This is a genomic window from Pseudoalteromonas sp. NZS71 (genome assembly GCF_015864715.1).
GTDB lineage: Bacteria > Pseudomonadota > Gammaproteobacteria > Enterobacterales > Alteromonadaceae > Pseudoalteromonas > Pseudoalteromonas arctica.
In genome coordinates this window covers 57,672-168,441 of sequence record NZ_JADYWS010000006.1, presented here as the reverse complement: position 1 = coordinate 168,441, position 110,770 = coordinate 57,672, and the positions used below count along the sequence as shown (strand labels likewise).

At 39.2% G+C, this 110,770-nt stretch carries 98 protein-coding genes, 1 tRNA gene and 3 pseudogenes (1 of these 102 running past the window's edge); 41 read left to right on the top strand and 61 right to left on the bottom strand.

The annotated features are described in order from the left end of the window. The coding region (locus I6E85_RS06010) for a transposase (protein ID WP_197236711.1) at window positions 1-563 on the bottom strand (563 nt) is incomplete at its 3' end. A 451-nt stretch (window positions 564-1,014) separates the two neighbouring features. On the opposite strand from I6E85_RS06010, the gene I6E85_RS06005 reads away from it, so the two are divergent. Next, window positions 1,015-2,283, top strand: coding sequence for an IS110 family transposase (locus I6E85_RS06005; RefSeq protein ID WP_197236710.1), 1,269 nt, complete (start codon window positions 1,015-1,017; stop codon window positions 2,281-2,283). Between the two features lie 56 nt (window positions 2,284-2,339). On the opposite strand, the gene I6E85_RS06000 is transcribed toward I6E85_RS06005, so the two are convergent. Beyond that, on the bottom strand, window positions 2,340-2,651 hold the full coding sequence (locus tag I6E85_RS06000) for a hypothetical protein (RefSeq protein WP_197236709.1): 312 nt from the start codon (window positions 2,649-2,651) through the stop codon (window positions 2,340-2,342). 235 nt (window positions 2,652-2,886) lie between these two features. On the opposite strand from I6E85_RS06000, the pseudogene I6E85_RS21195 reads away from it, so the two are divergent. After that, a pseudogene (locus I6E85_RS21195) lies at window positions 2,887-3,190 on the top strand (phage integrase N-terminal SAM-like domain-containing protein); the annotation flags it as partial. A 125-nt stretch (window positions 3,191-3,315) separates the two neighbouring features. Here I6E85_RS21195 and I6E85_RS05985 read toward each other — a convergent pair. The 7 genes from I6E85_RS05985 to I6E85_RS05955 form a co-directional block, all read right to left on the bottom strand. Then, a complete protein-coding gene (locus I6E85_RS05985; RefSeq protein ID WP_197236708.1) occupies window positions 3,316-4,086 on the bottom strand; it encodes an SDR family oxidoreductase in 771 nt (256 codons plus the stop codon). Between the two features lie 9 nt (window positions 4,087-4,095). After that, window positions 4,096-4,995 carry a 3-hydroxyisobutyrate dehydrogenase gene (gene mmsB / locus I6E85_RS05980; RefSeq protein WP_197236707.1) on the bottom strand — a complete coding sequence of 300 codons (900 nt, stop codon included), beginning with the start codon at window positions 4,993-4,995 and terminating at the stop codon, window positions 4,096-4,098. A 10-nt stretch (window positions 4,996-5,005) separates the two neighbouring features. Beyond that, window positions 5,006-6,157 carry an enoyl-CoA hydratase/isomerase family protein gene (locus I6E85_RS05975; RefSeq protein ID WP_197236706.1) on the bottom strand — a complete coding sequence of 384 codons (1,152 nt, stop codon included), beginning with the start codon at window positions 6,155-6,157 and terminating at the stop codon, window positions 5,006-5,008. Beyond that, window positions 6,157-6,948, bottom strand: coding sequence for an enoyl-CoA hydratase (locus tag I6E85_RS05970; protein ID WP_182769636.1), 792 nt, complete (start codon window positions 6,946-6,948; stop codon window positions 6,157-6,159). Before I6E85_RS05970 ends, I6E85_RS05975 begins: the two co-directional genes overlap by 1 nt. Window positions 6,949-6,958: 10 nt before the next feature. Next, window positions 6,959-8,116, bottom strand: coding sequence for an acyl-CoA dehydrogenase family protein (locus tag I6E85_RS05965; protein ID WP_197236705.1), 1,158 nt, complete (start codon window positions 8,114-8,116; stop codon window positions 6,959-6,961). 160 nt (window positions 8,117-8,276) lie between these two features. Beyond that, complete coding sequence (locus I6E85_RS05960) at window positions 8,277-9,767, bottom strand: CoA-acylating methylmalonate-semialdehyde dehydrogenase (protein ID WP_101163878.1); 1,491 nt, start codon at window positions 9,765-9,767, stop codon at window positions 8,277-8,279. Window positions 9,768-9,896: 129 nt separating this feature from the next. Continuing rightward, window positions 9,897-11,078, bottom strand: coding sequence for an acetyl-CoA C-acyltransferase (locus I6E85_RS05955; RefSeq protein ID WP_101163879.1), 1,182 nt, complete (start codon window positions 11,076-11,078; stop codon window positions 9,897-9,899). A gap of 330 nt (window positions 11,079-11,408) precedes the next feature. Here I6E85_RS05955 and I6E85_RS05950 point away from each other — a divergent pair, with 330 nt between their 5' ends. From I6E85_RS05950 to I6E85_RS05910, 9 genes are all read left to right on the top strand, one after another. After that, window positions 11,409-11,843: a MerR family DNA-binding transcriptional regulator gene (locus tag I6E85_RS05950; protein WP_007580242.1), complete on the top strand. Its 435-nt coding sequence runs from the start codon at window positions 11,409-11,411 to the stop codon at window positions 11,841-11,843. Window positions 11,844-11,899: 56 nt separating this feature from the next. Then, on the top strand, window positions 11,900-13,075 hold the full coding sequence (locus I6E85_RS05945) for an isovaleryl-CoA dehydrogenase (RefSeq protein ID WP_101163880.1): 1,176 nt from the start codon (window positions 11,900-11,902) through the stop codon (window positions 13,073-13,075). Window positions 13,076-13,085: 10 nt separating this feature from the next. After that, complete coding sequence (locus I6E85_RS05940; protein WP_101217335.1) at window positions 13,086-14,693, top strand: carboxyl transferase domain-containing protein; 1,608 nt, start codon at window positions 13,086-13,088, stop codon at window positions 14,691-14,693. A gap of 12 nt (window positions 14,694-14,705) precedes the next feature. Continuing rightward, complete coding sequence (locus I6E85_RS05935) at window positions 14,706-15,476, top strand: enoyl-CoA hydratase/isomerase family protein (protein WP_024590169.1); 771 nt, start codon at window positions 14,706-14,708, stop codon at window positions 15,474-15,476. A gap of 8 nt (window positions 15,477-15,484) precedes the next feature. After that, window positions 15,485-17,503: an acetyl/propionyl/methylcrotonyl-CoA carboxylase subunit alpha gene (locus I6E85_RS05930; protein WP_024590168.1), complete on the top strand. Its 2,019-nt coding sequence runs from the start codon at window positions 15,485-15,487 to the stop codon at window positions 17,501-17,503. Then, window positions 17,503-18,399 (top strand): hydroxymethylglutaryl-CoA lyase, encoded by an 897-nt coding sequence (locus tag I6E85_RS05925; protein ID WP_024607467.1) that lies wholly within the window; start codon window positions 17,503-17,505, stop codon window positions 18,397-18,399. The genes I6E85_RS05930 and I6E85_RS05925 overlap by 1 nt, the downstream gene beginning before the upstream one ends. Before the next feature lie 63 nt (window positions 18,400-18,462). Continuing rightward, a complete protein-coding gene (locus tag I6E85_RS05920) occupies window positions 18,463-19,161 on the top strand; it encodes a CoA transferase subunit A (protein ID WP_077537941.1) in 699 nt (232 codons plus the stop codon). A 14-nt stretch (window positions 19,162-19,175) separates the two neighbouring features. Beyond that, window positions 19,176-19,832: a CoA transferase subunit B gene (locus I6E85_RS05915; RefSeq protein ID WP_007580251.1), complete on the top strand. Its 657-nt coding sequence runs from the start codon at window positions 19,176-19,178 to the stop codon at window positions 19,830-19,832. A 344-nt stretch (window positions 19,833-20,176) separates the two neighbouring features. Beyond that, window positions 20,177-21,058, top strand: a complete 882-nt coding sequence (locus I6E85_RS05910) for a LysR family transcriptional regulator (RefSeq protein WP_024590165.1) — start codon at window positions 20,177-20,179, stop codon at window positions 21,056-21,058. 1,039 nt (window positions 21,059-22,097) lie between these two features. On the opposite strand, the gene I6E85_RS05905 is transcribed toward I6E85_RS05910, so the two are convergent. Then, on the bottom strand, window positions 22,098-22,874 hold the full coding sequence (locus I6E85_RS05905; RefSeq protein WP_024590164.1) for an amino acid ABC transporter substrate-binding protein: 777 nt from the start codon (window positions 22,872-22,874) through the stop codon (window positions 22,098-22,100). Window positions 22,875-23,008: 134 nt separating this feature from the next. Next, the gene (gene msrA / locus I6E85_RS05900) at window positions 23,009-24,298 is read right to left on the bottom strand and encodes a peptide-methionine (S)-S-oxide reductase MsrA (RefSeq protein ID WP_197236704.1); all 1,290 of its coding nucleotides are present in this window, start codon (window positions 24,296-24,298) and stop codon (window positions 23,009-23,011) included. Window positions 24,299-24,554: 256 nt separating this feature from the next. Here msrA and pxpB point away from each other — a divergent pair, with 256 nt between their 5' ends. From pxpB to I6E85_RS05870, 6 genes and pseudogenes are all read left to right on the top strand, one after another. Continuing rightward, on the top strand, window positions 24,555-25,220 hold the full coding sequence (pxpB, locus tag I6E85_RS05895) for a 5-oxoprolinase subunit PxpB (RefSeq protein ID WP_024590162.1): 666 nt from the start codon (window positions 24,555-24,557) through the stop codon (window positions 25,218-25,220). Further along, the gene (locus I6E85_RS05890) at window positions 25,213-26,139 is read left to right on the top strand and encodes a biotin-dependent carboxyltransferase family protein (RefSeq protein ID WP_024590161.1); all 927 of its coding nucleotides are present in this window, start codon (window positions 25,213-25,215) and stop codon (window positions 26,137-26,139) included. Before pxpB ends, I6E85_RS05890 begins: the two co-directional genes overlap by 8 nt. A gap of 22 nt (window positions 26,140-26,161) precedes the next feature. Beyond that, a pseudogene (locus I6E85_RS21190) lies at window positions 26,162-26,269 on the top strand (5-oxoproline transporter, DUF979 family subunit); the annotation flags it as partial. Further along, window positions 26,262-26,930: a pyroglutamyl-peptidase I gene (gene pcp, locus I6E85_RS05880; protein ID WP_081709146.1), complete on the top strand. Its 669-nt coding sequence runs from the start codon at window positions 26,262-26,264 to the stop codon at window positions 26,928-26,930. The pseudogene I6E85_RS21190 and the gene pcp, both read left to right, overlap by 8 nt. A gap of 153 nt (window positions 26,931-27,083) precedes the next feature. Then, window positions 27,084-28,757 carry an asparagine synthase B gene (asnB, locus tag I6E85_RS05875; protein ID WP_010552851.1) on the top strand — a complete coding sequence of 558 codons (1,674 nt, stop codon included), beginning with the start codon at window positions 27,084-27,086 and terminating at the stop codon, window positions 28,755-28,757. Next, window positions 28,741-29,640, top strand: a complete 900-nt coding sequence (locus I6E85_RS05870; RefSeq protein ID WP_197236703.1) for a PhzF family phenazine biosynthesis protein — start codon at window positions 28,741-28,743, stop codon at window positions 29,638-29,640. The genes asnB and I6E85_RS05870 overlap by 17 nt, the downstream gene beginning before the upstream one ends. A gap of 18 nt (window positions 29,641-29,658) precedes the next feature. Here the strand turns inward: I6E85_RS05870 and egtD are convergent, their stop codons facing one another. Next, window positions 29,659-30,633, bottom strand: coding sequence for an L-histidine N(alpha)-methyltransferase (gene egtD / locus I6E85_RS05865; RefSeq protein ID WP_024590158.1), 975 nt, complete (start codon window positions 30,631-30,633; stop codon window positions 29,659-29,661). Next, window positions 30,630-31,901 carry an ergothioneine biosynthesis protein EgtB gene (gene egtB / locus I6E85_RS05860; RefSeq protein ID WP_024590157.1) on the bottom strand — a complete coding sequence of 424 codons (1,272 nt, stop codon included), beginning with the start codon at window positions 31,899-31,901 and terminating at the stop codon, window positions 30,630-30,632. Before egtB ends, egtD begins: the two co-directional genes overlap by 4 nt. 629 nt (window positions 31,902-32,530) lie before the next feature. On the opposite strand from egtB, the gene I6E85_RS05855 reads away from it, so the two are divergent. Next, a complete protein-coding gene (locus I6E85_RS05855) occupies window positions 32,531-34,111 on the top strand; it encodes a BCCT family transporter (RefSeq protein WP_024590156.1) in 1,581 nt (526 codons plus the stop codon). Between the two features lie 242 nt (window positions 34,112-34,353). Here I6E85_RS05855 and I6E85_RS05850 read toward each other — a convergent pair whose 3' ends face one another. The 3 genes from I6E85_RS05850 to I6E85_RS05840 all read right to left on the bottom strand — a co-directional run bounded on the left by I6E85_RS05850 (window position 34,354) and on the right by I6E85_RS05840 (window position 38,119). After that, window positions 34,354-35,064 (bottom strand): 3'-5' exonuclease, encoded by a 711-nt coding sequence (locus I6E85_RS05850; protein ID WP_024590155.1) that lies wholly within the window; start codon window positions 35,062-35,064, stop codon window positions 34,354-34,356. Window positions 35,065-35,067: 3 nt separating this feature from the next. Next, window positions 35,068-36,963, bottom strand: coding sequence for a DUF294 nucleotidyltransferase-like domain-containing protein (locus I6E85_RS05845; protein ID WP_024590154.1), 1,896 nt, complete (start codon window positions 36,961-36,963; stop codon window positions 35,068-35,070). A 148-nt stretch (window positions 36,964-37,111) separates the two neighbouring features. Continuing rightward, entirely contained in the window at window positions 37,112-38,119 is a 1,008-nt protein-coding gene (locus I6E85_RS05840) for a rhodanese-related sulfurtransferase (RefSeq protein WP_024590153.1), read from the bottom strand. 208 nt (window positions 38,120-38,327) lie between these two features. On the opposite strand from I6E85_RS05840, the gene I6E85_RS05835 reads away from it, so the two are divergent. Both I6E85_RS05835 and I6E85_RS05830 read left to right on the top strand, forming a co-directional pair. Next, the gene (locus I6E85_RS05835) at window positions 38,328-39,656 is read left to right on the top strand and encodes a DEAD/DEAH box helicase (RefSeq protein ID WP_007583068.1); all 1,329 of its coding nucleotides are present in this window, start codon (window positions 38,328-38,330) and stop codon (window positions 39,654-39,656) included. Between the two features lie 2 nt (window positions 39,657-39,658). After that, window positions 39,659-40,492, top strand: a complete 834-nt coding sequence (locus I6E85_RS05830) for a S1 RNA-binding domain-containing protein (RefSeq protein ID WP_024590152.1) — start codon at window positions 39,659-39,661, stop codon at window positions 40,490-40,492. A 43-nt stretch (window positions 40,493-40,535) separates the two neighbouring features. On the opposite strand, the gene I6E85_RS05825 is transcribed toward I6E85_RS05830, so the two are convergent. The 10 genes from I6E85_RS05825 to gyrA form a co-directional block, all read right to left on the bottom strand. Beyond that, window positions 40,536-40,910: a hypothetical protein gene (locus tag I6E85_RS05825; RefSeq protein WP_007583062.1), complete on the bottom strand. Its 375-nt coding sequence runs from the start codon at window positions 40,908-40,910 to the stop codon at window positions 40,536-40,538. 93 nt (window positions 40,911-41,003) lie between these two features. After that, the gene (pyrF, locus tag I6E85_RS05820) at window positions 41,004-41,708 is read right to left on the bottom strand and encodes an orotidine-5'-phosphate decarboxylase (protein ID WP_010552857.1); all 705 of its coding nucleotides are present in this window, start codon (window positions 41,706-41,708) and stop codon (window positions 41,004-41,006) included. 351 nt (window positions 41,709-42,059) lie between these two features. After that, window positions 42,060-43,196, bottom strand: coding sequence for a lipopolysaccharide assembly protein LapB (lapB, locus tag I6E85_RS05815; protein ID WP_010552858.1), 1,137 nt, complete (start codon window positions 43,194-43,196; stop codon window positions 42,060-42,062). 2 nt (window positions 43,197-43,198) lie between these two features. Beyond that, on the bottom strand, window positions 43,199-43,480 hold the full coding sequence (locus I6E85_RS05810; RefSeq protein WP_007583056.1) for a lipopolysaccharide assembly protein LapA domain-containing protein: 282 nt from the start codon (window positions 43,478-43,480) through the stop codon (window positions 43,199-43,201). Between the two features lie 21 nt (window positions 43,481-43,501). Next, window positions 43,502-43,789: an integration host factor subunit beta gene (ihfB, locus tag I6E85_RS05805; protein WP_007583054.1), complete on the bottom strand. Its 288-nt coding sequence runs from the start codon at window positions 43,787-43,789 to the stop codon at window positions 43,502-43,504. A gap of 67 nt (window positions 43,790-43,856) precedes the next feature. Further along, on the bottom strand, window positions 43,857-45,524 hold the full coding sequence (rpsA, locus tag I6E85_RS05800) for a 30S ribosomal protein S1 (protein ID WP_002961176.1): 1,668 nt from the start codon (window positions 45,522-45,524) through the stop codon (window positions 43,857-43,859). Window positions 45,525-45,620: 96 nt separating this feature from the next. Continuing rightward, entirely contained in the window at window positions 45,621-46,331 is a 711-nt protein-coding gene (cmk, locus tag I6E85_RS05795) for a (d)CMP kinase (RefSeq protein WP_024590151.1), read from the bottom strand. Between the two features lie 106 nt (window positions 46,332-46,437). Next, on the bottom strand, window positions 46,438-47,715 hold the full coding sequence (gene aroA / locus I6E85_RS05790; protein ID WP_024590150.1) for a 3-phosphoshikimate 1-carboxyvinyltransferase: 1,278 nt from the start codon (window positions 47,713-47,715) through the stop codon (window positions 46,438-46,440). Beyond that, window positions 47,715-48,797, bottom strand: a complete 1,083-nt coding sequence (gene serC, locus I6E85_RS05785; protein ID WP_010552860.1) for a 3-phosphoserine/phosphohydroxythreonine transaminase — start codon at window positions 48,795-48,797, stop codon at window positions 47,715-47,717. Before serC ends, aroA begins: the two co-directional genes overlap by 1 nt. Before the next feature lie 321 nt (window positions 48,798-49,118). Further along, complete coding sequence (gyrA, locus tag I6E85_RS05780) at window positions 49,119-51,818, bottom strand: DNA topoisomerase (ATP-hydrolyzing) subunit A (RefSeq protein WP_007583046.1); 2,700 nt, start codon at window positions 51,816-51,818, stop codon at window positions 49,119-49,121. A gap of 176 nt (window positions 51,819-51,994) precedes the next feature. Between gyrA and ubiG the strand changes: the two genes are divergently transcribed. The 5 genes from ubiG to yfaE all read left to right on the top strand — a co-directional run bounded on the left by ubiG (window position 51,995) and on the right by yfaE (window position 58,214). Further along, complete coding sequence (ubiG, locus tag I6E85_RS05775; protein ID WP_008171708.1) at window positions 51,995-52,705, top strand: bifunctional 2-polyprenyl-6-hydroxyphenol methylase/3-demethylubiquinol 3-O-methyltransferase UbiG; 711 nt, start codon at window positions 51,995-51,997, stop codon at window positions 52,703-52,705. Further along, complete coding sequence (locus tag I6E85_RS05770) at window positions 52,705-53,385, top strand: HAD family hydrolase (RefSeq protein ID WP_024590149.1); 681 nt, start codon at window positions 52,705-52,707, stop codon at window positions 53,383-53,385. Before ubiG ends, I6E85_RS05770 begins: the two co-directional genes overlap by 1 nt. A gap of 1,078 nt (window positions 53,386-54,463) precedes the next feature. After that, window positions 54,464-56,746 carry a class 1a ribonucleoside-diphosphate reductase subunit alpha gene (gene nrdA, locus I6E85_RS05765; RefSeq protein ID WP_010552863.1) on the top strand — a complete coding sequence of 761 codons (2,283 nt, stop codon included), beginning with the start codon at window positions 54,464-54,466 and terminating at the stop codon, window positions 56,744-56,746. Window positions 56,747-56,811: 65 nt separating this feature from the next. Further along, a complete protein-coding gene (nrdB, locus tag I6E85_RS05760; protein WP_007583038.1) occupies window positions 56,812-57,942 on the top strand; it encodes a class Ia ribonucleoside-diphosphate reductase subunit beta in 1,131 nt (376 codons plus the stop codon). Continuing rightward, window positions 57,942-58,214, top strand: a complete 273-nt coding sequence (yfaE, locus tag I6E85_RS05755; protein ID WP_024590148.1) for a class I ribonucleotide reductase maintenance protein YfaE — start codon at window positions 57,942-57,944, stop codon at window positions 58,212-58,214. Before nrdB ends, yfaE begins: the two co-directional genes overlap by 1 nt. 34 nt (window positions 58,215-58,248) lie before the next feature. On the opposite strand, the gene I6E85_RS05750 is transcribed toward yfaE, so the two are convergent. Together I6E85_RS05750 and I6E85_RS05745 are read right to left on the bottom strand one after the other, a co-directional pair. Further along, window positions 58,249-58,836, bottom strand: coding sequence for a DUF1287 domain-containing protein (locus tag I6E85_RS05750; RefSeq protein WP_024590147.1), 588 nt, complete (start codon window positions 58,834-58,836; stop codon window positions 58,249-58,251). A gap of 27 nt (window positions 58,837-58,863) precedes the next feature. After that, window positions 58,864-59,337, bottom strand: a complete 474-nt coding sequence (locus tag I6E85_RS05745) for a hypothetical protein (RefSeq protein ID WP_024590146.1) — start codon at window positions 59,335-59,337, stop codon at window positions 58,864-58,866. 293 nt (window positions 59,338-59,630) lie between these two features. Between I6E85_RS05745 and I6E85_RS05740 the strand changes: the two genes are divergently transcribed. From I6E85_RS05740 to I6E85_RS05730, 3 genes are all read left to right on the top strand, one after another. Then, complete coding sequence (locus I6E85_RS05740) at window positions 59,631-60,041, top strand: hypothetical protein (RefSeq protein ID WP_024590145.1); 411 nt, start codon at window positions 59,631-59,633, stop codon at window positions 60,039-60,041. A gap of 53 nt (window positions 60,042-60,094) precedes the next feature. Further along, the gene (locus I6E85_RS05735) at window positions 60,095-60,442 is read left to right on the top strand and encodes a hypothetical protein (protein WP_024590144.1); all 348 of its coding nucleotides are present in this window, start codon (window positions 60,095-60,097) and stop codon (window positions 60,440-60,442) included. A 164-nt stretch (window positions 60,443-60,606) separates the two neighbouring features. Then, on the top strand, window positions 60,607-61,602 hold the full coding sequence (locus tag I6E85_RS05730) for an alpha/beta fold hydrolase (protein ID WP_101164053.1): 996 nt from the start codon (window positions 60,607-60,609) through the stop codon (window positions 61,600-61,602). 136 nt (window positions 61,603-61,738) lie between these two features. On the opposite strand, the gene I6E85_RS05725 is transcribed toward I6E85_RS05730, so the two are convergent. Beyond that, entirely contained in the window at window positions 61,739-62,167 is a 429-nt protein-coding gene (locus I6E85_RS05725; protein ID WP_024590143.1) for a hypothetical protein, read from the bottom strand. A gap of 199 nt (window positions 62,168-62,366) precedes the next feature. Beyond that, on the bottom strand, window positions 62,367-62,546 hold the full coding sequence (locus tag I6E85_RS05720; protein ID WP_024590142.1) for a hypothetical protein: 180 nt from the start codon (window positions 62,544-62,546) through the stop codon (window positions 62,367-62,369). Window positions 62,547-62,830: 284 nt separating this feature from the next. Here I6E85_RS05720 and I6E85_RS05715 point away from each other — a divergent pair, with 284 nt between their 5' ends. Further along, window positions 62,831-63,220, top strand: a complete 390-nt coding sequence (locus I6E85_RS05715; RefSeq protein ID WP_024590141.1) for a YkgJ family cysteine cluster protein — start codon at window positions 62,831-62,833, stop codon at window positions 63,218-63,220. Between the two features lie 215 nt (window positions 63,221-63,435). Next, window positions 63,436-65,805 (top strand): TonB-dependent receptor, encoded by a 2,370-nt coding sequence (locus tag I6E85_RS05710; RefSeq protein ID WP_024590140.1) that lies wholly within the window; start codon window positions 63,436-63,438, stop codon window positions 65,803-65,805. A 375-nt stretch (window positions 65,806-66,180) separates the two neighbouring features. On the opposite strand, the gene I6E85_RS05705 is transcribed toward I6E85_RS05710, so the two are convergent. The 7 genes from I6E85_RS05705 to I6E85_RS05675 all read right to left on the bottom strand — a co-directional run bounded on the left by I6E85_RS05705 (window position 66,181) and on the right by I6E85_RS05675 (window position 71,556). Then, window positions 66,181-66,801 carry an FKBP-type peptidyl-prolyl cis-trans isomerase gene (locus tag I6E85_RS05705; RefSeq protein WP_007586200.1) on the bottom strand — a complete coding sequence of 207 codons (621 nt, stop codon included), beginning with the start codon at window positions 66,799-66,801 and terminating at the stop codon, window positions 66,181-66,183. A gap of 69 nt (window positions 66,802-66,870) precedes the next feature. Next, complete coding sequence (locus tag I6E85_RS05700) at window positions 66,871-67,257, bottom strand: hypothetical protein (protein WP_024590139.1); 387 nt, start codon at window positions 67,255-67,257, stop codon at window positions 66,871-66,873. Window positions 67,258-67,309: 52 nt separating this feature from the next. Then, a tRNA-Ser gene (locus tag I6E85_RS05695) sits at window positions 67,310-67,400 on the bottom strand. A gap of 158 nt (window positions 67,401-67,558) precedes the next feature. After that, on the bottom strand, window positions 67,559-67,936 hold the full coding sequence (locus I6E85_RS05690) for a hypothetical protein (protein WP_007582705.1): 378 nt from the start codon (window positions 67,934-67,936) through the stop codon (window positions 67,559-67,561). 203 nt (window positions 67,937-68,139) lie between these two features. Then, window positions 68,140-68,688: an NAD(P)H nitroreductase gene (locus tag I6E85_RS05685; RefSeq protein WP_024590138.1), complete on the bottom strand. Its 549-nt coding sequence runs from the start codon at window positions 68,686-68,688 to the stop codon at window positions 68,140-68,142. A gap of 129 nt (window positions 68,689-68,817) precedes the next feature. After that, the gene (locus tag I6E85_RS05680; protein ID WP_007582701.1) at window positions 68,818-69,501 is read right to left on the bottom strand and encodes a DoxX family protein; all 684 of its coding nucleotides are present in this window, start codon (window positions 69,499-69,501) and stop codon (window positions 68,818-68,820) included. A 93-nt stretch (window positions 69,502-69,594) separates the two neighbouring features. Beyond that, window positions 69,595-71,556 carry an FAD-dependent oxidoreductase gene (locus I6E85_RS05675; RefSeq protein ID WP_024590137.1) on the bottom strand — a complete coding sequence of 654 codons (1,962 nt, stop codon included), beginning with the start codon at window positions 71,554-71,556 and terminating at the stop codon, window positions 69,595-69,597. Window positions 71,557-71,775: 219 nt separating this feature from the next. Between I6E85_RS05675 and sppA the strand changes: the two genes are divergently transcribed. Then, a complete protein-coding gene (gene sppA, locus I6E85_RS05670) occupies window positions 71,776-73,641 on the top strand; it encodes a signal peptide peptidase SppA (RefSeq protein ID WP_024590136.1) in 1,866 nt (621 codons plus the stop codon). Window positions 73,642-73,723: 82 nt separating this feature from the next. Further along, window positions 73,724-74,734: an asparaginase gene (gene ansA / locus I6E85_RS05665; protein ID WP_007582693.1), complete on the top strand. Its 1,011-nt coding sequence runs from the start codon at window positions 73,724-73,726 to the stop codon at window positions 74,732-74,734. 69 nt (window positions 74,735-74,803) lie between these two features. Here ansA and gndA read toward each other — a convergent pair whose 3' ends face one another. After that, on the bottom strand, window positions 74,804-76,177 hold the full coding sequence (gndA, locus tag I6E85_RS05660; RefSeq protein ID WP_024590135.1) for an NADP-dependent phosphogluconate dehydrogenase: 1,374 nt from the start codon (window positions 76,175-76,177) through the stop codon (window positions 74,804-74,806). A gap of 377 nt (window positions 76,178-76,554) precedes the next feature. On the opposite strand from gndA, the gene pyk reads away from it, so the two are divergent. Continuing rightward, window positions 76,555-77,991, top strand: a complete 1,437-nt coding sequence (pyk, locus tag I6E85_RS05655; protein WP_007582689.1) for a pyruvate kinase — start codon at window positions 76,555-76,557, stop codon at window positions 77,989-77,991. Window positions 77,992-78,059: 68 nt separating this feature from the next. Here the strand turns inward: pyk and I6E85_RS05650 are convergent, their stop codons facing one another. The 10 genes and pseudogenes from I6E85_RS05650 to thrS all read right to left on the bottom strand — a co-directional run bounded on the left by I6E85_RS05650 (window position 78,060) and on the right by thrS (window position 88,719). Beyond that, window positions 78,060-78,884, bottom strand: a complete 825-nt coding sequence (locus I6E85_RS05650) for a LytTR family DNA-binding domain-containing protein (RefSeq protein WP_007582688.1) — start codon at window positions 78,882-78,884, stop codon at window positions 78,060-78,062. Next, window positions 78,877-79,953 (bottom strand): sensor histidine kinase, encoded by a 1,077-nt coding sequence (locus I6E85_RS05645; protein ID WP_007582687.1) that lies wholly within the window; start codon window positions 79,951-79,953, stop codon window positions 78,877-78,879. The genes I6E85_RS05650 and I6E85_RS05645 overlap by 8 nt, the downstream gene beginning before the upstream one ends. Window positions 79,954-80,202: 249 nt before the next feature. Continuing rightward, entirely contained in the window at window positions 80,203-81,759 is a 1,557-nt protein-coding gene (locus I6E85_RS05640; protein ID WP_024590134.1) for a SulP family inorganic anion transporter, read from the bottom strand. Window positions 81,760-81,887: 128 nt separating this feature from the next. After that, window positions 81,888-82,346 (bottom strand): Lrp/AsnC family transcriptional regulator, encoded by a 459-nt coding sequence (locus tag I6E85_RS05635; protein WP_007375323.1) that lies wholly within the window; start codon window positions 82,344-82,346, stop codon window positions 81,888-81,890. 107 nt (window positions 82,347-82,453) lie between these two features. Further along, a pseudogene (locus tag I6E85_RS05630) lies at window positions 82,454-83,095 on the bottom strand (MBL fold metallo-hydrolase). A gap of 1 nt (window position 83,096) precedes the next feature. Then, window positions 83,097-84,914 (bottom strand): M14 family metallopeptidase, encoded by a 1,818-nt coding sequence (locus I6E85_RS05625; RefSeq protein ID WP_197236702.1) that lies wholly within the window; start codon window positions 84,912-84,914, stop codon window positions 83,097-83,099. 486 nt (window positions 84,915-85,400) lie between these two features. Continuing rightward, a complete protein-coding gene (gene rplT, locus I6E85_RS05620; RefSeq protein ID WP_002960711.1) occupies window positions 85,401-85,760 on the bottom strand; it encodes a 50S ribosomal protein L20 in 360 nt (119 codons plus the stop codon). 15 nt (window positions 85,761-85,775) lie between these two features. Then, entirely contained in the window at window positions 85,776-85,976 is a 201-nt protein-coding gene (gene rpmI, locus I6E85_RS05615) for a 50S ribosomal protein L35 (RefSeq protein ID WP_002960713.1), read from the bottom strand. Window positions 85,977-86,188: 212 nt separating this feature from the next. Continuing rightward, entirely contained in the window at window positions 86,189-86,749 is a 561-nt protein-coding gene (gene infC, locus I6E85_RS05610) for a translation initiation factor IF-3 (RefSeq protein WP_002960714.1), read from the bottom strand. Window positions 86,750-86,808: 59 nt separating this feature from the next. After that, on the bottom strand, window positions 86,809-88,719 hold the full coding sequence (thrS, locus tag I6E85_RS05605) for a threonine--tRNA ligase (protein WP_007582683.1): 1,911 nt from the start codon (window positions 88,717-88,719) through the stop codon (window positions 86,809-86,811). 355 nt (window positions 88,720-89,074) lie between these two features. Here thrS and I6E85_RS05600 point away from each other — a divergent pair, with 355 nt between their 5' ends. Both I6E85_RS05600 and I6E85_RS05595 read left to right on the top strand, forming a co-directional pair. Then, window positions 89,075-89,521 (top strand): DUF3010 family protein, encoded by a 447-nt coding sequence (locus I6E85_RS05600; RefSeq protein ID WP_007582681.1) that lies wholly within the window; start codon window positions 89,075-89,077, stop codon window positions 89,519-89,521. 185 nt (window positions 89,522-89,706) lie between these two features. Continuing rightward, window positions 89,707-91,440, top strand: coding sequence for an AMP-binding protein (locus I6E85_RS05595; RefSeq protein WP_197236701.1), 1,734 nt, complete (start codon window positions 89,707-89,709; stop codon window positions 91,438-91,440). 100 nt (window positions 91,441-91,540) lie between these two features. On the opposite strand, the gene hflX is transcribed toward I6E85_RS05595, so the two are convergent. From hflX to I6E85_RS05560, 7 genes are all read right to left on the bottom strand, one after another. Further along, complete coding sequence (hflX, locus tag I6E85_RS05590) at window positions 91,541-92,890, bottom strand: GTPase HflX (RefSeq protein ID WP_197236700.1); 1,350 nt, start codon at window positions 92,888-92,890, stop codon at window positions 91,541-91,543. 198 nt (window positions 92,891-93,088) lie between these two features. Beyond that, a complete protein-coding gene (gdhA, locus tag I6E85_RS05585) occupies window positions 93,089-94,441 on the bottom strand; it encodes an NADP-specific glutamate dehydrogenase (RefSeq protein ID WP_197236699.1) in 1,353 nt (450 codons plus the stop codon). A gap of 373 nt (window positions 94,442-94,814) precedes the next feature. Beyond that, window positions 94,815-95,288, bottom strand: a complete 474-nt coding sequence (locus I6E85_RS05580; protein ID WP_197118122.1) for a DUF1456 family protein — start codon at window positions 95,286-95,288, stop codon at window positions 94,815-94,817. Window positions 95,289-95,405: 117 nt separating this feature from the next. After that, window positions 95,406-96,650 carry a lipoprotein-releasing ABC transporter permease subunit gene (locus I6E85_RS05575; protein ID WP_008134012.1) on the bottom strand — a complete coding sequence of 415 codons (1,245 nt, stop codon included), beginning with the start codon at window positions 96,648-96,650 and terminating at the stop codon, window positions 95,406-95,408. Next, window positions 96,640-97,338: a lipoprotein-releasing ABC transporter ATP-binding protein LolD gene (lolD, locus tag I6E85_RS05570; RefSeq protein WP_197236698.1), complete on the bottom strand. Its 699-nt coding sequence runs from the start codon at window positions 97,336-97,338 to the stop codon at window positions 96,640-96,642. The genes I6E85_RS05575 and lolD overlap by 11 nt, the downstream gene beginning before the upstream one ends. After that, a complete protein-coding gene (locus I6E85_RS05565) occupies window positions 97,331-98,548 on the bottom strand; it encodes a lipoprotein-releasing ABC transporter permease subunit (RefSeq protein WP_197236697.1) in 1,218 nt (405 codons plus the stop codon). The genes lolD and I6E85_RS05565 overlap by 8 nt, the downstream gene beginning before the upstream one ends. Window positions 98,549-98,695: 147 nt before the next feature. Continuing rightward, window positions 98,696-99,568: a LysR family transcriptional regulator gene (locus I6E85_RS05560; protein ID WP_169060182.1), complete on the bottom strand. Its 873-nt coding sequence runs from the start codon at window positions 99,566-99,568 to the stop codon at window positions 98,696-98,698. Between the two features lie 134 nt (window positions 99,569-99,702). Here I6E85_RS05560 and I6E85_RS05555 point away from each other — a divergent pair, with 134 nt between their 5' ends. Then, entirely contained in the window at window positions 99,703-100,824 is a 1,122-nt protein-coding gene (locus tag I6E85_RS05555; protein ID WP_007375333.1) for an S-(hydroxymethyl)glutathione dehydrogenase/class III alcohol dehydrogenase, read from the top strand. A gap of 66 nt (window positions 100,825-100,890) precedes the next feature. After that, window positions 100,891-101,733, top strand: a complete 843-nt coding sequence (gene fghA / locus I6E85_RS05550) for an S-formylglutathione hydrolase (RefSeq protein ID WP_024595630.1) — start codon at window positions 100,891-100,893, stop codon at window positions 101,731-101,733. Here the strand turns inward: fghA and I6E85_RS05545 are convergent. Next, a complete protein-coding gene (locus I6E85_RS05545) occupies window positions 101,687-102,025 on the bottom strand; it encodes a hypothetical protein (protein WP_024590124.1) in 339 nt (112 codons plus the stop codon). The two genes, fghA and I6E85_RS05545, sit on opposite strands and share 47 nt — an antisense overlap. Window positions 102,026-102,097: 72 nt before the next feature. Beyond that, window positions 102,098-103,615, bottom strand: coding sequence for a BCCT family transporter (locus I6E85_RS05540; RefSeq protein ID WP_024590123.1), 1,518 nt, complete (start codon window positions 103,613-103,615; stop codon window positions 102,098-102,100). 213 nt (window positions 103,616-103,828) lie between these two features. Here I6E85_RS05540 and I6E85_RS05535 point away from each other — a divergent pair, with 213 nt between their 5' ends. Then, on the top strand, window positions 103,829-104,245 hold the full coding sequence (locus tag I6E85_RS05535) for an MgtC/SapB family protein (protein WP_024590122.1): 417 nt from the start codon (window positions 103,829-103,831) through the stop codon (window positions 104,243-104,245). A 107-nt stretch (window positions 104,246-104,352) separates the two neighbouring features. Here the strand turns inward: I6E85_RS05535 and I6E85_RS05530 are convergent, their stop codons facing one another. Together I6E85_RS05530 and I6E85_RS05525 are read right to left on the bottom strand one after the other, a co-directional pair. Further along, entirely contained in the window at window positions 104,353-105,378 is a 1,026-nt protein-coding gene (locus tag I6E85_RS05530) for an energy transducer TonB (RefSeq protein ID WP_169043568.1), read from the bottom strand. A 180-nt stretch (window positions 105,379-105,558) separates the two neighbouring features. After that, window positions 105,559-107,466 (bottom strand): beta-ketoacyl synthase, encoded by a 1,908-nt coding sequence (locus I6E85_RS05525; protein WP_197236696.1) that lies wholly within the window; start codon window positions 107,464-107,466, stop codon window positions 105,559-105,561. A gap of 126 nt (window positions 107,467-107,592) precedes the next feature. Between I6E85_RS05525 and I6E85_RS05520 the strand changes: the two genes are divergently transcribed. From I6E85_RS05520 to I6E85_RS20935, 3 genes are all read left to right on the top strand, one after another. Beyond that, window positions 107,593-108,603, top strand: a complete 1,011-nt coding sequence (locus I6E85_RS05520; RefSeq protein WP_024590119.1) for a GlxA family transcriptional regulator — start codon at window positions 107,593-107,595, stop codon at window positions 108,601-108,603. Between the two features lie 88 nt (window positions 108,604-108,691). Next, the gene (locus tag I6E85_RS20940; RefSeq protein WP_231388432.1) at window positions 108,692-109,186 is read left to right on the top strand and encodes a GAF domain-containing protein; all 495 of its coding nucleotides are present in this window, start codon (window positions 108,692-108,694) and stop codon (window positions 109,184-109,186) included. Next, a complete protein-coding gene (locus I6E85_RS20935; RefSeq protein ID WP_308807813.1) occupies window positions 109,180-109,917 on the top strand; it encodes an EAL domain-containing protein in 738 nt (245 codons plus the stop codon). The genes I6E85_RS20940 and I6E85_RS20935 overlap by 7 nt, the downstream gene beginning before the upstream one ends. Before the next feature lie 16 nt (window positions 109,918-109,933). On the opposite strand, the gene I6E85_RS05510 is transcribed toward I6E85_RS20935, so the two are convergent. Together I6E85_RS05510 and I6E85_RS05505 are read right to left on the bottom strand one after the other, a co-directional pair. Then, entirely contained in the window at window positions 109,934-110,446 is a 513-nt protein-coding gene (locus I6E85_RS05510) for an MgtC/SapB family protein (RefSeq protein ID WP_007582656.1), read from the bottom strand. 8 nt (window positions 110,447-110,454) lie between these two features. Next, on the bottom strand, window positions 110,455-110,770 hold the final stretch of the coding sequence (locus tag I6E85_RS05505; protein WP_197236695.1) for a GNAT family N-acetyltransferase/peptidase C39 family protein. 797 nt of this gene lie beyond the right edge of the window; only the last 316 of its 1,113 coding nucleotides appear in the window; its start codon lies beyond the right edge, outside the window — the gene reads right to left on this strand; its stop codon occupies window positions 110,455-110,457.

The following is a 110,770-nucleotide window of genomic DNA, read 5'->3' as shown; positions in this document are numbered from 1 at the left end:
TCTTCGCCCAGTCCATCTTGTGATTGGTGGCGTTCAATAATACGTTTGCTTGCGCGTTCTAGTTTTGCTTTTTTGCGGCTTAACTCATCGAATTTGCCGCTCCACTCTTTACTCGCATTGGACTTTAATTTACACCCATCAATGGCAACCATGTTGCGGCCTATCAAGCCTTCTTCATCACATATCATCAGCACTTGCGTAAAAAGCGGCTCAATCTGTTCATGCATTTTAGCCACAAAACCCGCTATAGATGTGTAATGTGGCTGGATATCTCCCGACACACTCATAAATAAAATATTATGCTCGCAAGCCTTTGCAATCCGACGGCTACTGATAAAACCATGTGCATAGCCCAGTAAAATAATCTTTAGCATTACCGAAGGCGGATACGCAGCAGCGCCTGTTTTGTCGTTGTTATACCACGCGTCAAATCCCGATAAATCGAGTTTATTTTCGACGATATAACAAAGGGCATATTCAAAGGTGCCAGGCAAAATTTGCTCAGCGAAATTGATAGGAATGAATTTATTTTGACAGGATAAGTCAGGCTTGTAGTTAGCCATAACAGTTTACCGTGGGTGAATAATATCTATTAGATCACAGCGAACAGATGGATTCAAGGTTAAAAAGCAACCAACCAAGAATAGTTGGATACGTTCCTAAAAAAAGTAATTCTACAGCCTCAACGCTTTGCTAAGCGGCTAAAAATGGCTGGCTATAATAGCGAGGAACGAGCACAGCCAGCTGTTTGTGTCCGTTTAAGCAACTTATAGTTACTCCGTTCCATTAATTAATGTATTTACCTATCTCATTAATACATGGAATATGCTTCTGTTGGTCACGAATATTTGAGCGGAAACAATCTATGTTTGTAACAAGACTTTCGGACCAACAGGAGTTATTTGTTTCAATACGCATACTCAGGGATTGTCGTAATGCCGACTATCTATAAGACCTGCGAGAAACACTATTGATCACTACCTATCCTTTCACTTTACCTCTAGGAGGCCCAAAATGGAAGCCTTTAACGTTTCAGATTTTGCTGCCCTTATCGGGATCGATTGGGCTGACCGTAAACACGATATTTGTGAAATAAATCGCGACACAAATACACAACACTTAAGTGTGATTTCATCTGATCCTAAGTCAATTAATGCATGGGCGCTTGAGTTAAAACAACGCTACAATGGCAGACCTGTTGCTGTCGCGTGTGAGCTTAAAAAAGGCCCGCTTATATACGCACTCAGTAAATTTAAGCACATTGTATTATTTGTGATTAATCCATCAAGTGTCGCTAAATATCGTGCAGCATTTACGCACAGCGGGGCTAAAGACGATCCTACTGATGCAATTATTCAAGTTGAAATTCTACAACTTCATATGGATAAATTAACAGTTATCAGACCTGATTCGGAAGACGTTAGATGCCTTGCGCAGCTTGTCGAATATCGCCGTAAATTATTACAAGATCGTGTTGATTTAACCAATAAAATAGCCACAACGCTAAAAAATTATTATCCCCACGTGATTGATTGGTTTAAAGAAAAAGACACTCAAATATTCTGTGACTTCTTACTGCGTTGGCCCTCTCTTGCTCACGCTAAAAAAGCGAGAAAACAAACACTACTCGACTTCTTTAATCAACATAATTCCCGCTATCCACTCATTAATGAAAAGCGGATAAAAGAAATAAAGGATGCAGAAATACTCACCGATGATATGGCGGTGATCACGCCAAACTTATTGCTTATTGAATGCCTCGTTCCGCAACTTAAACAGCTGATGTTGGCAATAACACGATTTGATGACGAAATTAAAACATTTTATAAGCAACATGCAGATCGCGCTATTTTTGATAGTTTACCAGGTGCAGGCCCACAATTAGCACCTCGACTATTAGCCGCTATGGGGTCAAATCGTGACCGCTATAAGTGCGCCGCTGACATACAAAAATACGCAGGCATTGCCCCTGTTACCGAACGCAGTGGCAAAAAGGAATGGATACACTGGCGGTACTCATGCACTAAATTTTTAAGGCAAACATTTGTGGAATGGGCAGGATTATCTGTACGTTATTCATTTTGGGCTAAAGCATATTATCGGCAGCAAGAAGGCAAAGGAAAACCTCATAATACCATCATCATATCATTGGCATTTAAGTGGATACGAATCCTATTTAGGTGCTGGAAAACACATACGCCCTACGATGAATCAACTTACTTAACTGCATTGAAAAGTAAGGGATCACCGCTGTTAAAATTTGCGGTGGAAAGTGAGCTTTAGCGCTTGCTGTCCACCTCAGGGCGTGTTGTTATGAGTTTGAAACTCAAAAATAGAAATTAGTATCCATAATCCCATAATTTTTTCTGAGACAAAATACTCTTTTCTTTGTTTTTCCTAAAAAGATAACCTTGGCTATGACCTTCATCACACAGTATTTTTTTTCGTTCAATATATACAGCAACGACAATTTCATCATCTGGAGGATAAACATCAACAATGATTGATAAGGTAAAGGTTTTTCCATTTAGCGTAACCTTTTCCGAACCAAAGTCATTAATAAGTTTACTGGCATCTTCATATGAACTTATATTCAAAGAACTTAACTTGTTACGTAGGAACTTATGGTAGCCAAGAATATCGATATTCATAGAAGAACTCATAACAATTTTGTCTACGACATTTGTCGTTTTATAAACCGACAAATATCCATATATTACAGTGCATTTATCTTAACCATCAAATAAACACCTGTAAACAATTAGTTAACTGGAAATTATTTTTAATCAATGCACAAATACACCGAAATGGTGGAGATCAGTAATATTGGACAAAACAACAAGTGCTGTCTATATATACAGTTAACTTTTACTAGAGATTCATATCATGAAATCATCTTTTTTAACTATGATAGCCGAACAAATGTATCTAAAGCGTTATGCTAAAAGTACTATTAAAGCGTATTTATACTGGATAGCTTCGTTTATTCGATTTAACTCTATGAGGCACCCAACAACGATGGGAGATAATGAGGTCGAACTTTTTTTAGCTTTTTTAAACTCGTTTAGTCAACCAACAAAATGTTGCTCCTAACACTCAAACACAAGCCTTAAATGCGTTGAGCTTTTTATTTAAAGAAGTGATTAAAAAGCCACTCTCATTAGGTTTTATTAAGAGCAAACGAGCAACTAATTTCACAACAAATTTCCAACGCCGTTATCAGTCCTTTTCAAGATTATAAACTCCCCGATTTAAAACAAAAAAGCACAGCCCACAAGCGCCATGCTTTTAAAATCAATCTTAATCCCGCTTGTTTTACAAACGAATACCGCCGTCTATTTCAACCACGCGGCCGGTAAAAAAGTCGTTTTCAATTATGTATTGTGCAGTATGGGCAATTTCGTCGCTTTCGCCTAAGCGCCCTACTGGCGTTACTGCAAGCATACGTTGTTTGGCTTCAGGCTTCATGGCGTCGGTCATGGCAGTACTTATTACACCTGGTGCAATAGCGCCTACACGTATACCAAAACGGCCAAGTTCTTTAGCCCATGTGGTGGTAAGTGCCACTACGCCTGCTTTTGATGCCGCGTAATTTGTTTGGCCTATGTTACCTGCTCGCGCTACGCTCGACATATTGACTATAACGCCGCCTTTGCCTGATTCAATCATGTGGCTTGCAGCTTCCCGCCCTGCTAAAAACACACCGGTCAGGTTTACATCAATAACTGATTGAAATTGCTCAAGAGACATTTTTTTAACGACTTTACCGTCTTTAGCCTTTATAAACATGCCGTCGCGTAAAATACCTGCGTTGTTTATAAGCACACCAATGTGGCCAAAATCGCTGTTAATGGTATTAAATACGTTTTCTACTTCGCTCTCATTTGTTACGTTTGCGGCATAACCTTTAATATTGCTGGTTACACCTTCAAGCTGTGTTAATTGCTTGCATGCGTTGTTTAATAAGTCTTGTGCCATATCTATTAAAGCAATGTTAGCACCCATAAGTGCAAACTTTTGCGCCATTGCAAAGCCTAAACCTTGTGCGCCACCGGTTATTACTACCGTGTTATTTTTAATTTCCACGCGTTGCTCCTACTTTGAAAACAGTTTAAAAATGGCACTAAAGTCATCACTACCCGCACCTTGGTGCTGCAGCATAGTGTATAAATTTTTAGCCATTGAACCCATAGGGGTTGATGAATTACTTTGCTGCGCGGCTTCCATAGCAAGGCCTAAATCTTTAGCCATTAAATCCACCATAAAGCCAGGTTTGTAATCGTTACTTGCTGGGGCTGTATCCATTACACCTGGGCAAGGGTTGTAAAGTTCAAGCGTCCAGTTTCGCCCAGAACTTGCGGTCATTATGTCGCTAAGTACTTTAGGATCGAGGCCGTTATTAATACCCATTTGCAGTGCTTCGCTGGTGCCTGCCATTAAAATACTGAGTAACATGTTATTACATATTTTTGCTACTTGCCCTGCACCAATATCGCCTGCATGAAATATGTTTTTACCCATATCACTCAGCACTGTATGTGCTTTATTAAACGCGGCTTTCTCGCCGCCTACAATAAAAGTAAGTGTGCCTGCGGTTGCGCCTGCAACACCGCCCGATACCGGTGCATCTACAAAGCTTATGCCTTGTTTGCCAAGTGCACTGCCTACAGTGCGTGCTGATCCTGCATCTATTGTTGAGCAATCAATTACTAATGTATTTTTGCTTAGCACATTAATTAAACCGCTGTCGTCGTTATTACCCAAATACAGCGATTTAACATGTTTGCCTGCAGGTAACATACTAATAAGTACGTCAGCATTGGTTGCGCACTGCTTTGCATCAACTGCGGCTTTTGCGCCTTTGCTTGCAAGTTCATTTACGACCGACTGGTTTAAATCAAACACACTCACAGTATGTCCAGCTTTAATTAAGTTAGCCGCCATTGGGCCGCCCATATTGCCTAAGCCGATAAAACCAATATTGAGTTTAGTCATCGTCTTTCCTTTATTTGTGTATTGGCGTGTCTAAGCCATTGAGTGGGTGGTTTTCGCCAAAGCGATTAGCAAAAAAGCTGTCTATTATTGTTTGTGGTACATCACTTAGTGTTTTATATTGCCAATTTGGCGCACCGTCTTTATCTATTAATAGCGCCCTTACACCTTCTTGAAACTCGCCTACTTCGCCAGCGCGAACCGACATACCCAGCTCCATTTTAAAACACGCTAATAAGCTTTTGCCTTTACTGGTTTTTAATTGATCACTAACGAGTGCGCAGCTTAGTGGGCATCCGTGTTTAAGTGACTTTTGAGCGCGCTGTAGCCATTTATCGTCAGTAGCTAACCCTAAAATATAATCAACTTGCTCCTGCAAGGTTGTAAATTCACCCAGCTTTTGAATCGTTTTTAAATTAGCTTTTATATTGCCTTTTGGCATACGCGCTGATTGGTTGTCTAAATCGGTTAATAACTTAGTTAAACACTCATGATTTAAGCTTGCGGTTTTGCCCCATTTAGCTGCTAAAATTTGCGCAAGCATGGAATCATATTTAGTGCTGTCTATAAAGTGATCGGCAAGCGATACAAAACGCGCGTCGTCACAGTTAATTGATGCCGACGTTAACCCTAAAAATAATCCAACACTTTGTGGCATTTTATGTAAAAAGTAACTGCCGCCTACATCAGGGTATAAACCTATGGTTTGCTCTGGCATGGCAATGCGTGATGTTTCTGTAACAACGCGGTGGCTAGCACCGGCCATTAGTCCTAAACCGCCGCCCATTACTATGCCGTTACCCCAAACGAGGATAGGTTTATCAAAGGTATGAATAAGGTAATCAAGCTTGTACTCTAGCGTAAAAAACTCTTCAACTAAGCTTGTTGGTTTACCTTGCGCCATTGCATGATGAAGGCTTACAACATCGCCGCCTGCACAAAATGCTTTATCGCCTGCGCCTTTTAACAACACCATTGCAATAGCATCATCGTCTTGCCAAGCTCGCAATTGCGGTTCAAGTAACTTGATCATCTCAAAATTAAGTGCATTTAACGCTTTTGGCGCGTTGAGTGTAATAAGCCCAATTAAACTGCCATTTTCTGCGGTTGCGGTTTCAAATACCACGGGCTCATCGGCGCTATTTAATAATGTTAAAGCACTCATTAGCCGTTTACCCAGTTAGCTCGGCGTTTTTCTAAAAAGGCATTTACGCCCTCTTGTTGATCTTCGGTATCAAATAAACCAACAAATAACTCGCGCTCAAGAGGCAATACACTTGCCATTGGTTGATGGCGCCCTTTTTGAATCAATGTTTTACATGCTGCAACTGAGGTAGGGCTTTGATCGGCCACTTGGTTTGCCAGTTTTAATGCTGCTGCAAAGCTTTCACCTTGTGGTACTACTTCTTCTACTAAGCCGATTTGCAGGGCTTTATCAGCTTTTAAGCGCTCGCCGCATAAAATCATGCGCTTTGCCCAGCCTTCGCCTACAAGCCATGCTAAATTTTGTGTCCCACCCGCACACGGTAATAAGCCAACTTTAGCTTCAGGGAGCGCCATTTGTGCTTGCTCTTCCGCTATACGTACGTCGCACGCAAGGGCGACTTCTAGCCCGCCGCCCATTGCATAGCCGTTTATGGCTGCAACCGACACGCCTCTAAAATTAGTAAGCGCTTCAAATGCTTCACCAAATACACGCGACATATCGGCGGCTACGCCTTTATCGCCACCAGCAAATACGTTTAGGTCGGCACCTGCGCTAAAAAACTTCTCGCCTTCACCTGTCAGTACTAATGCATAAATATTTTTATTATTATTAAGCTCATTAACGGTATTTTTTAAATCAACTAGGGTGTCTTTTGTCCAGGTGTTTGCTGGCGGGTTAGACATCGTTAAAATAGCAACATGACCTTCGGTTGTTAGTTCAATACTCGGATTAGATTTAGATTCTGACATACATTGCTCCTTATAAAACGTCGTTTGCAGACTGCGCTAAAATACGGCGCGCTATAATTACACGCATAATTTCGTTAGTGCCTTCTAAAATTTGATGAACGCGTACATCACGTACATGGCGCTCAAGCGGGTATTCTTTTATGTAACCGTAACCACCATGAATTTGCAGTGCGTCGTTACACACGGTAAAGCCAACATCGGTAGCAAAACGTTTAGCCATGGCGCAGTAAGTGGTTTTTTCAACGTCGTTATTATCAAGTTTAAATGCAGCAAGCCTAACCATTTGGCGCGCAGCTACAAGCTCGGTGTTCATATCGGCAATTTTAAATTGCAATGCTTGAAACGCAGCCAATGGTTTACCAAATTGTGTACGTTCTTTTAAATATTCACGGGCTGTATTAAGCGCCGCTTGCGCTGTACCAATTGAACATGTGGCAATGTTAATTCGACCGCCATCAAGGCCTTGCATCGCAAATTTAAAGCCTTCGCCCTCTGCGCCTAATAAGTTATGCGCAGGAATGCGTACATCTTCAAAGCTAATTAGGCGTGTAGGTTGTGCGTTCCAACCCATTTTTTCTTCGGCTTTGCCGTATTCAACGCCTTTTGCGTCGGCCGGGACTACAAATGCCGAAATACCCGCAGCGCCTTCGCCGCCTGTACGTGCCATTACCACTAATACTTCGGTTTCGCCCGCGCCCGATATAAACATTTTTGAGCCGTTAATAACGTACTCATCGCCCTCAAGCACGGCTTTTGTTTTAAGTGATGCGGCGTCTGAGCCCGAGCCTGGCTCTGTTAAACAGTAAGAGGCAAGTAACTCGCCCATTACTAATTGCTCTACGTATTTGTCTTTAACGGCATCGGTACCAAAACTTGCTACCATCCAGGTAGCCATATTATGAATGGTTAACATGGCCGTTGTTGCGGTACAACCCATAGCAAGTTGTTCAAAAATAATACTCGAATCTAAACGAGATAAACCAAGGCCGCCTGCTTCCTCTGGCGTGTATAAACCACAAAAACCAAGCTCGCCCGCTGCTTTAATCGTGTCTTTAGGAAAAATATGTTCGCGATCCCATTTTGCTGCATGGGGCGCAAGTTCTGACTCGGCAAATTGGCGTGCTGTTTGAGCAAAGGCTTGTTGATCTTCAGATAAGTTAAAGTCCATGGTAGACCTCTTTAATTATGTTAGTTGTGTTGTTAGTGTTTCCCGTCACGGGAGTAGTTTGTGACGAGCGGCGAAGGCTTATGTGTGTTGTGTGTGAAGTAGCCTTCGCGCCCATCTTTATTATTAATTATTCTTTTATTTACTCATTTTTTAATTACGATTATTTTAAGTTAATGCTCATATTTGGACCCGACGCAATGTCGTCTTCAAACCAACGTGAGGTAATCGTTTTAGTTTCTGTGTAAAAACGAATGCCTTGTTTACCGTACGTGTGTGTATCGCCGTAAAACGAGCCTTTCCAACCAGTGAACGAAAAGAACGGAAGTGGCACCGGAATTGGCACATTAATACCTACTTGGCCTACTTCAATTTCGTGTTGGAATTTACGAGCCACTGCGCCGCTTGAGGTAAATAACGAGGTACCGTTACCGTAAGGGCTGTCGTTAATAAGTGCGATTGCTTCATCAAGCGTGTCTACAAACATACACGCCAGTACTGGGCCAAATATTTCTTCTTTATATAAATCCATCTCTTTGGTTACATCGGTAAATAACGTTGGGCCAACCCAGTTACCTTGCTCATACCCTTCAACTGTAAAGTCAGAACCATCAATTAAACAAGTAGCGCCTTGCTCTTTACCACCGGCAATGAGTGATAAAATACGTGCTTTTGCTGCTTTTGATGTTTGTGGACCGTATGCTGCATTTGCATCATCCCACACGCCTGGGCGTACATTTTCAAAGCCTGCTTTAATTTCATCTATCCACTGACTTGCTTGACCTACAAATACAGCAACCGAAATACCCATACAACGCTGACCAGCAGCACCTACCGATGCGCCTACTAGGTTGTTTACAACGTGCGATTTACTTGCATCTGGCATAATAACCATGTGGTTTTTAGCGCCAACACAGGCTTGCACGCGTTTAAGATTTTGTGTGCCTTTAGAATAAATATAAGCACCTACACCACACGAGCCAACAAACGAAATAGCACGCACAGCTTTATCTTCTAGTAAACGGTCTACTTGTGGTTTTGTACCGTGAACAACTTGTAATACGCCTTTTGGTGCGCCGGCTTCAATAAATAGCTCTGCTAAACGCATTGGTGTAAGTGGATCTTGCTCAGACGGTTTTAAAATGAAGGTGTTACCACACACAATAGCCAGCGGGAACATCCAAAGTGGGATCATCGCAGGGAAGTTAAACGGGGTAACACCTGCACACACGCCAAGTGGCTGCATGTAAGAATACGTATCGATTTTACGCGCTACGTTTTCCATTGTTTCACCCATCATTAATGATGGCGCGTTAGCGGCTTGTTCTACTACTTCAATACCACGCCAAACATCGCCTTTTGCATCTTCAAACGTTTTACCCAATTCGTGGCAAATAATGGTAGCAAGCTCATCGTGATGTTCTTTTAATAGCGCCGCGTACTTCATCATAATGCGAGCACGTTCAGTAATAGGTACGTCTTTCCATGTTTTAAACGTTTCAGAGGCTGAGGCAATTGCTGCATCCATTTCTGACTCGGTGGTACATGGCACTTGTGCAAGTACTTCTTGAGTTGCTGGGTTTATAACATCGATAAGCTCTTTAGACGCTGATTGAATAAATTCGCCATTAATAAGTAGTGGTACTTGGTGCATGATTAAATCCTAGTGTGTGAGTTGTGTGTTCTCTTTTAAAATTGGTAGCGCCGCTTTGTTAGTATTATGAGTGCAGCGCCTTTATAGTTATTCGTTAAAGTATTCGTCTAGCTATTCATGTAACCCTAATTAGTAAGCTTCTACGGCCATAGCAACCGCTTCACCGCCACCAATACATAAAGACGCAATGCCTTTTTTAAGGCCTCGGTTTTTAAGGGCATGAATAAGCGTTACTAAAATACGCGCGCCGCTTGCACCAATTGGATGACCCAATGCACATGCACCGCCATTCACGTTTACTTTGCTTTCATCAAGTTTTAACTCGTTAATAGCCAGCATGGTTACCATGGCAAATGCTTCGTTAATTTCCCAAAGGTCAACATCGTTTACAGCCCAGCCTGCTTTTTCAAGCACGCTGCTTATTGCACCTACTGGCGCTACAGTAAATTCACTTGGTTTTTGAGAGTGAGTACTGTGCGCCACAATTTTACAAAGCGGTGTTAACCCCAGCTCTTTTGCTTTTGATTCGCTCATTAATATAAGCGCTGCGCCACCGTCTGAAATTGACGATGAATTAGCCGCTGTAATGGTGCCGTCTTTTTTAAAGGCTGCACGCAGGCTTGGAATTTTTTCTGGGCGGGCGTTACCTGGTTGCTCGTCAATCGAAACTGTTACATCGCCTTTGCGTGTTTGCATCGTATGCGGGGCAACTTCGTTATCAAAGCTACCATTTTGTATCGCGGCTTTTGCTTTACTTAATGAGCCTAATGCAAACGCATCCATTTGCTCGCGGCCAATGCCGTATTCGTCGGCGGTGTCTTGTGCAAAACAACCCATAGCTTTGTTGTCGTATGCATCTTCAAGGCCATCGCTCATCATGTGATCTTTTATTTCGCCATGTCCCATACGCATTCCGCCACGCGCTTTTGGTATAAAGTACGGTGCGTTTGTCATGCTTTCCATGCCACCAGCAATAGCAGATTGAATAGAGCCTGCTTTAATTAAATCGTTTGCAAGCATGGCGGCTTTTAAACCAGAGCCACATACTTTATTAATTGTTGTAGCGCCAGTGCTAAGTGCAAGGCCTGCTTTTAACATTGCTTGGCGTGCAGGTGCTTGTCCAAGGCCTGCTGGTAATACACAGCCCATAATTACTTCATCTATTGCATCATTAGCTAAACCAGTTTGTGCAAGTGCACTGGCAATGGCGGTAGCGCCAAGCTCTGTAGACTGCGCATCACTTAACGCTCCCATAAAACCACCCATTGGGGTGCGTTTTGCTGCTACAATTACCACTGATTCTAAAGTCATAACTAACTCCGTTGTAATTTAATGCAAATAATTGTTAGTATATTTGCTCTATTAATTTAGTATTCATTTATTATTTAATACCTACACACAATACTAACGTTTACGCCAACGTCAACTAAAAACAGCTTAATTTTTAGTTTTATAAGTGTAAGCATTATTTTCCAGCTGTTAGGCCACACTGAGGAAATAAAATTAACCTACTGAAAATTAATAAAATAAGTCAATTCTTCGCACCAACATTCCTTTATAAATAGTTTCAAACTACGCCAAGCTTTACCTTTACGTAAACTTCACTTATATTGGGGTTATTCGAATGAGGTAAATACAATTATGAAACCAGATAATCAAACAAACTTTGCAAGCTCAGCCAAAATGCCGGCTAGTAATGAACAAACATTTAGCATTAGCGAACTCGCTAAAGAATTTGACATTACAACCCGCTCCATTCGCTTTTACGAAGATCAAGGGTTAATAACCCCAGAGCGTAATGGTCAAACACGTATTTATTCAAAGCGCGACAAAGTGCGTTTAAAACTAATATTACGTGGTAAGCGCCTTGGTTTTACATTGGCCGAAACCGGTCGTTTGTTTGAACTGTACGACGCTGATAAGTCGAGCGCTAAGCAGCTGGTTACCATGCTTGATTTAATAGCCGATAAAAAGTCTGACCTATCTCAACAAATGGACGACATTAAAGTTGTTCTTATGGAGTTGGTGACGGCCGAGCGCCGCTGCAGAGACACGCTTAATAAAATAGACGAGTAAGTTTATTTTTAAAATAACAACACACTGACAACACACACGTCACACAGGAATGAATCATGAGCACTATTTCACTATATAAAGAAATGAACTTTGGCCTTGGCGAAACCGCCGATATGATCCGCGACCACGTAAACAGTTTTGCGAGTCAGGAGATTGCCCCGCTTGCTGAAAAAACTGACTTAGATAACGCTTTTCCAAATCAACTTTGGACTCAAATGGGCGAAATGGGCGTACTAGGTATGACCGTATCTGAAGAACTTGGTGGCGCCGGTTTAGGTTACTTAGAACATGTTATTGCTATGGAAGAGATTAGCCGTGCCAGTGCCTCTATAGGTTTAAGCTATGGAGCACATTCTAACCTGTGTGTTAATCAAATTAACCGTAACGGTACACAAGCTCAAAAAGAAAAATACTTACCAAAGCTTATTAGTGGCGAGCACATTGGTGCTCTTGCAATGAGCGAGCCTAATGCGGGCTCTGACGTTGTATCGATGAAACTTAAAGCCGAGAAAAAAGGCGATAAGTACATTTTAAACGGCAACAAAATGTGGATCACCAATGGCCCCGACGCACACACACTCGTTATTTACGCTAAAACAGATTTAAACGCCGGCGCTAAAGGCATTACCGCGTTTATTGTTGAGAGCAACTTTCCTGGTTTTTCTACGGCGCAAAAGCTCGACAAACTGGGCATGCGCGGCTCAAACACCTGTGAGCTGGTATTTGAAAACTGCGAAGTGCCCCAGGAAAACATTTTAGGTAACTTAAACGAAGGCGTTAAAGTACTTATGAGTGGCCTTGATTACGAACGCGTAGTACTTGCAGCAGGCCCGCTTGGCATAATGCAAGCGTGTATGGACATAGTGGTACCGTATATTCACGAGCGTAAACAGTTTGACACCCCTATTGGTCAATTTCAGTTAATTCAGGGCAAAGTAGCCGACATGTATACACAAATGAATGCTGCCCGTTCATATGTGTATACGGTAGCTCGCTCTTGTGACCGTGGCGAAACAACCCGTAAAGATGCTGCCGGTGCCATTTTATATGCAGCAGAACTTGCGACTAAAATGGCGCTTGACGCGATTCAAATTTTAGGTGGCAATGGCTACATAAACGAATACGCAACGGGTCGCCTGCTTCGTGATGCTAAATTATACGAAATTGGTGCAGGTACATCAGAAATACGCCGTATGCTTATTGGTCGCGAACTTTTCACTGAAAGCCGTTAAGGATTAAACCATGACGATTTTAAAATCGAGCGTTAACCCTCACGATCCAACGTTTGTGCAAAACCATAAAAACATGTCGGCGCTGGTGGATGATTTACGCAGTAAAGTAGCAACAATTAGCCAAGGCGGAGGCGCGGCATTAAAGGAGCGCCACGAAGGCCGTGGTAAATTATTTGTACGCGACCGTATAAGTACGTTAATTGACGAAGGCTCACCGTTTTTAGAAATTTCGCAATTTGCTGCCTTTGGTGTGTACGAACAAGCAATACCGTGCGCCGGTGTTGTAGCCGGTATAGGCCGTGTTAAAGGCATTGAATGCATGATTATTGCAAACGATGCCACGGTTAAAGGCGGTACGTATTTTCCGCTTACTGTTAAAAAGCATTTACGCGCACAAGACATAGCAGAGCGCTGCCACTTACCGTGTATTTATCTTGTAGATTCGGGCGGTGCAAACCTGCCTGAGCAAGACGATGTATTTCCGGACAAACTGCATTTTGGTCGTATTTTTTACAATCAAGCCCGTATGTCGGGTAAAGGTATTCCACAAATTGCCGTGGTAATGGGATTATGTACCGCAGGTGGTGCGTACGTACCTGCTATGGCCGATGAAAGCATTATTGTAAAAGATCAAGGCACTATATTTTTAGCAGGCCCGCCGCTTGTAAAAGCAGCAACAGGCGAAGAAGTAACAGCCGAAGAACTAGGCGGTGCCGATGTGCACTGTAAAGTGTCGGGTGTCGCCGATCACTACGCTGAAAACGATGCTCATGCGCTGTCTATTGCGCGCCAATGTATTGAGCGCATTAACTACACACGTCCGACCGCCCCTCTTCTAGAGGATGTAAAACCACCTCGTTATGATATTAACGAGCTTTACGGCATTGTAGGCACCGACCTTAAAAAGCCGTTTGATGTACGCGAAGTAATAGCCCGCACTGTAGATGACTCATCATTTGATGAATTTAAACGCTATTTTGGTGAAACGTTAGTCACCGGTTTTGCCAGCATTTATGGCAACCCCGTTGGCATAGTGGCTAATAACGGTATTTTATTTAGTGAGTCGGCGCAAAAAGGCGCGCACTTTATTCAGCTGTGTGCTCAGCGCAATATTCCTTTAGTGTTTTTACAAAATATTACCGGCTTTATGGTGGGTAAAAAATACGAAGCCGAAGGCATTGCAAAGCACGGCGCTAAAATGGTGATGGCGGTTTCGTGTGCTGATGTGCCTAAATTTACAGTACTTATTGGCGGCTCTTACGGCGCAGGTAACTACGGAATGTGTGGCCGTGCATTTGAACCAACCATGATGTGGATGTGGCCTAATGCCCGAATTTCGGTCATGGGCGGCGAACAAGCAGCGGGTGTAATGGCGCAAGTTAAACAAGATGGTTTAGCACGCAAAGGTCAAAGCATGAGCGAGCAAGAAATCAGTGACTTTAAAAAGCCAATTATTGACCAGTACGAAGAGCAAGGTCATCCGTATTACGCCAGCGCACGCTTGTGGGATGACGGTATTATAGACCCTGCCGATACGCGTAATGTATTAGGGCTTGCGTTAACGGCTGCGAACAACGCACCAAAACGTGATTCGAAATTTGGCGTATTTAGAATGTAACCGGAGCGCAAAATGTCAGTAACACTACAAATAACAAAATCTAATGTGGCTGTACTTGTATTAAGCCGCCCAGAAAAAAGAAACGCATTTAACAGCGAAGTAATACATGAGCTGATTCAGTGTATTGAACATGCAAATACGCTTGATATTCGCGCTTTGGTTTTAAAAACAGAAGGTAAGCATTTTTCAGCCGGTGCCGATTTAGCCTGGATGAAGTCGATGGCTGATAACAGCTACGCAGATAACTTGGCTGATTCGATGCAATTGGCTAAATTAATGCAGGTGCTGGCAAACTCGCCCCACCCTACAATTTGCGCTGTGCAAGGTGCTGCTTTTGGTGGTGCACTGGGCTTAATTGCCTGTTGCGACATAGCCCTTAGTAAAGACGATGCGCAATTTTGTTTAAGCGAAGTAAAGCTTGGCCTTATTCCGGCTGTTATTAGCCCGTATGTCATTAAAGCGATTGGTGAACGCGCTGCTCGCAGGTACTTTTTAACGGCTGAAGTGTTTGATGCACATACTGCTAAGCAACTTGGTTTAATTCATCAAGTAACCGGTAATTTAGACTGTGCGCTCGATAATATGCTGCAAACACTGATTGATAACGGACCTGTTGCAGTAAAAGCCGCAAAAGCATTAATTAACGATGTAGCAAATAAACCAATAACCGATGAACTCATTGAGCTTACCGCAGAGCGTATTGCAAAAATTCGCGTATCTGAGGAAGGCCAAGAAGGGCTAACTGCTTTTTTTGATAAACGCCCACCCGCTTGGCAACTGTAGGATTGATTATGAACACACAACGATTACAAAAAATACTGATTGCCAATCGTGGAGAAATTGCGTGCCGAGTAATGCGCAGCGCAAAACAAATGGGCTTAACCACGGTCGCGGTTTATTCTGATGCAGACAAACATGCCCGGCACGTAAAAATGGCCGACGAGGCTTACCATATTGGTGCTGCGCCAAGTAAAGATTCGTATTTAGTAGCAGACAAAATTTTGCAAGTTGCCAAAGACTGCGGCGCTGATTGTATTCACCCGGGGTATGGTTTTTTATCTGAAAACAGCGAATTTGCTAAAGCCTGCGAAGCTAACAACATTGCTTTTGTAGGGCCACCAGCAAGTAGCATTGAAGCAATGGGGTCTAAAACCCGCGCTAAAGAAATAATGGCAGCTGCTAATGTGCCATTAGTACCTGGTTATTACGGCGATAAACAAGACCCTGCTTTTTTACAAAGTGAAGCTGAAAAAATTGGCTACCCTGTACTAATTAAAGCCGCCTTTGGCGGCGGCGGTAAGGGCATGCGTGTGGTTGAAAAAGCAAAAGACTTTATGAGCGCACTACAAGGTGCGCAACGTGAAGCTATTGCCGGTTTTGGTAACGATTTAGTATTGCTTGAGCGCTACGTAAACCAACCTCGCCATGTTGAAGTGCAAGTATTTGCAGATAACTACGGTAACTGTGTTTATTTAGGCGATCGTGATTGTTCTTTGCAACGTCGTCATCAAAAAGTAATTGAAGAAGCCCCTGCTCCCGGTTTATCTGACGAACTACGTAAAGAAATGGGCGAAGCGGCTGTACGTTGTGCACTGGCTATAAATTATAGAGGCGCAGGTACGGTTGAGTTTTTACTGTGTGGCGATGAATTTTTCTTTATGGAAATGAATACGCGCCTTCAAGTAGAACACCCAGTAACCGAAATGGTAACCGGTGTAGATTTAGTCAATTGGCAAATTAATATTGCGGGTGGGCAAACACTGCCACTGACACAAAGTGATATTCAATTGCAGGGTCATAGCTTTGAAGCGCGTATATACGCAGAAGATCCAGCTAACGACTTTATCCCGTGTTCGGGTACTATTGAAGCGTTACATACACCGCTTAACAGCGAATTTGTACGCATTGATACAGGCATTGCACAAGGCGACGAAATTAGCCCGTTTTACGATCCGATGATTGCAAAACTTATTGTGCACGACGACAATCGCGAACAAGCACTGAGCCGTTTACAACACGCTCTTGAGCAATTTCATTTAGCAGGTTTTAGCACTAACATTGGCTTTTTACATAACTTAGCAAGCCACCCTACCTTTAAACAAGGTGCGCCAAGTACACACTTTATTGCAGAGCAAGGCGACTCGTTAGTTGCGGTTGATAAATCGTTATTACAAGCAAGCCAACTTATTGGTGCTTTTGCATATTTAGAATCGTTAACTAACACCCAAAATGCGCCAAACAGTGCAAGCCCGTGGCAACAACTAAGCGGTTTTACACTCAATGCTCCGCAAGCAATTAAAGTTCCTTTTGCTGATTTACAGCTAAGCGCTATAAAAACGTCAGCGGGCTATAGTATTACGCATAACGAGCACGTATTTAACCTACAAGGCACATTAAATAACAATCTTTGCAGTGTATTTATTAACGGCGAAAAACATACCGCGCATGTAAATACTGTTGGCAATAGTACCGTGAGCAATAGTACTGTTGGCAATATTGTCACTGTTATGAATAAAGCACTGCAAACTAAGCTTGAACTAGTTGATAAACATTATATTAGTTCGCACGAAAGCGAAGCTCTGCCACTTGCCGCGCCACTTAATGGCACGGTAGTTAAGCACTTAATCGAAATTGGTAGCACAATCACCAAAGGCGATGCGGTTGTTATTATCGAAGCCATGAAAATGGAATACACGCTTAACGCACCACACGACGGCATTTTAAAAAGCTATTGTTTTGGTGAAGGCGAATTAGTAACGCATGGTGCTCTGCTTGCTATAGTAGAAGATACAACAGAGGAAGGTGCATAATGAGTGCCTTTGCAAGTAAAGTACGTATTGTTGAAGTTGGCGCGCGAGACGGCCTACAAAACGAAAAAACAGTAAGCACAGCCGATAAAGTAGCGCTTATTAACGCCCTAAGTGCCGCAGGTTTAAAAGATATTGAAGCTGGCGCGTTTGTCTCCCCTAAATGGGTACCACAAATGGCAGACTCAGCGGATGTAATATCAGCGCTAGATTTACCCGATGTAAATTTAAGTGCCCTTACACCTAACTTAAAAGGTGCACAAGCAGCGCACACTGTTGGCATTAAAGAGTTTGCTATATTTACCGCTGCGAGTGAGTCGTTTTGTCAAAAAAACATAAACTGCTCAATAGATAAGAGTATTGAACGCTTTAGTGAAGTAATGGCGTTTGCTAAAGCGAATAATATCCGCGTACGTGGTTATGTAAGCTGTGTGCTAGGTTGCCCCTATGAGGGTGAGATTGACCCACAAGCAGTACTAAGTGTATCGCAAAAGCTATTAGATTTAGGGTGTTACGAAGTAAGCCTTGGCGATACCATTGGTGTTGGCACCGCTAAAAAAGTAACGCAATTAATCGAGTTACTCTTAACACGCATTGATAAAACCAAGCTGGCCGTGCATTTTCATGATACTTACGGGCAAGCGCTCACAAATATTTACGCAGCCTTAAGCCTAGGTATAGCAACGGTTGACGCGGCAGTTGCAGGCCTTGGTGGCTGTCCTTATGCTAAAGGAGCGTCAGGAAATGTTGCCACCGAAGATGTAGTTTACTTACTGCAAGGGCTTGGCATTGAACACGGAATTGATTTACAAAGGTTAAGTGACGCTGGCTGGGAGATAACCAAAGCACTTGGTAAGCAACCTGTGAGCAAAGTATCTGTGGCACTGCACACTAAATAGCTATCTTATAAAATGATGATTCAAGATAGTTAACAACAAATAGCACACAATGAGGAGAGACTCATGGCCGGTTTTGATAAGGTAGTTTCTAGTTACGAAGCTGCAATGGAAGGATTAAAAGACGGCGATACCATTATTGCCGGAGGTTTTGGTTTATGTGGTATTCCAGAGGGCTTAATTAAACAAATTAAGCACATGCAAACAAAAGACTTAACCGTGGTATCTAATAACTGTGGTGTTGATGACTTTGGTTTAGGTATTTTATTACAAGACAAACAAATTAAAAAAGTGATTGCGTCATACGTTGGCGAAAACGCCCTATTCGAACAACAGTTATTAAGTGGCGAAATTGATGTAGAGCTTACACCTCAAGGTACACTTGCTGAAAAAATGCGTGCTGGTGGCGCGGGTATACCCGCATTTTACACGGCAACCGGTTACGGTACTCCTGTGGCAGAAGGCAAAGACGTAAAAGAATTTAATGGTCGCCCATATATTTTAGAAGAGTCTATAACGGGTGAATTTGCTATTGTTAAAGCGTGGAAAGCCGATCGTTACGGTAATTTAGTGTTTAGACACACCGCCATGAACTTTAATCCAATGGCAGCAACGGCTGGTAAAATTACCGTTGCCGAAGTAGAAGAAATTGTAGAGCCGGGTGAGCTTGAACCAAGCCAAATTCATACCCCGGGTATTTTTGTAAATCGCGTTATTAAAGGCAGCTTTGAAAAACGCATTGAACGTGTAACAACACGAGATTAAGCAGGAGCATAATTATGGCATTATCACGTGAACAAGTTGCAATGCGCGTTGCACAAGAACTACAAGATGGTTACTACGTTAATTTGGGCATAGGAATTCCGACACTCGTCGCAAACTATGTACCGGATGATATTGAAGTTATGTTACAGTCCGAAAATGGTCTTTTAGGCATGGGCCCGTACCCTACTAAAGCAGAGCTAGATGCCGATATGATAAACGCGGGTAAAGAAACCGTGACAGCAGCTAAAGGTGCAGCCATATTTAATAGTGCAGATAGTTTTGCCATGATACGGGGTGGTCATGTAGACTTAACTGTTCTGGGTGCATTTGAAGTTGACCAGAACGGCAACATCGCATCGTGGATGATCCCTAAAAAGCTGATTAAAGGCATGGGTGGCGCGATGGATTTAGTCGCTGGCGCGAAAAACATTATTGTTACTATGACCCATGCAAGTAAGCATGGTGACTCTAAACTATTAGAAGCCTGCTCTTTACCGCTTACTGGCGTTAATTGCGTTAAAAAAATAGTGACAGATTTAGCCGTACTAGAAGTTAAAGACGGCGCATTTCATTTATTAGAACGCGCTCCGGGCGTAACTGTTGATGAAATCATTAGTAAAACAGCAGGTAAATTACTTGTTGACGGTGAAGTACCAGAAATGGTTTTTTAGTAACTTTTAATAAGTTAACTTAAAATAACGCTTTACCCTGTACCGACCTCATTCCCAGTGCCAATGGCGCTGAGTTACCCAAAATCCCTCTCACGAGGGATTTTTTTTATCTTTTGCCATTATTTTTACCGTCATTCATACATCTGTAGTAAATTTTATCTATAATACAAATATAAATTAAATGTAAGCGCTTAGATTCTTTGCACTATTTTGTGGATAGTCTGCACCCTTTTTGTGAACTAGCGTTAAATTTATTTTTAACCTACTGATATTTAAATATTAAATAGTTGGTTCAAATTTTGCCTAAGTAAGGCGTCTCAATAAATTAAATAATTCTGGAAAACATGCAAACTCCTATTCGTGGCCTTCGCTCTTTTTGCTTTGCCGCAAGAAGCCTAAGTTTTAAGCATGCAGCTAATGAGCTGTACTTAACGCCGTCTGCGGTAAGCCATCAAATAAAACAACTTGAAGAACAACTTGGTATTGAACTTTTTCAACGTAAAACGCGTTCAATTAGCTTAACCACAGCGGGTAAAAACTTTTTTGATGCTGTGTCTCCTATCATCACAATGTTAGAGGGCACCATTAACGAGTTTAGTCAGATGCAGCAAAATACAAATTTGACAATTACGTTGCCTGAGTTTTTTGCCAGCGAGCTACTCATGCCTAAATTAAGTGAGTGGACGTCAGAGCACCCTAATATAAACCTGCAAATGGATACGCTTAAAACACGCAAAGAATTAACGCGCCATAGCGATTTATCTATTGTATTGTCCTCAGGTAAACCTACTGAAGGATTAGCGACTGAGTTGTTTAACCTTGAATATATTCCTGCATGTAATAAAAAATTGCTCGACCAATGGAGGGACGATCATCGTCAAGCGCTTAACCAAGTTCCGCTGATCCTCCACAAAGCTCGCCCTTGGGCATGGCACCAGTGGGCCGAAAAAGCGGGGATTGATGACTTTTCTCCTTCGCAGATTATTCAAATAGATAGCATGTTTGGTGTAGCGCGTGCAGCGCAGCAAGGCATGGGCATTGCGCTTATCCCACTGCCTATTAGTCAAAGCTGGTTAGATGAGCAATGGCTGTACAAATTATTCGAACAGCCTTTAACAACTAAAGATAAATACTATTTAGTACAGCACGAATCAAGCACGCCTAATCACCCGCTTGATTTATTTGCGAAGTGGGTTGTAAATACGTTTAGAAAAATCCAAGAATAATCCCCTATTAGACGAGTTCAGTAATACAACCCACTCTGTGTTTTATTACTGAACTCGTCTAATACCAACCTGCATAAATCTTTGATCAATTTAACGAATTAAATTGCACTATTACGTCGTTAAAAATTTTTTATTTAGAACAACTAGATACAAAAATTTTTGCCTAGTTCTAGCGTAATTTTCTTAACGTTAAATAGACCCCATATATAAGCAGATTGGTATAACTCCCTGCAAATTTGAATAATATTTTTTATTTAAATACATAAACTTAACGCCGATCATTAGACTAAAGTCTATAGTTTAATTTTTTTCACTCATTGGTTTCATTTTTATCGTTTGTCGAAAATAAAGTTAAATATTAAAGTTACTTCATCAGCTCAAAACAACTTAGTTAATTTGTTTTTTAAGAGCAATAAATGCAACCTTTTGAGTTTTAGTAACTCAAACTTAGCAGTGAAAAGAATCTTATATTGTGTGTGTAAGATGTTGTCAGTGTGAAAAAGCGGTTCAAGTTAGGTGGTGACTTGGCTTGAACTGTTTTTATTCTTGGCTCAACCACATGATATGCATTACAAAGCTACTAAAGCGTAGCAAACCGAATCTTTATATTGTGTGTGAAGATGTTGTCAGTGTGAAAAGCGGTTCAAGTTAGGTGGTGACTTGGCTTGGACTGTTTTTATTCTTGGCTCAATCACATGATATGCATTACCAGGCTACTAAAGCGTAGCAAACAGAATCTTTATATTGTGTGTGAAGATGTTGTCAGTGTGAAAAAGCGGTTCAAGTTAGGTGGTGACTTGGCTTGAACTGTTTTTATTCTTGGCTCAAACCACATGATATGCATTACAAGGCTACGTAAGCGTAGTAAACAGAATCTTTATATTGTGTGTGAAGATGTTGTCAGTGTGAAAAGCGGTTCAAGTTAGGTGGTGACTTGGCTTGGACTGTTTTTATTATTAAGCACATACATAATATAGCTATATACAGATTAATACATTTTAAAAAGCCCCGTAAGTTATAACTTACGGGGCTTTTTTAGTTAATTTTTTATTTGATACTCTTTTTTTAATTTACTTATTTGCACTTTATGTGAAAGCAAAAATGTATCAAATTGCTTAACTACCTCAGGATAGTCAATCGACGATAATAAAAAGGCTTGTAAATCTGTCGGCAATTCGTTTTGAAAATAAACGGGTCGGGTTAATTTGAAATATTTAACAATATTATAGTTTAATACATCGTTAGATATGTAAATACACTCCACTCGCTCTTTTAAAAGCATCTCTATTAATTCCATTACGTTAGCGGTTTCAATTAGCTCAACGTTTTCGTTATTCATTAAAGGTTTAAAGCTTTGAGACGTAAACCCTCTCACCGTTGCAAAACTAACGCATTCATCAATAGTGATATTTTTATTTAAACTCGCAATACCCGTTTTAGTCACAACGGTTGGCTGCGAATAAATAATTTCATTTAAATCACCAAAGGAAGCTTTATAACTTGGTTTCCATTGAGGGTTATCTGGATATTTAAAATCAACATGATGGTGATCAATAAATTCTTTATAAAGACGATTAATTGGCAGCGTGTAAAACTCAAATTCAAAATCGTGCTGCTGTGCAAATAAAGTGAGTAACTCTTCACTGAAGCCATAATAGTCAGCACCATTTGTTCCACTACCATCAAAGTAAGGTAGATACTCTATATTCTCTACGCCGACGACATAGTGGGTTGCCGACTTAGCATCTGTAATAAAAATTAATAAAGCTAAAGGCAAATACATTAACTGCGTTGTTATTTTTATAAATTGATTCATTTACAACCTAAGTAATATTATTGATGTGTAGCTCAACGCTTTAATTTTAAAAAATTTGCAAAGAATATGATAAATCTATTTTATTTTATGCAAAAAAAAGCCTGATTAAAATCAGGCTTTACAAAGTAAAAGGTTTAGCTTTTATCTCTTGGTACAAAATCGAGTACTGTTGCGTTTATACAGTAGCGGTCTGTGCCTCTAGGGCCTTCTCCTGGGAATAAATGACCAAGATGAATACCTGTACTTTTAGAACGTAGCTCAATACGTGTTATTCCCCAACTGCTATCATCATGCTGCGTTACACTACTTTTTACTGGGTGCTTAAACGACAACCAACCAGTACCGGAGTTAAACCTATCGCTTGTATCAAATAGTGGCTCTCCACTTAATTTATCAACAAAAGTACCATCAGGTGTATTTTTAAACTCTTTGTACTCTTTACAATAAGGTCTATCTGTTCGTGCATCGAATGCAACTTTATAAGCATCACTGTTACCTAATTTAAAAGCGCCTAATGCTTTATAAAACTCTTCAGGTGTTGCATAGCCTTGACGGCTATATACCTCAACGCCATTTTCTAAAAACAAAATAGTCGGCGTTGCCCACGTGGCTGACTTAATAGTTAAATCATTAAGTTGGTCAGCATGGCGAAATGTCATAGGTATTGTGCCTTTGTAATCATTTGCGACTGCTTTTTTAAATTTGTCACAGTACGGGCAGTAATCACGAGAATCAAGTACCACTATTTGCTTACCTGCGATTAGAGCACTGTTGTCTGCTTTTTCCACGGGTGTTTTATTAAAAACAACACCGGTAGAGTGATCGGGACAATAGCCATTAGGGTTCTTTTCTAGATAATTTTGATGATATTCTTCTGCCGATACAAAACCTGCAAGTGGTTTAATAACCGTTTCGATTTTGCCGTAGCTCGCATCAGTTAAAAGCTGCTGATATTGCGATTTAACTTGCTCAGCTACTTTAGCTTGTGCATCAGTAGTCGTTAATACAATTGAACGATATTGCGTACCGATGTCGTTACCTTGGCGATTTTTTTGCGTAGGATCGTGACTTTCAAAATAGTTTTTTAAGAGATCTTCTGCTGAAATTATATTGCTGTTATACATAACTTGCACAACTTCAGCATAATTGTTCTCATCAAAACGACGAGACTGATCAGTAATATTTCTGTACGTTGCTTTAAACCCATTACCGTCAGCATAACCCGACTCAGCATCAATAACGCCATTAAGCGCTTCGTAGCGTTTTTCTGCTCCCCAAAAACAACCAGACCCCAGTACAATGGTTTCTACATGCATGGTGGCTTCTACATTACTGTGTTCTACCTTTTCCATAGATAAAGCAAAGCTGCCTGCGCTAAATATAATAGCAGCGCCTGATAAATATAATAAATGCTGGTGTTTCATAAAGTACCTCATAAACAAGTGCGTGCTAATTAAGACCTCCTTATCTTAATTTTCATTTCAACCTAATTACTTATTTAGTACGAAATGTATTAAGTTTTAGTCCTCAATAAGTTAAATACGATTAATTGAATATAAAAACACTCTTAAAGTAAGCTGGGTAAATAAACACTAAACATAACGACTTAGTCGCAATGGTGTAAATAAATTAATAAAACTGTGTTACGTTTAAATTATGTTGTACAAATAGGTTTATTTAATGAAGCCAGCTCCCCATATTTATGCATTAACAAACAGTAGTTTACTACTTGATGCATCGCATTTAGATGCTACAGATAGACTCTCTATTCAAAATAAAATTTGGGCTTTAACCAGCCACTGTAAATGCACTGCTGAATTTACCGATTTGGTGCCAGCCATGAACTCGCTCACTCTCTATCTAAAATCAGATAAACACTTAAATAAGTGGTTACAAGTACTACCTTCGCTGTGGAATGATATTAAAACGAGTACTTTTAAAGGGCAACATCACTTAATCGAAACCACCTACAAGGGTGAGGATATTAATTACGTGGCTCGTTATCACAATTTAAGCGCTGATGAGGTTATTAATATTCATAGTAAAACCAAATACCACGTTTTATTTTTAGGCTTTCAGCCCGGTTTTGCTTACCTACACGGCTTAGATGGGCAATTACATACACCAAGGCGTGATGAGCCACGCATTAAAGTTCCTAAAGGCTCTGTTGCGATAGGTGCTGCACAAACCGGAATTTACCCCGCAGATACCCCTGGCGGTTGGCACATAATAGGTCATACAGATACTGCTTTGTTTGATTCGACCTCTGAGCAGCCTTGTTTAATTCAACCAGGCGATACGCTTGAATTTGTTCCGCTAGTTAATAAAGGAGCAACTCATGATTAAAGTACTCAAAAGTGGTGTATTACTTACAATTCAAGATTTTGGCCGTGATGGCTACCGTCATTTAGGTGTAAGCAAAGCGGGTAGCTTAGACCCTTATGCACAAATAATTGCTAATAGATTACTTAACAATAGCGACAATGATGCCGTTTTAGAAATAACTGTTGGTTTGTGCGAGCTGGAATTCACCTGCGACACAGTAATTGCGCTTCATGGTGCAGATTTGCAAGCAACCCTTGATGGACAAGCAATTTACCCTGGTTGGACATACACAGTAAAAAACAAACAAGTACTGAGCTTTGCTACTGGTAGAGCTGGATTAAGAGCTTATTTAGCAGTGAAAGGCGGTATACAAAATACTGAAGTTATGGGCTCTAAATCTACAGATTTAAACGCATGTTTTGGTGGTATTGAAGGTAGAGCTCTCGCCACTGGTGATGAAATACCTATTACTCCTTATTATGGAGAGTTTATAAAAGTAGGCGCAATTGCTCCCGCCCAGCGCAAGCTTATACGACTGCACCCAAGTCCTCATGCTAATTTGTTAGGCGAGCCTTTACTTAACAACTTTGTATCTACCCCATTTAAAGTTAGTAGTAACAGCAACCGAATGGGCGTAAGGCTTGAGCATAAAAATAATTTGGCACATTCGCACTCTTTGCCATCACTAGGGGTGAGTCCTGGGAGTATTCAACTGCCACCGAATGGTGAACCTATCGTGCTACTTAACGATGGTCAAACAACCGGGGGCTATCCGCTTTTAGGGACTGTAATTGAAGCCGACTTACATCAATTTGCACAATTTAGACCTTTAGATACTGTTGAGTTTAAATATGTAACGTTTGAAGAAGCAGCAAAGGCGAAGCAGAAACTTGACGGGCACCTACATCAATTGAGCCTTGCACTTAAAAATAACCTATAAAATATTCTAGAATCAACACGCCCTAGATTTAAAAAATAGGTACCATGTAATAAAGGTTCAAATTCCGACGGCCGTTACCTTACTCGCCGTTAATATTATTTTAATGTATAGCTTGGTGTTTAATGACTAAATCAACTTCTACTATGCCGTGTGTATTAATAACTGGCTTTGCTCCTTTTGGTGGCGAAGCTATAAACCCTTCTTGGCAAGCAGTGCAAAAACTTGATGAAACTATCATCATGAAACACAAAATATGCACACTAGAACTTGCCTGTGAATTTAATACGTCTATCAGTCAGCTTATAAACGCCATTGAGTCGCACAATCCGGCGGTTGTTTTATGTATAGGCCAAGCTGGTGGGCGCAGCGAAATATCAATTGAGCGTATTGCAATAAACGTTGACGATGCACGCATTAAAGACAATGCAGGTAAGCAGCCTATCGATACACCAATAGAAAAAAATGGCCCTGATGCCTATTTTACAAACTTGCCAATAAAGCGCATGTTACAAGCATTGCACAACAGCAATATACCTGCTTCCATTTCCAATACAGCAGGTACTTATGTGTGTAATCACGTTATGTATGGTCTTATGCATTACATAAATGATCACTGCGCTGTAATGAAAGGTGGCTTTGTGCATATTCCTTATTTACCAAGCCAAGCTGTGCACCACAATGGCGCACCAAGCATGAGCGAAGAAACCGTTATTAATGCCCTGAGAGTTATGATTGCACAAGCTTTGAACAATAATAGCGACGTAAAAATAGCAGCAGGAACCACGCATTAACCACTTTGGTGCGATTACATCTAGCTTGGTGCATAAATTATTCTTAATTAATTGTAAAAGCTATGTGACTTGAGTAATTTTTTCTGATAAAACAAGGTTTCGCAGCACAGCAAATTGGCTCTGCTGCACACATAATAGGAATGAGGAGTTACTATGTGTTCAATTTTTGGGGTATTAGATATTAAATCTGATCCCACTCAATTGCGTACCCAAGCAATTGAAATGTCAAAGCTGCTTAGACACCGTGGCCCAGATTGGTCTGGTGTATATGCATCTGAAAAAGCTATTTTAGTGCATGAGCGTTTAGCTATTGTTGGTGTATCAAGCGGTGCACAGCCTTTATACAATCCTGAAAAAACAAATATTTTAGCGGTTAATGGCGAGATTTATAATCATAAAGAACTTGCAGCAGAGTTAGACGTTGATTTTACTTTTCAAACTCAATCAGACTGTGAAGTTATTTTAGCGCTGTATAAACAAAAAGGGCCTGACTTTTTAGATGATCTAAATGGCATTTTTGCATTTTGTTTATACGATGAAGAAAATGACGCTTACTTAATTGGCCGTGACCATATTGGTATTATCCCGCTTTACACCGGTCACGACGAGCACGGTAACTTTTACGTTGCTTCTGAGCTAAAAGCACTTTCTCCAATTTGTAAGCATATTGAAGAATTTCCACCAGGGCATTACCTGTACAGCAAAGATGGCAAAATGACGCCTTATTACAAACGTGATTGGGAAACATTTGATGCAGTTAAAGATAACAGCGCAGAAGCGCAAGACGTTAAAGATGCATTAGAAGCGGCCGTTAAACGCCAATTAATGTGTGACGTGCCTTACGGTGTATTACTTTCTGGTGGTTTAGACTCATCGGTTATCTCTGCTATTACCCAGCGCTTTGCTGCAAAACGTATTGAAGATAACGACGAAAGCGACGCATGGTGGCCTAAGCTGCATTCTTTTTCAGTAGGCCTTGAGGGCTCACCTGATTTAGCGGCTGCACAAAAAGTAGCTGACATGATTGGTACTATTCACCACCCTATCATTTTTACCATTCAAGAAGGTATTGATGCATTACGTGAAGTGATTTACCACATAGAAACCTACGACGTAACAACAATTCGTGCCTCTACACCTATGTACTTAATGGCTCGCCAAATTAAAGCTATGGGCATTAAAATGGTGTTATCTGGCGAAGGTGCTGATGAGCTATTTGGTGGTTATTTATACTTCCATAAAGCCCCTAACGCACAAGAGTTTCATGAAGAGCTAAACCGTAAAGTATCAAAACTGCATATGTTTGACTGTTTACGTGCTAATAAATCAATGGCGGCATGGGGCGTAGAAGCACGTGTACCGTTTCTTGATAAAGAATTTGTTGATGTTGCTATGCGTATCAACCCTGAAGCTAAAATGTGTAAAGATGGAAAAATTGAAAAACACATTTTACGTGAAGGCTTTGAAGGTTACTTACCTGATGAAGTGCTATGGCGTCAAAAAGAGCAATTTTCAGATGGTGTTGGTTACAGCTGGATTGATACGTTAAAAGAGTTTGTAAACGAGCAAGTAAGCGATCAAGAGCTTGCAAATGCAAAATTTAAATACCCTATTAATACACCAGATTCAAAAGAAGCTTACTACTACCGTACTATTTTTGAATCGCATTTCCCTGGTGATGCATCAGCTAAATGTGTACCGCATGGTAAATCGGTAGCGTGTTCGACTCCTGAAGCACTTGCATGGGACGCATCGTTCCAAAACAATGCTGATCCATCAGGTCGTGCTGCGGGCGTTCATAACGACGCATATGCAAGCAAAGGTTAATACTCTTTGTTTAGCAAAGCGTAAGCCTAAATGGCTTACGCTTCGCTTTATAGAGTTCACTTCCACCGAATCTGTTTTTTATAGCTCTGCAAATAACTTAAAAGGCTCAAGCGCTTTAATTGTTATTTATAAAAATGGGTTAACATCAAAAACAATGCAATATATTGCATCACAATCAATTCACCCAGCTACCGTATTTTTAAATCAAAATGAGATAACTAAACGCCATTGCAATATTCGCTGGTTTAACCAAACAAGTGAAATTAAACGCTGCGGACATGGCACTTTAGCGGCCGCTAATTTTTTAATAGGTTATTTGGGTTATTGCCCTGAAGTATTTACTTCAATGAGTAATGAGCGCTTTACTATAAGAGTAAAAAAACAACGCGCTCAGCTGTTACTAAAAAGCATAGAGCCTAAAAAAAGCGAGTTAGCTGAAGGTGAGTTACAAAGTGTGTTTTCAGTAGCAATAAAAGCAGCCTACACTACCGCTGATAAAAACGGTTATACGGTTGTGTTATTTAATAAAGAATTTAATAAAGAATTTAATAAGGAATTTAGTAAAAAATTCGATAAAGCAGTTGAAAAAGACGATTTAAAAAGCGTACACGTTGATTTTAAAGCTTTGTGTGCACTCCACAAAAATGCAGTAATTGCCCTTAGTATAAAAAATAAAGACAAGAAAAATGCCATAGCGCATTTTAGATACTTTGCACCCCAGTTTGGTGTTAATGAAGACAGTGCTACAGGCTCTGCGATATCTGTTATTGCCCCCCTTCTATTTAGACTGTACAGTTTAAATAAAGCCAAGCTTATACAACAATCAAATAATGGTGCATTGCTAAACTATGAGTTTAACAATGCTAAAGTTGTCATTTACTAAACATGACTTAAGTAACGTTTAAAGCGGTCTTAATAAGCACAGGGCAAAATAGTTACTATCGTCTTGCCATGTTTGCTCTAACTTTAAATTAGCTTGCGCTGCAAGCTGCTTAAACGACTCAAGCGTGTACTTGTGAGAGTTTTCCGTATGAATGCTTTCACCTTCTATAAAGTCTATTTGCTGATCATTTATAATCACGCTTTGAGTACAATTACTTACTAAATGCATTTCGATACGGCTATGTTGCTCGTTAAAGCGTGACTCGTGGCTGAAATTGTCTAAGTTAAATGTGCCATTTAACTCGTTATTAATACGTTGTAGTAAGTTTTTATTAAACGCGGCGGTTATACCTAACTTATCGTTATATGCATCAAGTAACACTTGGCGCTCTTTTACTAAATCAATGCCAATTAGCACATAGCCATTTAAACCACATAAGCGATGGAAATTATTCATAATTTCAATTGCTTTTACAGGTGCAAAATTACCAAGAGTAGACCCCGGAAAGTACACCAAATTAGTTTGACTGTCTAAAGCGGTGTCTTTGGTTAGCTGTTTGACCATTTGGCTATGTGTAAAGTCTCCTAATAATGGAGAAATTGCCAAATCTGGAAATAATGGTGACAAATGTGCAAGTGAATAACTGAGCATCTCCTCAGATATTTCAAACGGTACAAAGGTTTTAACGTTTGCCATATGCGCTAATAAATAGGCTACCTTTTTACCCGAGCCACAGCCGGGCTCTATAATAGAGAGGTTTTCAGGTAGCATTTGAGCAATCGACTTTGAGTGTTGCTCTAATATAGAAAGCTCAGTACGTGTAACATAATACTCTTGTAAGGTTGTTATTTGCTCAAATAATGCAGCACCTTTATCATCATAAAAATATTTACACGGAAGCGTTTTTTGTTGTTGAGTTAATCCGCTTATCACGTCGTTTAGAAATTCAGTGTCGGTTATGTTGCTTTGCTTAATCGCTGTTACTTGGCTCATACTATATCCTTAGCTAGTCTTATCCCGCTGCACATCCACGCTTGATGCGGGTAATAAAAATTTCGGTATGTTTGTCGTAAATGGTTTTGAGGGGTAAACACACACCCACCACGTAACACCATTTGGTTATTCATAAACTTACCATTGTATTCCCCTGCTACTCCTTCAATAGGCTTAAAACCGGGGTATGGTAAATATGCACTGTTCGTCCATTGCCAACACGAATCAGTTAACTGATTTATTTCAGTATCACTCTTTGCTTGCTGAGGTGTTAGGTAGTGATTATTAATCTCTGTTGAAGGTGTATTTTTAGCTGCATATTCCCATTCGAACTCTGTAGGCAAGCGAGCCTTTACAAAATTAGCATAGGCGCTGGCCTCAAAATAACTAACATGACAGATCGGGGCATTTAAATTGAGAAGCTCTAATCCATAGTGTGTAAACTCAAACCACTCGTTATCTATACAATGCCAATATAATGGTTGCGTTAGACTGTTGCTTTGTATATTTGCCCAACCGTCACTTAACCAATACTGTGGATTGCTGTATCCACCTGCATTTATAAAGTCTAAATATTCACCATTGGTGACCAACCTATTAGCAAAGTTAAATGAATGAATTAATACTTGGTGTTTGGGGCGCTCGTTATCATATGCAAATTCATCGTCGGCATTTGTACCTATATTAATAATGCCTTGCTCAAAATTTATAAAATTGAGAGGCTTAATATCTGCTGATTTGTTTTGGCTGTTTAAAGGCGATGTTTTATATTGCGGAAATAATGGATTTACTGAAAAGTTATATTTGATGTCCATAAGCATTAGTTCTTGATGCTGTTGCTCGTGGTGTAACCCAAGTTCAATAATATCTTTAATTTGTGGACTAACTTCAGTTTTAAGTAATTCAACCACACAGCTATCTACATGCTCTCTATAAGCTAAAACTTCATCTAAACTAGGTCTAGATAAACTACCTCGGTTTGCCCGTTTAAATTGCTCTCCAATCCCATTGTAGTAAGAATTAAAAAGCATTCGGTAGTGAGAGTTAAACACAGTGTACTGTTTACAGTAAACACTAAGTAAAAACGTTTCAAAAAACCACGTGGTGTGCGCTAAATGCCATTTGCCTGGGCTGGCATCTGCCATAGCTTGTAATTGGCAATCTTCTACAGTGAGTGGTTCAATAATAGCCAGGCTTTCGCCCCTAACGCTGCAAAAGCGTTTAACAAGTTCGTTTTGATTGGTATTGTTTAAAGCGCATTCACGCATAATAGTATTAATCCTTTGCCTATCTATTTATAAAATATAGCTTAGTGTTGTGTTAAATCATATTCATATTACAACTTGATTAAAGATGCTTATCAGCTTATAAATTTATACTAGCCCTAAAGGGAAATTTGCTCTTTGCAGCTCGTTTTTTAATTATTCTTACGTGCATGTAAGCATGCAGAATAACGCAGGAGCAGTTATCGAACCGTTAGGTTACAAACCTAGGATCGATTAAACAGCTCCTAAATTGAACAAATTTTAATCCTAAAAGATCAACAAGCCCTAGTATTTAAGCATTAATTAAGTTGCTTAAAAGTGATCTTTTTTTACTTAACTAAGTAAATTAATACTTTTAATAGCAAACTAAATTTTAACGTTCACTGAATTTATAATTTTAGGGCTTTTTAAATAAAAGAATCATTAATTTGGCTATATAAACAGCGTTTTAAATACAAATTCATTTACATTTAATATTTAACTCATACACTACTAGCTGTATGATCACTCTTCAAATTAGTTAGTCTTCAAATAATTACGGTATTACTTTTTACTTAATATTTAAAGGCTAATGTAATTCGATATGACGCCGAATTTATTTTGGCTTGTTAGGACAACTAAAGAGGTATTGCATGAAGGAAAATCATGACAAATATAGTATTGACAATACGGACTACACCGTAGGTCAGGACAACGTACAAAAGTGGGGTTTTGATATACACAACCCTGTTTTTGGAACTAGTGCGGGCCTGATTGTCATCTTTTTAATCGCCATACTTGTTACCGACCCACAAACTGCAAAAACAGCGCTTGATAGTATCAAGACCGATATTATTAATAATTTTGATGCCCTATTTATGTGGGCTGCTAACTTCTTTGTACTCTTTTGTTTAGCACTTATTGTTTCTCCTTACGGGAATATTCGCCTTGGTGGTGATGATGCTAAACCTTCTCACTCTCGAGTTTCATGGCTTGCTATGTTATTTGCTGCAGGTATGGGTATCGGCCTTATGTTTTGGGGCGTTGCTGAACCGGTTGCTTACTTTACTGGTTGGTACGAAACACCACTTAATGTAGCCGCTAATACACCAGAAGCTGCAAAATTAGCAATGGGCGCAACTATGTTCCATTGGGGTCTTCATCCTTGGGCTATTTACGCTGTTGTTGGTTTATCTCTTGCATTTTTTACGTATAACAAAGGTTTACCGCTTTCTATTCGTTCTATTTTTTATCCTATATTAGGTGATAGAGCATGGGGTTGGCCTGGTCATATCATTGATATCTTAGCTGTACTTGCTACGTTATTTGGCCTTGCAACATCTTTAGGTTTAGGTGCTCAACAAGCCTCTGCAGGTATTAACCATGTATTTGGTACAGAAGGTGGCATTGGCTCTCAAATTCTAGTTATTGCGGGTGTAACACTTTTAGCCATTGTTTCTGTGGTTCGCGGTATTGACGGTGGTGTGAAACTGCTAAGTAATGTAAACATGTTAATTGCTTTCTCATTATTATTGTTTGTTTGTTTAGTGGGCTTTGCTGTAGCAATGGGTAATGTACCGACTACCGTGATGGGCTATGTAGAAAACATTATTCCATTGAGTAATCCTCACGGCCGTGAAGACGAAACATGGATGCATGGCTGGACTGTATTTTACTGGGCTTGGTGGATTTCTTGGTCACCGTTCGTAGGTATGTTTATCGCGCGTGTATCACGTGGTCGTACAATTCGTGAGTTCTTAATTGCGGTATTACTCGTCCCTACTGCTGTTACCATTTTATGGATGTCTATATACGGCGGTATTGCTATTGATCAAGTAGTTAATGGTGTTGGTGCACTAGGCACTAATGGTTTAACTGATGTCCCTTTAGCTATGTTCCAGATGTTTGATGCATTACCTCTATCTAATATCTTATCATTTATTGCGATTATATTAGTGTTAGTATTTTTTATTACGTCATCTGACTCAGGCTCATTAGTCATTGATTCAATTACAGCTGGCGGTAAAATTGACGCACCGGTGCCACAACGTATATTTTGGGCAACGGTAGAGGGCGCAATTGCAGCGGCCTTACTTTGGATTGGTGGTACACAAGCAATCGAAGCACTACAAGCAGGTGCTGTTTCTACAGGCTTGCCATTTACTATTGTATTGTTGTTTATGTGTTTAAGCTTAGTTTTAGGTTTACGAACTGAGCCTCGCCCAGTTAAATAATACTTTTAGTAAGCAATACTTTTAATTAGTAACGAAAGCGCCGCAATTTTTGCGGCGCATTTTTATTTAACTATTTAAGGTTATACCCATTCGCTTAATAAAGTGATCTATTTTGTGGCAGGAAAAACTTCTCGATAGTAAGGCAAAATTTCTTTATTTAGTTGCTCTAAATGAGAAATTTTTAACGCAGCTAGCGTCAGGTTTAACCCTCAATATGATTAAAGTATTATTGCGTATTAGTATTATACCCACAACTCTGAGATTGGAGTATCTACACGGTAATGATGACTCAGTTGCGCTTGTAAAAGCTCAGCTGTGGCAAGTGCATCCGTTAACGCATTATGATTTTGGTACGCAGGTAGGGAATAACGCGCACGGCAATCTGTTAATCTGAGCGAGCCTAGTTTTGTATTAAATAATCGGCCTAATAAACCTTGCCTCTCTTTTAGTGCTCTTTTTTCTAGCTCCATTGTGTCAACAAGAGCAAACTCAATACCTTCTTTAAGCCTTAGTAATAACGCATTATTTAAAAAATGGCGTTCTATTGCGGCGTAATGTACCACGACAACTTTACCACTTAGCGCTTCAAGTAAAGGCTCAATAATTCGATTAAAGTCTGGGGCGTCATCGACCTCAGAGTGCGTTATTCTATGGATTAAAATAGACTCTTCATGCAGGTTACGTCTTGGTTGAACAACCCAATGCCGGCTGTGTTTGCAATAAATACGCTTTAAATTAAACGGCACTAAGCCAACACTCACAATATCGTCGTTTTGGCTATTTAAACCTGTTGTTTCAAAGTCCATTGCTACGAAAGGCACATCTTCTACAGCGGCTTTATCTTGATTATAAGCACCTGCATAAAAGTGTTTTAGAAGTTTATTTTCGGTGCTGTTGGCAAGCTCGTTATATCTAGCTTGCCAATCAACTGCTTTGTAATTACGCGGGTTCATAGGCTACTTCACACCTGAGTTTGCTGTGTAGCTAAATTTCAAATAGCTTTGTGCTTTTTCTAAAATAGCGAATGCCTCTTTCAAGTTTCGCTGTTCAAAAGGAGACAGTAAATGTGGGTCTAAGTCGTTATCAGGCTCTTCGCCCTTCTCTATTTGCCACGCTTGATGGCGAATTCGCATCATGGCAATATACTCAAGTGAATCACGTAAATCTTGCGCTTTACCCTGCGGTAATAGCTTAGCTTCAATAATGTCTTCTAATCGCTCAAACGAGTTTTGTTTACGCGAACCAATAGCTAATGCGTGTACACGTATAACATCAGAAAGTGGTGCAGTACCTCTTCGTTTTAAGTTCATTGAACGCTTATGTTGGCCGTTATGCTCCATAACAAAGCCTTTAAAAAAGCCAAGAGGTGGTGTCCTATTTCGAGCATTTGCCGCCATATTTGCTAGAAATATACGATTCACTTTACTTTGTTTCGCTATAAATATTTTAAGCTCGTCGGCCCACTTGGTTTTGCCCCATACACCGTCTAAATCAAAAAATATAGAGCTATTAAGCAGTGCTTGTGGTTTTGGCTGGGCTATCCAATCAGCAAATTGATCAAACCACTCTGAGCGAGTTTTACGCCATTTTTTAAACGACGCCATTATTTCTCCATCACAGTAGGTGTAACCACACTGCGCTAAGCCATCACACACAAAATCGGCAATACTTTGAAAATACGCGTTATGTTTTTCGTCATCGTAACTGTCATCTAAAATTAGTGCGTTATCTTGATCAGTTACAATAAGTTGCTCGTCGCGAGCCATTGAGCCCAGTGCAATAAAACAATAAGGAACGGGAGGTGGACCAAAATTTTCTTCAGCTAATACAAGTAATCTTTGTTTAAATGTACGTCCTATAACGGCCATGGCAGTACCAATCATGTGTGAATTTGCATCTTCATTAACCATACGGACAAATACATTGGGCAATTGGCGTGCATAATGGGCTAAATCCTCAATTGTTTGTTGAGCAAGTATGCCGCGTACAAGTAATAAGCTGCTTTGCGATTCGTAACGTAAAATATCAGAGAGGGAGATAACTCCTATAGGACGTCTTTTTTGTACTACGGGCAAATGATGGAGATTATCTCTGAGCATGGCAAGTACTGCTTCAAAAATATAGTCATTAGCGTCTAAAAGCACTAAGTTAGTAGACATAATATCTTTTGCTTGTGTATTAAAGCTAAGCCCTTTAGCCACTACTTTTGATCGTAAATCCCTATCGGTTATAATGCCAACGACTTGTCCATCATCTTCCTCAGGATCGTCGTTTATTGGTTTATTTACATCGGTTACCAAAACTGACGATACCGCCTCTTCGGTCATTAATTTAGCGATATCTTGTATTGTAGAGGTTGCATCTACGGTGACTACATCTCTGTGAATTAATGATTTTACTTTAGCTGTTGTAAGGTCATTGCCATCGGCTTGTTCAACAATAGCTTGATGCAAACGTACGTTACCGTCTGTTTCAAAGTAATCAGCAAACGCATCAAACTCATCACAGTAACGATTGAATAGCTCAACATTTATACAATAAACTAACGTATCTTCAAGAGCAGTTGCAGGAAAACGCACCTTACGGTTCATCAATAAACCCATTTGACCAAATATCCCTGCGATGGCCAAACGATTGTATAGCTCACCATTTCGGCGATACATTTCTACAGAACCACTTCTAATCACATACAAATCAGATATGTCTTGTCCAAAACTCAAAATATCTGTTTTTGCTCTAAAATAAGCAACTTCTACTTGTTGAGCTAGCTCATTAAGCGCTTTTTGAGGTAAGTCATCAAAAGGAGGATGTTGTGCTAAAAATTGTGCGATTTCAACTTGTTCGGCTTGCATAAATCCCTTCCTGTATGCGCATTAAAATGACTAAATCTGTTTTGCAGATTAACACTATCATCGGAGTGTGAAAACAATTACTGCACAATTTTGGGCACAAAAAAAGAGTCTAAATAGACCCTTTAAATGTAATACTTATTGTAAAAATTTATTTACCGCGCTGAGCGTCTTTTTGGGCTTTTTTGGCTTCTTTACGTTGCTGTAAAACAGCCTGTGCCTCATTACCAATATGGCCTTCACCACGGGCTTGCGCTAATTCTATTTGCTTTTGGCGCTCCGCAAAACGTGTCCGTTGCTCGTCTGTCACTTCTTCAATACAATGATGACAAGATACACCTTCCATGTATTCAGGCTTTAACTTTTCGTCTTCTGTAATTGGCATACGGCACGCGTGGCATTGATCATAAGAGCCTTTTTGTAAGTCGTGATCAACCGCAACGCGATTATCAAATACAAAACATTCGCCTTCCCACATGGTTTCTTCTTTTGGCACTTCTTCTAGATATTTTAAAATGCCGCCTTCAAGATGATAAACTTCGTCAAAACCTTGCTCTTTCATGTAGGCCGTCGATTTTTCGCAGCGGATACCACCTGTACAAAACATCGCTACTTTTTTATGTTTTTCAGGGTCTAAGTTTTCTTTAGCCCACTGTGGAAATTCGCGAAAGGTTTTAGTATTTGGATCGACTGCATTTTGAAATGTACCAATTTCAATTTCGTAATCATTACGTGTATCAATTAAAATTACTTCTGGATCAGATATAAGTGCGTTCCACTCATTTGGCTTTACATAGCTACCCACAACTTTAAGCGGATCTACGCCTTCAACGCCCATCGTTACAATTTCTTTTTTTAGTTTTACTTTAGTGCGGTAAAACGGGCATTCATCATCGTAAGATTCTTTTGTTACGATGTTTTTTAAATTTGGTTGCTCATCAAGCCAGGCTAATAAGTTGTCTATCCCTTCACGTTTTGCAGAAACAGTGCCGTTTATACCTTCGGCAGCGAGTAGTAAAGTACCGCGTACTTCATTTGCTTCCATCACTTCAAGCAAAGGCTTACGGATAGCTTCAAATCCAGGTAAACCAACAAATTTATACAGCGCACATACTACAAAGTGATCGCCCGTTACATTATCTTTATGAACAACAGTCATTATATTTCCTATTTTGCCTTGTTAGCCAGTATTGGCGTTTACCGAATCGTAAATCCGGCGCATATGGGGCGCGTATTTTACGCTTTTTTAGTTTAATTGCAAAAAATAGCGCTATAGATTGGTTTTTACTGTTAGCGACCTATCTGTGTAAGCTATAATGCGCTGATAAATTTATAGACTTAATTTGCTCATTTTGGAGAAACACACATTGCAGTTTACTGATCTTGGGATTGATACACGCCTTGAAACACAACTAGCACATCAAGGGATCACCCAGCCCACCGATATTCAAGCGCATGCAGTGCCTACCGCACTTGCAGGGCATGACATTTTCGCTCAGTCTAAAACTGGGTCGGGCAAAACCTTGGCGTTTTTATTACCTGCTGTACAAAGGGTTATGAAACAAAAAGCACTCAGTAAACGCGATCCTCGTGTACTTATTGTTGCTCCTACTCGTGAGCTTGCTACGCAAGTATTTACCCAGCTGCGTTTATTAATTGCAGGCACAGCCATTAAGGCCGTAAAAATACTTGGTGGCGAAAACTTTAATGACCAAATAAAAGCACTTAGAAACGACCCACAATTCGTAGTTGCTACACCTGGGCGTTTAGCTGATCACATTACAAAACGCTCATTACAATTGAGTGGACTAGAACTGCTTATTTTTGATGAAGCCGATCGTATTTTAGATTTAGGCTTTACCGAGCAGTTAAAAATGATTAACGAGCAAGCTAATCACCGCTTACGTCAAACGTTATTGTTTTCTGCAACACTTGACCATGCACAAGTAGATGCTCTATCACGTAACCTATTAAAAAAACCAAAGCAAATTACGCTAAGTGCAGCGAACGAGCAACATAGCGATATTAAACAAACTTTATATCTAGCCGATCACCTTGACCATAAAGAAGCGCTATTAGAGCACTTTTTGAATCAAGATGATGTTGGTCAATGCATTATCTTCACAGCAACACGTTCTGACACGAGTCGCTTGAGTGAAGCGCTTAATGCTAAAGGCTTCAAGTCTGTAGCGCTTGCTGGTGATTTAACACAAAATAAACGTTTAGATATAATGGATTCGTTTAGTCGCGAAAACTTTAAAATATTAATCACAACCGATGTTGCATCTCGTGGTTTAGATTTACTAAGTGTAACGCATGTTATTAACTTTGATTTGCCAAAACACGCTGAAGAATATGTACACCGCATAGGTCGTACAGGACGAGCAGGCTTTAAAGGTAACGCAATTTCATTAGTTGGCCCAAAAGATTGGGCAAGTTATTTAGCTATTAAAGCATTTTTAAATGATGAGTTAAAATTTGCGAGCGTAGAGGGCTTAAAAGCTAAGTTTAAAGGTTTAAAAGAGAAAAAGCCTGAGGCAACGTGGGATAAATCTAAAGAAAAATCCGCCGCTGTTAAAAAGCCTGTATTTAAACGCAAAGCCAAACCTAAAAAGCCAACAGCACCAATTAAAGCACCAATGAACATTGATGGCGATACACCAATGCGCCGTAAAAAAAAGACTGAGCAGGAATAATTATGAGTTACCTAGGAACCACACAAACATTATTTGTAAAAGAAGTGAGTAACGAAGGTGCTTACTTAGACGGTCATGATTTAGGTGAAGTGTTTTTACCAAAACAAGAAATTAAACATGAGCTTGAAGCGGGCGATAGCATTAGTGTATTTATCTTTTTAGACAACGCTAACTTAGCAACTGCCACAACTAAAAAGCCACACGCACAAGTAGGTGAATATGCCCTGCTTCGCGTTAAAGAAATTAATAGTATTGGTGCATTTTTAGATTGGGGTCTTGAAAAAGATGTACTAACCCCGTTTAACGAACAAAAACCACGCATGCAAGAAGGTCACTCATATTTAGTTCGTTTGTACCTTGATAATGCAAGCCAACGTATTTGTGCATCAAATAACTTTAATCGCTTCCTATCTAAAGATGAGCCACAATATACTCACTTACAAGAAGTGGATTTAATTGTTGCTGGCAAAACAGATATTGGCTACAAGGTATTAATTGAAGAATCGCATTTCGGTGTTGTTTTTTACAATATGGTATTTAAAAGCTTATTTGTGGGTCAAAAGCTTAAAGGCTTCATTCAGAAAGTACGTGAAGACGGAAAAATTGATGTTGTATTAGAAAAGCCAGGTATGGGAAAAGTAAGTGACCTTGGTGAAACTATTATGCAAAAACTAAAAAATGAAGGTGGTGTTATCCCATTAGGTGATAAATCTGAACCTGAAGCTATAAAAAAGATGTTTTCTACTAGTAAAGCTAACTATAAAAAAGCAATTGGTGGATTATTCAAACAAGAGTTGATAGATATTGAAGCGAAATCCATTCGCTTAAGATCTTAATTATAAATAATAGGCTGTAATTACTAATATTATCTGTTTGTAATTAACCTAAAATATACTTATAAGGCAATGTACATTGCGTATATTGCCTTGAATAATCAAGCACTTCACCTTTTGACTCTAGGTTAAGCGGTGCCAAACGAAAAACCTTCTTTTCGCATTCTATTTTTTTATCATCAAGCTTAGATATGCAATCAGTTACTGTTATATGCTGAGATGTAAGTGTATCCTCATTTTTGTAACATAGGTGGTGTGCATAATCTTGCATTGTTTGTTTAAAATCGAACATATTGACAGGGTAATTCGTGATTATATCTGTTACTGATGTAACATCATCATATGCTTTATTAGAAAAAAGATTTTTATTTACTGAAAAACCCGCAACAATAATAATTATAAAACCTAATAATAACTTCAAAACAAACCCCTACTACATTTCAATCCTAATAATGTAACATAAAATACACATGAGGTAAGGGCTTTTAGCACTATATTGCTGCTTTTTGTTAAATTATGCTATAGATCTATTAACATCACTAAGCACTTTTACGGGATCATCCGCCTGAGTAATAGGTCGGCCTATAACTAAATAATCACTTCCTGCATCTATTGCTTGCTTAGGAGTCATAATACGCTTTTGATCGCCAGCATCACTGCCTTCAGGACGTATACCTGGTGTTACAAGTTTAAAGTTCTCACCTAACTCTGCTTTTAAAGCTTTTGCTTCTTGTGCAGAACACACAACGCCATCAAGCCCTGCTTCCTTTGCAAGCTTAGCTAAATATATAACTTGCTCTTGAGCAGATTTATCAACGCCTAAACGCTTTAGTTCTGTTTCATCCATGCTTGTTAATACAGTAACCGCGATAAGTAATGGCGCTTTATCGCCAAATTGTTCTAGAGCCGATTTAGCTTTGCTCATCATTTCAAAACCACCAGAAGCATGAACGTTTACCATCCACACACCCATTTTCGCAGCTGCAGTAACAGCTTTAGCTACTGTATTAGGGATGTCATGAAATTTTAAATCTAGAAAAACATCAAAACCTAAATCAATTAACTCTTTAACAAATGCAGGTCCAAAATAAGTAAACATCTCTTTGCCTACTTTAAGGCGACATGTATCAGGAGAAAGTTGTTTAACAAAGTTTAAAGCAACCTCTTGATCATCGTAATCTAATGCTATAAGAATTTTTTTTGAGTGTTCGAAAGACATGACTATCCTAATGTATGGCTATAATACCAATCCGCAATAATACTTAATCAATTTGAGGACCAAATCTGACGCTAACTGCGTTAAAAATTTCTTATATAGAACAATAATATTACGAAATTTTTTGCCTTGTTATCGACACGATTTTCTTACCTCAAAACAGACCACTTAATTAAGCGAATTGATATAAAGTAATTGTATAAGTAGATTTAATGCAATAGTGCTAGCTGGTAATTTGAGAGAAGGTGTAGAGAAATTTATATAGACACAACATCAAAAAATTCCAACCCAGTAAACTCTCAGTTTAATTTGCTAAAATTATCATAGTTAAATCCGATATTATTTAAGGGGTTATTAAAATCCGTCTAAGCCTCGACTTGGAACAATGGTTTCCCAATGCTTACAAGAAGGGCAATTCCAATATATTGTGTAGCTTGTAAAACCGCAATGCTGACATTGGAAATCAGGTTTTGTAGCAATATAAGAGGTTACAAGCTTATCAATTTCATTAAGTACTTCTTTAGTATTTTTATTTTGGTCACCCATTAATTGCAGTAAAAAACTGAAACCACGAATAGTCGGTTGACGTTTTAAGCTATCAGTTAGAAATTCAAAGGCTTGTTTAGTGTGTCCTTGCTCAAGCAATGCCTGGCAATGTTTTATTTTAATTAATACACCGCCCTTTTCTAACAAGTCACTGACTAATTCATGAAATTGATGCGTTAAATTTAATTGTTTATAGCTGTGAGCCAGCTCATCAATAAACAACGGCGCAAACAAAGTGAATTGTGATACAAGCTCACGCCAGTAATAAATAGCTTTAACGTAATCTTCTTTCGCGTAAGCAACTAATCCTAACTCGTAAAGCGGACGTACGGCTTTATAATTTAAGCTAATCGCTTTTCTCATTAGTTGGGGCGTGTTGTCACTTAAAGCTGACTCACAATAAAAATTAGCAATCGCTTTAAATTGCTGTTCTTTTGAAAATAGTTCGCTGTGGGCTTCAAACATGTTGATGCCTTTTTCCCATTCACGGGTTTGCGAATATAAAGTAATAATAGGGTCTAGCGCTTCTACATGGCCAGCCTTAACTAACCAAACTAAGTGCTCTTCTGCACTATCTAGTAGACCAGCCATTATATAATCTTCGGCAAGTTCTAAACGGCTAGTTGCAGCTTGTTGTTCATTTAAGCCTGGGTGTTTTAATAGAAGTTCATGAATTTTAATTGCGCGGTCCAATTCACCTCTACGGCGAAACATGGTGGCAAGTGTAGAATAGTGTTCAACAGAGTCAGCTGAAACTTCAAGCAAATTAATCAAGTGCTCTAAGCCTTGGTCTTCTTCTCTGTCGAGTAGAAACTTTAAGCCTTTGCTGTATTCAGAAGTGATCTGACGATTTAGTTGATGAGCTTGGTTTTTAGCACTGTTTTTACCCATAATCCAGCCGTAACCGGCGGCAACAGGTAATAGTAAAAACAAAAGCTCAATCATAGTTAGGTGTCTTTATTCGCGGCAAGCTTTTTTTTATCTTTTTCAGGCGCTAATTGCTTTTTTAAGCGGTAGTTTTGCCACTTTAATTGTGAAAACAATTTAAAGCTAATAAAACAACCCACTAAAACACCTAATAAAAAGCAGATACTTATTATTACAGCTAAAGGTAGTGTATTACTGGCTATAATATAATTTATTTGTACTAACTGTGGGTTTTGTGACCCTAATACAAATGCACTGATAAGGCATAGCGCAACCAGAATAATTTTTAATACCTTGAACAAGTAACTACTCCACTAAGTTAACTAGGCAATGCTTTCATTTACGCGGTCGCGTAATTCTTTGCCTGGTTTAAAATGAGGTACATGCTTTCCTTCAAGCTCAACTGTATCGCCAGTCTTAGGATTACGACCTGTGCGAGGAGCGCGGAAATGCAAAGAGAAACTACCAAAACCTCTGATCTCAATACGATCTGAAGTAGATAATGAGCCGGCCATTTGTTCAAGAATTTCTTTTACAGCATTCTCAACATCTTTCACTGGAACGTGTGCGTGTTGTTCCGCAAGTGTTTCTATCAGTTCTGACTTAGTCATAGCGTTTCCTTAAAAAGAGATATAGGAAGGGCAAAAAATGCCCTTCCAACTAAAAACTAATTATATATTAGTCTTTTTGTGCATTTGCGAAAGCAGCTGCCATTGCGTTTTCAAACACTGGCTCTTCTTTCTTAAGCTTCTCTAGTACTTCTTTCTCTTCTGCTTCGAAAAGAGCTTTTACAGATAAGCTTAAAGTGCGGTTCTTACGATCAACACCAACGTATTTAACTTCAATCTCGTCGCCTACAGAAACAACAGTAGTTGCATCTTCAACGCGTTCTTGAGCGATATCAGCTACACGGATGTAACCTTCAACGCCTTCGATAAGTTCAACAGTTGCGCCTTTCGCATCAACTTCAGTCACTTTACCTTTAACAATAGCACCTTTTTTGTTTGCATCAAGGTAGTTATTGAATGGGTCAGCTTCGATTTGCTTAACACCTAGAGAGATACGTTCACGCTCTGGGTCAACTTGCAATACGATAGCAGTGATTTCGTCGCCTTTCTTGAATTCACGTACAGCTTCTTCGCCAGGTGTATTCCAAGAAATGTCTGAAAGGTGTACAAGACCGTCAATACCACCGTCAAGACCGATAAAGATACCGAAGTCAGTGATTGATTTGATCTTACCAGTAACTTGATCGCCTTTGTTTTGTAGACGAGCAAATTCCTGCCAAGGATTAGCAATACATTGCTTAAGACCAAGAGAAATACGACGACGTTCTTCGTCAATTTCTAAAACCATAACTTCAACAGTGTCGCCTAAGCTAACAACTTTTGAAGGATGGATGTTTTTGTTAGTCCAATCCATTTCAGAAACGTGTACTAAACCTTCAACGCCTTCTTCGATTTCCACGAAACAGCCGTAATCTGTAAGGTTAGTAACACGACCAGAAAGTTTAGAACCTTCTGGGTAACGACCAGCGATAGCTGCCCATGGATCTTCACCAAGCTGTTTAAGGCCTAGAGATACACGAGTTTTATCTTTGTCGAATTTTAGAACTTTAACTGCGATTTCGTCGCCAACATTAACGATTTCTGAAGGGTGCTTAACACGCTTCCAAGCCATATCAGTAATGTGTAGTAGACCATCAACACCACCAAGGTCAACGAATGCACCGTAGTCAGTAAGGTTCTTAACGATACCTTTAACTTCTTGGCCTTCAACAAGGTTAGCAAGAAGCTCTTCACGTTCTTGTGAGTTTTCAGATTCGATAACTGCACGACGTGAAACAACAACGTTGTTACGTTTTTGGTCAAGCTTGATTACTTTAAATTCAAGCTCTTTGCCTTCAAGGTGAGTTGTGTCACGTACTGGACGAACATCAACAAGTGAACCAGGTAGGAAAGCACGGATTGAATCAACTTCAACTGTGAAACCGCCTTTAACTTTACCGTTGATAACACCAGTAACAGTCTCTTGCTCTTCACATGCTTTCTCAAGACGGATCCATGCTTCGTGACGCTTAGCTTTCTCACGAGAAAGTATAGTTTCACCGAAACCGTCTTCAATTGCATCTAGTGCAACATCTACTTCGTCGCCAACAGCAACTTCAAGTTCACCAGCAGCATTTTTGAACTGCTCAGCAGGGATAGCACTTTCTGATTTAAGACCAGCATCTACAAGTACAATGTTGTTCTCGATTGAGATTACTGTACCTTTAACGATAGAGCCTTGCTCTGCTTCAAAACCCTTTAAGCTTTCTTCAAATAACTGCGCAAAATTTTCTGACATACGAATATACGTCTCTATATATTATACCAATAAGCAACCATGCTGCATGGGGTTGTTAAAATAGCACTGGCATCCTGCTGGCGCATAAAATGTGTTTTAGCTTCGTTTAGGAAGCTTACCTTCAGAGATTGCAATATCTAATAAAGTTATTACTTTATCAAACACTTGCTGTGCATTGAGTTCGCTAGTATCAAGCTCAATAGCATCTTCTGCAGGTACAAGCGGAGCAACGGCACGATTCATATCGCGCTCGTCACGAGCTTGAATGTCCTGTAATAGACCACTTAGTGTAACATCAAGACCGCGCGTATTCAACTCAACAAAGCGTCTACGAGCACGCTCTTCTGCACTTGCTGTTAAATATATTTTTAACGGCGCATCTTGAAAAACCACAGTGCCCATATCACGGCCATCGGCAATTAAGCCGTTTTCAGTGCGAAATGCACGCTGGCGACGTAATAACGCTTCACGAACGCGAGGTAATGCTGCAACTTTTGATGCTGCAGCGCCTACTTCTTCATTACGAATAGTAGTAGTTACATCTTCGCCTTCTAAAATAACTTTTCCTGCATTAGTTTGGCTATCTACCAAAAACTGCACATCTAAATTTGCAGCAAGAGGGACAAGCCCTTCTTCATTGTCTAATGCAATTTGGTGATGAAGTGCAGCTAAAGATAAAACGCGATAAATCGCACCGCTATCTAATACATCCCACCCTAACTTGTCGGCTAACAAGCGACAAACAGTTCCTTTACCTGAACCACTTGGGCCATCAACGGTGATCACGGGCATTAATAACGCCTGCATTTAAAACCTCCTGCAATGCACACCTAAATAAACCGCGACATTATACGTCAGTTATTAAAATATATCTGCTATTAGTGTGTAACTTTTGTAATTACTTCTAATTAGCTTATTCACTGACTGACGCTAAAACATTGAAAAATGTAGGAAATGTTTTATAGGTACACTTTGGATCATTAATCGTTATTGGCTTTCCACCAACGGCAACCATTGCAAAACACATGGCTATACGGTGATCGTCGTAAGTGTCTATTGCTACATCGTTGAAGTGTTTAGGCGGTGTAATTTCTATAAAGTCATGCCCTTCTACCACTTCTGCACCTACTTTTCTAAGCTCAGTTGCCATCGCATATAAACGGTCTGTTTCTTTTACTCGCCAGTTATAAATGTTACGAATGGCAGTTGGGCCTTTAGCGAAAAGAGCAACAGTTGCAAGGGTCATAGCAGCATCAGGAATTGCATTAGCGTCAATATCTACGCCTTTTAATTCGCCTTTGCGAACAACTAAACGCTCATCATACCAATCGATTTTCGCGCCTACTTGCTCCATTACTTTAGCAAAGCCTATATCACCTTGAACTGATTTAGCACCCACGCCTTTAATTTCAATCTCGCCGCCAGCAATTGCAGCCGCAGCAACAAAGTAAGAAGCAGAAGATGCATCGCCTTCAACCATAATTCGTTCGAGTGATTGATACTGTTGACCACCTTTAACTTTAAAAGTTGCATAATCACTGTGTTCAACATTAACACCAAAACGTGCCATTACATCAAGCGTAATATCAATATAAGGTTTAGATACTAAAGTACCTTTAATAGTTATCGTTGTATCACCGCTAAATAATGGCGCTGCCATTAATAGAGCCGTTAAAAATTGACTTGAAATACTACCGTCAATTTCAACCTCACCACCTTTTATTTGACCACCTACAATTTTAAGTGGTGGATAGTCTTTGTGTTTTGTATAGGTAACATCACCACCAAGCGCTTGTAGAGCATCAACCAAGTGACCTATCGGACGCTCTTCCATACGTGGCTCGCCAATTAGCTCATACTCACCAGCAACGGCAGCAAGTACAGCCGTTAAAGGTCTGTAAGCAGTACCTGCATTACCTAAAAACAAGGGCTCAGTAGGTGTATTAAACACACCACCAACTCCCTCTACGGTCGCTACAGTGTGTTCATCATTTAAAGTTACATTTACACCTAATAACTTTAAAGCACCCAGCATATGGCGTATATCGTCACTATCAAGTAAGTTTTCTACAACGGTGGTACCGTTTGCCAGTGCTGCTAATAATAAAATTCTGTTCGATAGACTCTTTGAACCTGGTAGGGTTACCGTGCCATTTACTTTAGAAATAGGTTCTAAACGGAGCTGCTCCATTAGCTGTGCTCCTTTGCAAATGCAGCCATAAAATCTACAAGTGCTTGAACACCTTCAAGAGGCATAGCGTTATAAATACTTGCGCGCATACCGCCCACAATTCTGTGACCTTCAAGTGCAAGTAAACCGGCCTCGTTTGATTGAGCAACAAATTTGCTATTTAAGCTTTCATCGTTTAACCAAAATGGAACATTCATGCGTGAGCGGCAATGTTTAGCGACTATATTTGAATAAAAATCTGAGTTATCGATAAAATCATACAGTAAATTTGCTTTAGCAATATTTTGTGCTTCCATGGCTTTTACCCCACCATTGCTTTCAAGCCATTCAAATACTTCAGCCGCTAAATACCAAGCAAAGGTAGGTGGGGTATTAAACATACTGCCCTGCTTTGCTTCAAGTGCGTAATCTAAAATACCGGGCTTTGGCAAACCTTCGCGCTCAAGTAATGTTTTACGAACAATAACAATTGATATGCCCGATGGACCGATATTTTTTTGCGCACCAGCGTAAATCAAATCAAATTTATTAACGTCTATCTCACGCGATAAAATAGTTGAAGACATATCAGCAATAATCGGAGCTGTTGGGTGGCTTGGTACATCAAAAATCTCTAAGCCATCGACAGTTTCATTAGGGCAATAGTGGATGTACGCAGCGTCTTCTGGTAATTCCCAGTCAGCAACGTCTTTAATTGAAAACTCACCATCAGCATCATTACGGACATCCGTAAAAGACGTTTGAGTAAACTTATTCGCTTCATCTCTGGCGCTTTTCGACCATACGCCATTCTCGCAATAAAACGCTGTTTTGCCTTCTTGGTGTAAGTTTAATGGCACAGCACTAAACTGGCCACGACCACCACCATGCATAAACAGCACTTCAAATTCATCACTAATATTCATTAGGCGACGAAGGCTAGCTTCACATTTAGCTGTAAGCGCTAAAAACTCTTTACTACGATGGCTAATCTCCATCACAGACACACCTAGGTCTTGCCAATCTAGAAACTCTTTTTGCGCTTTTTTCATAACCGCTTGCGGAAGCATAGCTGGCCCCGCACAAAAATTATATTTACTCATTACCTTTGCCTCATTCCAGTAATTTAACTACTAAGCATGAACATTTAATACCAATCCGCTAAACCTTTAAAATTTAATGAATAATACCAATCCGCAATAATACTTAATCATTTTGCGGGGCTAAACGTGTCGCTACTTGCGTTAAAAAATTCTCATTTAGAACAACTAAATAGCGAATTTTTTGCCTAGCTATCAACACGTTTTTCCACCCTCAAAATAGATCTCTTAATTAAGCGAATTGGTATGAGTATAATTTCACACCCTATTAATTTTTTTCAACAACATTAAAAAAAGCGGCCAAGGCCGCTTTTTCAATATCAATTATTCTGAAGGAGGATTATCATCCGCTACTTCATCAATAACCGTATCTACTGTTTCAACGTCTTCAATATCAATTAAGTCACTTTCTGTAACTTCAATCTCTTCTATACGTTGTAAACCAACTACTTGCTCTCCGTCAATAGTTCTGATCAAAATAACACCTTGTGTGTTACGTCCAACCGTTGAAACTTCATTAACGCGAGTTCGTACTAAGGTACCACGATTCGAAATAATCATTATTTCATCGTTGTCATCAACTTGCACAGCACCAACAACAGCGCCGTTACGTTCACTCACCTTAATTGATACAACACCTTGTGTTGCACGACTCTTAGATGGGTAATCTTCAAGTTGTGTACGCTTACCGTAACCATTTTCAGTTACCGTTAGAATAGCACCGTCAGTTTTTGGTACAATTAACGATACTACGCGTTGCTCGTCTGGCATTTTAATACCACGAACACCTGTAGCAGTACGACCCATTGGGCGAACACCTTTGAAGCGAATCTCAGGGTTACCTTCTTCGTCTAATACTGGGTTACCGTTTTCATCAACAACTGTTGTTTCTTCAGCTTCTTTGAACCGTACAACTTTACCTGCATCAGTGAACAACATAATTTCGTTGCTACCATCGGTAATATCAACACCAATCAAGCTATCGCCATCATTTAAGTTAACAGCAATAATACCGCTTGCACGTTGACGACTGTAAGCCGTTAATGGTGTTTTCTTAACTGTACCGAATGCAGTTGCCATAAAGATATATTTATCTTCTGCGTACTCGCGTACTGGCAATATAGCAGTAATACGTTCATCAGCTTCAAGTGGTAACAAGTTAACAATTGGCTTACCGCGCGCTGCACGACTTGCTAGTGGTAACTGATACACTTTAAGCCAATATAAACGACCGGCCGTAGAGAAACATAAAATAGTATCGTGTGTATTTGCAACTAACAGACGTTCAATGAAATCTTCATCTTTCATCTTCGTTGCTGACTTACCTTTACCACCACGACGCTGTGCTTCGTAATCAGACAATGCCTGATACTTCACATACCCTTCGTGAGAAAGCGTTACAACAACGTTTTCTTCGGTAATTAAGTCTTCAAGGCTGATATCGTGAGCCGCTGCATTGATCTCAGTACGACGTTCGTCGCCATACTGCGCTTTAATTTCAACTAGTTCGTCACGAATAACTTCCATTAAACGCTCAGGTGTTGCCAAAATATAAAGTAGCTCAGCAATTAACTCTAATAACGCTTGATATTCAGTTAAGATTTTTTCGTGTTCAAGACCAGTAAGCTTGTGTAAACGCAAATCTAGAATTGCTTGAGCTTGTTGCTCAGAAATATAGTATTGACCGTCGCGAATACCTAAATCATCAGCAAGCCAATCTGGACGGGCTACATTATCTTCGCCTGCTTTTTCAAGCATACCTTGTACATGACCTAATTCCCACGGACGTGCAGTTAAAGCAATTTTAGCTTCAGCAGGTGTAGGTGATTTACGAATAAGCTCGATAATTGGGTCAATGTTTGCAAGCGCAATTGCTAAACCTTCAAGCGTATGAGCACGGTCACGCGCTTTGCGTAAATCAAACACGGTACGGCGAGTTACTACTTCACGGCGGTGAATAATAAACTCTTCAAGCATTTCTTTTAGATTAAAACACTTAGGTTGGTTGTTAATTAATGCAACCATATTCATACCAAACACAGTTTGTAACTGAGTTTGTGAATACAAGTTATTTAAAATAACTTCGCCTACATCACCACGTTTAATTTCAATAACGATACGCATACCGTCTTTATCTGATTCATCACGTAGTGCACTAATACCTTCAATTTTCTTATCTTTAACAAGCTCAGCAATTTTTTCAATTAAACGGGCTTTATTAACTTGATAAGGAATTTCGTGAACGATGATTGTTTCACGGCCTGTTTTTTCATCGGTTTCGACGTCGGCGCGTGCACGCATGTACACTTTACCACGGCCAGTTAAATAGGCTTGTTCAATGCCTTTTTTACCGTTGATAATTGCAGCCGTAGGGAAATCAGGACCAGGGATATAATCCATTAACTCTAAAATAGTTAAATCAGGATTTTGAATAAGTGCCAAACAACCGTTCACAACTTCAGTTAAGTTATGTGGTGGTATATTTGTAGCCATACCTACTGCAATACCCGACGAACCATTCACTAATAAATTAGGGACTTTCGTAGGTAACACGTCAGGGATGAACTCAGTGCCATCGTAGTTAGGAACGAAATCAACCGTTTCTTTTTCAAGATCGGCTAATAACTCATGCGACATTTTTGCCATACGTACTTCTGTATAACGCATTGCCGCTGCTGAATCACCATCAACCGAACCGAAGTTACCTTGGCCATCTACAAGCATATAACGTAGTGAGAATGGCTGAGCCATACGAACTATCGTGTCATAAACTGCACTGTCGCCGTGTGGATGGTATTTACCGATTACGTCACCGACCACACGGGCCGATTTTTTGTAAGGCTTGTTCCAGTCATTACTAAGCTCGTTCATTGCAAACAAAACGCGGCGATGAACAGGTTTTAAGCCGTCACGTACGTCTGGTAATGCACGTCCTACTATTACGCTCATTGCGTAATCTAAGTAGGAGTTTTTTAACTCGTCTTCAATATTGACTGGCAGAATTTCATTGGCGAGATCAGTCATTTGATATCACATTCCTTCAGTATCAGCTCTCAACAACCCGGTATTGGGTATTAAGAGTATTGTTATTATTTCTAACAGCCATGCTATCACAATTAATTTTAATTTACAGGCGCAAAACTTTGCGATTTATCAATTTAGCCCTATATAATGGCCTCAGATTGACGAGGAAGTATTTTATGACCGAACATCAAAATGTAGATCACGCAGAAATAGCAAAATTTGAAGCCATCGCTGAGCGTTGGTGGGACCTAGACGGAGAATTCAAACCTCTTCACGAAATTAACCCGTTACGTTTAGACTTTATAGCAAACAAAACGCAAGGCTTATTCGATAAAGAAACACTCGACGTTGGCTGTGGCGGCGGTATTTTAAGCCAAAGCATGGCGCGTATGGGTGCAAAAGTAACTGGCATCGATATGGGCCAAGAACCTTTAACTGTTGCTAAGTTGCACAGTTTAGAAACTGGCGTAAATGTAGATTATATAAAAGTGCCTGCAGAAGAGTTTGCAACACAGTACCCTGAGCGCTTTGATGTAATAACGTGTATGGAAATGCTTGAGCACGTTCCCGACCCAGCATCTATCATTCATGCTGTAGCTGCACTTGCCAAACCAGGCGCGGACGTGTTTTTTTCAACCCTGAACAAAACACCTAAAGCATATTTATACGCGATTGTTGGCGCTGAAAAACTCTTAAAAATGGTGCCTGAAGGTACACACGACCATAAAAAGTTTATAAAGCCTGCACAACTTATTGCATGGGCAGAGCAAGCCGGTTTAAAAGTTCGTGCAAGCACAGGGCTTTCTTATAACCCACTATCAAAGCAATATACGCTCAATAGTGACGTTAGCGTAAATTACATACTTTATTTTGAGAAGTTAGCTTAATGGCTAACTCTCAAGCCCCCCTACCCCTTATTGAGTACGATGCATTTTTATTTGATTTAGACGGCACCCTACTCGACACCGCTGATGATTTAGGTGCCGCTTTAAACGCAGTTCTTATTAGCAATAAAATAGAACCTGTTAGTAGTGATATATACCGTCCTGCGGCATCTAACGGCGCAGGCGCATTATTAGAGGCTGGTTTTAAAGAATTATGGGCTAAACAACCCCAAAGCGAGCTTATAAAGCAATTAGTTGACGAGTACGCCACAAACATAGCAAATCACACACGTTGCTTCAGCGGAGTTGAATCGTTACTTATCGCCCTTGATCAGAAAAAGATCAAATGGGGGATCATGACTAATAAACCAGGGTTTTTAACCGATCCTTTAGTGGCAGCTATTCCCGCATTAAAAAATGTCAGTGTAGTAATAAGTGGCGACACATTAGCTGAAGCTAAGCCATCACCTTTACCACTGCTACATTGTGCAAAGCTTATGCAGGTAGAACCAAGCCGTTGTTTATACATTGGTGATGCACAGCGTGACATACAAGCAGGCAAAGCGGCAGGTATGCATACCGCAACGGCACTTTGGGGTTACATCCCAAGTATTGATGAAGCCAACAGCTGGAATGCTGATTTTAACTGGCAAAGCCCAATTGATGGTTTTAACCATATATAGTGCTATTTTAATTATCAAACACTATATGCTGTGGTTTTGTTAGCTTTCACACAAAGCTTGCTGATAAAAAAAGCAGTCAGAATTTATTTTTAAAATGCGTAAATTTAGCAGATCACTAATTGATTTTTGCATATTTCAACTTAATTGATTGTTCGAAGGTGAGTCTCTACTAACACAAATGCGTTATCCTAAAGTTATCCACAAACAGGGGCAATTATGTCCCTTGCAAAACAACTCAGACCACATTAAAGTTTTATTAACACTTTGATGGAATTGATATTTCAACTAGGTGGAGGGGCTAACATCATACCCAAGGTTTGAATATGATGTTAGCAAAGACACTTGCTAAAATTTTAGGAAAGCGCCCAAGTGTGGAAGTTTGAGCGTAACTGATTCTTATATTGTCGGCAAGTGACTAACTCAGATTTAGGATAACTAAAGTTGAAACTCAATATTTCTATAGAAATTTCAGAGAGTGTAATAATGATTGTTTTTAAAATTATTACACTGGGTAGTTTGCTCGTAGTATAAATTTAAATGGGCTAATTTTTAGCCCATTTTTATATCTTACATTCCAGTATAACTATATCTGAAAAACTTACCTTGCCTCAATCTTATATATTACAACCATATACCCTGTACAAAAATTCGATTCAACCATATATAGTGCTATGTTAATTAATAAACACTATATATTGTGATTGAGTCAATTTTCACGCAAAGCCTGATGATAAAAAAAGCAGTCAAAATTTATTTTTAAAATACGCAAATTTAGTAGATCATTAGTTGATTTTTGCATATTTCATCTTAAATGATTGTTCGAAGGTGAGTGTCTACTAACACAAAGGCTATATCTCCTCATTATCAGATAATAGACACAATTCTACCTCTTGCAAAACAACTCAGACCACACTATCTTGTGATCATTAAATTGAACAGCACCAGATATTGTGGCCAAATGTTATTCAATTAAATTCTCCAATTTAATTAAATTTATACAAAACGAGTATCTACCTTGCTTCGGCGAGGCATAAACATTGGTCAAAATACATAATTCCCAAGGAATACAGGCAAATCTATGAACCAACAGTTATCTGTAAGCAAACGTGATGGGCGCAAAGAGCCTCTTGATCTGGATAAGATCCATCGCGTTATTGAATGGGCCGCCGAAGGTTTAAGCAACGTTTCGGTTTCGCAAGTTGAATTAAAATCGCACATTCAGTTTTACGACGGTATTCGTACTAAAGACATTCACGAAACCATCATTAAAGCAGCAGCGGATCAGATTTCAAAAGAATCGCCTGATTATCAATACTTAGCTGCACGTTTAGCTGTATTCCATTTACGTAAAAAAGCGTACGGTCAATTTGAGCCACCACGTTTATTTGACCACGTAACAAAAATGGTTGGCGATAAACGCTACGATGCTCACTTATTAGTAGATTACACAGAACAAGAATTAGACGAGCTTGATGCATATCTTGATCATTCTCGCGATCTTAACTTTAGCTACGCGGCTGTAAAACAGCTTGAAGGTAAGTATCTCGTTCAAAACCGTGTATCGGGTGAAATCTACGAAAGTGCACAGTTTTTATATATTTTAGTAGCAGCGAGCTTATTCTCTGACTACCCACGTGAAACACGCGTTTCTTACATTAAGCGCTTTTACGACGCAGTATCGTTATTTAAAATATCTCTACCAACGCCAATTATGTCGGGTGTACGTACACCTACTCGCCAGTTTAGCTCGTGTGTATTAATTGAATGTGGCGACAGCCTTGATTCAATCAATGCAACGTCGTCAGCTATTGTTAAATATGTTTCACAGCGTGCAGGTATTGGTATTAACGCTGGTCGTATTCGTGCGCTAGGTAGCCATATTCGTAACGGCGAAGCGTACCACACAGGTTGTATTCCTTTTTATAAGCACTTTCAAACAGCTGTTAAAAGTTGTTCGCAAGGTGGTGTACGTGGCGGCGCTGCAACATTATTCTACCCGCTTTGGCATTTAGAAGTAGAAAACCTACTTGTACTTAAAAATAACCGTGGTGTAGACGACAACCGTGTTCGTCACCTAGATTACGGCGTACAGTTTAATAAACTAATGTACTCTCGTTTAATTAAAGACGACTACATTACGTTATTTAGCCCATCAGATGTGCCAGGCCTTTACGATGCATTTTTTGAAGATCAAGCTGAGTTTGACGCGCTTTACGTAAAATACGAACAAGACGAATCGATTCGTAAAAAACGCATTAAAGCGATTGAGCTTTTCTCTATGTTTGCGCAAGAGCGTGCAAGTACAGGTCGTATTTATTTACAAAATGTGGATCACTGTAATACACACAGCCCGTTCATTGCTAAAGTTGCGCCTATTCGCCAATCTAACTTATGTTTAGAAATTGCATTGCCAACTAAGCCACTTAATAACGTAAATGACGAAGAAGGCGAAATTGCCCTTTGTACACTGTCTGCGTTTAACTTAGGTGCAATAGAATCACTTGATGAGCTCGAAGAGCTAGCTGAACTTGCAGTACGCGCACTTGATAACTTACTTGATTTCCAAGACTACCCAGTACCGGCTGCTAAAAATGCAACTATGGGTCGTCGAACGTTAGGTATAGGCGTGATTAACTACGCATACTACCTAGCTAAAAACGGTAAACGTTATTCAGATGGCAGCGCAAATGCATTAACACATAAAACCTTTGAAGCGATTCAATACTACTTGATGAAAGCATCAAACGAGCTTGCTAAAGAGCGTGGCGCCTGTCCTAAGTTTAACGAAACAACGTATTCACAAGGCATTATGCCAACAGATACGTACAAACGTGATTTAGATAAAATTTGTGATGAGCCACTTCATCTTGATTGGGATACACTACGTGCAAATATTAAAGAGCACGGTATGCGTAACTCAACACTAAGTGCGTTAATGCCATCAGAAACATCGTCGCAAATCTCTAATGCAACAAATGGTATTGAACCACCACGTGGACATATTAGCGTTAAAGCAAGTAAAGACGGTATTTTAAAGCAAGTTGTTCCTGAGTATGAGCGTTTAAAAGATCAATACGAGCTACTGTGGGACATTCCATCAAACGATGGTTACTTGCAGCTTGTTGGTATAATGCAAAAATTTGTAGACCAAACAATTTCTGCAAATACAAATTATGATCCAAACAAGTTCGAAGGCGGTAAAGTACCTATGCAAGTCTTATTAAAAGACTTACTAAGCGCGTACAAACTAGGTGTTAAAACCTTGTACTACCACAATACTCGTGATGGTGCCTCAGATATGCAAGAAGATACTCCAGAAGTGGAAGATGATGATTGTGAAGGCGGCGCGTGTAAAATATAACTGCTGATTTTTATTTTAAGCGGGCATTTAGCCCGCTTTTTCTGATAGTTTTTTGAGTGATAAACATGTCTTATACTACTTTTAGCCGAAACCATAATAACCAAATGCAAGAGCCAATGTTTTTTGGCCAAACTGTAAACGTATCTCGTTACGACCAACAAAAATACCCAATTTTTGAAAAATTAATCGAGAAGCAACTGTCTTTCTTTTGGCGTCCTGAGGAAGTAGATGTAAGTAAAGACCGTTTAGACTTTCAAGCGTTACCCGATCACGAAAAGCATATATTTTTAAGTAACTTAAAATACCAAACTTTGCTTGATAGCGTACAAGGCCGTTCGCCAAACGTTGCCCTACTCCCTATTGTATCGCTACCAGAGCTTGAAACATGGATAGAAACGTGGGCGTTCAGTGAAACAATTCACAGCCGCTCATACACGCATATTATCCGTAACGTAACACAAGCACCTGAACTTATTTTTGATGACATTGTTAGCAACGATAAAATTAGCGAACGTGCTGATGCCGTAACTAAATACTACGATGACTTAATTAACTCTGTATCGCTTTACAACTTATACGGTGAAGGCAAACACGAGATTAACGGTAAAACTGTTATCGTGAATTTGTTTGAGCTTAAAAAGAAACTTTACCTGGCTATGATGTCGGTAAATATTCTTGAAGCGATTCGCTTTTACGTAAGCTTTGCATGTTCGTTTGCGTTTGCTGAGCGTGAACTAATGGAAGGTAACGCTAAAATCATCAAGCTTATTGCGCGCGATGAAGCACTTCACCTTTCGGGTACTCAGCATATTTTAAACATTATGCAAGACGGTAAAGACGACCCTGAAATGGCGATTGTTGCAGCTCAGTGCCGCGACGAAGCGATTAAAATGTTTGTTGATGCTGCAGAGCAAGAAAAAGAGTGGGCTGAGTATTTATTTAAAGATGGTTCAATGATTGGCTTAAATAAGCATATTTTATGTCAGTACGTTGAATACATTACTAATGCACGTATGACTGCCATTGGCTTGCCAGCACAGTTTGAAAATAACAGTAACCCTATCCCATGGATAAACTCGTGGTTAGTGTCTGATAACGTGCAAGTAGCACCGCAAGAAGCAGAAATTAGCTCATACCTTGTTGGTCAAATAGACTCTCAAGTTGATGCATCAGAATTTGGTGATTTTGATTTATAATGAGTGACAAGTCTACTGCAAGCATAACGCTTGCAGAAAACAGCCAGTGTATAGAATTTACCGCTGGCTGCCCTTCTCTTTTACAGTGCTTAGAATCCATGAAAATAGACGTCGCATTCCAATGCCGTGAAGGTTACTGCGGCGCTTGTAGGGCAACGTTAGTGTCAGGTAGTGTTGAATATAACGAAGAGCCACTTGCGTTTGTGCGCGAAGGCGAAATACTCCTGTGCTGCTGCAAGCCTAATGGCAATGTAAGTATTGATCTGAAATAAAATTAATACTTACATCTATCGTTTATTAAACTTATCAATAGTGTGGAACAAACCGGTAATGCCCGGTAATTTTGTAATCAAAAAGCATATCGCTTTTTTGCGGACCACGCCCTATATTATGCACAATAAGTGGGTTACCCGTATCTTGAGATAACTCATTAATCACCATACCTATATGAGGTAAATTACCTGATAACATCCACGTTACTATATCGCCGGTTTTATAATCACTCACCTTACTGGATTTACTTAATACGTTTGCATGGCGCTCAAAGTAAGCTTGTAAATTTGGTACACGTCGGTGGTCTATATTTCTATCAGGCTTAGCTAAACCCCAAATACGTTTAGATGGATACAGTACAAAGTTTTTTTGCATGTCTTCATGCACGAGTTTCTGTAAGTCGATACCTAACTTTCTGTAACTTCTGATTATAACGTCGGTACATACCCCAATATTTTTAGGCACATCACCACCTGGGTAAGCAATTGAGTGATAAGCCCCATCGTAGGTAATATTGTGTTTTGTTCGCTCGAGTAAGGCTGATACTATACCTTCTTCAAACGTTACAGCTTGTGCATCAATACACATTAAAGTAAAAAAGCATCCTAACGTTTTGTTCATATAAATTCCTTTAAAATTCTGCGCTAATTACAGAGTATGAGTTACATATTTTGGCACATCTATTTTTTTACCACGACTAGCAAATTGATCATCAAGCGCGTATGCCATCTTTTCGAGCGGAGCATGGTGATATCCCTCTCGTTGAATTTCACTAATGTAACGAAGCATAAATGCGTTAGCGCCAAGCTCAAGCCACTGCGCAACATGAACAAGTTCATGAAAATGGACCCTTAAATTAGTAGCGACGTGGGGAAGTATATAATAAGTATTTTTATACGTTATACCCGCCGCGTCCATATCGACAAAATCACCTAGGCCCATTTCTCGCAGACCCGCAAAGTCTGGCTTTGGTATTTGGTCTACAACAACGTAATACGCGTTTTTTAAAAACTCGGTAGGATAAAACCCATAAAATTCATTACTGAATTTATCACAACTCACTTTTTGACTACTGTATTTTAAATTTGTAGCGTCAATCCAATTTTCTATTTGTTCTAGCACAGCTCCTCTCCTAAAGTACAAATGCAACACACCATGTGTAAACCTTAATCTAATATTGTAGTAAGTTTTTTAACCAGCACTTTTAGTATTAACACCTCGCAACTAGCGAAGAAAATAGAACGCATAGAGTATCTAAACAAAAAGCTCTAAATCAAAATTATCATATAAACATAACCAGTCTATAAACAGTAAAAACCTTTTTTATACTTTTTAAAGTGTTATTATTTGTAACTAAAACAGTAACACTTAAAATCATGTATAATTTTACTAATACACTCTTTCGCATGAAAATAATGCGTTTCAGTCCCATTGTCTTACTGGTCATATTAAGTAATACAGCAAATGCTGAAAATATAAAACCGTTCACATCAGATGGCTGTAGTGCTTTTCCGGACGGCACGACAAAAGATAAAAAGTTGTGGCTTGCATGTTGTAAAGCGCACGACTACGCCTACTGGCAAGGTGGCACTTATTGGCAACGTTTAGAAGCAGATAAAGCCTTGCAACAATGTGTTATTGAAGCCGGCGAAACGAGTATAGCGAACCTTATGCTTGCTGGAGTTCGATTTGGTGGCAGCCCTTATATACCATCGACTTTCAGATGGGACTATGGTTGGCCCTATCCTAGGTTATATCAAGCATTAACAGCTGATGAAATTAAGCAAATTGCTGCTTTAAAAACGGTATTAACTCAAACCAATTAACACATTGTGAAAAACTGTGTTATGCAAATAATATCAAAAGGAATTGAATCACTATGCTTATACTGCTAAGTATCATTTTAACTTTGTTTCCAACGGTAATATCTTATTTTGTTTCACGTAATTACGCTAAAAAGGCTAAAGCGACTAATAAAGGTGCTTACATCAGAGCAGTGCTTTGGCCTAGTGTTTTCTCGTGGACACTATTTGCTGCTGTTGGGCACGGCGCAATCATCTTCCCCTTACCTTCAACGTTTGCGGTCGTGTTATATGTGTTTCTATATGACGAACGTGGTATCTATTTTCATCCTCACATATTTTTAAGCCCAACGATTCCAATAGCCGTTTATTTAATAAGCTATTTCAAATACAAAAAAGCGGCCAATAAAGAGCTAACGCCCTAGCCCACTGTTGGCTCATAAGTATCTTGTAAGGTCCAAAGCTGCACTTACTCCTGCTGTACACTTCTTTGCTGTGAAACTACAACGTTATTATCTGAATACAATTGTGTAAATAACGGGTCTGGTAAATTAATAAAGCGTCATTACCAAAAATAACGAGTTTACTTATGCACCCAGATATACAAAAAAATCTTAAAGTAAAACCTGCTCACATCGTCTCATTTATTGTGTTTTTATTAGTTTCAATATCTACGTTTACCGTTCAAGTATATGCCGCTGATGCTGTATGGCCTTCAAAAACCACTTACAAATATGCAAATGTAAACGGTAAAAAGGTATTTTACCGAGAAGCTGGCATCCAGCATAAGCAAACCATTGTGCTTTTACATGGCTATCCGTCGTCTTCACACAGCTACCGAGAATTGATCCCGCTTTTATCAGGTCGTTATCATGTAATTGCACCCGATTATTTAGGCTCAGGATACAGCGAACGCCCAAACCCAGAAACTCAAAAATATACTTTTGAATTACTAGCTCAATACGTTGAAGGGTTACTAACAACGCTTAAAGTAAAGCGCTACAGCCTATATATACAAGACTTTGGAGCACCTGTAGGCTTTAGAATGTTGTTAAATAATCCTAATAAACTTGATGCACTTATTGTACAAAATGGTAATGCGTATTTAGAGGGGCTAACCCTACCGAGGCAAGCATTTTTTAAAGCCGCGAATGAAGATAGTTCGAAAGCTCAGCAAGATAAAATTTATTCGTTCACGTCTGAACAAGCCATTATTAATAAGCAGTATTTACGAGACGTACAAAGTAACCCAGAAGTGATGAGCCCAGATAGCTGGACGCACGATCTTCACTTTTTACAAACCAAATCCGATAGAGTAATTCAAGTTCAATTGCTACGAGATTACTACAACAACCTTCTCGACTATCCAAAGTGGCAAGCTTATTTACGCAAGTACCAACCACCAACGTTAATTGTATGGGGTAAAAACGATCCTGCGTTTATAGCCGCAGGCGCTAAAGCATACTTAAAAGATATACCGAACGCTGAACTGCACTTACTCGATTCAGGGCACTTTAGTGTTGAAGAAAAACCAGTAGAAATTGCAAAGTACATTATCGATTTTATGAATAAGCTAGCTCAATAGTAAGCCTTTTCTTTTGGTTTAGTATTTATAGCGAACATAAAAAAGCGCTGAGGGTATAAACCATCAGCGCTTTATTAAGCTCAAGCTAAATCCACAAAAATCACATTTAATATGGATAAGTTATGCTTTTATGTATTTAACCTTCTTCTTCAATAAGCGACTCTAGTAGGTCGTGTATTTCAGCTTTAAGCTCTTTGTCTTCAATTTTATTGGCGCTGACTTTAGCATTTTGAAGGTTTTTAATAGCTTCATCTTTTTGGCCAAGCTCAAGCTGTAATGTAGCCATTGAAAAAGAAACCGACGACATATGATCTTTGTTATTAATCGCAATCGACTTTTCTAATGCTTTTTCGTAAGTAGTAATTGCCTCTTCTAACTCTTCGGTAAAATCAGCTAAGGTTTCCCATTGTACAGGGTGATCTTTTGAGGTGTTTTCGTTTTCAATACAAATAGCTTTTAATTGAGCAAATAACGACTCAAACTTTTCACGGTTATTTTTGTTAGCCGCCGCCATTAAATCTTCTGCTAGATCATGTACCGCTTTGTATATTTTTGTATTCATCATCACTGGTTATCCTTTAATGCAGCTAAACTCATTTACTCACTCAATTTAGCTAAAATATATCATTACAGTCATTATAAAACGTATTTAAACAACTGATTTATTTAATTTGGTGTATAGCGTAATAATACATTAATAATGAACATCGCGTAGGCGTTAAACACTCTGTGATTAAACTTTATCGAAATTACTCTTGGTAAACTTACACGCTGAATAAACTTGCAACCCAATCCAACGTAAAGATGGTCGTAAACACTTTAAGTGCAATGACAACTGAAAATAATAGGATGATTGCCGCTTTAGCTTTGCTACTTTTAAGATTGTTCCAATACAATAACTTTGCATTAAATTCTGTTTTTAACTTAGTGACAGCCTCTTTCATAATAACGCCCTACTTAGGTATCCGCGCTCAGCAACATTTAACAATCACACAGTTGCTCAAGCGGGGTTTGTAACATTTTTCGCTACCTTTAGAGTAAACCATTAAATAAAGCCTGTACTATATAAAATGTAACAAAGGGTTTTAACTTAAGTTATTGTATCTAACTATTGTTTACACACCCAAAAATTAAAGGATAGGTAAATTCAGTAGAGCGTTAATAATAAATTTGGTGCTACACTAATAACTAACTTAAATTCGTTAACAGTCAACTAAATTAGCCAATTATGAAAGAATGCAACCAGTGTGGTAAATGCTGTATTAAATATGGCGGCGGCGATTTAAGCGCAACGAAAGAGGAAATAGATTTATGGGAGCTCTTTAACCCCGAAATTTATGAATATGTTAAAAACAACGAAATTTGGTTTGACCCAAAAACAGGCTTAAGACTTCAAGTGTGCCCATTTTTAGAAATTGCGCCTAAAAAAGATCCTCTCGCTAAAAATATGTATACCTGCAGTATTTACCTCGACCGCCCAGAAGACTGCCGCCACTACCCTAGCCTTATTTCAGAGATGATCCGCGACGAATGCGAAATGATTGAATCTGTAGATATAACAAATCAGACAAGAGCGCAGCATAAACTAGATGCGATAATGATAGATAGCCGCTATTAAATACATAGATTTACCGGCTAGCGCTATGAGTTCTTCGGTCAAATAGATAAGTTTTCTATTCACAAACCTATTATTTGAATTTTTATAATATTGGCTTAATCGTCATTTTTAGATTATTCATCGCAAAATACAAAGTTATACTATAACATTGTTGATTCGTTAATTTTGTGGTGTTATATTATATCACAACATAATAACCACGAACCAATATATCCATGACAAAGTTAACATTAATCTCCTCTGCTATTTTTTCTGTTTTATGTTCTCAATCAGCTTTGGCTGCAACCGTTACTGGTAAAGTAATGGATGATAAAAATCAACCAATTAAAAATGCCTCTATCCATGTCCATGGCAAAAACCAAAGCGTTAAAAGTAATGATTTAGGCGAGTTTGCTATCGATATAGATGCAAACAGCCAATTACATATTAGTAAAGACAACTACATAGACTCTCGTATTACTGTTACCGAATCTTCAAATAATCTGTCTGTGTCACTTAAACCAACATCGGTTGAAACAGTGGTTGTTTATGCCTCTGCACTTCATAAGAACAGCCTAGAAATGATATCGCCAGTAAGCGTGCTCTCAGGTGATGAATTAAGAAATAAATCTAAACCAACACTTGGAGAAACTCTTAAAGGTTTACCAGGCGTAAATGCAAGTTACTTTGGCCCTGTATCATCAAGCCCAATTATTCGTGGTTTAGATGGCCCTCGCGTTAAAATCACACAAAATGGATTAGATGCCAGCGATGCGTCGCGTATTGGCCCAGACCACGCGACATCAAGCGACAGCCTAGCGGCAGAACAAATTGAAGTGTTGCGCGGTCCAAGTACCCTACTTTATGGCTCTGGTGCAATTGGTGGCGTTGTAAACGTGGTTGATAACCGTATTCCTACTAGCAACATCGACGAGCTTACAGGCGCTGCTGAATACAGCAACGATACGGTGTCAAATTCAAACACCGTAGCTGCAAAACTTGAAACAGGTAATGAAGGCTTTAACTTTCATTTTGATGGTACTAAGCGCAGCGGCGATGATTACCAAACACCTACCTTTACTATTGCCGACGATGATGGCGATGTTGAAACTGAAAGATCGGTAGAAAATACTTTTATTGATAGCGAAACACTTAACTTTGGTACCAGCTATGTTGGCGATCACTTAACGATTGGTTTTTCTTACGGTAGCATTGATACTGATTACGGTATTCCTGGGCATGAGCATCATCACGATCACGAAGGTGAAACTGAAGAAGAGCATGCAGAACATGAAGATGAAGCTGCTGAAGAACCAGTTTATGCACATTTAGAGCAAGATCGCTGGCAAGGGCTTGTAAGTTACGCACTGCATAATAACTGGATTGAAACCATCAATCTACGTGTTGGCTATACTGATTACTTGCACAGCGAAATTGAAGATGGCGAAATTGGTACTACTTTTAAAAATAAAACGACTGAAGCACGTTTAAATGTAGAGCATAAGTTTGCTGATTGGCACGGAATGATGGGCTATCACTACAGCGATTCTGACTACGATGCAATTGGTGAAGAAGCATTTACACCCGCGAGTGTAACTACAACTAACGCATTATATTTACTAGAAGAGCGTGAATTTGGCGACGTGACAATAGAGCTTGGTGCACGTGTAGAAGATTACAAAATTGAAAGCCAAATCACGGCACACGAACATAGCCACGATGAAGTAGAAATAGATCATAGCGACGAAGAGACCATTGGGTATAATGAAAGCTTTACCAATTTAAGCGCCTCTGCCGGTGCCATTTGGCAATACAGGCCGGGTCATAGTATTGCAACAAGTATTTCTCATTCAGAACGAGCACCACTTTCGGCAGAGCTTTTATCAAACGGTTTACACATTGCAACTGGCACTTATGAGCTAGGTCTTGGTTACAGCATTGAAGATAATGAAGCGCATTTTGAGCCTGAAAATATTAAGCAAGAAACCTCAACAAACCTAGATTTGAGCTTTAGACGTTTTAGCGGAGACTTTGGTTACACCGTTAACTTTTTCTATAACGATATTAAAAACTTTTATTTCCAAGAAAATACGGGTTTAGTTTACGATGAAGAAGATGGTTTAGAATCAGCTATTGGTGCACATGACGATGCTGTTGCGGTTTATCAGTTTACAAGTAAAGACGCAGAGCTTTATGGAATTGAATTTGACGCACATTACCAAGTAGCCCCAAGCGCTATGGTTAAAGTATTTGGTGACTCAACTCGTGCAAAACTAAAAGACGACGAAGGCAACTTACCGCGTATTCCTGCCAATAAATTAGGCTCTGAGTTACAGTACGATTTAGGTGACTTACAATTAACATTGACGGGTACTCATTACTTTGATCAAAACGATGTAACTGCATTTGAAACAAAAACGGACGGCTATACGTTATTTGATGCACAAGCTAATTACCAATTAGGTTTAGGCGGTGTAGATGCACAGCTGTATATAAACGTGGATAACATTACTGATGAGTTAGGCTTTGTGCATAGCTCATTTATTAAAGATAAAGCCCCACTACCAGGCAGAAACTTCCGCTTTGGTGTTCGTGGTTATTTTTAATAATTAAAGATAGTTTTTAGTTTATATATTTACAAACCGCATTTTATTAATGCGGTTTTTTTATTTTTAAAATATATAATATCAATACGCAATAATACTTAATCGATTTGAAGGATCAAACCTGACGCTAACTGCGTTAAGAATTTCTGATATACGACTGCATGGATGCAGGAGGTAGAGCAATGCAAGAGCAATTAGTGATAACAACTAAACAACGAAATTTTCACCTTGTTATCGACACAATTTTCTTAGCGAAAAACAGATAACTTAATTAAGAGAATTGGTATAAAACTCTTAAATTACAAACACAAAAAAGCCGTATTCAAATTGAATACGGCTTTTTACACTTTTAAATTAAAATTTATTTAATTTAATTTAAGAAATGATTTCGTGTAGCTCAACGTCAAATACAAGCGTTGAGAAAGGTGCGATTGCAGCACCTGCGCCACGTTCACCATAAGCAAGCTCATGAGGAACGTAGATACGCCATTTAGTACCTACAGGCATCATTTGTAATGCTTCAGTCCAGCCTTTGATCACGCCACCAACTGGAAATTCAGCTGGTTGACCGCGCTCGTATGAGCTATCAAACACAGTACCGTTAATAAGTGTACCGTGGTAATCAACACGTACTGTAGACTCAGCTGTTGGCTTTTCGCCTTCGCCAGTTGCTAGTACTTCGTATTGAAGACCAGACTCAGTTACTGTGATTTCAGGACGTTTTGCGTTTTCTTCTAAGAATGAAATACCTTCTGCAGAAAGTACTTTAGACTCTTCTTCACGACGAGCTTGAATCTCTTCGTTGATTTTTTCAAATGCAGCTTGGATCTCAGGGATCTCAACTTGAAATGCGCTACCAGCGTACGCATCTTTCATGCCTTCAAATACTGAATTTAGGTTTAAGCCTTCAAAAGGATTAGACTTAAGTTGCTCACCCATTTGTAAGCCAATACCGTAACTTGCTTTTTCAGCATCTGTAGTAAAATTATCTGACATAATGTGTTTTTCACGTTTTGTTAGTTAAAAGACGCGACTATGCTATCACAAAATAAACCGCGTTTGGGGCTAGTTTTTGCTGAGTTTTAGCTTAATTAGGCCAACAATATAACTACAAAGCGGCAAACTGAATAAAATTCCAACAAGTAGAGGCATTGTTAGTAATCCTGATTCGCCAAACAGTAAAAATGGCACTACAAGCAGCCCTATACAACCAATAAAAACAGAGCCAATAACTGGCCAATGCTTATCGTATTTGGTAATAAGATGGGCAGCTAAAACATTAAAACCAACACCATAAATTAAACCGGTAATTAATGGATACTCTGGTTGAGCGTCTATAGCCATTTTTACTAATAAGCTAATAGCACTTTGATAGCAGTAACCAAATACCGTCCATAATAAAAGATGTTTTATTAATTTCTGCGAGGTTGGTAGGTTTGTTGCTTTAGTCATTTAGAAACTCCACAAAGCAAAAAACCGCCCATAAGGCGGTTTTTTTAAATAATGGTGGAGAGATAGGGATTTGAACCCTAGATGGGCTATAAACCCATGCCGGTTTTCAAGACCGGTGCATTCGACCACTCTGCCATCTCTCCGCACGGCGCGAATAATATGGCTAAATACATAACTTGTAAAGAGCTAAATAGAAATTAATATAAAATATTAACATATTGGATAAAATAGACCCACTTTGTTCTTTTGTTAAGCTCTTCACTTTAATAAAAGTGTAGTTAATGGACTAAAGTTAAACACATTAATAATATTGTTTAGGTCTACGTGCAATCCAAGAGCAGATTAAACAAGCCAATATACTCAGTGCAGTAAAGGTAACGCCTTGAAAAATTAAATCGAATCGATTTAAATCATCACTTGGTACTACAACAAACATAAAAGCTGGTAGCACACTAAGCGATAAAACGTAGCAACATACTTTAAATGCACGCCCAAAGTCGAAACGTTTGGACTGGTGCATCCACCATGTTAACAACACAAGCATACCCATCGCTGAACCGGCTATAAAGTGTGATGCATTTGTGCTCATTGCAACATACAGTGTTACAAAAGCACCAATGATTCCCCAAATTGACCATGCTAGCCAATTCTCTTTTTCACGTAAAAATAAATTTCCCATAGTTTTCGTCTTCTTTATCGTTATTTTTATTAAGACTTTCCATAATGTATCAAAAAACAACCGATTAAAAAACAAACTGAAGAAGATTTAGTAAATTTAGTGCTTCCAAGCGCTTCTTACAGCCAAGTCATTAACTTTTAAATAATACTCTTTGTAACCTTAATGAATTATGACTACGTAAGTTGCGCAAAGTTCATACTATTTCACAAATTACTAAAATAGTGTTCCGGCTTATGGCGAGGCGACTTTTTACAATCGACTTCGGGTGTACCTATATATAAATACCCTACTATTTCATCTTGCTCATGTAAGTTAAGCGCTTTTTTAACCGCGCTACTTTGAGCAAAGTAGCCTGTGCGCCAAACACCGCCTAACCCTTGGGCAAATGCAGCTTGTTGCATCGCTAATACACTACAGCCTGCGCTTTGTACTTGTTCTATTCTAGGAACTTTTGGGTGTTCTTGATATTTAGCAATTGCTATTACAATCATAGGCGCACGAAGGGGAAGCTCTTTAGCACGGTTAATTACTTTTTCTTCTTGTTGCTCTGCCACTGCACTTTGATGGTAAATTTCACCCAGTTTATTGCGTGCATCACCTTGAGCAACAATGAACTGCCACGGTGCTATACAGCCATGATCAGGAACACGTAATGCTGCTTGCTTAATTATGTCGAGCTGCTCAGGCGTAGGGCCCGGCTCTGTTAGTTTAGAGTCTGATTGGCGGGTAAGTAAAAGCTCGATAGCGTTCATAACGATTCCTCAAAATTCAAAACGCTAGAGTAACATTTAAACCCTTAAAAAATAAATACCGAGAAATTAAAATGCAAAACGGCCGCAAAGGGTCAACTATGCGGCCGTTAGTAAAGCAGATTAAATACGTTATTCTTTTACAATATTTCGCCTTAACCAGTAATCTATACTAACAAAACGCCCACCGCCCATAAAAAACAAACTAAGAAGCATAGCAAAATAAATTGCCGAAAATTCTATACCGTTATTTAAAATAGACGGCTTGCCCTTTTCGTATAGATAATCAGGAAACCCGTGTTCTTCAACTAAGCCACGAATTTTACCTATTCGGTCTTGTACTTCTAGTGAGTTTTCAAGGCTTTCTTTAGCGCCCGGAATTGATAACCAATCGAGCACTTGCGCAGCACTTGTTTCTGGGTTAGTTGGTGCTATTGCAAACCAACCATTATGCCAATGCACTGAGGTTGCAGCGACAACCATTGTGAACATAAGTGGGATACTGACCAAGCGAGTTAAAAGGCCAAGTAATAAAAACCAACCTCCTAAAAATTCACTCCAACCAGCTAAAAAGGCTAGTAAGTCAGGAAACGGTAATCCTAAACCCCATTCATTATTACCAAACCATTGAACTACATCTGGAGATGCTAAAAAATTATCAAAGAAACCTTCTGTCTCACCGCTTATAGCAAGTTTGTTATAACCTGCAATGATCATAACAGGGGCTAAAATCAAGCGAAATAGCAATGCAGGTAAACCATCTAAAAATGATAGTTTACCCAATATTGCATCATAAAGATTGGTTAGTTTATTCATGCGTATCCTGTGTGTTCACTGTTTATTAAGTTATAGACTATAAACAGCAAAGACCGCATGAATTGATAAACTATTTCAATTTATTTACAAAGGTTAAATACTTCTAGCGACCTGAAGTGCTTCAAAAATAGCGCGTTTAGCATCAATAGCTGCAGCTAGTTTAGCTCCGCCTATAACATGTACCTTTGCGTTATCTGTGTAATTTTCTAGCACTTCGTTGTTAGAAACCTGGCCAATACAGGCAATAACAGTGTCTACTGGCAGTACTTGAGTTTCACCAGCAACATTAATAGTTAGTCCGCTTTTATCAAAGCTTTGGTATTGGCAATCAGCAATTTGCTTAACGCCATGCTGCTTAGCAACTTGGCGATGTATCCAACCCGTTGTTTTACCAAGCTCGCTACCAAAACGACCCGCACTGCGTTTTAACATATACAATTGACGTTCGTCTTTATGAGGTTGGGCTTCACACTCAATCCCCCATTGCGTTTTAAACTCGCTAATAGTTTGCGATTTATGTTCGCTTAAAAACGCAACCATATCAAAACCTATACCACCGGCACCTAAAATAGCAATTGATTTACCCAGCTCTACTTCGCCGCGTATAACTTCGTCATAAGCAAATACACGCTTATCATCGCTACACTTAATAGAGGCTTCACGCGGCCTAACGCCAGTTGCGAATACGATGTCATCATAGCTTTTAAGCATTGAATCGTCATAAGCTTTACCAAGCTCTACAGTTACTTTTAATCGCTCTAGTTCATTAGTGAAGTAAGTAAGAGTATGGTTAAAGTCTTCTTTACCTGGTATTTGCATGGCTAAATTAAATTGGCCACCCATTTGCGATTTTTGATCAATTAACGTGACGTTATGCCCTTTTTGAGCCAAGTAACAACTTGCCGATAAACCAGCAGGGCCTGCGCCGACTACTAATACATTTTTAGCTTTGGTTGCTTGTTCTAACGGATAATCTAGCTCAAATGCAGCTTGTGGATTAACTAAACACGTAGCACGTTTATTTTTAAATACGTGATCTAGACAACCTTGGTTACACCCTATACAAATATTAATTTGCTTAGATTGATTCTTTGCGTATTTATTAAAAAACTCTGGATCGGCAAGTAGCGGCCTTGCCATCGAAATTAAATCAGCCTCGCCTGCATTTAAAATATCGTTAGCAATTTCTGGAGTATTAATTCGGTTAACAGCAATAACTGGCACGCTCACCACGTCTTTTAAACGTTTTGATGCTTCTTTAAATGCACCTGGCGGCACCATACTCGCAATAGTCGGTACACGCGCTTCGTGCCAACCAATACCTGTGTTAAAAATATCAACGCCCGCTTTTTCAAGCTCGGTAGCTTGTATGACAACTTCCTCTGGTGTTGAACCGTTTGGGATTAAATCAATGACCGACAATCTAAAAATGATTAAGAATTGCTCAGATACTTTTGCTCTTACAGCTTTAACTATTTCAAGCGCAAGTCGCATTCTATTTTCTAGGCTGCCACCAAATTCATCTTCACGTTTATTGGTGTGCGGCGCCATAAACTCATTAATCAAATACCCTTCAGAACCCATAACTTCAACGCCATCGTAGCCGGCTTTTTCAGCCATATAGGCAGAGTGCGCAAAGTCTTTAATTGTTTTTTTAATCGAGCCAAGCGACATCGCTTTAGGTTTATAAGGATTAATAGGTGCTTTTATTGCACTTGGTGCTTGATTGAATGGATGGTACGCATAACGTCCAGCGTGTAATAATTGCAAACAAATTTTTCCGCCGTGTTTATGCACAGCATCTGTGTAAGCGCGGTGCTTAAATACATCGTAATAACTATTAAATGAAGATGAAATAGGTGTTAATTTGCCACGTAAATTAGGGCTGTATCCGCCCGTAATTAACATTGCAGTGCCGCCTTTTGCACGTGCTTCGTAAAATGCACGTAAGCGTTTGCGGTTATGCCATCCCTCTTCAAGGCCTGTATGCATTGAGCCCATCACTAAGCGGTTACGTAATTGTGTGTGTTTTAATTGTAATTGTTGTTCTAACATCTTGTGCCCCGTTAACTGGTCTAACCTGTATACATTAGCTAATTCTGCTTTAATGGCAAGTAATAAGCAATATGTGCCTTCATTTAATTAAAAAAAGCCATAAAAACATGTATTAATAGCACCTCATAAACACTTCGTTACGATTTAGCAGTTAAATTTATTTTTATTCTAGGCTAAGATGGAACTAATGTATTAACTGTACCAAATTAAGGAGCTATTTTGATAGCAAAGGTATTTAAAGGTATTTGGGCTGGAATTAACTTTTCTCGTCGTTTAATACTCAACATTCTGTTTTTATTACTGGTAATTGTTTTCTTAGTGTCACTCTCAAGTGACGACGATAAAATAATAGTTGAAAATGGCTCTGTGCTTAGGCTTAACCTAAATGGCCCTATTGTTGAAGAAAAAACATACATAGATCCGGTCGAAGCTGCAATTAGTGATGCTACTTCTGGTTCTGAAGCGCCAAGCGAAATATTACTCGACGATATTGTTGAAGTAATAAACGAAGCGACTAAAGACGATCGCATTACGGTGATGCTGCTTGATTTACAAGAAATGCCTAAAGCGCATTTAAACAAACTTAAGCAAATTACCAATGCTATTGATGCATTTAAACAAGCTGGCAAAAAAGTGATTGCATCGGGTTATTACTATACCCAAGCACAATACTATATTGCATCACATGCTGATGAAATAGCTATGCACCCATACGGTAGCGTAGGTATTGAAGGTTACGGCATGTATCCGCTTTACTTTAAAGATGCACTTGAAAAGCTTGAAGTAACGCAGCATATTTTCCGTGTTGGTACATTTAAGTCAGCAGTAGAACCTTTCATTCGTAACGACATGTCTGAAGCAGCCAAAGAAGCTAACCGTGTTTGGTTAGGCGCTCTTTGGAGCGAATACAAACAAGATGTTGCTGCGGTTCGCCCATTTGATGAGTCAAATTTCGACGAGACAATGGACGTATACCTTGAAAAAATGAAAGCTGCAGATGGCGATGCAGGTAAATATGCACTTGACCACCAGTGGGTTGATTCTTTAAAAACAAATCAACAAGTTCGCAAACAATTAATTGATTTAGTTGGCGCACAAGAAGATGGCAAAACATTTAAGCAAGTTTCATTTCGTGAATACTTAAGCTTGGTTAAACCACCGATTGAATTTGATAACCCTATTACCGAAAAAGTCGCCGTTGTAGTTGCTAAAGGTACAATTGTTGATGGTGAGCGTAAAGCTGGCGAAATTGGTGGCGACTCTACAGCAGCCCTACTTCGTAAAGCACGCCTTGATGACAAAGTTAAAGCGGTTGTACTGCGCATTGATTCAGGTGGCGGTAGTATGTTTGCCTCTGAAGTTATTCGTGCAGAAGTATTAGCGCTTAAAGCTGCTGGAAAGCCTGTTATTGCCTCTATGAGCTCTGTGGCTGCATCGGGTGGTTATTGGATTGCTTCTGCTGCAAACGAAATTTGGGCAGCACCAAGTACTATTACAGGCTCGATTGGGGTGTTTGGTACGTTTATGACATTTGAAAAAACCTTATCTAAAATTGGTGTTTATTCAGATGGCGTTGCAACAACCGAAATGGCTGGTTTTTCTATCACTCGTCCCCTAAACGAAAAAATGGGTCAAGTAATTCAGATGAGCGTTGAAGAAGCATACGGTCGCTTTTTGAATGTTGTCGCTGATGCCCGTAATATGACGCCTGAGCAAGTTGATAAAATTGCCCAAGGCCGCGTATGGATTGCATCTCAAGCACTTGAACTAGGTTTAGTAGACAAACTTGGTGATAAACAAGATGCTATAAAAGCAGCAGCAGCACTTGCAAAACTTAATCATTATGAAGTTAAAACCATTAAACAAGATTTAAGCTCGCAAGAAAAAATGATTCAAAACATTTTTGGTAACGCGTCTATTAAATCGATGCTTGGTTTACAAACACAAAAAACATCTGTGTTAGCAACGCAAGCTAACTTGCAAAGCGTTATTAACCAATTAAGTACTGAAGTTGAAAACCTTAAAGATTACAACGATCCACAAGGTGTATATGCACGCTGTTTAGTGTGTAACGTTGCACAATAAAAGTGCATAGCTTTACCTAATCAGCTGTATTTAAAGTTACTTAACGTTATACTAAGCCCAGTTTTTTTACTGGGCTTTTTTTATGAAACGTAAACGCATTTATATCGCTTATACTGGCGGTACTATAGGTATGAAAAAATCGAGTCGAGGTTATATTCCTGCTGAAGGTTTTTTAACAGAAACCGTAGTGAACAACGCAGAGTTTAACCGTGATGAAATGCCTTTGTTTGATATTCACGAATACTGCCCTCTTATAGATTCTTCAGATATGTCTCCTGAGCATTGGCAACTTATTGCTGATGACATTAAAGATAAATACCAAGATTATGATGGTTTTGTTGTGCTTCATGGCACCGATACAATGGCGTATACAGCCTCAGCACTATCGTTTATGTTCGAAAACCTAACTAAACCTGTGATTGTAACTGGCTCACAAATTCCGCTTTCTCAATTACGCTCAGATGGTCAAGTAAACCTTCTGAATGCAATGTATTTAGCGGCAAATTATCCAATTGCAGAAGTAAGTCTATTTTTTAATAACCAACTGTTTAGAGGTAACAGAGCAACTAAAGCCCACGCCGATGGATTTAATGCATTTGCGTCGCCTAATCTTGATCCTCTCGCGTTATCGGGTATTAGTATTCAACTTATTAAAGGCCAACTTAGTCCTTATGTTGAAAATGAGCTGCAAGTTACCCCTATTACACCTCAACCCATTGGTGTGCTTTATTTATACCCTGGTATTAGTCAAGAAGTGGTTAAAAGCTTAGTTAATGGCAATATTAAAGCCTTGGTGTTGCTTAGTTTTGGTGTAGGTAATGCACCGCAAGATCCTAACTTTTTATCAATACTTGAAGAAGCAAGTAAACGTGGCGTCGTTATTGTTAATTTAACCCAGTGCTTAAAAGGCCATGTAAATATGGGCGGCTATGCAACGGGTAATGCACTGTTAAATATTGGTGTTATTAGTGGATACGATATGACCCTTGAAGCGTGTTTAACTAAATTACATTATTTATTTAGCCAAAAGCTAGAAGTAGAGACGATTCGTCATTTAATGCAAGACAATTTACGTGGTGAATTAAGCCGTTAAATCTCACAGCGCCTAAAATACAAAAGGCACGCTAAATAGCGTGCCTTTATCGTTTTAAACAACTGTTTATTACCTAACTTTAGCGTCGATATCTACTAAGTCAGTTAAATGGCATGTTTCACCGCTATGGGTTTTAACGCCGTGCTCACCAAAGTAATCACGCTGGGCTTGAACTAAATGCCCATTACTCGGTGTGGTTAATGTTGCTAAATACGTTTGTGTAGCACCCAATACAGGGAATGCTAAACCAGTCATTATTGCTTGGCCGGTAATTTTGCGCAAAGAGTTAGACTCTTTCTCAAGGGTATCAATAAATTCAACACCTTGTGCAACGCTATCAAGGTAGTCAGCACGAATAATACAACCAGCACGCCACGTTTGAAGCGTTTTAGATAAATCAACTTTCCACTGATGAGTACGTGATGCACCTTTAATTAACGCTAAACCTTGGCGATACGCTAGTAAGCTTGCAAGTAAGAACGCTTCTTTTAGCTCTTCTAAATCAATTTCAACATTGTTAGTTGGTTTAGATGCATACGTCATCTCTTGTGCAGCCGTTGTATTACATGCATTAGTTAAATGACGAGCTTGTACAGCAGCAACAAGTGAAGGAACTGCAATACCAAGTTCTAGTGCATTTTGCGCAGTCCAAAGACCAGTACCTTTAGCGCCAACTTTATTATCAATTAAGTCCGCAAGCGGTACATTATTATGATTTTCAAGTGACAATATGTGGCTAGAAATAGACAGTAAGTAGCTATTTAATTGACCTTCTGACCAGTCATTAAATATCTCAGCCACTTCTTTTGGAGAACGATTAGTGCCTAAACGAAGTAATTGGTACACTTCTGCAATAAGTTGCATAAGTGCGTATTCAATACCGTTGTGAACCATTTTTACAAAATGACCACTTGCTGATTGACCAACACGTGCAAAACACGAGTCGCCATTATAGCTAGCAGCTACTTTTTCAAACCATGGCTCAATACGTTCCCAACCACCCTCAGAACCACTTGCCATCATTGCAGGACCATGGCGAGCGCCTTCTGCACCGCCAGAAATTCCCATAGTGGCAAATTCAAATTTATTTTGGTATTTAAGTTTACGCGTTATACCGTCTTTATAATTACTATTACCGCAATCGACAATCATATCGTCACAGTTAACGCCGGCCTCTACAAGTTCATTACAAACTGTATCAACTAACTCACCAGCAGGAACAAGTAATAAAATAGAACGAGGTGCCTCTAAACGCCTTACCATGTCTCTTAAATCAGAGACAATGTGAAGCCTATCAGCCATGCCTTGAGATTTAGCACAACTTAGTAACTCTTCACCCGCATGTGGGTTTTTGTCATAAGCGACTAGCGTTATCCCTTTTTCAATCAAGTTTAGGGCAAGATTTTTTCCCATAACGCCTAACCCTACTAATGCAACTTGCATCTAGTGTCCTCCTCGGTAACAACTATTTGGTTAGAAAATTCAGTGTATAAATTAAATAATACCGCGTGCATTATACTCATACAGTCATAAAATACTAATTATGAGTCAATACAACATGCTTTTTTATTACAGATAAATAAGCTACGTAATTATATCAAACATCAATGGTCTCGGGGTGACTAAAAGCAAAGCTAATTGAAATTAAGATCATTGACGCATTCTGACACCGGTGTCATAATGATGACACAATAGTTTTGTATAAAATAGTGGCAAACCTTTGAAGTTTGCACATAACTAAAATATTTTATTCTAATATAGATATTTTAAGTCAACAAAATAACGTCAACATGCTTTCACCAAGCAAACAGGAGAAATTGATGCTAAGACGCACGAAAATAGTCGCTACCCTTGGACCTGCTACCGATAGAGATAACAACTTAGAAAAAATTATTATCGCTGGGGCTAATGTAGTACGTTTAAACTTCTCACATGGTGTTGCCCAAGATCATAAAGACCGTGCACAAGCTGTACGCGATATTGCAAAAAGATTAGGCAAGCATATTGCTATCCTTGCTGACCTTCAAGGCCCTAAAATCCGCGTTTCTACTTTTAAAGAAGGTAAAGTAACGCTTGCTGTGGGTGCAAAATTTACCCTTGATGCAAAAATGGAAAAAGGCGAAGGCGACATAAACTCCGTAGGTATTGATTATAAAGAATTACCTAACGATGTAAGCCCTAACGATTTACTACTTCTAAATGACGGCCTTATTCAATTAAGTGTTGATGAAGTAGCTGGGCATTTAGTGCATTGTACAGTTACTGTTGGCGGTGTTTTATCTAACAATAAAGGTATTAACCGTTTAGGTGGTGGCTTAACTGCTCCAGCATTTACTGAAAAAGACAAAGAAGATTTAATAACTGCCGCTGAAATTGACGTAGATTACATTGCCGTATCATTCCCACGTAGTGGCGACGATATGCGCTACGTACGCTCACTTGCTGAAGCTGCTGGTTCAAAAGCACAGTTACTTGCTAAAATTGAACGTGCTGAAGCCGTTGAAACCCAAGAAGCTGTTGATGACATCATTTTGGCGTCTGACGCTGTAATGGTTGCTCGTGGTGATTTAGGTGTTGAAATTGGTGATGCTGCTCTTATGGGCAAGCAAAAACTAATTATTCGTCGTGCTCGTTCATTAAACCGTACTGTAGTAACAGCAACGCAAATGATGGAATCGATGATTGATAACCCTATGCCTACACGTGCAGAAGTTATGGATGTTGCAAATGCTGTTCTTGATGGAACAGATGCTGTAATGCTTTCAGCTGAAACAGCTGCAGGTGATTATCCTGAAGAAACAGTTGCGACTATGGCACGCGTTTGTTTAGGTGCTGAATCGCAAAAAGAAACGCACGTTTCTAAACACCGTTTAGATAGTCGCTTTTCTAACAATGCTGAATCAATTGCGCTTTCTGCTATGTATGCAGCTAATCACTTAGATTCTGTTAAAGCAATTATCACACTTACTGAATCTGGTAGTACGGCTAAATTAATGTCGCGTATCAGCTCAGGCTTACCAATCTACTCGCTTTCACGTCATGCGAGTACATTAGGTCAAACAGCACTTTATCGTGGTGTTTACCCAGTATTTTTTGATTCTACAAAAACTGAAAAAGACGGTATGGTAAAAGCCGCGCTTGATACTTTAGTTTCTCAAGGGTCTTTACAGTCTGGCGATACAGTAATTATTACTCACGGTGACTCAATGGAAACTGTGGGCGCAACTAACACAATGAAAATTGTAACTGTTGCATAATTAAACGCCGAATATAAAAAATGCGAGCTTAGCTCGCATTTTTTGTGTCTGTAATAAAAGCGTTGGCTTTAACTTGCTAATGCCGCTTTAACCTTATCTCGGTAGCTACGGCTCACTTTTAATTCTTGGCCATTTTCAAGTACTAATAAATACTCACCACTTACTTGTGTAACCAATTTACTAATTTGTTTTGTATTTACTATTGCGCTGCGATGTACACGCACAAATAACTGAGGGTCGAGCTCTTGCTCAAGCTCTTTCATTGTTTTACGTAGAATATGCGTTTGTCCGTCTTCACAGTGCAAACACATATAGTCACCTGCTGCATCAACCCATTGGATAGTCGCTACTGGTACACGAATAATTTCACCCTGCTCTTTTACAGCAAGCGATTCTGGGTAACGTCTGTCTGTTAGCATATCGCCAGTGGCTAATTTTTTAAGTATTTCTTCGCAATTGTTACCAGTAATACCGGCTACAAAACTCGCTAGTTTTTTCTTATGGGCGTTGTCTTGCTGCGTTTTTAAGTAGGTATGCACTTTTTCTACCGCCTGTTTTAGTCTGTTATCATCAACGGGTTTTAAAATGTAATCGAGAGCATGAATTTCAAACGCTTTTACAGCAAACTGGTCAAAGGCCGTTACAAATACAATCGCTGGTAATGCTTTTGAGCTTTCGCTAAGGGCTCTTGCTACTTCAAAGCCATTCATACCTGGCATTTGAATATCTAAAAAAACCAAATCAATTTTCTCGCTTTGACACATTTCAATTGCATCAGCGCCTGAACTACACAATTTAATTACTTCAATATCAGAGTATTCTTCGAGCCTTACCGCTAAACCTTTTCGTGCTAACGGTTCGTCATCAACAATGAGTGTTTTTATTTTAGTCATTTTTCACAGCCTTCTCAAAAGGTACTCGCAGATTAACTTTTAATCCACTTGGCGTATTATGTGATAATACAAACGAATAATTATTTTCATACAACGTTTTTAATCTATCTTTGGTATTAGCGACACCTACGCCTTGAGCGTTAACTAATTGACCATCGAGTATGTCAGTACCTGGGCCGTTGTCGCCCACTTCTAGTAATAACTCATTCGCAAATACCTGTGCTTTTATATCAATTACTCCACCTTCTGTTAGATGGGCAATAGCATATTTAATCGCGTTTTCTATAATAGGTTGCAAAATTAAGCTCGGTACTAAAGCCTCTTTAGCCTGCTCGCTTATATCTACATTTACCTTTAATCGCTCATCAAAACGTACACGTTCTATTTCTAAGTAAAGCATGAGTGCATGTAACTCTTGCTCTAACGGTACTTTTTTTATTGGATCGGTATTTAATGTATAACGTAGAAAGTCACTTAACCTTGCTACCATTAAGTTAGCATCTTTGTTTTCTTTAACCAAAATTAAAGTAGAAATAGCGTTAAGTGTATTGAATAAAAAATGGGGGTTAAGCTGATACCTAAGCATTTTTAATTGCGCTTCGTGTGCCATAGTTGTGGCTTTTAGTGCTTTTTGTCGCTCACTTTGTAATAACTGATAATATTTAACGCCAAAGTACAAACCACTCCAACATAAAATAATATATACAGAATCTAAGCCTTGCTGCAGGTAATAAAACCACTCCTCTGGTCTATAACCATGGCGGTATATTTCCCACAAATTAAATTTTTGAACGACAGCCCATAAAGTACCTGTTACATAAGAGGCACCAAATACCACAATCATTAATACCCAAGGCGAGGCATTCCAAATTTTACGGTAAATATACCTAAGCGGTACTGTCATTAAGCAACCAGCGTAAGCATTTAATAAAATAACAAATACGTATATATCACGCATTTCAAATACTTTAGAGCCAATATAATTTACTAACGCATAACCAATCCAGCCTGCAATTTGCAAAAGCCAAAAAAAGCGTTGTCTGTTATCGACTAAAGATTGCCAGTTCAAAATAGATGTTTACTCCGTATAGTTAAAGACTAATTCCATAAAATAGGCGCTTGTTATTCTTTATTATTTTTACCTATGTAGCTAATTTTAATAAAATTAGATTGTCTTATTATATAGATTTATGAGTTTGCATAGCACTACAGCCTACCTTGCTTTTTAATAGTCTTACCGCAAACAAATAGTAGATACACTAAAAAAGCGAAAGGTTATTCACCTTTCGCTTTTTAAATATAAATAGCTTTGTGTAAATTAAGCTAGTTCGTCTGATGCTACTTTGTATGTTGGATCTTCAATCACATTCACTTCAACCAAATCGCGTGCTTTATGCAACAACTGCGTACAGTCTTTACTTAAGTGACGTAAATGAAGTTGTTTACCTGCTTTTGTGTACTTATCAGCAAGTGTGTCAATTGCTTCTATTGCACTGTGATCAGATACGCGGCTATGCTTAAATTCAACAATTACATTTTTAGGGTCATTTTTAACATCAAATAACTCTGCAAAGTTTTTAACTGAACCAAAGAAAAGCGGGCCATGTAACTCATATACTTTAGCGCCTTCTTCATCAATATAGTTAGTTGTGTATATGTGCTTAGCATGCTGCCAAGCAAATACTAATGCAGATACAATAACACCTACACATACTGCAATCGCTAAATCGGTAATAACCGTCACACCCGATACAAGTACTATTACGAACGCGTCTGATAGAGGCACCCGCTTCATCATTTTAAAGCTGGCCCATTCAAACGTACCTAATACAACCATAAACATAACACCAACAAGTGCAGCTAGTGGGATCATCTCAATTAAGCTTGAAGCGAATATGATGAACGCAAGCAACATCAATGCAGCACTTATACCCGATAAGCGAGAACGACCACCTGAGTTAATGTTGATCATTGATTGACCAATCATTGCACAACCACCCATAGCACCAAACATACCACAAGTAATATTTGCAGCGCCTTGGCCTATACACTCTTTATTACTATGACCGCGAGTTTCTGTAATCTCGTCAATTAAGCTAAGCGTTAATAATGATTCAATTAAACCAATAGCCGCTAAAATAAGTGCATAAGGAAAAATAATTTGTAGCGTTTCGAAAGTAAACGGCACCATAGGAATATGAAACTGAGGTAAACCGCCTGCAATTGTTGCAGCTTCGTCGCCTGTCATTCCTTTTAAGAAATCAACTACAGTATGCGCTTCTAAGTCCAAACCAATGACTAAAGCGGTCACTGTAATAATAGCGACTAATGTAGAGGGTACAGCCGTTGTTAGTTTAGGTAAAAACTGAATAATAGCCATGGTTAAAGCCACTAAACCAAGCATAATATATAACGGGTTACCCGTCATCCATTCTTGTCCGCCCATACCATCAGGCACTTTAAATTGTCCTAACTGAGCAAGAAAAATAACAATAGCTAAGCCGTTTACAAAACCAAGCATTACCGGATGAGGAACCATGCGGATAAACTTACCGAGTTTAAATACACCCGCGAGTATCTGCAGTATGCCCATGAGCAATACGGTCGCAAATAAATACTCAACACCATGATCAAGCACTAAACTTACCATAACAACAGCTAATGCACCGGTTGCACCTGAAATCATACCAGGGCGGCCACCAAATATAGCCGTGATTAAACCAACGATAAACGCGGCATATAGACCAACTAAAGGTTCTACATTTGCAACAAAGGCAAACGCAACAGCTTCTGGAACTAAGGCTAGCGCCACAGTTAATCCAGATAGAATATCGTTTTTAGCAGAGCTAGGCGCCCTACTGAGTAAGTTAAACATTGAGTTCCTCAAATGGTGTAATGGGTATCAAAAAAGCGCTAAATTCTACCAAATTAGCGCTCAGTTAACAATTGTCATTATATGGTTAAGCTAAACTAAAAGAGGTTTAGCTTTTAAAAGAAGTGCTTTTATAAAGGGAGGGAAGTACTACGTTTTACACATGTCATTGTTACATTAGAATGTACTTCTTGTACGTATTCTAAGCTTAGTAAATTATCGCGTACAAAGTGCTCATAACCTTCTATGCCTTGTGAAATTATGCGTAGCATAAAGTCCATTGTTCCAGCCATGGTGTAACACTCTGTTACTTGATCGTAACTCATTATAAGTTTTTCAAATTCAGCAAGGTTCTTTTTACCGTGATTTGATAAACGCACATGTGCATATACAAGCATATCAAAGCCAAGTTTTTTCTCATCTAAAAGAGCGACTTTGCTTTTTATATAACCATCTTGCTCTAGCTTGGCAATTCGACGCCAGCATGGAGATTGAGACAAGCCTACTTTATCAGCAATTTCTGCGGTTGATAAACTAGCATCTTGTTGTAAAAGTGCCAATATTTGGCGATCTACGTGATTTAGAGACATTTTATTTCTTATTTATCAAATAAACTGGTTAAATTATACAACCATTTTAAAACTCAGTCTGCTTATTTTTAATTTTTATGCAGTTTGCCAAACTTCAAATAAGTAACTTAACCAAACTTACCACTCACAAAAGGATTTGTTTGTTTTTCAAATCCAACCGTAGTGTCGCTCCCATGCCCTGCCAATATTTTAGTATTATCAGGTAAGGTTAGAATATGCGTCTTAATCGACTCTATAAGTTGTTCGCTGTTCCCCTTAGGGAAATCAGTTCGCCCTACTGAGCCTTTAAAAATAACATCACCTACAATAACGCATTCATAGTCTTGTTGATAAAACACAATATGACCAGGTGTATGCCCTGGGCAATGCTTCACTAAAAAGCTAAGTTTACCTACGCTCACGGTGTCGTTATGGTTTAGCCAAATATCCGGATAAAAAGGCTCAATGGGTTTAAACCCGAACATTTGTGCTTGCATAGGTAAGTTTTCAAACCAGAAGTACTCATCTTTTTGTGGGCCAATAATTTGTACGTTAAATTGATTACGTAAAATATCAGCCCCACCCACATGATCTAAATGCCCGTGCGTTAACCAAATAGCACTTAATTCTAGTTTATGCTCATTAAGGGCTGCTACTATTTTATCAGGGTCGCCACCTGGGTCTATGACTACGGCTTATTTAGTTTCACTACACCAAATAATACGACTATTTTGTGCAAATGCAGTGACGGGTATGGTTATAATTTGCATATTAGATTTCTTTACTTTTTTGATCCGGGATAACAACTTCTTCTTCAAATGACATCAATATTGGGTACTTTAAGTACGCTTGATCATAAAATGAACTTTGCTCATATAACCAGTTTAATCTCGCATCAGCGTCGCTTGCGAACGATTTATCTTTAAGCTTTTCATCAAACTTAAGCGCTAGCTTTGGATTGTCCTTTAGCATTTGGCGTGCAAACGGAATTAGTGCATAGTTTTCCATGTACTCAGTACGCTGAAAAATAGTATTAAATTCCCCCCATGCAAAAAACGAATCTGGTGCTTCAGGGTGCAATAAATGCACAGCAAGCTCACCTGCTTTTTGTTGAGTATTGACTTGATACCAACCATCTAAATCTACATTTATAGCAGGGACATAATCAAAACTTGCTGACACTCTAAAACGGCCTTCAAATGGCGCTTTATCAAACGTGTAGTCTGCCACCTTTGCTACTTTTAAAGGCTGTGTGTTTGCCCCTTCAAGTTTATTAATAGAGACACCATGTAACTTTAGTTTCTTAATAATATTGCGATATACAGGCGGAATAAAAAAAGCTTTAGGTACTTCAACTGTATGTTGTACATCTTTTTGCCAATAAATAGGTAAGTCGGTATATGTATGTGCTTTACCCAAATACTTCACTTCATTTTGGCCTGAGAGCGCATTCATGCTTGATGAATACTCAATACCTTTAAACTGCGCAATCGTATCAGCTTGCTTGGAATAGCCACGCTTTACTATTAACTGTTTAGGAACAAATTCCTGTTCTTTTTTTACTGCATTAGCTAATTCATGACTGTGCTTTGATAGCGCAGTAATAGCACCATCTAAAAATACGTAAGTTCCTAATACACGTTGCTTGTAAGGCTTCAATGAATGATTTTCAACTAAAATAGCCGGTAATGACTTTAAATCACCCCAACCATTTGAAAAGCGCGGCGTAGCAACCCACCCCGCTAATCCTTTTTTAAAGTCGCGCTTGTCCATAACAAAAACAAGTGGCCCTGGCATGTGTCCTTGCTTAGCTAGCGTATCGTCAATCAGAGGCTTAAAAAACTGGTTTAGTGCATCAGATACCGCAGGCGACTCGCTTGAAAATACCGGATTGTAGCCATAAGTCACATCGTATTGGTAATCTGCGCCATCGGTTACGTGTACATCAATGTATAAATTTGGGTTGTAGTCGTTAATAACCTTTAAAACACTTCTAACTTCTGGGGTATCTAATTTAGTAAAATCACGATTTAAATTAAGGTTATTAGCATTTGTTCTAAAGCCCATTTTTGTAGGGCCCCGTTGATTGATGCGATTGAATGCACTACTACGTTCGTGTCCATCTACATTTAAAATAGGAATAAATAATATATTTACCTTTTTTAAAATGTCACGGCGCTTACCCGTCGCTATATCTCTAAGCAACATAAACATGGCATCTTTACCGTCTATTTCACCAGAATGTATTCCTGCCTGGATAAAAATAGTTGGCTTAGTGCTATTAGCCATTTGCCTTGCTTCAAAAAAACCTTGTTCACTGGCAATCAACATTTTTATTGCACGCTTGCTATTACTATAGCCAATGGTTTGAGATTGAAACTGAGTAGGGTTTGCAGCAACTAATCTATCTACAAATGCCATTGTATTTGCATAATCGGGCGACGCTTCACCTTCTGACAACTCAAAATCAGTAGTTAACGGCCCTTGTTTTTGTAAAAGCTCTACGCTTTTCCCCTGCCACTCAATTAATGGAGGTAAGTGTGCGTCATACGCCACACTTGCAGATAAAACTAGTAAACTTACAAACATAAAATTCTCTAACAAACGCCTTAATTATATAAATTATATCAACTAAATTTTTTATAATGAGGAAACTGCGGTGATTCAACAAAAAAATGCAGCCAATTACATGTCACTCATTCACACCTGTCTTTTAAGGCTATATAACGTTATTAATGTACAGTAATTCATTACATTACTATTTATACCAACTCGTAAAAATACTTAATCAATTTAAAGGATTACATCTGACGCTAACAGCGCCAAAAATGTCTGATATACGTCTGCATGGATCCAGGAGAGTGAGTAATGATGGAGCAATTGCCAAGAACAACTAAATAGTGAATTTCGCCCTGCTCTAACGTATCTTTTTATCGATAAATAGAGCTAATATAAGCAGATGGGTATTAATTTGAAAAAGCCGATTTAGCTCAGCTATAAAAAAGTGTAAGTTATTAAATTACAGGCACAAAAAAAGGAGCCATAGGCTCCTTTTTAATACTTATATGAAAAAGCTTAAGCGGCTAGGCCTTCTTTTGCTTTTTCTACAAGCGCTGCGAATGCAACTTGGTCATAAACAGCGATATCTGCAAGGATCTTACGATCGATTTCTACAGATGTCTTTTTAAGACCATTGATAAAACGGCTGTAAGACAGACCATTTTGACGTGAAGCAGCATTGATACGTGCAATCCATAATTGACGGAAAGTACGTTTCTTCGCACGACGGTCACGGTAAGCGTATTGACCCGCTTTAGTAACAGCCTGGAAAGCTACGCGGTAAACACGTGAACGTGCTCCGTAGTAACCTTTTGCTTGTTTTAAAACTTTTTTGTGACGTGCACGTGCGACAACGCCGCGTTTAACTCTTGCCATTTCTAAAAACCCCTATTAAGCGAACGGTAACATACGTGAAACTAGACCATGGTCATTTTTATGAACCATCATCTTAGGACGTAGGTGTAACTTACGCTTAGAAGTTTTCTTAGTCAGAATATGACGAAGATGCGCTTGTTTACGCTTGAAACCGCCAGAAGCAGTCTTTTTGAAACGCTTAGCAGCGCCACTGTGACTTTTTAGCTTATAAGCCATTGCAATAACTCCAAATTGTATTGCTTTTAAATTAGTAAGCAGGCGTGAGATATATTTCTATAGCTCCACTTTTAGGCCTAACTTACTGCCATGTTCCGGTGAAGACCCAGCATAAATGCCGCAATCTTACTTTAATACCGGTTAACTCAGGTGAATATTCGCATATTACTTGCAGACCTGAGCTAATTTCGGTGCGTATTATCGCTTAAAAATTATTTTTTAGCAACAGGCGCCATCATCATAACCATTTGGCGACCTTCAACACGATTTGGGAAAGACTCAACTACTGCAAGTTCTTCTAAATCGGCTTTGATACGGTTTAATAATTCTATACCAATTTCTTGGTGAGCCATTTCACGACCACGGAAGCGGATAGTAATCTTAGCTTTATCGCCAGCTTCTAAGAACTTACGTAAGTTGCGAAGCTTAACCTGATAATCACCTTCATCCGTACCAGGACGGAATTTGATTTCTTTTATCTGGATTTGCTTTTGCTTCTTCTTCTGCTCTTTTAGTTCTTTGCTTTTTTCAAAGATGAACTTACCGTAATCCATGATTCTACAAACAGGCGGCTCAGCGTTTGGACTGATCTCAACAAGATCAACACCCGCTGCATCGGCCATAGTTTGCGCGTCTTGTAATGACTGAATTCCAGCTTGTTCGCCTTCAATGTCAATTAAACGAACTTCTTGCGCTGTAATTTCTTCGTTAATACGATTTTTTTGAGCTGTTTGTTGCCCTTTCTTGCCGCCTCTAATAGTACGTTCCTCCAAGAATATCAATAATATAAGCGTGTAATTGGCTGTTTGTTAATGCCTTACACGCTCGATTTTTACTGTCGATTTTTAATTTCTTCGCTAATTTTAGCTACAAAATCATCGACATTAAATTTGCCTAGGTCTTCACCTGTGCGAGTACGCACTGCTACTTCTTGTTGTTCAACTTCTTTATCGCCAACAACAAGCAAGTATGGAATACGCTTCAGTGTATGCTCACGGATTTTAAAGCCAATCTTCTCATTTCTCAAGTCAGCAGCGGCTCTAATTCCAAGTTTATTTAATTTTTGTACAACTTCTTTAACATAAGGAGCCTGTTTATCGGTAATATTCATAATTACCACTTGCTTTGGCGCAAGCCACGTTGGGAATAAACCAGCGTACTCTTCAGTTAAAATGCCAATAAAGCGTTCAATAGAACCTAAAATAGCACGATGTATCATTACAGGTGTACGACGTTCGTTATTTTCTGCTACATAAGTAGCGCCTAAACGACCCGGTAATGCAAAGTCTAATTGCACTGTACCACACTGCCACGCTCTGTCTAAACAATCGTATAAAGTAAATTCAATCTTTGGACCATAAAACGCGCCTTCACCCGGAAGATAATCAAATTCAATATCGTTTAGCTTAAGTGCTTCGGCTAAAGCAAGCTCTGCTTTATCCCACATATGGTCTTCACCAATGCGTTGTTCTGGGCGAGTAGATAGCTTAACTACAATCTTCTCAAATCCGAATGTTTCATATGTATCATAAACCATCTTAATACACGCTGAAACTTCGTCCATTATCTGCTCTTCGGTACAGAAAATGTGAGCATCATCTTGTGTAAAGCCACGTACACGCATTAAACCGTGTAGTGCACCTGATGGTTCATTACGATGACAACAACCAAATTCAGCCATACGAAGTGGTAAATCACGGTACGATTTTAAACCCTGGTTAAAGATCTGCACGTGTCCTGGGCAGTTCATTGGTTTAATCGCGTATTCACGCTTTTCAGACTCAGTGGTAAACATTGCTTCTGAATATTTTTCCCAGTGACCTGATTTTTCCCAAAGTGAACGGTCCATCATCATTGGACCTTTTACTTCTTCGTACTCATATTCGCGTAACTTTTCACGTACAAATTCTTCAAGCTCGCGGTAAATGCTCCAACCATCGTTGTGCCAAAATACCATGCCTGGCGCTTCTTCTTGCCAATGCCATAAATCAAGCGCTTTACCAATACGGCGGTGATCGCGTTTTTCAGCTTCTTCAAGGCGTTTTAAATACGCTTTAAGTTGCTTTTTATCGCCCCACGCTGTGCCGTAAATGCGTTGTAGCATTTTGTTTTCTGAATCACCACGCCAATATGCACCCGCAACTTTCATTATTTTGAAGTTTTGGCAAAATTTCATGTTAGGAACGTGAGGTCCACGACACATGTCTACATATTCTTCGTGATGATATAACCCTGGGCGGTCATCTTTAGCGATATTTTCGTCCAGTATTTCTATTTTGTATGTTTCGCCACGCGCTTCAAATGTATCGCGTGCCTCTTGCCAGCTTACTGTTTTTTTCACTACGTCGTAGTTGGTTTTTGCAAGTTGCAGCATACGCTTTTCAATTGCTTCAAGATCATCTTGTGATAATGAATGTTCCATATCGATATCGTAGTAAAAACCGTTATCAATGGTAGGACCAATTGCCATTTTTGCGTCTGGGAAAAGTTGCTTAACTGCATGACCAATTAAGTGAGCACAAGAGTGACGAATGATTTCAAGGCCGTCATCGTCTTTAGCGGTAATGATCTCAAGACGAGAGTCTTCACTAATTAAATCACATGCATCAACACGGTCGCCATTAACACGACCCGCAATGGTCGCTTTAGCTAAACCAGGGCCAATATCGTTTGCAACATCAAGCGTGCTTACAGGGTTTTCAAAACTACGTTGACTTCCGTCTGGAAGAGTAATAACTGGCATTATAAATCCTTGCTACAGTGGTGACACCTACAATGTATCACGTGTATTTTTAATAAATTAAATGAGAATGACTCGACAACGCTTTTACGAATAAGCATTGACTAATAAATGTAGATGCAGAGTCTATTCATCTACAAAGATATATTGTCGCGTGCTGCGCATTTAATTACAAGTTTTAAGGGGTGAAATCCACCCGTTTTGAGCACAAAATGTAACTTTTAGAGCAAAAAAAATCATTTCATTAAAATATAAAAGCATCAACGCACTAATTACGCACCTACAACTATACCTACACTCGCATTTTAATGTGTGTTGCGTATAATACTGCGTAATTAAGTTATTTTAGAGAATAGACATGAGAACATGTGGTGTAGAAATTACCGGTAGTGATGTACTACTTTGTATTTTAAGTAAAGATAATGACGTATTTGATATTCGCGATGTGCGCCAAACACGCTTTACCTTAGGTAACGGTAACGACACTGAAGTAATGCGTAAATTTCAATTCGATTTTGCAAAACTAATGCAAGATTACCAAATTGATTCTGTTGCAATCCGTGAGCGTCAGCCTAAAGGTAAATTTGCTGGCAGCGCAAAGGGATTCAAAATGGAAACTGCGATTCAATTAATCGACAATTTAGACGTACGTTTATTTACCACAACTGAAATTAAAGAACAGGTAAAGCGTAATCCTATTCCTATTGATTTTGAAGAAACAGGCCTTAAAAAGTACCAAGAAAATGCTTTTGTAAACGCTTACGTTTACATAATGAAAAAAACATACCGCAGCGACGAAATGTAAAGTTATTGCTCGTTTAAAAACGCGTACTTACAGTGTAAGACGCGTTTTTTTGTATCTAAAAAACATGATTAGATTTTATTAATCTAATAATACATTAGTCTAACTGCACTTCTCTTTGTCGACAATATGTGTTTATTTTAACTTTGTAGTTTACATAACTCACACACATTTTCATGGAGAGAGCAATGCACACACACACTATTGCGGTAAAAGAAGTAGAACAAATAAATCACTTACCGTTATCGCAAAGCTATTTTAAAGGTATACAAAGCACACCTTTAACAAATTCAACTATAGGCGAGTACTTTGACTTTATTGTCGACAAAAATCCAGAGGCGTTAGCTGTTGTAGTTCATCACCAGGGTATTCGCTTAACGTATAAAGAATTTCAAAAAGAAGTTAATCAACTTGCTATGGGCTTACTGGCCCTTGGTGTAAAACCAGGAGAGCGCGTTGGTATTTGGTCTCCTAATAATATTGAATGGTGCTTAACCCAATTTGCAACAGCCAAAATTGGCGCAATAATGGTGTGTATTAACCCTGCATATCGCCCTAACGAATTACAATACGCTTTAAATAGTGTTGAATGCTCTACTCTAATCACAGCATCAAACTTTAAAGGCAGTGATTATTTAGAAATGCTCAATGGTTTGGCTCCAGAACTTGCAACTTGCGATAAAGACACACTTAATTTAAAAGCACTGCCCACTCTTAAAAATATAATCCGCATTGGCGATGAAGCATCTCCTGGTATGTACTCTTTTAACGATGTTATTAACTTGCCAACATCGGCACATGAGCTTGAATTAAAAGCAATAGGTGCAAACTTAAATGCTGAGCAAGACATCAATATACAATTTACATCAGGCACAACAGGCAACCCAAAAGGCGCAACGCTCACTCATAAAAATATTTTAAATAATGCGCTATTCGTCGCCGAATCTATGCACTTTACGAGCGATGACAAGTTATGCATCCCTATCCCGTTATATCATTGCTTTGCAATGGTATTGGGTAGCTTATTGTGTGTTAGTAAAGGTGCAGCAGCCATTTATCCAGGCGATTCGTTTGATGCAAAAACCACACTAGATGTAGTTCAACAAGAAGGATGTACAGCGCTGCACGGTGTACCTACTATGTTTATTAGTGAGCTTGAGCTAAGTAATTTTAACGATTATGAATTAAGTACTTTACGCACGGGTGTAATGGCAGGCTCTACATGCCCAGAGCAAGTAATGCGCAAAGTACAAACACAAATGAACATGCATCAAGTACTGATTGCTTACGGGCAAACTGAGTGCAGCCCCATAAACAACATTACCGAAACAGACTCTTCAATAGAGCGGCAAGTAACGACGGTTGGCCGCGCACTTGCCCATACCGAGGTTAAAATTATTGACGAGTTGGGTAACATTCAACAAATTGGTCAACCTGGCGAAGTGTGTAGTAAAGGTGCAGGCATAATGCGCTGCTATTGGAATGACGATGCTAAAACAAAAGCCACAATAGATGAAAGTGGTTGGCTACACTCTGGCGATTTAGGTGTCATGGATACAGAAGGGTTTGTCACTATTGTTGGCCGTATTAAAGATATGATTATTCGCGGCGGCGAAAACATTTACCCTCGAGAAATAGAAGAAGTGCTTTACACCTACCCGGGCATTCAAGATGCTGCCATATTTGGTATAACAGATGAAAGGTATGGCGAGGAAGTGTGCGCTTGGATCCAACCAAAAGAAGATGCTGTACTTGATGAGCAAGCAATTCGTGAGTTTTTAAAAGACAAACTAGCCTACTTTAAAATGCCACGACATATCCGTTTTGTAGAAAACTATCCAATGACAGTAACAGGTAAACTGCAAAAATTTAAAATGCGCGAGCAAATGCAAGAAGAGCTAAGCGACAAAGCCTTCTCCTAATTTTTCTCTACAAAAAATCTGAACTCTGAATAATAAATCTACCTCAAGTAACGATTAAAAAGCACAGCCAATCGGCTGTGCTTTTTGTATACTAAATTTATTATAAATCTAACATTCTCTTTTTTAAACGTTCTAAATCAATCGCACTCGAGCGCACTGTTAATTTAATATGGCTGTATTCATATTCTTCTTTAACAACACTCATACTAGATCGAATTTCGCCCACGATACCTTTGGCTGTGTACGGTATAACAATCTCTTCTTCAATCATGTCCTCTTGAGCAATGCCAATAATGTATTTGTGCAATTTACTAATATCATCTGGATTACGCGTAGAGGTCATCATCGCATCAGGAAATTCATCCATTAGCGACTGCTGCTGCTCAGTACTTAATTGGTCTGACTTATTCAGTACTAATAATTTTTTGCTGCCTTCCACCCCAACTTCTGCCAGTACTTTATGTACTACTTCAAGTTGTGAGCGAAAAGAAGGATCTGAAGCATCTACAACATACAGCAATAACGACGCATCATGTGCCTCAGCGAGCGTTGAATGAAATGAAGCCACCAAATCATGAGGTAATTTTTTAATAAAACCAACCGTATCTGAAACCAATATACGTGGCTGCGTAATCGGGTACAGTGCGCGAACAGTCGTATCTAGCGTTGCAAAGAGTTTATTTTCGCCTTCTACATCACTACCTGTAATTGCGCGCATCATTGATGACTTGCCCGCATTGGTGTAACCAATTAAAGCCACTGAAAATAGCTCAGAGCGCTGCGTACGTCTGTCCATCATTACATCTTGAACACTAACAAGCTCACGCTTTAATTCTGCTAATTGATCGCGCACCTTACGGCGATTTAGCTCAAGTGTGGTTTCACCCGCTCCTTTACCCATTTGGCGTTCTTTATCACCTGTTGATGTTTCACGAAGCCGTGGCGCTACATAATTAAGGCGAGCAATTTCAACTTGTAGTTTTGCAGTTTTAGTACGCGCATGACGGCTAAATATTTCAATGATAATACCGGTGCGATCAAATACTTCCACACCCAGCTGGTTCTCAACATTACGTAGTTGAGAAGGCGTTAAATCACAGTCAAATACCACTACATCGGCGCATGCAAAATCAAGTTCGTCTGATGGAATTTCTGACGATATTTCGGTTAAAGGGTCTTCATCAAGTAAATCATCTTCTTGCTCGTCTTCAACCATCCCTTTATTACCTGTAAGGTGAGCTATTTCAGCTAATTTACCTGAGCCCAGTACATTAACTTTTTGAGTTGAGCTTTGCTTTTGCGATTGCGTACCTACTACTTTAAATCCTAACGTGGTCACCAAACGAGCAAGCTCTGCAAGCGACTCTGTTGCTTCGTCACCTTTAAATTGTGGTGTACTAATAGAAATAAGTAACGCATTAGGAAGTGATGGTTTTGCAGTTAGTTGCATAATTTTTTGTCTTAATGCACCTAAAGTGCAAACCTAATTTTCATTCGAAAGTAACTTGATCCTACGCTGTTATAGTCCAGCTTTATAGGGTTATAGTTCACTAATGGCGTTAATATTTAAAACTAACCATAATATACTCAATTTTATGGCTAGTTTTAAAATCACATTATATTAAAGCCTTATTGTTCAGCTTTAATATTAAACGACACCCTGCTCAATCATTGCATCTGCAACGCGCCTAAAGCCTGCAATGTTAGCGCCTAATAAAAGGTTTCCAGGCTCACCAAATTCTATAGCGGTGTCGTTAGCGGTAACAAATATATTTTTCATAATTTGTTTTAGCTTTTCGTCAACTTCTTCAAAGGTCCAACTTTGCATACTCGCATTTTGCGCCATTTCTAATTGGCTTGTTGCAACGCCGCCAGCATTGGCGGCCTTACCTGGCCCATACGCAATTTTTGCAGCAATAAAGCAATCAATAGCCTCTTTTGTTGAAGGCATGTTTGCGCCTTCACTTACTAATAAACAACCGCCGGATAATAATGCGTTAGCGTCTGCCTGTGTTAATTCATTTTGTGTGGCGCACGGAAAAGCAGCGTCGGCATTAAAGCGCCAAACAGCGTGCCCATCTTTAGGGTAGTCATTTACAGAAATATAAATAGCATCGGGGTGAGTTTGTTTATATACACTCAAGCAATCACGCGATTGCTCTTTTAAACATTTAATAAGATTTAAATCTATACCCGACTCATGATACACAGTGCCACGAGAGTCGCTGCAACTTACTGGTGTTGCCCCCATTTGATAAAGCTTTTCCATGGCATAAATAGCCACATTACCTGCGCCCGAGACCAAGCAGCGCTTACCTTGTAGGCTATCGCCACGCGCTTGCAGCATATAGTCAGCAAAATAAACAGCGCCGTATCCCGTGGCTTCTTTTCGTACAAGCGATCCACCCCACAATAAGCTTTTACCTGTTAAAACACCTTCATAGCGCCCAGTCAAACGCTTATATTGACCAAACAAGTAACCTATTTCTCTTGCCCCTACTCCAATATCTCCAGCGGGTACGTCGGTTGTAGGGCCAATATGGCGATAGAGCTCGCTCATAAATGATTGGCAAAAACGCATTATTTCAGCATCTGAGCGCCCTTTTGGATCAAAGTTTGCCCCGCCTTTACCACCACCGATCGGTAAACCTGTTAAAGCATTTTTAAATATTTGCTCAAACCCTAAAAATTTAATTATGCTGGCATTCACACTTGGGTGAAAACGTAAGCCACCTTTATAGGGGCCAAGTGCAGAGTTAAACTCAATTCTGTAGCCTTTATTTACCTGAATATTGCCTTCGTCATCAACCCAGGGAACTCTAAACATAATTTGGCGTTCGGGCTCAACTAAGCGTTGTATAATGGCATTTTTTTTGTATTTTTCTGAGTTTTCTAAGATAGGTTCGAGTGATTCAAGTACTTCTTCAACAGCTTGATAAAACTCGCATTGTGCAGGACTACTATTTTTTAATTGTGCGATTGTGCTATGGATATAATTCATAATTATTCTTCCGTGTTAATAATAAAAGTATTTATCAGATGTTAAAGTAAACGTGATCAAGTTTATGATTCATGCTTTAAGGTCTTAATTTAATATAATTAACTATTACCTTAGCATGAAAAATTGAGATATTTAACGCGAGCTACGTGAATTATTTTTGATTGGAAGCTTAATTTTTATTTATTAAAGATGAATTTAAATTCACAGATTTAAAATTAAAACAGTGCCAAGTGAGTTTTTATATTTTCAAAAGGGAATTTTAGAAGTATTAGGTTAGGTGTGGGTTTGTTTAAAAATATAACAATTAATGGGTTTTATACTGCATTGCGCTCGCAAAAAACCCACTAACTAAAAACTAATTAGCTAAAACCAGTTACTCAGCAGACTCTTCTGGACGGTGCTGCTTTTGTACGCCAGTTAAAAACAAACGTAATATTTGATCGTTACAAACACGGTAATGTTTGTTATCTACTTTTCGAGAAAATGCGCTTAACTCATGTTTACTTAAATCAAAATCAACAAGTGCAAGTGTTTCTATAACATCTTCTGCTTTCATATTTAAAGCAATACGTAGCTTCATAAAGATAATATTGTTGTTTAGCTTTTTCTCTGGCTCTGGTTGCTCACCTTCGCGTTTGCCACGTTGGGTATTAATAAACCCATTTAAAAAGCTAGCAAACTCAGTATCACTTATTGGGGTAAAAGCCTCTTCACCTTCTTTAGTTAACCATGCAATTACTTGCTCTTTGGTGACCGTATGCTCTGCTGATGCAAAAACATTGACCATAGCAGTATCAGTTAAGTTAAAAGTGTAGCGAATGCGGCGTAAAATATCGTTATTAGTCAAAGTAAATCCCAAAGTGAGGTATAGCAACCAAGCAGTTATTGCTTAATTTTAAATAAGCACCTAGTTTAACAGGTTTACTAATACCACCCTATTAATTTTTATCTGAGCTTCTTATACCTAGTTACCAAGCACCTTGGCAGGATCTACGCGCGTTGCTTGCCATGCAGGATAAATAGTGGCAAGTATCGCAAGCACAAACGTAACAATCACTGTAATACCAATGTCTTCAAGTACTAATTTACTTGGTAAAAACTCTATAAAATAAACGCCCTCAAGTGGATTAGCTCCAAATAATTGGCTTATCCACGTAAAAAGTTCACTTATATTAAGCGCTAATACCACACCAATTAGTGTTCCTAGTGCCACGCCTACAAATGCTTGCATTAAGCCTTGCATTACAAAGGTGGCTAAAATAGTACTGTCTTTCGCGCCCATGGTTTTTAAAATTGCGATATTGCCTTGTTTTTCGCGTACTTCCATCACTAAAGAGGACACAATATTAAAACTGGCTACCGCTATAATTAAAAACACCACAATATAAACAATGGTACGTACCATTTGAATATCTTGATAAAGGCTGCCTTGGGTTCTAAACCAACTGGAAACATACACGTAGTCGTCAATAGTTTGGCCCACTTTTAGCGCTATTTGGTGCGCCGAAAACACATCATCAACACTTAACCGCAGCCCTGTTACTTGAGTTTCATCGTAACCCAATGTTTGCTGCGCTTTATTAAGATGTATAAACGCAGCTGTACTATCAATGGGGCCGCCCATTTCTATAACACCTGCAAGGTTAAGTGTTACGCGTTTAGGCGCTAATAATGATTGACCTTTTTGGCCTATTTGCGGAATAAGTAACGTAATGTTGTCGCCTACTTTTGCATCTAACTGTTTTACTATTTGCTTACCTAAAATTACATCGTCAAGGCCTAACTGACTCACTAATTTACCACTGGTAAACTGGTTTACCGCCGATACATTACTCTCGAGCGATGGCTCAACACCTCGAATTTCTATCGCTTTTAGCTGGCTTTTATATTGCGCCATCCCATTCACTGCAATAAATGGCGCAGCCCCTGTTACATGCGGTTGTGTTTGTAAATCCTCAACTTTTTGCGACCAATTCGCGATGGGTCTACTTGGTGCTACATATTCAACCTGCGGCACAACACTTAGCAATCTATGTACTAGTTGCTGCTCAAAACCATTAATTACCGACAGCGCCACAATTAAAACCGCGACACCTAATAAAATACCAATAGTCGACGCTTTAGCGATAAAACTAACAAAGCCGTTTTTTTCATCTTTGTGGCCTGAATAGGCTCTAAAACGTTTACTTAAAAATGCACTAAGCAACATGCTGCGACTCTTTAATAGCTAGTTTTCCATCGTCTAAATAAGCTATTTGGCCCAGCTTATCGGCAAGTTCTAAATCGTGTGTAACTACCACAAAACTCGTGTTTAAGCTTTGGTTAAGCTCATTAATTAAATCGTAAATTTTAATCGCATTTTGTTTATCTAAATTACCGGTTGGTTCATCAGCAAGCACAAGCGCAGGTTTAGTAACCAGTGCGCGGGCAATAGCCACGCGTTGGCGCTCTCCACCAGAAAGCGCAGACGGTTTATGCGAGCTGCGATGTGCAAGGCCTACTTTTTCGAGCATATCGAGCGCTTGAGCTTTGGCTTCTTTTGCACTCAAGCCTTTAATTAATAATGGCATAGCCACGTTTTCAACTGCGCTAAACTCCATTAATAAGTGATGAAATTGATAGATGAAGCCCAAATTTTGGTTTCTAAATGCGGCTTGCTCTGTTCGCGAAAGTTTTGCAACTTCTTGGTTTTTAATTTTAGCGCTACCTGAGCTTGCGGTATCTAATGTGCCAAGTATGTGTAAAAGCGTACTTTTACCAGAGCCAGAACTCCCCACAATAGCGAGCATTTCACCTTGCTGAAGCGCTAAATCAACACCTTTTAATACTTCAACTTGGTTGCTGCCATCTTGATAAACTTTACTTAAATTTTCACAACTAATTACTAAATCATTCATAACGTAATACCTCTGCTGGTTTTACTTTTGCGGCTTTACGCGCAGGATATATGGTAGCTAAAAAGCTCATAGCAATACTGGCAAACGCTATTATTACTAAACTCAAAATATCAAATTTTACCGGAAGCTCTATACCCGCCAATAAGTTTAAGCCCACTAATGCAAGTAGCTCATTTATATATAAACTAAATATTACACCTAAAAATGCGCCTATTGCGGTACCAATTACGCCGTTATATAGGCCTTGCACCATAAACACTTTTTGCACTTGCGAAGGTGTTAAACCTAACGTTTGTAGTATGGCCACTTCACCTTGTTTTTCGCTTACCATCATGGTTAATGCCGATACAATATTAAATACAGCCACCAATACAATGAGGGCAAGCAACATAGACATAATGCGCTTTTCCATAGCCACGGCTGCAAATAGAGTACCTTGGGTACTGCGCCAATCACTGTAATTGTGATCTTTTAAAATACGTTGGCTTGCTTCAATAAATTCATCTAGTTCGAAAGGTTCGTGCAATGAAACACTTAAATTTGGGGCGGTGTTTTTATCCAGCTTTAATACCCGTTGTAGTGAAGCGCCACTCGTAAACGCAAGTGCCATATCTATCTCTGATCCGGTTTCGTATATTGCGGCAACTTTAAATAAACGCTGGCTGGGTACTCGCCCAAGAGGTGTATATGTTGAAGCATTGGGCATAATAACGCGAAGCTTATCACCCACGCTAACGCCTAATTTACGACTCAAATAACGGCTTATAGCAATGTTGTAATTTTTGTTTAATACAGTTTTCCAATCGCCTTGCACTATTTTATCGGTAATTTTATACAAAGAACCACTATCGTTATAAAGGCCTTGTAGTAAAACGCCGTGCAAGTCTTTATTTGTTTGCAAAATAGCTTCGCCGTGGCGATATAAGCTTACATGATCAACATAAGGAGATTGTTCGAGGTCGGTTTTTAGGGTGTTCATTTGGGTGGCAGTGTGTTTACCTGCGCTAACTTCAACATGCGGAATAAGTCCAAGCATATTGGTTTTTAGGCTATTTTCAAACCCGTTCATTACGCTGCTTACCGTAAATAATGCCATTAAACCAATAGCGATACCGGCAATAGAAAAAAACGAAATAAACGATATAAACGCATTTCCTTTAGAGGAGCGACTATATCTAAGCCCTATAAATAAGCTAACCGGTTGAAACATATTATTTTTAACACTTATCGTAAAAGTATTGAGCAATAGTAGCACGAAAAAAGTGCCTTTGGGTATGGCGTAAAATGTAAGAAATAATTTAAAAATCTGATACTTGGCTATATTTACAGCAATACGTGTTTAACCATTAATTCGCGGTTAAGTTTTCAGCCCTTTAACTAAATAATCGAGCAATACCCGTACATTAGTAGCCACAAACTGCCTTGGTGGATATACGCCCCATACCCCTTCTTGCTGTGGTTGATAGGGTGTTAAAATAGGCACCAATTGCCCGGAGTTAATTTCGTTTTCAATGTAGTAGTCTGGGAGCTGTACAATACCGAGCCCCTTTTTTGCGCCATCCACCAGCGCCCAACCACTATTACACTGTAGCCGCCCCGCTATTTTAATGTGTTTATCGCGCCCATTTTCGTTTACGCGCCAGTAGCTACTATTCCCAATTAAACATTCATGGCTGTTTAGCTCGCCTAAAGTATGCGGCTCACCAAATCGCGTTAAATACTGTGGTGCCGCGCACATAATAAAACGCCGCGCACTTAACCTACGCGCTTTTAAGCTCGAATCTTTTAAATGCCCAAGCCTTATTGCTAAATCAAATCCTCCTTCTAATAAGTTTTCTTGCTCGTTACTTAGTGTGGCAACAACTTCGACCTCGGGATGATCCTTCATAAAATTATGCACTATAGGCATAATGAACGTTTCCCCATACATAACAGGGGCTGTGAGCTTAATTTTACCCTTTGGTGTAGTTTGGTGCGTGGCAAGACCTTGAGTTGCCTCATCCATAGCATGTTGTAAGTGCTTTATTTGATGTAAATACACTTCGCCTTCTTTAGTTAAAACCACTTTACGAGTAGTACGGGTTAAAAGCTGGGTATTTAAACGTTGCTCAAGCGCCGTAACATGGCGGCTAATATGCGCAACCGAAAGCCCAAGCGTTTTTGCAGCCGCAGTAAAGCTGCCCTCCTCCCCTACAGCTATAAACTCATCTATTCCATTCCAACGCGACATTATTACCATACTGTAAAAGTGTTTTAATAAAATTGAGATTATCATTATTTGAGAAACAAATACAATAACCCCATTACCCAAGCAAATTGGGTCTACAATTATTTTTTAATAGCCAGTTAAAGGAAATAAAACACATGTCTGAATTTATTAAATCAAAAGCTGCCATTGCTTGGGGTCCTAATCAACCACTTAGTGTTGAAGAAGTTGATGTGATGATGCCTAAAAAAGGCGAAGTAATGGTAAAAATTACCGCTACAGGTGTGTGTCATACCGATGCATTTACATTATCAGGCCAAGATCCTGAAGGCATATTTCCTGCTATTTTAGGTCACGAAGGCGCTGGTGTTGTCTATGCTGTTGGCGAAGGCGTAACGAGTGTTGAAGTTGGGGATCATGTTATTCCTTTATACACTGCAGAATGTGGCGTATGTAAAATGTGCACTTCAGGTAAAACTAACCTGTGTTCAGCCGTGCGCGAAACACAAGGTAAAGGCCTAATGCCAGACGGCACTACACGCTTTTTTAAAGACGGCCAACCAATTTATCACTACATGGGTACATCAACATTCTCTGAGTACACTGTATTGCCAGAAATTTCACTCGCTAAGGTAAACAAAGAAGCATCACTAGAAGAGATTTGCTTACTAGGCTGTGGTGTAACAACAGGCATGGGCGCAGTTACAAACACGGCTAAAGTAAAACCTGGCGACACTGTTGCTATATTCGGTTTAGGCGGTATTGGTTTGTCTGCGATTATTGGCGCAAAAATGGCTGGTGCGGGTCGTATTATTGGTGTTGATATAAACACCACTAAATTCGATTTAGCTACAAAACTAGGTGCAACTGATTTAATTAACCCAAAAGATTTCGACAAGCCAATTCAAGAAGTTATTGTTGAAATGACAGACGGCGGCGTTGATTACTCGTTTGAATGTATCGGTAATGTTGACGTAATGCGCTCAGCGCTTGAGTGTTGCCACAAAGGTTGGGGTGAGTCAGTAATTATTGGTGTGGCGGGTGCAGGCCAAGAAATATCAACCCGTCCGTTTCAACTGGTAACTGGGCGTGTATGGCGTGGTAGTGCATTTGGTGGTGTTAAAGGCCGTTCACAACTTCCTGAAATTGTTGAGCGTTACATGGCAGGTGAATTTGCTCTTAGCGACTTTATTACTCATACAATGGGCCTTGAAGATATTAATGAAGCGTTTGATTTAATGCACGAAGGTAAAAGTATTCGTACAGTAATTCATTACTAATAACTGCTAAGCACGTTTAAGAATAAGCCGTAATACTTTTAAGTTTGCGGCTTTTAAGGATTAAGTATGTTAGAAAATATCTCAAGTGTAAAAGTGTCTGGCGGTTGGCATAAGCAATATACTCACAGCTCGCAAAGTACACATTGCACTATGCGCTTTGCCGTATTTTTACCACCAGGCGCAAGTGAAGCAAATAAAGTACCGGTACTTTATTGGTTATCGGGTTTAACCTGTACCGACGAAAATTTTATGCAAAAAGCCGGTGCATTTAAAAAAGCAGCAGAGCTGGGTATTGCTATTGTAGCGCCTGACACTAGCCCGCGTGGCGAAAACGTACCCAATGAAGACAGTTACGACTTTGCACAAGGCGCAGGCTTTTACGTAAATGCCACGCAAGCTCCTTACAACACCCATTTTAATATGTACGATTATGTTGTTAGTGAATTACCAGCATTGATAGAACAACATTTTCCGGTAACAAGTACAAAAGCAATTAGCGGTCACTCTATGGGCGGGCACGGTGCATTAATGGTCGCACTTAAAAACCCGACTGCGTTTGTAAGTGCCTCGGCTTTTAGCCCTATTGTAAATCCGATTGAATGCCCTTGGGGTGTAAAAGCATTTACTGGTTATTTAGGAAATGATAAAGCGCTTTGGAAGCAATACGACAGCTGCGAGCTGATGAAAAACGCAGAGCAAGCTAATTACTTACCCATGTTAGTGAGTCAAGGTGATGCCGATGGTTTTTTACAAGAGCAACTTAAGCCTGAAAACCTAGTCGCTATTGCAGATAAAAAAGGCTACCCGCTTACACTTGAAATGCAAGCGGGCTACGATCATAGCTACTTTTTTATAAGCAGCTTTATTGACCAACACTTATTATTTCATCATCAGTTTTTAACTGCATAGGCTCATTAGTGTGTAGGGATGGCTTTTCTAACTCTACACACTCTTTCAATACTTTACTCACTTGCCTGCATACTTGTACCGTATTGTTATTGCCCTTACCTTTAATAAATTCAACTATAGCCATATCGGCTTCAACACCGAGTTTAGTAAAGCTAAAGCCCTCTTTATCTTTTACAACAGGCCCCGCATTTACTGGGCCAGGTTGAGAGCGCGCTGCCCCATCTAAAACTATACCCGCAGCAGCGCAACCAATTAATACATTTGAAAATAGAATAATCAATAAAGTACGCATTATTAACCCCACCAATATAATTACCTAAATTATATACAATTTTAAAAATAGCATTGTAAAAAAATGTAAGCCTTAGTGCTTAAATTCACGTATGAACTCTTTAATAAAACCAATTAATTGCAATATAAATATAATTAAAAAAGGAAGCGCTCCAATAATCGCAACACTTCTGTTTAACGGTTCATTATTTTGTACTAGCAAAACAAAAGCGCATAAACCTAATGCAAACGACCAAGCATACAAGCTCCATGTTTGAGCTTCACTTGCACCACTTAATTGGCGAATAACCAAAACAGCAGAGTCTGCTGATGTGGCTACAAAAATGAGTAGAAGCAATAAACTTGACCAAATTAATAGACCGCCTTGCCAGCCTAATTGCTCGAAAAATACAAACAGCCCTTGCGTATAATCGGCTTTAATAGCCTCTAAAATGCCTGCATTGTGAGTTTGATCCCACGCAATTGCAGAGCCCGAAAACACACTAAACCATATAATAGTCACAAAGGTTGGTACAAATACGACACCTAAAATGTATTGCCAAACCGGCCGTCCTTGGCTAATTTTTGCCAAAAACACACCAACAAACGGGCCCCAAGCTAACCACCAAAAATAGTAATTGTATGTCCAACCTGTTGCCCATGCGGGGTCATTAAGTACGCTTTCAAACTGCCATGTACCTGTGGTTATGAGCTGAATGTAATCCCATGTTCCTCCTACAGCTATGTCTATAATTGGCTTTATAGGCACAAAAATTAATAGCCATGCTATAAGTGCAAATGCTAAAAACACATTAAACTTACTAAGAGTTTGAATTCCTTTTTTAAGCCCCAACTTTGCAGAAATGGTATAAAGCAGCGCAATTAAAAAAATTATAATAAACCCCGAAAATAAAGCCGATTCAACCCCTAGCTCAAGCTCGAGCCCTTTACGCAGTAATAAAGTTGAATTAGCAATTGTGCCCACGACACCAAAAAATATTGCAAGTATGGCAATTAATTTAATGCTAAAGCTCAGCTGTAACTGCCAAGCCCGATTAATAACGCCTTTGGTTGCACTGATCACAGGAGCACTAATATCGCCCGCTTTACCACTATTGCGAGTAAGCCCACCTAATACCAAGCCAAATACTGCATAGAGTGCCCATGCATGCGCGCCCCAATTAACTAGTGTAAGTGCCAAACCACTTGTTTGATTGTTAGGATACAAGCTTTGCTTTAAAGGCGAATTAACCGTGTGTAGTGCAGGCTCTGCTACTCCCCAAAATATAAGTCCTGAGCCCATTCCTGCTGCAAACAACATAGAAAGCCAACCAAAGGTACTAAACTCAACAAGTGCTTGCGCTCCTCCTATTTTTCGTTGCCCTAATGGGCTTATAGCGATAGCTATCACGGAAAAAAGTAACAAGTTTACCAATATAAAAAATGGCGACCCTAAATAACCTAAAATTTTATTAATAGCGGGTTGTAAGTGCTCTGTGAGTAATTCAGGAAATAAAAAAGCAATAACAGATAACCCAACGCAAAATAGTAAGGCTGTTTTTTCAAGCTTAGTGGGTGTGCTTAATGTTTTATTTAAAGGCAAGAGATTCACATAGGTGTCTTTTAGTCTGGATAAAAGAATACGGGGCTTTAAAACTCAGATCAAATTAACTATTGCGTAAAATAGTAATAAAAACATGTAAAAGTTTCCTCAATAATTCTTGTTAAATACAGGAATTAACAATAACTCATTGATTAATAGTCATTTATGCCATGGCTTACTGTTTGCTTATTATTAACAAAGTTAACCAGCACAGGTTCAATAATGGAAATTGATTTACAGTGGAATGAAATCATCGATAACTTAATACACTTAGGTATTGCATACCTACTTGCACTACCCATGGCTTACGACAGAGAGCGTAGTAATGATGGCGCAGGCCTTCGTACCTTTCCTCTTGTTGCTGTTGCATCGTGTGGGTATGCATTAATTGCTATGTCGGTTTTAGATGGCGCAGAAGCTCAATCAAAAATGTTGCAAGGCATCATTACTGGTATTGGTTTTATTGGCGGTGGCGCAATTTTGAAAAATAACAAATCAACCTCCGGCACAGCAACCGCAGCCAGTATTTGGAATATGGGCTTAATTGGTATAGCTGTAGCCTACAGCCGTTACGAAATAGCCATTTTACTTGCCATTATTAATTTTATAACGCTTAGGTATGTAAAAAAGTTTAAGTAACAGTTTTTTTAATAAGTATTGCAGCAAAATTCCAATGCATTATTTGAATAGCCAAAACTTATTAATGCAATAACTCCCCATAATTTATATGTGGGGAGTTACAATTTTTATAAAAAGCTTTCACCGCTTTGCTTAAGTGTAATTGTTTGTGCTTGAGCGCTTTTTATTAATAATCCACAACGCAAATCATTTTTCGAAATAACAATTTTATCAATTGTATTAGTGTCATAGTCAACGACTTTGTTTTCGCATCTAAGTTGCACTTTGCTCAGTGGTAATTCTGATTCTAATTTAACTTCAGACTTCGACATCATAGGCATTACAGCTTGTTCTGAAGCTAAACTAAATTGTTGTTTAATATCTCCCGAGTTTTTATAAATATCGTTCACTTGAGTTAACAACTGTTCCTTGTTTTGCTCTGTAAAGGTTATGGATTCAATATTGCCTAGTGCATCTATTGCATCATAAGCACGTACATAATCTTGTTTTGATATAAACCACTGTAAAGCGTTTTTAATCACACGTTTTTGAATTTGATCTGGTAGATTATCTCTAAATAAAAACGCTTCGTAGATATGCTGATCAAAGCTCTTCCAGTCTTGGACAAAATAACTATGCTGGCTTTTAAGCCATGCAAGCAAAACAATCTCAACCGTATTTTTTGTATGTTCATTTTCTAATTCATCGATACGGCTTTTAGCTTCATCGTATTTCTTTTCGTCGATTAATTTACTAGCTTGCTCATAATCATTAAAAAAGCCGCGAGACGCTTTATCGTTTGAAAAATTAATATGTAAATTTTGCGAACTTACAGTAATGGTTTTTGCTACAGGGATAGTCTCACCATTTAATTTTGCACTTTTGTAGTTGAGCTTAGACACGTAATCCATTACTTCTCTTTGGTACTTTTTTTGCCCAACCGTAGCTACAATTTCTATATCACTAACCTGCCCGCTTTTATCAACCACGTAACTGCTCAAATTAATCCCCTCTAACCTCGAAGCGCGCGAAGAAGTATTAGTGAGCTGATCGTAGTTTTTATTAATCACTTCTGCAGGAATAAAGTCGTCTGCAAAAACAGAGAGTTGAGTAAAAGTACAAGTTAAAGAAAGCGCTAATATGAGTTTTTTCATCAGTTTTATCCATCCTAGATAGTGTTTATATAATAGAAACAAACGATCAACATAAAAGCAAGTGTAAATACAAAAAATCAGTTCATTTAATGAGCTTCACTTAGAAAAAACTTAATAGATAAATATATTTGAGGCATTAAAAAAGGCGCTTAAAAGCGCCTTGCTAACAAGTATGTGTGCTTAAAACATATCTTGATAGGAATTTGTTGTGCTAAACGTAATTGCTTTTTCAAAGCCAGGTAACTGAATACTTTGCTCGTCTATTACAATGTCGTTGTCGTCAATAAGTCCGTCGCCAAAGCGGTAAATAAGCTCATATTGGCCTAAATCAGCTTGAGCTTGATACGTTTGTTGCGCGGCTTTAATTGCCACGTTTTTCTGCGCGTAACTAGTCATAACTTCATCGCCATGGCGCTTAGCGAGCATTTGCATTGTAACTTTTGGTGAAAGTACGGTAGCTGTTGCATTGTTACCGCCAAAGCCTTTTGAATTTATAAAAGCAATATCCATATCGGCGCATTCGTAATGGCTATTACGAATATCAAGATGATCGGTGTAAACATCATCAGCCACTTTATCAATTGTGGTAATACCCGGCATAATATTATGGCTAAATACACCTAAAGCTATCGCTAATTGGTCGCCACTTGCAGGAGCTATAGTATGACCAACATAGGCTTTTGGCGCTGTCACTTTCCAATTATCAATAGCGAACGTTTGTGCCACTTTGTGATATATCAGCGACTCTGTTACGCGGTTTAACGGTGTACTTGAGCCATGCGCTAAAATAAAGCTACGTTCTTGCAAGGCTTCTTTACCTAAAAGGCTTGTTGCTAAAGCAGCCGATTTAGCCATGGTAATATAGTTACCAGGACCAGGTGACGTGATTGATTTTTTTATGCCATCTGCATTTACAAATACATCTGGTACGCAGCCCATTATGTCAGCGCCTAGTTCAAGGGCTAAGGCATCGTCCATTAAAATAGCAACTTGTGCGCCTTCACCTAATGTAAAGCCGCAGTTGTCACCAAATGGGCGGCTACTTTTGCGATAATCTGGTTCTTCATCACTTGATAAGTTATCTAAACGGCGCAAACCTTCAACATTTGCAAGTGCGCTCATGTTACCAAAGCCTTCAATCACCTCTGGTGTAATAGCACACTCAACACTTGCGACAACCGCAACGCGTGTACGCCCTGCCTGTATGTCGTTAACCGCTGCACGTAAGTTGTATAAAAACGTAGCACAGGCGCCCGAGGTCGAAAACGTAGTCCCTACATTGCCCGTAACATAGGCGTTAATAAAGTCGGTCGACATTGTATTTAAACCCAGTGCTAACTGCTTAGTACTAACACGGTCGCCTTGTTGGCGCGCCTTTACTAAACCGCCTAGGCCTTTGTCGTCCATTTGGCCAATTACCGACGCTGAATAGGTACCAATTTTATCTGGCTCTACGCTATTCATAATATGCTGCCAATCAAGCCCTGTTGATTTAATAGCATCGGTAGCTGCAAAAATAGTAGCTTGCAAACCACGAGGCTGATAGCGGCTGTTATACATAACAGACGGATCAAACCCAGTCGGAAATTGCCCTGCAGATTTAATCGGGTTATCACGTGTTGAGTCATGCTTAACATTTAAGTCGGCTGCAATAGTTACTTTTACTTTTTTGCCTTCAAGTTCTTCAACTTGCCAGCTAGCTGGAACAGGTGTAGGTAAGTCGCGAGCGCGCGTTTCAAACACAATTGCGTTATCGCTTGATGCGTTTAGCGTCATTTTTTGCTGCCACGGTGTGGCATCGGCATCAAAGTGTTCTTTTTCAATTTTACGAATAAGAGTACCAGCAATAATTTGCTCACCAAAGCGTGCTTCTATGTCGCTTTGCTCAACATTATTACCTTGTGTATCTTGTAATTGGCCGTTTACAACACTTACTAGATTCATCAGTGTGGCGAGGCCTAAAAATGTTTCACTGCGATCTTGAGCATTTAAACTATCTAACACGATACGGCGATAACCTTGATGAAAAGAAGTACGGCCAGCGGCGTTAATGCCACCCATGCCTACTATAACGGGTAATGCAGTCATAATTTACCTTTAAAAAGCGTGTTATTAGAAGAAGAGGCAGTTTAAATGGATTATGCACTGTACATTGTGCTTTAATAGCCAAATATTCAGCACAAAAGGCCAAAATGTACTGGTCGGAGCATTTATATGACTGATAAACACACTAATCCACCACTAAACATTGCTATAGCGGTATATCCGCATTTATTAGTGACTAGTTTAACGCTGCCTATAGAAATGCTAAGAGCCGGCGAGGCCTTTGCTAAAGGCCATCTTGATAAGCAAAATTTTAGACCGCTTGCTATAAATTTAGTGGCTAAAAGTGCAGAATCTATAGCTACTCGCGCAGGCCTTGCGATAATTCCTGATTGCATAACAACTAATGCGCCCTACAGCGATTTAATTATAGTGCCCGGAATTTGGCGAAACCCACGTCCTGTGGTACGTACAAATCAAGGCGTAGTTGATTGGCTAAGCGAGAGCTTTAGCGCAGGCAGCCATATAATTGGTGTAGGCACTGGCAACTGCTTAGTAGCTGAGGCTGGCTTACTTGATGGGCACCCTGCTACAACCCATTGGCACTACGCCAATCAATTTAGCCACGACTACCCGTTAGTGCGTTTAAAACCCGACTTTTTTATAACCCAGTCAGAACGCATGTACACCGTAGCAAGCCTTAATGCCCTTGCAGATGTGATCGTACATATTATTAGTCAGTACTATGGAAAAGCCGCCGCTCAACATGTAGAGCGAAACTTTTCGCACGAAATACGTAAACCCTACGAAGATCAACGCTACTTAGAAGGTGCAGTTGACCGTCACCCCGACGAGCTAATTGCGCAAATTCAGTTTTGGCTAAAAACAAATTTAGCCACCGAGCTAAACTTGCAAGAAGTCGCTGCCCAATTTAGCTTGAGCTACCGTACTTTTACCCGCCGTTTTAGAGCCGCCACTAATCAAAGCCCTATTGAGTATTGGCAACAATTACGCGTAGAAGGTGCGAAGGAGTTATTAGCATCATCAAATTTATCAATTCAAGAAGTGGCTTTAGAAGTGGGATATAACGACCAAGGGCATTTAACACGCGTGTTTAAAAAAGTATTAAGCCAAACACCCAGTGGTTATAGAAAAGTAGTTAGACGAAAGTTATTTGGATAACCAGCGACGGCACTCTAAATTGGCATTTTTTTATACATAAATTATACTCTTATCAATAATATAATTTACGCCATACCAAGGTAACTGCATGAGAGATAAACTTAGTAAGCACCTTTTTGATCCACAAAGCGATGCTTCTATTGAATCAAAGTTATTAAAGTTACTTTCACTTGTACGAAAACATTTGAGTATGGAAGTCGCGTTTATTTCAGAATTCACCAATACTGATCGCGTTTTTAAAGTGGTAGATAACCAAACTACAAATACCTGCGTATCAGAAGGTAATTCAGATCCAATTTGCGAAACTTACTGTAAAAAAATATCCGATAACGAGCTAGAACAAATAATCCCTAATACTCTTGAGCATCCAATAACCCGCAACATGCCAGTCACAGAAAAGCTAAATATTGGCTCTTATATTGGTGTACCCATTATTTTATCCACCGGAAAAATTTATGGAACTTTTTGCTGTTATAAAACCGTATTAGACAATACCTTGAACGACAGAGATTTGTCATTTCTTAGGCTGATTTCTGAAATAGCTACTGAGTTAATCGAAAAAAGGTTCAATCTGACATTTTAAATAATGAGTCAAAGTCGCTTATTGAAAATATTATAAAAACAAACGATATTACGATTTATTTTCAGCCCATATTTAATTTATCAACCAATCAACTTTCGGGTTATGAGTCTCTGTCACGCTTTTTTATTGAACCCTATAAAACACCTGACATTTGGTTTAAAGATGCTGAAAAACTGGGTTTAGGAGAAGCATTAGAAATACTTGCTATACAAAATACATTACGTTACTTAGATCAATTTGATGAAAAAGCTTATATCACTATAAATACTTCACCTCAGCATATTTTATCAGGCTCAATAGACAAAGTATTACAAAGCATCGATTGTAATAGAATAATTTTAGAAGTGACTGAACATTCACCTATTTTAGACTACCAAGCTATGAGAACCGCACTTCGACCATTAAGGAACCGGGGTGTAAAGCTAGCTATCGATGATGTAGGTGCTGGATTTTCATCTTTTCAGCATATTTTAGAATTAGAGGCAGATATCATTAAGTTAGACATAAGCCTCACTCAAAATATAAACACAGACCGTAGAAAGTTTTTATTAGCTAAGGCACTATGCGGATTTGTTAAAGCTATTAATTGCTCAATTGTAGCTGAGGGTATAGAAAATCAAGATGAATTAAACACACTCAGAAAACTAGGCGTTGATAACGTACAAGGCTATTTTATTGGGCGCCCAGCTCCTATTGAAGATGCCATCCAATATCAAACAATTACGCTCTAATTAAAAAACGCCACTTTTAGTGGCGTTCTGTGTCGTTAAATTCTTTTCGATAATAGCGCTTTTGATAGTTTTTTACTTTAGTGTGTACGCCTTTGCTTAAGCTTTTAAATTTAGCTTCGAGTACGTCTACACCGTATAAAATACCGACCACTAGCACCGAAAGTTTTATTGCAGCGCCAAGGTTTTCGGTCGCTATCATAACGCCTATTGATGCAAGCACCCAAATAGTCGCGGCTGATGTAACGCCAACTACCGCACCATCTTTTGCGAGCATAACGCCAGCCCCTAAAAAGCCGATACCTGTAATTATTTGCCCAACTACACGAGAGTGATCTATTACATCCCCTTGTAAATTAAATGCAGTGGATAAAAACAAATACGTACCCAAGGTTATTAGGGCTGATGTACGAATACCGACAGGTTTGCCGCGCAACTGGCGCTCTATACCAATAATGGCACCGCAAAAAGCCGCAGTACCAATAGCTGCCCACGAATATGGGGCTACATCAATTAAATCTAAAAAAGTCACTGTTAACCTTATATTTTATTAGCTATAGCCACCGCTGTTCTTAAACGTTGGCTACCAAACGCTGACATTTTACTAAAATCACTTCGTGCAATAGGTACATATTGGCAATCTATTGCGAGCTGTTTATCGTTACCGGGCTCACAAAATGGGTCGTGAACATACACGCAGTGCTCATCAAGGTGCGTAACACACACCCAGTGTGGCGATTTTTTACCATCAAAACTGTATGTACTAATTAATAACAGCACACTAAAGCCTTTACTTAACCACCGCTCAATATGCTCAAGCTCTACATCTTTATGTGTAAGCGGTATATTTGCTTGT

Excerpts from the sequence above, each read along its gene's own strand:
- I6E85_RS05575 (WP_008134012.1), bottom strand. The coding sequence starts at position 96,650 with ATGTTGCTTAGTGCATTTTTAAGTAAACGTTTTAGAGCCTATTCAGGC.
- I6E85_RS05685 (WP_024590138.1), bottom strand. The coding sequence starts at position 68,688 with ATGAACGCTATCGAGCTTTTACTTACCCGCCAATCAGACTCTAAACTA.
- I6E85_RS05750 (WP_024590147.1), bottom strand. The coding sequence starts at position 58,836 with ATGAACAAAACGTTAGGATGCTTTTTTACTTTAATGTGTATTGATGCA.
- I6E85_RS05595 (WP_197236701.1), top strand. The coding sequence starts at position 89,707 with ATGCACACACACACTATTGCGGTAAAAGAAGTAGAACAAATAAATCAC.
- I6E85_RS05560 (WP_169060182.1), bottom strand. The coding sequence starts at position 99,568 with ATGTCGCGTTGGAATGGAATAGATGAGTTTATAGCTGTAGGGGAGGAG.
- I6E85_RS05945 (WP_101163880.1), top strand. The coding sequence starts at position 11,900 with ATGAGCACTATTTCACTATATAAAGAAATGAACTTTGGCCTTGGCGAA.
- I6E85_RS05935 (WP_024590169.1), top strand. The coding sequence starts at position 14,706 with ATGTCAGTAACACTACAAATAACAAAATCTAATGTGGCTGTACTTGTA.
- I6E85_RS05545 (WP_024590124.1), bottom strand. The coding sequence starts at position 102,025 with ATGCGTACTTTATTGATTATTCTATTTTCAAATGTATTAATTGGTTGC.
- nrdB (WP_007583038.1), top strand. The coding sequence starts at position 56,812 with ATGTCTTATACTACTTTTAGCCGAAACCATAATAACCAAATGCAAGAG.
- I6E85_RS05690 (WP_007582705.1), bottom strand. The coding sequence starts at position 67,936 with ATGGGAAATTTATTTTTACGTGAAAAAGAGAATTGGCTAGCATGGTCA.
- gndA (WP_024590135.1), bottom strand. The coding sequence starts at position 76,177 with ATGCAAGTTGCATTAGTAGGGTTAGGCGTTATGGGAAAAAATCTTGCC.
- I6E85_RS05625 (WP_197236702.1), bottom strand. The coding sequence starts at position 84,914 with ATGTTTGTAAGTTTACTAGTTTTATCTGCAAGTGTGGCGTATGACGCA.
- I6E85_RS05710 (WP_024590140.1), top strand. The coding sequence starts at position 63,436 with ATGACAAAGTTAACATTAATCTCCTCTGCTATTTTTTCTGTTTTATGT.
- I6E85_RS05700 (WP_024590139.1), bottom strand. The coding sequence starts at position 67,257 with ATGACTAAAGCAACAAACCTACCAACCTCGCAGAAATTAATAAAACAT.
- I6E85_RS05955 (WP_101163879.1), bottom strand. The coding sequence starts at position 11,078 with ATGACTTTAGAATCAGTGGTAATTGTAGCAGCAAAACGCACCCCAATG.
- I6E85_RS05565 (WP_197236697.1), bottom strand. The coding sequence starts at position 98,548 with ATGTTTCAACCGGTTAGCTTATTTATAGGGCTTAGATATAGTCGCTCC.
- I6E85_RS05735 (WP_024590144.1), top strand. The coding sequence starts at position 60,095 with ATGCTTATACTGCTAAGTATCATTTTAACTTTGTTTCCAACGGTAATA.
- rplT (WP_002960711.1), bottom strand. The coding sequence starts at position 85,760 with ATGGCAAGAGTTAAACGCGGCGTTGTCGCACGTGCACGTCACAAAAAA.
- pyrF (WP_010552857.1), bottom strand. The coding sequence starts at position 41,708 with ATGTCTTTCGAACACTCAAAAAAAATTCTTATAGCATTAGATTACGAT.
- I6E85_RS05960 (WP_101163878.1), bottom strand. The coding sequence starts at position 9,767 with ATGCACCAAGTACCACTACTTATTAATGGCGAATTTATTCAATCAGCG.
- msrA (WP_197236704.1), bottom strand. The coding sequence starts at position 24,298 with ATGAAACACCAGCATTTATTATATTTATCAGGCGCTGCTATTATATTT.
- I6E85_RS05650 (WP_007582688.1), bottom strand. The coding sequence starts at position 78,884 with ATGACTAAAATAAAAACACTCATTGTTGATGACGAACCGTTAGCACGA.
- I6E85_RS05965 (WP_197236705.1), bottom strand. The coding sequence starts at position 8,116 with ATGGACTTTAACTTATCTGAAGATCAACAAGCCTTTGCTCAAACAGCA.
- I6E85_RS05845 (WP_024590154.1), bottom strand. The coding sequence starts at position 36,963 with ATGCAAGCCGAACAAGTTGAAATCGCACAATTTTTAGCACAACATCCT.
- rpmI (WP_002960713.1), bottom strand. The coding sequence starts at position 85,976 with ATGGCTTATAAGCTAAAAAGTCACAGTGGCGCTGCTAAGCGTTTCAAA.
- I6E85_RS05740 (WP_024590145.1), top strand. The coding sequence starts at position 59,631 with ATGCGTTTCAGTCCCATTGTCTTACTGGTCATATTAAGTAATACAGCA.
- cmk (WP_024590151.1), bottom strand. The coding sequence starts at position 46,331 with ATGCAGGCGTTATTAATGCCCGTGATCACCGTTGATGGCCCAAGTGGT.
- I6E85_RS05680 (WP_007582701.1), bottom strand. The coding sequence starts at position 69,501 with ATGAATAAACTAACCAATCTTTATGATGCAATATTGGGTAAACTATCA.
- I6E85_RS05525 (WP_197236696.1), bottom strand. The coding sequence starts at position 107,466 with ATGACTGCATTACCCGTTATAGTAGGCATGGGTGGCATTAACGCCGCT.
- I6E85_RS05640 (WP_024590134.1), bottom strand. The coding sequence starts at position 81,759 with ATGTTTAACTTACTCAGTAGGGCGCCTAGCTCTGCTAAAAACGATATT.
- I6E85_RS05950 (WP_007580242.1), top strand. The coding sequence starts at position 11,409 with ATGAAACCAGATAATCAAACAAACTTTGCAAGCTCAGCCAAAATGCCG.
- I6E85_RS05530 (WP_169043568.1), bottom strand. The coding sequence starts at position 105,378 with ATGAAAAAACTCATATTAGCGCTTTCTTTAACTTGTACTTTTACTCAA.
- gdhA (WP_197236699.1), bottom strand. The coding sequence starts at position 94,441 with ATGAATTATATCCATAGCACAATCGCACAATTAAAAAATAGTAGTCCT.
- I6E85_RS05850 (WP_024590155.1), bottom strand. The coding sequence starts at position 35,064 with ATGAACCCGCGTAATTACAAAGCAGTTGATTGGCAAGCTAGATATAAC.
- I6E85_RS05725 (WP_024590143.1), bottom strand. The coding sequence starts at position 62,167 with ATGATGAATACAAAAATATACAAAGCGGTACATGATCTAGCAGAAGAT.
- I6E85_RS05705 (WP_007586200.1), bottom strand. The coding sequence starts at position 66,801 with ATGTCAGATAATTTTACTACAGATGCTGAAAAAGCAAGTTACGGTATT.
- I6E85_RS05730 (WP_101164053.1), top strand. The coding sequence starts at position 60,607 with ATGCACCCAGATATACAAAAAAATCTTAAAGTAAAACCTGCTCACATC.
- I6E85_RS05925 (WP_024607467.1), top strand. The coding sequence starts at position 17,503 with ATGAGTGCCTTTGCAAGTAAAGTACGTATTGTTGAAGTTGGCGCGCGA.
- I6E85_RS05930 (WP_024590168.1), top strand. The coding sequence starts at position 15,485 with ATGAACACACAACGATTACAAAAAATACTGATTGCCAATCGTGGAGAA.
- I6E85_RS05675 (WP_024590137.1), bottom strand. The coding sequence starts at position 71,556 with ATGTTAGAACAACAATTACAATTAAAACACACACAATTACGTAACCGC.
- I6E85_RS05840 (WP_024590153.1), bottom strand. The coding sequence starts at position 38,119 with ATGACTGTTGTTCATAAAGATAATGTAACGGGCGATCACTTTGTAGTA.
- pxpB (WP_024590162.1), top strand. The coding sequence starts at position 24,555 with ATGAAGCCAGCTCCCCATATTTATGCATTAACAAACAGTAGTTTACTA.
- I6E85_RS05555 (WP_007375333.1), top strand. The coding sequence starts at position 99,703 with ATGTCTGAATTTATTAAATCAAAAGCTGCCATTGCTTGGGGTCCTAAT.
- I6E85_RS06000 (WP_197236709.1), bottom strand. The coding sequence starts at position 2,651 with ATGAATATCGATATTCTTGGCTACCATAAGTTCCTACGTAACAAGTTA.
- I6E85_RS05855 (WP_024590156.1), top strand. The coding sequence starts at position 32,531 with ATGAAGGAAAATCATGACAAATATAGTATTGACAATACGGACTACACC.
- gyrA (WP_007583046.1), bottom strand. The coding sequence starts at position 51,818 with ATGACTGATCTCGCCAATGAAATTCTGCCAGTCAATATTGAAGACGAG.
- pyk (WP_007582689.1), top strand. The coding sequence starts at position 76,555 with ATGCTAAGACGCACGAAAATAGTCGCTACCCTTGGACCTGCTACCGAT.
- aroA (WP_024590150.1), bottom strand. The coding sequence starts at position 47,715 with ATGGAGCAGCTCCGTTTAGAACCTATTTCTAAAGTAAATGGCACGGTA.
- lolD (WP_197236698.1), bottom strand. The coding sequence starts at position 97,338 with ATGAATGATTTAGTAATTAGTTGTGAAAATTTAAGTAAAGTTTATCAA.
- hflX (WP_197236700.1), bottom strand. The coding sequence starts at position 92,890 with ATGCAACTAACTGCAAAACCATCACTTCCTAATGCGTTACTTATTTCT.
- lapB (WP_010552858.1), bottom strand. The coding sequence starts at position 43,196 with ATGATTGAGCTTTTGTTTTTACTATTACCTGTTGCCGCCGGTTACGGC.
- I6E85_RS20940 (WP_231388432.1), top strand. The coding sequence starts at position 108,692 with ATGAGAGATAAACTTAGTAAGCACCTTTTTGATCCACAAAGCGATGCT.
- asnB (WP_010552851.1), top strand. The coding sequence starts at position 27,084 with ATGTGTTCAATTTTTGGGGTATTAGATATTAAATCTGATCCCACTCAA.
- rpsA (WP_002961176.1), bottom strand. The coding sequence starts at position 45,524 with ATGTCAGAAAATTTTGCGCAGTTATTTGAAGAAAGCTTAAAGGGTTTT.
- I6E85_RS05870 (WP_197236703.1), top strand. The coding sequence starts at position 28,741 with ATGCAAGCAAAGGTTAATACTCTTTGTTTAGCAAAGCGTAAGCCTAAA.
- I6E85_RS05720 (WP_024590142.1), bottom strand. The coding sequence starts at position 62,546 with ATGAAAGAGGCTGTCACTAAGTTAAAAACAGAATTTAATGCAAAGTTA.
- mmsB (WP_197236707.1), bottom strand. The coding sequence starts at position 4,995 with ATGACTAAACTCAATATTGGTTTTATCGGCTTAGGCAATATGGGCGGC.
- I6E85_RS06005 (WP_197236710.1), top strand. The coding sequence starts at position 1,015 with ATGGAAGCCTTTAACGTTTCAGATTTTGCTGCCCTTATCGGGATCGAT.
- I6E85_RS05890 (WP_024590161.1), top strand. The coding sequence starts at position 25,213 with ATGATTAAAGTACTCAAAAGTGGTGTATTACTTACAATTCAAGATTTT.
- I6E85_RS05905 (WP_024590164.1), bottom strand. The coding sequence starts at position 22,874 with ATGAATCAATTTATAAAAATAACAACGCAGTTAATGTATTTGCCTTTA.
- I6E85_RS05915 (WP_007580251.1), top strand. The coding sequence starts at position 19,176 with ATGGCATTATCACGTGAACAAGTTGCAATGCGCGTTGCACAAGAACTA.
- nrdA (WP_010552863.1), top strand. The coding sequence starts at position 54,464 with ATGAACCAACAGTTATCTGTAAGCAAACGTGATGGGCGCAAAGAGCCT.
- I6E85_RS05535 (WP_024590122.1), top strand. The coding sequence starts at position 103,829 with ATGGAAATTGATTTACAGTGGAATGAAATCATCGATAACTTAATACAC.
- thrS (WP_007582683.1), bottom strand. The coding sequence starts at position 88,719 with ATGCCAGTTATTACTCTTCCAGACGGAAGTCAACGTAGTTTTGAAAAC.
- I6E85_RS05600 (WP_007582681.1), top strand. The coding sequence starts at position 89,075 with ATGAGAACATGTGGTGTAGAAATTACCGGTAGTGATGTACTACTTTGT.
- pcp (WP_081709146.1), top strand. The coding sequence starts at position 26,262 with ATGACTAAATCAACTTCTACTATGCCGTGTGTATTAATAACTGGCTTT.
- I6E85_RS05920 (WP_077537941.1), top strand. The coding sequence starts at position 18,463 with ATGGCCGGTTTTGATAAGGTAGTTTCTAGTTACGAAGCTGCAATGGAA.
- I6E85_RS05830 (WP_024590152.1), top strand. The coding sequence starts at position 39,659 with ATGAGTTACCTAGGAACCACACAAACATTATTTGTAAAAGAAGTGAGT.
- egtD (WP_024590158.1), bottom strand. The coding sequence starts at position 30,633 with ATGAGCCAAGTAACAGCGATTAAGCAAAGCAACATAACCGACACTGAA.
- ihfB (WP_007583054.1), bottom strand. The coding sequence starts at position 43,789 with ATGACTAAGTCAGAACTGATAGAAACACTTGCGGAACAACACGCACAC.
- ubiG (WP_008171708.1), top strand. The coding sequence starts at position 51,995 with ATGACCGAACATCAAAATGTAGATCACGCAGAAATAGCAAAATTTGAA.
- egtB (WP_024590157.1), bottom strand. The coding sequence starts at position 31,901 with ATGCGTGAATGCGCTTTAAACAATACCAATCAAAACGAACTTGTTAAA.
- I6E85_RS05940 (WP_101217335.1), top strand. The coding sequence starts at position 13,086 with ATGACGATTTTAAAATCGAGCGTTAACCCTCACGATCCAACGTTTGTG.
- serC (WP_010552860.1), bottom strand. The coding sequence starts at position 48,797 with ATGAGTAAATATAATTTTTGTGCGGGGCCAGCTATGCTTCCGCAAGCG.
- I6E85_RS05975 (WP_197236706.1), bottom strand. The coding sequence starts at position 6,157 with ATGAGTGCTTTAACATTATTAAATAGCGCCGATGAGCCCGTGGTATTT.
- ansA (WP_007582693.1), top strand. The coding sequence starts at position 73,724 with ATGAAACGTAAACGCATTTATATCGCTTATACTGGCGGTACTATAGGT.
- I6E85_RS05715 (WP_024590141.1), top strand. The coding sequence starts at position 62,831 with ATGAAAGAATGCAACCAGTGTGGTAAATGCTGTATTAAATATGGCGGC.
- I6E85_RS05910 (WP_024590165.1), top strand. The coding sequence starts at position 20,177 with ATGCAAACTCCTATTCGTGGCCTTCGCTCTTTTTGCTTTGCCGCAAGA.
- I6E85_RS05770 (WP_024590149.1), top strand. The coding sequence starts at position 52,705 with ATGGCTAACTCTCAAGCCCCCCTACCCCTTATTGAGTACGATGCATTT.
- yfaE (WP_024590148.1), top strand. The coding sequence starts at position 57,942 with ATGAGTGACAAGTCTACTGCAAGCATAACGCTTGCAGAAAACAGCCAG.
- I6E85_RS05520 (WP_024590119.1), top strand. The coding sequence starts at position 107,593 with ATGACTGATAAACACACTAATCCACCACTAAACATTGCTATAGCGGTA.
- I6E85_RS05970 (WP_182769636.1), bottom strand. The coding sequence starts at position 6,948 with ATGTCAGAATCTAAATCTAATCCGAGTATTGAACTAACAACCGAAGGT.
- fghA (WP_024595630.1), top strand. The coding sequence starts at position 100,891 with ATGTTAGAAAATATCTCAAGTGTAAAAGTGTCTGGCGGTTGGCATAAG.
- I6E85_RS05635 (WP_007375323.1), bottom strand. The coding sequence starts at position 82,346 with ATGTCTCTAAATCACGTAGATCGCCAAATATTGGCACTTTTACAACAA.